Genomic DNA, 97,306 nt, shown 5'->3' with positions numbered 1-97,306 from the left:
CACACCCAACACAAACAACGGCCACACCCGCCGCACCACCAACACCACCACCACAACCACCTGCAACCCCAACCCCGCCCACGGCCCAAACCTCGGATGCTCTTCCCGGGGAAAGCCGCTCCAGAAGGCGACGAAGACGTTGAGTGCGATGAGAGTGGCGACGAGGATGGTGTCCTGAACGGCGCTGCGGCCCAACCATCGAATCGGCCCTGTCACGCGGTCACCCTACTGTCGCCCACACGCCCACGAAGCGGACCTGGTCCATACGAAACAGCGGAGCGTACGAAAGTGGGTAGCGCTCCCCTGAAGTTGCAACCTTGGTCGCTTCCACTCCACACGAAGCGCTCTGCCTCGCTCCCCGTCCCGGTTGTTTGGCTGGTGGGACAACGACAGCCACAGGGGCGGAGGGGCAGTGCCACAGCAGACGCGGCAGGCAGCGCGGGGCGGTGCGGAGGCGACACCTCCGGACTCCGGTGTTCCGCTCGTGCTCGGCATGCCGCGGCCCGCCCGCCGCCCGGACCGGCGCGCCGTCCACTGGTGGCTGACGCAGAACCTCCTGGTCGTGGTGCCGGTGCTCGCCGCTCTCGCGGCCGCGGCGCTGACCCCGGACGCCCCGTCCTGGCTGTGGACCGTCCTCGCGGTGCTGTGCCCCGTCGGCGTGGGCTACGCGCTGCTCACCCCCTGGTACCGCTACCGCGTGCACCGCTGGGAGGCGGGCGACGACGCCGTGTGCGCCACCTCCGGCTGGCTCACCCGCGAATGGCGCGTCGTGCCGTTCACCCGGATCCAGACCCTGGACTCCAGGCGCGGCCCGCTGATGCAGCTCTTCGGGCTCTCCGCGGTGACCGTGACCACCGCGTCGGCCGCGGGTCCGGTCACCATCGTCGGCCTGGACAAGGACCTGGCCGACGAACTGGTCCGGGACCTCACCGAGCGCGTCCGCGCCCTGCGTGAGGACGGCACGTGAGCGTGCGTACACCGGTGCTCGACGCACCGGACAAGGAGCCGCCGACCGCGGAGCAGCCGTGGCAGCGTCTGCACCCGCGCATGATCGTGGTCAGCGTCAGCTGGCTCGTGGGCCCGGCCGTGCCCCTGCTCGGCGCCATCCTGGTGGCCCGGGACCTGCTCAACTCCCACGGCCTGATCGTCCTCGGCTCCTACATCGTGGTGGCGGGCGTCCAGGCGGGACACGAGTGGGTGCGCTACCGCACCACCCGCTTCCGCATCACCGACAGCCAGGTCGAACTGCACTCCGGACTCCTCTTCCGCACGGACAAGTCGATCCCCCGCGACCGCGTCCGCAGCGCCGACCTGACGGCCAACCCCGTGCACCGGCTGTTCGGGCTCGCGGCCGTGAAGGTCGGCACCGGCGAGCACACCGCCCGCAGCGAGGACGAGGAACTGGTGCTCGACGGGATCTCGCGCGAGCAGGCCGTCCAGTTCCGGGCGCTGCTGCTCGGCCGGGGCGCGGGCGGCACCGGCGGCGAGGCCCCCGCGCTGCCGGTGCCGCTCGCCCGGATGCGCTGGTCGTGGGCCCGCTACGCGCCCCTGACCGTCACCACCTTCGCCGGGGTCCTCGCCGTGGTCACCGGTGTCTCCAAGCTCCTGGACACCCTCGGGCTCGACGTCACCGACAGCGGCACCGCGCGGGGCGTCTGGGACTGGCTGTCCGCCGTGCCGCTCGCCGTGGCCGTCGCCGTCGTGACGCTCGTGCTGCTCACCGTCGGCGTCGCGGGCTCCCTCGTGGCGTTCACCGAGGCCTGGTACGGGCACCGCATCGAGCGCGAGCCGGAAGGCGCCCTGCACATCAGCCGCGGCCTGCTCACCTCCCGGTCGGTGTCCGTGGCCGAGCGGCGGATCTGCGGGGTGGAGCTGAGCCGCCCCCTGCCCCTGCGGCTGCTCGCCGCAGGACGCCTGAGCCTCCTGGCGACCGGGCTCGGCGGCCGCGGCACCCAGTTTCCCGGCACGCTCGGCCCGGCCCAGCTCATCCCGGCCGCGCCCCTGAACTCCGCGCACCAGATCACGGCCGACGTCCTCGACGAGGCGGCGTCGCCGATCACTCAGGCGGTGTTGCGCGGCCACCCCCGGCCCGCGCTGCGCCGCCGTCTGGTGCGCGGTTGCCTGCTGGCCCCGGCCGGGGCCGCTGCCCTGGCCGGGGCCTGCGCGGCCGCCGGAGCGCTGCCGTGGTGGGCCGCCCCCGTGGCCGCGGTGCTCGCCGCGGCCTGCGGCGCGCCGCTCGCGGTGGACGCCTACCGCGGCCTCGGCCACGCGCTGTGCGGCGACTACCTCGTCGTACGCCAGGGCACGTTCGTCCGGCGGACGGTGGCGCTGCGGCGCGACCGCGTCGTCGGCTGGACCGGCAGACAGACCTACACGCAGCGCCGCGCCGGGCTGTGCACGCTGACCGCCACCACCGCGGCCGGCAAGGGCGCCGTGCGCATACGTGACGTCGGCGTCGCCGACGGGCTCCGGTTCGCGGAGGCGGCGCTGCCCGGCCTCGTCGCCCCCTTCTGCGGCGCGCCGACCGGCCCGAGCGAGCACCGCGACAAGCCCTGAACCGCACCACTGGTGCTGAGCCGCACCACAAGCCCCCGCAAGACCAAGTACTTCGGTGTGATCCGGAGTGGAGGAAGGAACCGTGTTCAAAGCACTAGGACGTTTCGTCGTCGGCCACCGCTGGCTGGTGATCATCGGCTGGCTCATCGCCGGGGCGGCCGTGATCGGCTACGCCCCGTCGCTGACCACCACAACCGATCAGGCCGAGTTCCTTCCCAAGCACTACGAGTCGATCCAGGCGCAGAAGATCCAGGAGAAGGCGTTCCCGAAGGGCTTCAGCCCGTCGGCGATCGTGGTCTTCACGCGGGAGGACGGCAAGCCCCTGGACAAGGCCGACTCGGCCGAGGTCACCAAGGTCGGCAAGGCCCTCAAGGCCAAGAAGTACGACAAGGTCGAGCAGGTCATCACCGCGCCGCCGTCACCGCACAAGAAGGTGCAGACGGTGATGGTGTCGATGGCCGATGTGAAGGCGGGCGACAAGGGCCAGCAGCACGCGGTCGAGGACATGCGGGACGACCTCAAGCCGCTGGTCGCCGACTCGGGGCTGAAGGCGGGGGTCACGGGTGACGCCGCCACTCAGCTCGACAACGAGGAGGCCTCCAAGAAGGCCGACGGGCTGATCTTCATCGGCACCATCGTCCTGATCGTCGTCCTGATGACGATCATCTTCCGCAGCCCCACGATCACCGTCCTCACCATCGTCGGCATCACGCTCGTCTCCCAGATCGCCAACGGCCTGATCGCGATCGCCGCCAAGGAGTTCCACCTCAAGGCCGACAGTTCGGTGTCGTCCCTGTTGATCGTGGTGCTCTTCGGCGTCGGCACCGACTACATCCTGTTCCTGATGTTCCGCTACCGGGAGCGGCTGCGGCTCGGTGAGGACCCGAAGACCGCGATGATCTCCGCGGTCGGCCGGGTCGGCGAGGCCATCGCCTCGGCCGCCGGCGCCGTCATCGTCTGCTTCCTCGCGCTGCTGCTCTCGTCGCTCAGCTTCCTCGTCTCCATGGGCCCGGCCCTGGCCATCGCCATCGGCGTGACCCTGCTCGCCAGCCTCACCCTGATCCCGGCGATCATCTCGCTGATGGGCACCAAGGTCTTCTGGCCGTCCAAGTCCTGGCAGCGGGAGCCGCGCGCGGCCCGCTTCGAGGCCGTGGGCAAGTCCGTGGCGCGCCGCCCCGGCCTGTTCGTCATCGGCTCCGGCCTCCTCATGATCGTGCTCGCGCTCGGCTCGTTCGGCTACAAGCCGACCTTCGCGAGCCAGGAAGACGAGAACTCCAAGAAGGAGTCCCAGGTCGCGCTGCACGCCATGAGCAAGGACCTGCCGGCGGGCAGCACCAACCCGAGCACCGTCCTGATGCGCTCCACCGACGGCGAGAAGCTCCGCGCCGCCGACATGAAGTCCTTCGTCACCGAGCTCAAGAAGGTCAAGGGCGTCGGCAGCGCCTCGCGCACCCAGCTCAGCAAGGACGGCACGACCGCCGAGTTCAACGCCGTCCTGACGATGGACCCCAACGGCCGCGAGGCGATGGACGTCGTACGGGGACCGCTCCGCACCGCGGCCCACGAGGCGGCACCCCAGGGCACCGAGACGAAGGTCGGCGGCGTCACGTCCGTGTTCGTCGACATCAACAAGGCCGTCAACCGGGACTTCTCGGTGGTCTTCCCGACGGCGGCCGCGCTCATCATGCTCATCCTCGGCCTGCTGCTGCGCAGCATCGTCGCGCCGATCTATCTGATGGTGTCGGTCGCACTCGGCTTCGGCGCCACGCTCGGCGCGAGCGTGCTCCTCTTCCAGCAGGTCCAGGGCCAGTCGGGCCTGACGTTCTTCCTGCCCGTCATCATGTACTTGTTCGTGGTCGCCATCGGTACCGACTACAACATCCTGATGGTGGCGCGCCTGCGGGAAGAGGCCAAGGAAGGGCTCGGCCCGCGTGCGGCCACCGCCAAGAGCATCCAGCACGCGGGCCCGACGGTGGCCGCTGCCGGTGTGATCCTCGCGGGTTCGTTCGCGTCGATGATGCTCGCCAGCGATGTCTCGCTCGCCCAGATCGGGTTCGCGGTGGCCTTCGGCATCGTCATCGGTGCCTTCGTGATGGCGATGTTCTTCACACCCGCCCTCACCGCCCTGCTCGGCCGGGCCGCGTGGTGGCCGCGCCGCATCCGCCCGGAGTCGCCGCGCCAGGGCACGCCCCCGCACGCCGGACACCAGCATCCCGTGCCCGCGCAGACCGGCAGCCCGTACGCGTCCTACCCGCCCCGGGAACGCGGCGACTGACGGGACCGGATTCCCCCCGGGTCCGGTCCGCACGAGAAAGGGCCCCCACCGCGCGAGCGGTGGGGGCCCTTTCTCGTGGGGGTTCTCGAAGCGCGTGACCCTGCCGGCGAGTTGTGCCCTGCTGTCTGCTGCTACTCGGCGATTTTCGTGCGGCCGACCCAGCGCAGTTTCAGCGGCCCCGACGCGTCGTTGTGCGAAGCCGCGTCGGGCGTGACCGGCGCGTCGATGAACTCATAGTGCTCGTAACCGTTTCCGTGCCGAATCTTGATCTTCTCGGCGGAGCAGATCACTTCGTTCAACTCGGCGAGGACGACATTCCCCGAAAGCGGACTCGGACCGCCTTCGAGGTGGACGGAGTTCAACGTGATGGCGGAGATGGTGCTGTCGATTCCTCGCATGGGTCACCTCTCGTCTTGACACCTCTGACTTGTGCGATTGTTCTGTGGCCGCGCGGGGTTCGGATAGCCCCGGAGTACCCCTCAATGACCCCTATCGCCGGGGTGTCTCACTCCGTGGAATTCATGGAAGTTCACGACCGCACAGCAGACGGCACCGGCTCAGGGTGCCCCTGCGGCTGTCGGTCGTTCGGCGCGTACGCAAGGGGTACGGACGCGAGCGCGCTGAACTTCTCGCCGAGCGGCTGGATGACGTTCCGCTCGACCTCGTAATAGCTCGTGAGCGCCGAGAGCGGCACCCGGCGCAGATGCCAACGGCCCGTGAGATTGCAGCCGATCTCCGCGTCCGGCGTGAAGTGCCCGGTCAACCAGCCCTGGTCCTCGCCGTCGAGGGTGTGCTCAAGACGGAAGTGGTTGAACAGGCTCTGCGCCGTCGTGCGCACCGTCTCCCGCGGATCCTGCGGCCGGGGCTCCGCCACACCGAACCAACACTCGGGCTCCCCGGCGTCCTTGACGTAGGCGTCGTTGAAGCCGAGCCACGGCCACACGAACGCGATGTGGCGGGCGTCGGCGGTGCGCACGTCATCGGCGCGGCCGCCGTCCGCGATCCGGTCGGCGTCGATGTAGAAACGGCCGAGCCAACTCGGCAGCCACAGGTAGTAGGGGTACGAACTGTCGTCGGACAGCAGGTAGCTGTTGGCATTCGAGAACAGTTCGTTCCCGGCTATGGGGCGCAGCCGCACCCCGTACTCGGGCAGACTGAAACGCACGCTGAGTACCTCGAAGAACGACCGGACGTCCTGGAAGTAGGCGGCCAACGCGTCATAGGCGCCCGCGGTTTCGGCGACGACATCTTTGCGGAAGATCATGCGGTTTCTCCAGCGTGCTCAGGCGTGCGGTCCGGCACCGAAAGAAGCGTGGGCGCCGGAATGTGCTAAGACGGGTACGTGAGCGCGACTGTAGATCAACACCAGAGTGCGGTAAACCATGCAGTGGCAAACACGACCACGCCGTCGACGGCGCGAACTCGCCAGCCATTACCGGCCGTTCCCGAACTCGACACGGCGATAGTCGGAGCCGGAATAGGCGGCTGTCTCCTCGCCGCTCGCCTTGCCGGGCACCGGGAACGCGCCGGTGAATTCCACCCCGGCCGCGTGGCGCTCTTCGAACGCGCGCACCGGGTGGGCGGACGGCTGTGGTCGGTCCCCATGGGCGAAGGACCGCACGGGGGCGAAGGACCGCACGCCGACCTCGGGGCGATGCGCCTGCACAGCGGACTGCGGCAGGTCCTGGACGTCGTCGACGAGGCGGGACTCACCGGCGACCTCGTGCCCTTCGACTTCGGACGCCCCGAGAACCCCACCCACCTACGCGGCGTGACCCTGCGCCAGCGCGACCTGACCGACGCCACGCGCATCCCCTACCACCTCGCGGGCGGCGAACGCGGCCTCGGCCCCGGCGACCTGGTGCTCCGCGCGGCCGACGCGCTCGTCCCCGGCTTCACCGCACTGCGCCGCCGCCACCACGAGGCCCTCGAGCGGGGCGACACGGAACGCGCCGCCCGGTGCGCCACCGCCTTCCGCACCCGCCGCGGCCGGGCGACCGTCGCGGGCCGGCCCCTGCGGTGGACCACGTACGCCGACGCCCTGCGGGCCGTGCTCGGGGCGGAGGCGGTCGCGCTCCTGCACGACACCGGCGGCTACGACGTGGCGTACAGCCGGGAGAACGCCGCCGAACAACTCGGCATTCTCTTCCGCACCCCGCCGGACGCCGCGTATCTGACGCTGCGCCGCGGCATGCAGAGCCTGCCCCTCGCCCTGCGCGACCGCTTCACAGCGGCGGGCGGCACCCTGCGCCTCGGCCACCGGCTCCTGCGCGTCGACCGCGCCGGGCCGCACCACGACCGTGCCCCGTCCGCCACCGCACCCGGGGCCGCCCGCCGCCCCCGCTACCGCCTGACGTTCGCCCTGGAGGACCCCGAAGGCCGCGCCACCGGCGCCCACGCCCACGTCCACGCGCACACCGTCGTCCTCGCCCTGCCCCAGGGCCCGCTGCTGCGGCTCGACGGGGACGGCCTTCCGTTCACGCCCCGGCTGCGCGCGGACCTGGCGGCGGTCGAGGCCGTGCCCGCGCAGAAGCTCTTCCTGCTGTACCGGACGGCCTGGTGGCGCGGCCTCGGCATGACCCGCGGCCGCGCCACGACGGACCTGCCGCTGCGGCAGCTCTGGTACGGCGGCACCTGCCCGCCGCCCGGCCCCGCCCGCGACGACGGCCCCGCGCTGCTGCTCGCCGCCTACCCCAGCGGGCCCGCGACGAAGACCTGGGAAGCGGCGCGCGAGCCCGGCACCGACCCCACCGACCCCGGCCGTGACCTGGTCGGGCGGACCCAGCGCCTGCTGGCCCGGATGCACGGCCTGCCCCGCCTGGAGGACCCGCTGGCCGTGCGCCTGCAGGACTGGGGCCTGCCGCCGCACGACGGGGCCTGGCACGTGTGGCGGCCCGGACGCGACCCCGACGAGATCGCGCCCCGCGTCCGCAGGCCGCTGCCCGGTGAGGCGGTGTACATCGTCAGCGACTGCTGGACGCCCGACCCCGGCTCGATCGAGGGAGCCGTGGCCTGCGCCGAGACCGTGCTGCGCGAGCACCTCGGGTGCGGGCGGCCCTCGTCCTCCTGAGACCGACAAGGTAGGTTCTGGCTACAGATTCATTCGGTTGTGGGGGCTCACACAGGGTGATGCCCACCGTGTGGCGTGTGGTGAGGTGTGCTGGCATGGCTGTGCTGACGGCGGGGAAGGTCCTTCGGTTCGACGAGGTCCGCGGATACGGGTTCATCGCCCCCGAGGTGGGCGACGAGGACGTGTTCATGCACGCGAACGACCTCGTGGACGAGAAGTACCTCTATCAGGAGGGGAGCCAGGTCGAGTTCTTCCTGGAGATGGGGGAGAAGGGGCCCAAGGCGTCGAACATCCGCCTGGTCCACCAGTCCACCTCGCACCAGCTGCGCAGCGGCGGCCTCGCGGCCCGGCCCGCCGCTTCCGCCGCTGCCGCCGCCGGTGCTGGTGCCGACGGCGAGCCGACCGCGTCGACGGCCGACGCCTTCGGCCGGGAGCTCACCGAGGCCCTGCTCGACTCGGCGGGCACGCTGACGGGCGACCAGATCAAGCAGGTCAGGGCCTGCGTCCTCGACCTGGCGCGGGCGCGGGGCTGGGTCGCCTCGTAGGTTGGACACAGGCCGGGACACGTCCCGGACGGACGGGCGCGAACCGGCGTGGAGCGGCGTGGAGCGGCATGGAGCGGGCACGGCCCCGCAGGCCGCACCGGACCTCGGCGGGCGCGGACAAGGTGAGGAGCGGCCATGAGTGACACCGGCGGAGCCATCGGCATCCACGACGAACGGACCGACGGGGCCCTGCGGGCCCGCGAGGACGGCCGAGTCGTCGGCGAGATCGTCTACTTCACCCTGTCCGAGCCCGCGCCGGCCCTCGTGCCCGTGCACACGGAGGTGCCGTCCGCGCACGCGGGCCGGGGCATCGCGGGCGCCCTCGCCCGGGAGCTGTACACGATCGCCGCCCGCGAGGGCCGCGCCGTCGTACCGCTGTGCCCGTACGTCGCCAAGTGGGCCGAGCGCCATCCGGACGAGGCGCCGGTCCCGTCCGCCGCGCTCGTCGAGGCCGCCCTCGCCAAGGCGAAGGCGGACCCGTCGGCGTGGTGACCCTGGCCCTCCTGCACACCTCGCCCGCGCACATCCCCGTCTTCGACGCCCTGCGCGACGCCGACCACCCGGGCCTCGCGCTGCGCCACCGCGTCCACGAGGACCTGCTCGCGCGGGCCCGCGCCGAGGGCCCGGACGCCGTCTCCGACGCCGTCCGGGCGGTGCTCGCCGAGGCCGCCGACGGCGCCGACGCGGTGCTGTGCACCTGCTCGACCATCGGCGGCGTCGCCGAGTCGCACGCCGTCGCCACGGGGGTGCCCGTGCTGCGCGTCGACCGGCCCATGGCGGCCGCGGCGGTGCGTGCGGGCCCGGCTGTCGCCGTCGTCGCCACGGTCGCCTCGACCCTGGAGCCGACCGTCGCCCTCGTGCGTGAGGAGGCCGTCCGCGCGGGCCGGGCCGTCGACATCCGGACCGTGCTGGTGGACGGCGCCTGGGAGCGGTTCGAGGCGGGGGACCGGGCGGGGTACCTGGGGCGCGTCGCCGACGCCGTCGAGCGGGTCGCGGGCTCGGTCGGCGCGGTCCTCCTCGCGCAGGCGTCCATGGCCGAGGCTGCCGACCGCGCGCCCGCCGCGACACCCGTGCTCAGCAGCCCCCGCACCGGCCTGCGCGAAGCGGCACGCCTGTGCGGGCACACCGCGCAGCGACCCGCCCCGGAACCGGCCGACGTACCGCGGAGGGATCACTCCTCGGAATGAGGCGTCGGCCCGCGAGCCCCGCCTAGGGTTCGACCATGACCTCACCCGAAGAAGCCGTGATCAGCCCGACGGGCTGGGTGGCCCAACAGGCCCGTCTGTACGAGGAGTCCGGCGGGACGAAGGGCGCCGTCGTCCAGGGCGCGCCCTGCCTGCTGCTCGACTACCGGGGCCGCCGCTCCGGGCAGTGGCGGCGCACCGTCCTCATCTACGGCCGCGACGGCGACGACTACCTGATCGTGGCGTCCAACGGCGGCGCCGACAAGCACCCGCTGTGGTACCTGAACCTGCGCGACGAGCCCGACGTCCGCCTGCGCGTGGGCACCGAGCGGTTCGACGCCCGCGCGGAGACCCTTTCGGCCGAGGACAAGGAACGCGTCTGGCCGCACCTCGTCGACGTCTTCGGCCTGTACGCCGAGTACCGCGAGAAGACCACCCGGGACATCCCCGTCGTACGCCTCAGCCGCGTACGGGACTGACCACCTGTTGTCGTACGGCGATCGGGCGATCCGGGTCCGTGGCGGCCCGGGTGGCCCGGGTGGCCCGGATCACCGGGACGGGACGCGTGGACTCGCCGGGCGTGGGCACGCGAGCCGGGAGAGAGTGGAGACGCCCGCGGCCCGGACCTCCGGGCCCCCTTCGGGCCGGGGAGTCCGGCCCGGGGCGACCCGCCTCCGATCCGCTGGAGGAACCATGACCCACCCGTTCCCCGACCCCGTACCGCCGGGACCCACCCCGGGCCCGCACCCGGACCCCACGCCGGGCCCCGGCCCCGCGCCCGACCCGGGCGGGCCGCCGCGCCCGGTCCCCGACCCCGTGCCGCTGCCGGAGCCGTCACCGTCCCCGGTGCCGCGGCCGCCGGGTCCCGGCCCGGACCCCGTGCCGCCGGAGCCCGAGCCGCAACCCATGTGACCGAGCGCTACGCGCCGACCTCGGAGCGGTCCCCGCCCCACAGCGTGTGGAACGACCCCTCCCGGTCGGTGCGCCGGTAGGTGTGCGCGCCGAAGTAGTCCCGCTGGCCCTGCGTGAGCGCGGCCGGGAGCCGGTCGGCGCGCAGCGCGTCGTAGTAGGCGAGGGCCGCGGCGAAGCCCGGTGCGGGCACGCCCTGGAGCGTCGCGGCCACCAGGACGGCACGCCAGTCGTCCTGGGCCTCGCCGATCTCCCGCGCGAAGCCCTCGTCGGCCAGCAGGCTCGGCAGGTCGGCGCGGGCGTCGTAGGCGGCGCGGATGCGGTCGAGGAACGCGGCCCGGATGATGCAGCCGCCGCGCCAGATCGAGGCGACCTGCCCCAGGTCGACGTTCCAGTCGTACGCGTCGCTGCCCGCCGCGATCTCGTGGAAGCCCTGCGTGTACGACACGATCTTGGACGCGTACAGCGCCTGCTCGACCTGGTCGGCGAACGCTGCCGCCTCCTCCTTGCCGAGCGGCTGCGCCTTCGGGCCCGCGAGGCCGCGCGACGCGTCGCGCAGGTCCTTGTGACCGGACACCGCACGGGCGAACACCGCCTCCGCGATGCCCGACACCGGCACCCCGAGGTCGAGGGCGATCTGCACGGTCCAGCGGCCGGTGCCCTTCTGCTCCGCCTGGTCCTGGACGACGTCCACGAACGGCTCGCCGGTGGCGGCGTCGACGTGCGCGAGGACCTCGGCGGTGATCTCGATCAGATAGGAGTCGAGGCGGCCGGTGTTCCAGGTGCGGAAGATGTCCGCGATCTCGGCGGGGGAGTAGCCGGCGACGTCGCGAAGGAGCTGGTACGCCTCGGCGATCAGCTGCATGTCCGCGTACTCGATGCCGTTGTGCACCATCTTCACGAAGTGACCGGCGCCGTCCGGGCCGATGTGTGCCGTGCAGGGGCTGCCGTCGGCGGCCTTCGCGGAGATCTTCTCCAGCATCGGGCCGAGCGCCTCGTAGGACTCCTTGGAGCCGCCCGGCATGATGCTCGGGCCGTTCAGGGCGCCCTCCTCGCCGCCGGACACGCCCGTGCCGACGAAGTGGATGCCCTGCTCGCGCAGCTCGCGCTCGCGTCGGCGGGTGTCCGCGAAGTGCGCGTTGCCGCCGTCCACGATCATGTCGCCCGGCTCCAGGAGCGGTGCGAACTCCTTGATGACCGCGTCCGTCGGCTCCCCGGCCTTCACCATGACGACGAGGCGGCGCGGGCGCTCCAGGGCCGCGACGAGATCCTCGGCGGACTCGGCGCCGACGAACTCGCCCTCGTGGCCGAACTCCTCGACGAGGGCACGGGTCTTGGCGGCCGTGCGGTTGTGCACCGCGACCGTGTAGCCGTTGCGGACGAAATTGCGGGCGAGGTTGCGCCCCATCACCGCGAGTCCCGTGACACCGATCTGCGCTGAAGCACTCATGCTCTGGCTCCTGAGTTCCTGGCCAATCCGAGGTATCCCATCTGTGCGCAAGTATCACCCGGCGGCGTACCGTGACTTCCCGACACGGTGTCCGAAGGAGAAGCCGCCCGTGCCCCATTTCGACCTGCCCTTGGAAGAACTGCGCCGATACCGCCCGGAATTGTCCGAGCCGGACGACTTCGACGTGTTCTGGGAGAAGACCCTTTCGGCCGCGCGTGCACACGATCTGAACGCGCGGTTCGAGCCGGTCGCGACGCCCCTGTCGACGGTCGAGGTGTTCGACGTGACGTACGCGGGCTTCGGCGGGCATCCGGTCAAGGGCTGGCTCCTGGTCCCGGCGGGTGCGACGGGGCCGCTGCCCACGGTCGTGGAGTTCATCGGGTACGGGGGCGGGCGAGGGCTGCCGCACCAGCGGCTGCTGTGGTCGGCCGCCGGGTACGCGCACTTCGTGATGGACACGCGGGGGCAGGCAAGCAGCGGCTCCGCGGGCGACACACCGGACCCGGTGGGCAGCGGTCCCGCGCATCCCGGCTGTCTGACCCGCGGTATCGACGACCCGCACGACTACTACTACCGGCGTGTGTTCACCGACGGCGTGCGCGCCGTGGAGGCCGCCCGCAGCCACCCGCTGGTGGACTCCGCACGGGTCGCCGCGGTCGGCGGCAGCCAGGGCGGCGGCATCTCGATCGCCGTCGGCGCGCTCGTCGGCGACCTCGCGGCGATCGCCCCCGACGTGCCGTTCCTGTGCGACTTCCCGCGCGCCGTGACGCTCTCGGACCGGCTGCCGTACCAGGAGATCGCCCAGTATCTGCGGACCAGGATCGGCCGCGACGAGCGGGTGTTCCGGACCCTTTCGTACTTCGACGGCGTGCACTTCGCGGCCCGCGGGCGCGCGCCCGCGCTTTTCTCCGCCGCCCTGGAGGACGAGACCTGCCCGCCGTCCACCGTTTTCGCCGCATTCAACTCCTATGCGGGGTCGGAGCGTTCGATGGAGGTGTACTCCTTCAATGACCATGAGGGCGGCGGACCATATCAGGAGGATGTGCAACTTCGGTGGCTGGCGGGGCATTTGGGGAAGTGACTCGGAACCACCCGTGCAAAGCCCCCTCGGCGCCGTACTCTTGTCACGCCCACGGCCGACCGGCTAGCTTGCGGCCTTGTCCTGTGGCTGAACGTATGACCAGTCCGACGTGTGTCTGAGGGGGCTTTCATGGCCTTACGAGGCCGGCATCGCCGGTACCAGCCGAGCCGGATCAACCGTGCCTCGCTCACGGTCACGGCGGGCGGGGCCGGTATCGCCCTGCCGCTGATGTCCGCGGGCACGGGCCACGCCGCGGACGTGGACACCTGGAACAAGGTCGCGGCCTGCGAGTCCACCAACAACTGGAGCATCAACACCGGCAACGGCTACTACGGCGGCCTCCAGTTCACCCAGTCCACCTGGGAGGCCTACGGCGGCACGGCCTACGCCTCGCGCGCCGACCTCGCCACCAAGAGCCAGCAGATCGCCGTCGCCGAGAAGGTCCTCGACGGCCAGGGCCCCGGCGCCTGGCCGGTGTGCTCCCAGCGCGCGGGCCTCACCCGCGGCGGCGACAGCCCCGACCTCAGGCCCGCCACCGCCCCGCAAGCGAAGAAGGCGACGGGCGAGGCGAAGACCGACGGCACCCCCAGGACCCCCAAGCGCACCGTCCGTGACGTCAAGCCCGAAGTGACCCCGCAGTCCACCGCGGGCACCGCCCGGATGTACACGGTCGTGCGCGGCGACACCCTCTCCGGCATCGCCGAGGAGCGCCGCGTCCGGGGCGGCTGGCCGCAGCTGTACGAGAACAACCGCCGCGCCATCGGCGCCGACCCGGACCTCATCACGCCCGGCCAGCGGCTCTCGCTGCGCGGAGCGGAGCGGGGCAAGGCTCCCGTGCGCCCGCCGGAGCGCCGCACGCCGCCCGAGCGCGAGAAGCGCCCCGAGAAGCGGCCCGTGCAGCACGACGAGAAGAAGCCCGAGAAGAAGCCCGAAAAGAGGCAGGAGAGCAGGCCCGAGCGCGCGAAGCCGCCGGTCAAGGAACACAAGCCGGCGCCGAAGCCGAAGCGGGACACCGCGCCCGCCGGTCGGCAGAAGGCCGAGGCCGCCACGTCCTCGTCCGGCGCGACCGCACCCGTCTCCGGCTCCATCGGCACGCCGTACCGCGCCACGGGCAGCTCCTGGTCGAAGGGCTACCACACGGGCGTCGACTTCCCCGTGCCCACCGGCACGTCGGTGAAGGCCGTCGCCTCGGGCACGGTCGTCTCGTCCGGCTGGGGCGGCAGTTACGGCTACCAGGTCGTCATCCGGCACACCGACGGCAAGTACTCGCAGTACGCCCATCTGTCGGCGCTCACGGTGAAGGCGGGCCAGCAGGTCGGACCCGGCCAGCGCATCGGCCGCTCCGGCTCGACCGGCAACAGCTCGGGGCCGCACCTGCACTTCGAGATCAGGACCGGACCCGGCTTCGGCGCGGACGTGGATCCGCTGGCGTACCTGCGGGCGCGTGGGGTGCGTATCTGAGACGCTCCTCCGCCTCGGCTCTCCGCCACCCCGCGCGGGCGCATGTCCCGCGCGGCGTCAGGACACGCTGTGCTGCTCCCGCCCGGGCCGGGTCAGCGACGCTCTGGGGAACGTCGTCTTCATCGACGACGGCTGGAGCGGCATCGCGGTCAGCGGTTCCGGCACCAGCCGCCCTTCAGGGGCGGGCTGTTCGCCGGCCAGCGGGCGGCGGCCCGGCTCCGTCAGCGGGCGCTCGTCATGGACGGGCTTGCGCTGCTCGGTGACCGTGGCGTCGTCGGCCGCGCGGGCGGCTGCGGGCGACGGGGACGTGGTGGCGTCGGAGTTCTCGGCGTTCTCGGCGCCGTCCCGGGTGTCCAGGGGGCGGTCGAGGAGCTGCGTGCCGGTGCCTGCGGGGCGGTCGTTCGCCGTGGCGGGCGCGTCGCTCTGGTGCGGGGCGCCGATACGTTCCGTCGTCAGCAGGATCAGACCGCCCGCCGCGACGACGCCGCAGGCGAGGGCGACGGCCGTGCCCGCCGTGCCGTAGCGGAAGGATTCTCCGAACAGGGTGAGCCCGACCGCGGCCGCGATCACGGGATTCACGACGGTCACCGCCGACAGCGGCGCCGCGAGGCCGGCGCCCCGGTAGGAGGCCTGCGAGAGGAGCAGTCCGCTGACCGCGAGGACCGCGATGACCGCGAGGCTCGGCACCTGCCGCGTCAGCGGCTCGTGCGCGTCCCAGTCCACCGCGACGGTCTTGGTGAACACCGAGGAGATCCCGAAGGCGATGCCCGCCGCCGTGGCGAGCAGCATGCCGCGCACCGCGGGGTGCCGGTGGGCGGCGTGCGCGAGCAGCATCAGCGTGACGACCGCCCCGGCGGTCCCGAGCGCGAGCCCGATCCGCTCGGTGTCGGCGAGCGACTGCGAGGCCGTCGCCTGCGTCAGTGAGAGCATCCCGACCAGGCCCACCGTCGCCATGATGGCGCCGCGCCACGCCGTGGACCCCGCCTTGCGGCGCACGAACAGCGCCGCCATCGGCAGCGCGAACACGATCGTCAGGGCGCCGAGCGGCTGCACCAGGCTCAGCGGGCCGTAGGCGAGCGCCACCACGTGCAGCAGACCGCCGAGGCCGTTGAGGACCACCGCGACCCACCAGGCGCCGTTGCGCAAGGGGGCGTACTGCTGCGCCGCGGACTTGGCCGCCACCTGCTCCTGGATGATCGCCCCGCCCGCGTAGGCCACGGCGGAGATCAGGGAGAGCACGACGGACAGTGCGAGGGCGCTCATGAGCTGTTCCCGGGCGCGCGGCACGACCGTGCGGAACGGTCGGCGGGGTCCCTGTGCATCCGGTGTGCCCGGTGCGGCGAGCGGTCGGCTTCCATGTTCACCACAATGTCGCGCGGAGCGCGCCAAGTCGTCGTCCCTGAGCAGTCAATCCGTCCTACTACCGATGGAGTACGACCCCCTCCATGTCCTCCCCAGGTCTGGTTGCCGGGGGGAATCGGTGGCCTGCTGTACTGCTCGGGTGACTACTCAGGAGTATCGGGAACGCGGGATCGACTGGGCCGTCGTCGGTTCCGTCGGGGGCTTCTTCTCTCTCAGGATGGGGGAGCGCGCGGGCGGGCGCCATGTGACACTGGCCAGTTGCTACGAGAGTGACCAAAGAGATGCGGAGAGTGACCCGCTGACGTTCCGGGTCGCGAAGGTCGCCGCCCGGCTCGCCGCTCCCGAGGACCGCGTCGCCGCCTCGGTGGCGCAGCTCGGCCTCGCCGCCCGCCTGTGGTCCCTCGCGCTCGGCCCGGCCGCGCTGTACGGCCGCGTGCCCGACCTGGACCCGGAGCGGCTGCTGTGGGACGCGGACGGCACCTCGCCGGACGACCTGCGGCTCACCGGCGACCGTACGTTTCCGGCCGACGCGGCCCGCGTCCACGAGGTCGTCCACGACGGCCATCTCGCGCCGCTCGCCCGCGCCCTGCGTGCCCGCTTCCGCGTCTCGCCTGCCCTGCTGCGGGGCAACGCGGGCTCGGCCCTCGCCGGAGCGGCCCGCGAACTGCACGCCTGGGCCGCCCGCGAGGGCCGCCCCGACGTGGGGGAGCGGGCCCTTGACCTCGCCGCGGAACTCTTCGCCCACCCCTCCCTCGCCGCGACCGGAACCCTCGACGGGACCGCGTTCAGGCGCCGCAGCTGCTGCCTCTACTACCGCTGTCCGAACGGCGGCCTGTGCGGCGACTGCTGTTTCGACCGGCCCCCGTCGCGGTCTTCCCACGGCGCGGCGTCTGGGTGACCATGAGGGAGCCGGCCGACGACGGGGGGCTCCGCTCGTGAAAGTGGGACTGCTCACCCGCGAGTACCCGCCGGATGTCTACGGCGGCGCGGGCGTCCATGTCGAGTTCCTGGCGCGGGAGTTACGGACGCTCACCGACCTCGACGTGCACTGCTGGGGCGAGGGCTCGGCCGACGGTGTCGTGCGCCACCGCGCCTGGGCCGACCTCGACACCGCCAACGACGCGCTGCGCACCCTCTCCGTGGACCTGTCCATGGCGGCCGCGCTCGCCGGCCGCGACCTCGTCCACTCGCACACCTGGTACGCCAACCTCGCCGGGCACGTCGGCAAGCTCCTGCACGGCATCCCGCACGTCATGACCTCGCACTCGCTTGAGCCGCTGCGCCCCTGGAAGGCCGAGCAGCTCGGCGGCGGCTACGCCCTCTCCGGCTGGGCCGAGCGCACCGCCATCGAGGCCGCCGACGCCGTCATCGCCGTCTCCCGCGGCATGCGCGAGGACATCCTCGGCTGCTACCCGGCCGTCGACCCGGCGAAGGTGCACGTCGTCCACAACGGCATCGACACCGACCTGTACCGCCCCGACCCGGGCACCAGCGCCCTGCACCGGCACGGCATCGACACGGCCCGCCCCTATGTGCTGTTCGTCGGCCGCATCACCCGCCAGAAGGGCGTGCCCCATCTGCTGCGTGCCGCCCGGCACCTGGACCCCGGCGTCCAGCTCGTGCTGTGCGCGGGCGCCCCCGACACCCCGGAGATCGACCGGGAGTTCCGGAGCCTCTTCGAGGAGCTCGGCCGCACCCGCGACGGCGTCACCTGGATCCCGCGCATGCTGCCCCGCCCCGAGGTCGTCCAACTCCTCAGCCACGCGGCGGTGTTCGTGTGCCCTTCGGTGTACGAGCCGCTCGGCATCGTGAACCTGGAGGCGATGGCGTGCGGGACGGCCGTCGTGGCCTCGCGGGTCGGCGGCATCCCGGAGGTCGTCTCCGACGGCACGACGGGGCTCCTCGTGCCCTACGACGCGCGCGATCCGGAACGTTTCGAGCACGACCTGGCCGTGCTCCTGAACCACCTCGCCGCCGACCCGCGCCGGGCCGGGGCGATGGGCGCGGCCGGACGCCACCGCGCGGAGCGCGAGTTCGGCTGGCGCGCGGTGGCGCGGCGCACGCTCGATGTGTACGAGGGCGTGACGGGGTTACTCAAGTCCTAGGAGCGGCAGGGGGCGGCCATGCGCGGTGGACCTTCGGTGCTGGGGATCGTGCTCGCGGGCGGTGAGGGCAAACGGCTGATGCCGCTCACGGCCGACCGGGCGAAACCCGCGGTGACGTTCGGCGGGACGTACCGCCTCGTCGACTTCGTGCTCTCCAACCTCGTCAACGGCGACATCCTGCGCATCTGCGTGCTCACGCAGTACAAGTCGCACTCCCTGGACCGGCACGTCTCCACCACCTGGCGGATGTCGAGCCTGCTCGGCAACTACGTCACCCCCGTCCCGGCCCAGCAGCGCCTCGGCCCCCGCTGGTACCTGGGCAGCGCCGACGCCATCCTGCAGTCCCTGAACCTCGTGCACGACGAACAGCCCGACTACATCGCGGTGTTCGGCGCGGACCACGTCTACCGCATGGACCCGCGCCACATGCTGGCCCGGCACATCGAGTCCGGCGCGGGCGTCACGGTCGCCGGGATCAGGGTGCCGCGCGCGGACGCCTCCCAGTTCGGGATCATCACCCCGGCCGGGGACGGCACCCGCGTCGAGAGCTTCCTGGAGAAGCCTGCCAGCCCGCCGGGCCTGCCCGGCTCCCCGCACCAGGTGCTCGCCTCCATGGGCAACTACATCTTCACGACCAAGGCCCTGGTGGACGCGTTGCAGCGGGACGCGGAGGACCCGGACTCGGTGCACGACATGGGCGGTTCGATCCTGCCGTCCCTGACCGAGCGCGGCGTGGCGCAGGTCTATGACTTCGGCGACAACCACGTCCCCGGCGAGACCCCCCGCGACCACGGCTACTGGCGCGACGTCGGCACCCTGGACGCGTACTACGAAGCCCACATGGACCTGATCTCCGACCAGCCCGCCTTCAACCTGGACAACCGCCGCTGGCCCATCTACACCCACTCCGGCCAGCTGCCGCCCGCCAAGTTCTGCGCGGGAGGCATCGCGAGCGAGTCCGTGGTCAGCCCCGGCTGCGTCATCCGCGGCCAGGTCACCCGCTCCGTCCTGTCGCCCGGGGTGAGCATCGGCGAGGGAGCCGTCGTGCAGGGCTCGGTGCTGCACGACAACGTCCGGGTCGGGCGGGGCGCGGTGGTGCGCGGGGCCGTCCTGGACAAGAACGTCGACGTCCCGCCCGGGGCCACCATCGGCGTGAACCCGGAGCGGGACGAGGAGCTGTACACGGTGTCGAAGGGCGGGGTGATCGCCCTGGGCAAGGGGCAGGACGTACCGCTGTAGCTACAGCACGCGTCTCCTGCGTCCGAGCCAGGTCTGCGCGATGACGACCACGGCCAGGAAGCCGCCGCTGACGACCTGTTGATAGGCGGAGTCCAGGGAGCCGATCTGGTTGATGACGTTCTGGATGACCTTCAGCAGGAGCACGCCGACGAGGGAACCGCTGAGGAAGCCGAAGCCGCCGGACAGGAGCGTGCCGCCGATGACGACCGCGGAGATCGCCTCCAGCTCCATGCCGGAGCCGAGGATGGTCACGCCGGACGCCAGCCACGCCGCGTTGAGCGCGCCCGCGAGGCCCGCGCACAGGCCCGACAGGGTGTAGACGGCCGTCTTCGTGCGGGCCACGGGCGCGCCCATCAGGGCCGCCGCGTCCTCGTTGCCGCCGACCGCGTACACGTACTGCCCGAAGCGGGTGCGCCGCAGCACCACGGCACCGGCCACGAACAGGCCCACCGTGATCCACACCGGCGCGCCGATGCCGAGCAGCTTGCCCTGGCCGAGCGTCGCGAAGAAGGAGTCCTTGTCGACGAGGTACGTCTTGGAGCCCTCGTCGGTGACGGCGAGGAGGATGCCGCGCGCGCCGAGCAGCGCGGCCAGCGTCACAATGAACGGGGCGAGGCGGGAACGGGCGATCAGCAGGCCGTTGACGAGGCCGATGAGTCCGCACACGGCGAGCGGAAGCAGCAGCGCCACCGCCGTGCCGTACTGCGAGCCCCAGGCCGCGAGCACGCCGCCGAGCGCGAACAGCGAGCCCACCGACAGGTCGATGCCGCCCGTGACGATCACGAACGTCATGCCGAGCGCGACGACGGCGAGGAACGCCGAGGACACCGCCATGTTCTGCATGTTGTCGGTCGTCATGAACGTGTCGAAGGACAGCCAGGCGGCGAGGACGGCGATCACCAGGGTGACCAGGGCGCCGTGCTGCTGGGCCAGCGCGCTGAGGCGCTCCGAGCGCGTCGCGCCGGGCGGTTCGTCCTGGATGACCGTGTCCCTGGGCGCCACCGGGCTCTGAGTGCCGACCGTCATCGCTTCCCCCTCTCGCGCGCCGCGTACACGGCCAGGATGATCACCACGGCCTGCGCGATCTGCGTCCACGACGGCGACACGTCGTGCTTGATGAGCGTGGCCGTGAGCAGCTGGATGAGGACGGCGCCCGCCACCGTGCCGCCGACGCGCACGCGGCCGCCGCTGAGCGGGGTACCGCCGACGACGACGGCGGTGATGGCGGACAGCTCCATCAGATTGCCGAGCGACGTCGGGTCGCTGGCGGTCAGGCGCGCCGTCGCGAGGACGCCTGCGACGGCGGCGAGTGCGCCCGAGCACACGTACACGAGGATCAGCACGCGGCGCACCGGAAGTCCGGCGAGCCGGGCCGCGGGGCGGCTGTCGCCGATCGCGAGGAGCTGGCGGCCGAAGGTCGTGCGGCGGACGACGAACGCGACGAGCAGCGCGAGCGCCACCGCGATCAGCACCAGATAGGGGACACCCAGCAGGTCGCCGGAGCCGAGCGAGGCCATCGTCGGGTCGTGCACGTCCTTGAGCTGGGGCAGCAGGACCTGGGCGAGGCCACGGCCCGCCACCATCAACGCGAGGGTGGCGACGATCGGCTGGACGCCGATGAAGGCGATGAGCGCCCCGTTCGCGACGCCGACGGCGGCCCCGCCGAGCACGGCGACGAGCAGCGCGATCCACATGCCGTAGCCCAGATAGAGGGAGAGCAGGGACGTGGAGAGCGCCATCACCGAGCCGACCGACAGGTCCACGCCCTCGCTGCCGATGGCGAGGGCCATGCCGAGCGCGACGATGAGGACGGGCGCCACCTGGACGGCCTGGGTGCGGAAGTTCTCGGCGGACAGGAAGTGCGGGGTGATGGCGATGTTCACCAGGAGCAGGACGGCGACGCCCAGATGGACGCCGTAGTCCTGGAGCAGGCGCAGGAGGCGGTCGCGGTCGACACGGGTGCGGCCGCCGAGGCTGAGGTCAGTCATCGTCACCTCCGGGGGCGGCGGTCGTGGCCTGTGCGGCGGGCGCGGCCGCGATGGCGCGCATCAGGCGGTCCTCCGTGACGGCGTCGCCGGTGAGTTCCTCGACGACCGCGCCGTCCTTGAGGACCACCACCCGGTCGCTGCCCTCGATCAGCTCCTCCACGTCCGAGGAGATGAGCAGCACGCCGAGCCCGTCGTCGGCCAGCTCGTCGATGAGCTTCTGCACCTCCGCCTTCGCGCCCACGTCGATGCCGCGCGTCGGCTCGTCCAGGAGAAGGACCTTGGGGTTCATGGCGAGCCAGCGGGCGAGGAGGACCTTCTGCTGGTTGCCGCCGGAGAGTTCGCCGACCTTCTGGTGCGGTCCGGAGGCCTTGATGCGCAGGCGCTTCATGAAGGTGTCGACCACGCGGTCGATGCGGGCCTCGTCGACCAGGCCGAACCGGGACAGGCCCGGAAGGGCGGCGAGAGCGATGTTCTCGCGCACCGACAGGCCCGGCACGATGCCCTCGGCCTTGCGGTCCTCGGGCAGCAGGCTCACCCCGGCGCGGATCGCGGCGGGCGTGGACCCGGTGCGCACCGGCACCCCGGCCACCACCACCCGGCCGGAGTCCGGCGGCAGCGCCCCCGCGATGGCCTTCGCGGTCTCGCTGCGCCCGGAGCCGAGCAGCCCGCCGAGCCCCACGACCTCCCCGGGCCGGATCGCCAGGGACACGCCCCGCAACTGGTGGCGGACCGTCAGATCCTGTGCCTCCAGAATGGGTTGGGCCTCGGTGTCGTGGCTGCCGCTGAACTTCGTCAGGCCTTCCTCGCGTACGTCGCCGACGTCACGGCCGAGCATCAGGGAGACCAGCCGCAGCCGGTCCAGGGCGGCGATCGGGCCGCTGTGCACCGACCTGCCGTCCCGCAGCACGGTCACGGTGTCGCACACCTCGTACAGCTCGTCCAGGCGGTGGCTGACGTAGAGCACGGCGATGCCGCGTGCGCGCAGCATCCGGATCACGCCGAACAGCGTGGCCACCTCGCGCGGCTCCAGGGACGACGTCGGCTCGTCCATGATGACCACGCGCGCGTCGACCGCGACCGCGCGGGCCAGCGCCACCATCTGCTGTGCGCCGACGCCCAGTTCACGCAGCGGGCGGCGCACGTCGACGCGGACGCCGAGGCCGCCGAGGGCCTGCTCGGCCTCGCGGTGCATGCGGCGGAAGTCGATCAGGCCGAGGCGACCGCGCGGCTCCCGGCCGAGGAAGAGGTTGCGGGCCACGCTCATCAGCGGGACCAGATTGACCTCCTGGTAGATGGTGGAGATCCCCGCGTGCTGGGCCGCGAGCGGGGTGGCGAACTCCACCTGACTGCCGTCGTACGTGATGACGCCCGTGCCGGGCTCCGCGGCCGGGTCGGGCCGGTACACGCCGGTGAGGACCTTGATGAGCGTGGACTTCCCGGCGCCGTTCTCCCCGATCAGCGCGTGCACCTCGCCCGCGCGGGCCGTGAAGTCGACGCCGTCCAGGGCCCGTACGCCCGGGAAGGTCTTGCTGAGGCCGCTCACCGAGAGCACGGCGGCCCCCATGACCGGCCGTGCCTCGGACCGCGTCACCGACGGCACGTCAGTACGCCTTGCCGAGGTCCGACTTCGCGTTGTCCTTGGTATAGGCGCTGTCCTTGATAACGATGTCCTGCGCCACCTCGCCGCCCTTGGTGAAGGTGTCCAGGGTCTTGAAGGCGAGCGGCCCGAAGCGCGGGTTGGACTCGATGACGCCGTCGATCCAGCCGTCGACGATGCCGCGCACGGCGTTCTTGGTGCCGTCGATCGTCACGATCTTCACCTCGCCGGCCTTCTTGCCCGCGCCCTTCAGGGCGCCGACCGCGCCGAGGCCCATCTCGTCGTTCTCGGCGTAGATCCCGTCGATCCCGGGCTTGGACTGGATGAGCTGCTCGGTGACCTGCTGGCCCTTCTCGCGGGCGAACTCGCCGGTCTGCTTGAAGACGACCTTCAGGTCCGGGGCCTTGTCCTCGATCCGTTCCTGGAAGCCCTTGGTGCGGTCGGTGGTGACGTTGTTGCCCGCGGCGCCGAGCAGGATCGCGATCTCGCCCTTGCCGCCGGTCGCCTCGATCATGCGGTCGGCGGCGCGCCTGCCCTGCTCGACGAAGTCCGAGCCGATGAAGCTCACATAGTCCTTGCAGGCGGCCGCATTGATCTTGCGGTCGATGGTGACGATCGGGATGTGCTTGGCCTTGGCCTGGCGGAGCACCGGCTCCCAGCCGTCGGAATTCAGCGGGGCGATGACGAGGAGGTCGGCGCCCTTGGCGATGAGGTCCTGGACGTCGCTGATCTGCTTGGAGAACTGCGACTGGGCGTTGGCCGTCAGGAGCTTCACGCCGCGCTTCTCGGCCTCGGCCTTGATGGAGGCGGTCTCGGCGATCCGGAAGGGGTTGGCCTCCTTCTCGGACTGCGAGAAGCCGACGGTCGCGGACTTCAGGTCCAGCTTCTTGGCGCCGTAGTCCCCGTGTCCGCAGGTCTTGCCGCCCGCGCCGGGGGAGGAGACGACCTGGCCCGCGTCGTCCTCGGCGGCGGACTTCGAGTCACCGGAGTCGGCGCCGTCGTCCTCCGACTTGGCGCATCCCGTGGTGAGCGCGAGGCTCGCGACGAGGCCGACGGCGAGCAGGGTGGTGGCCGGGACGCGGCCCGAAGAGCGGCCCGAGGTACGGCGAAGGAAGATGTTCGGCTTCATGGGAGTCCCCAAACGGCACGGCCCCGGCGCACACTGAGAGCGCTCACGGGAGATACGGGTTTGCGGTCAACTCAGTGGTACGGGGAGCTTTTTACATCGTTGAAAGAGGGCTGTAAACCCTTCGCGCACACCCGCCCCGCACATCGGCGCCGGGCCGAGGCGGCCGGAACCACCCGGAATCCGCCGGGACTTCGGGCCCACCCCGGCCGGACGCACCGGGCGGTCCCGGCCCCCGGACTCACCGCCGCCCGAGTGTGCTCTCCCGCTCCACCAGCTCGAACTCCGCCGACAGCGTCCGCCCGCCCGGCTCCCCTTCGCCCGCGAGGCTGCGCAGCAGCGAGGCCACCGCGAGCCGGGCGATGGCCTGTTTGTCGGGCGAGATCGTGGTCAGCGTGACGGCGCCGAACTGCCCCTCCGCGATGTCGTCGAAGCCGACCACCGCCACGTCCCACGGCACCCTCAGGCCCCGCTCGTGCAGGACCCGCATCGCCCCGATCGCGACCAGGTCGTTGTACGCGAACACCGCGTCAGGACGCACCCCGGAGTCCAGCATCCGCGCCATCGCCTTCGCCCCGTCGTCCCGGTTCCAGCCGCCGACCGGCCCCACCAGGGAGTCGGGCGCGGGGAGCCCGGCCGCTGTCAGCTCGGCCCGCCAGCCCTGAAGGCGCAGGTGGGCGGGGCGGTTCGCGGAGTCGGTGCGGGCGCCGAGGTAGGCGATGGAGCTCCGGCCGCGGCCGATGAGGTGGCCCACCGCGGTGCGCGCGGCGGCGACGTTGTCGATGGCGATGTGGTCGTAGGGCAGGTCGTACTCGCGCTCGCCGAGCAGCACGAGCGGCACGTCGGCCTCGCGGCCCCGCAGGTCCTCCGCCTCAAGCTCCAGCGGGCTGAGGATCAGGCCGTCGATCACCCGGGCCCGGAAGCCCTGGCTGACCAGGACCTCCTGCTCGCGGTCGCCGCGGGTGTGGTCGAGCAGGACGGTGAAGTCGTGCGCGGCGGCGGCGTCGATGACGGCTCCGGCGAGCTCCGCGAAGTAGGGGTTGCCGAGCTCGGGGACGGCGAGCGCGATGATGCCGGTGCGGCCCTTGCGGAGGTGACGTGCCGTCAAGTTCGGGCGGTAGCCCAGCTCATCGATGGCCTGCTGTACCCGGGCCCGCATCGCCGGTGTGACGTGCTGATACTTGTTCACCACGTTCGAGACGGTCTTGATCGAGACGCCCGCGCGTTCCGCGACATCCTTGAGGCTCACCCGCACGTGCCACTCCTCGCGTCGATGTGCGCCCCGGCCCCCCGGGGCGTCCGGCGGCATGCGCCGCGGCCCTGGACAGCGCGCCCGGAGCCGTGCTGTCATGCCAACTGCCGTTCCTTCCAACGTTGTACAGACTCGTTGTACCGACTGGAGCGACGAGCCGCCACCCTTCCTCGACAAGGAGGATCCGTGCGCCCTAGACGATCAGGAAAGCTCCGGCACCAACTCGCCCTGCTGCTCACCGCGGCCCTGGTGTTCTCGGGGCTCGTCGCCCAGTCCACCGCGACCGCGGCGGGCGACGAGGCACCCGAGGTCCACGGCCTGAAGGGCGAGTACTACACCCAGTCCGCCCCCGGGGCCTTCGACTTCCACGAGCTGAAGGCCACCGGCTTCGACCGGAACATCGACTTCGACACCCTCGAACCCCGACTGAACCTCGCCACCGGACAGTCCGACGACGCCACCGTCCGCTGGACGGGGAAGCTCGTCCCGGAGAAGTCCGGCGCCCACACCTTCGCCATGACCGGCGACAACGGCTTCCGGCTCTGGGTCGACGGCAAGCTCGCCATCGACCACTGGGTCGACGACTGGGACCGCGAACAGACCTCCCAGCCGATCGAGTTGGCCGCGGGCAAGGCCCACGACTTCAAGGTCGAGTACTTCGAGCACTACGGCGGCTCCAACCTCCACCTGCGCTGGACCGAGCCCGGCGGCACCAAGAAGGCCGTGCCACAGTCCGCGTTCCGCCTCCCCGACGGCTGGGACTACGACGGGGCGACCGACGCCACCGTGCAGAAGGACGGCCGGGCCCTGCGCCTTGAGTTCGCCCAGGAGCTCGCCGCGCCCCCGGCCGGTCTCGTCGGCCACCTCGAAGCCGTCATCGGCGGCGCCAAGTGGCCACTGGAATCAGTCAGGCAGGACCCGGCCGACCCGCGTGCCCTGCTCGTCACCCTCAAGCAGCCCGTCGTCGGCAACAAGACCGGCACCGCCCGCGGCACCGCCGACCTGCGCTACGACGGCAAGGGCGGCCTCACCGGCGCCGACGGCAAGCAGGTCGGAGTCTTCTGGAGCAGCGGCGGCAACAAGTCCACGTACGAGCTGCGCTCCAAGTGGGCCGAGGACGTCGGTCCGGACAACGCGCTGCCCGAGTACCCCCGCCCGCAGCTGAAGCGCGCCGACTGGCGCAATCTCAACGGCAGTTGGCAGTTCGCCGCGGCCGAGGCGGGCGAGCGGCCGCCGGTCGGCAAGAAGCTCAAGGAGAAGATCCTCGTCCCCTACCCGGTGGAGTCCCAGCTGTCGGGCCTGCAGCGGCACGAGGACCGCATGTGGTACCGCCGCACCTTCACTGTCCCGGCCGGCTGGAAGGTCGGCGACCACCGGAACGACCAGCGGCTGAAGCTGAACTTCGGCGCCGTCGACTGGCACGCCAAGGTGTATGTGAACGGCACCGAGGTCGCCGACCACAAGGGCGGCTACGACAAGTTCAGCGCCGACGTCACCGACGCGCTGAAGCCCGGCCGCACCCAGGAGCTGATCGTCGGCGTGCACGACCCGACCGACGCGCCGGGCGGCCCGAACCCGCCGGTCGGCAAGCAGCGCCTGGACCCGTCGGGCATCTGGTACACGCCGTCGTCCGGCATCTGGCAGACGGTGTGGATGGAGCCGGTGGCCCGCGACCACGCCGAATCCCTGAAGATCACCCCCGACGTCAAGAGCAAGCAGGTCGCCGTCGAGGCCAAGGGCGTCCGCGCGGGCCTGCCCGTCAAGGCGGTGGCGTACGAGGGGAAGAAGAAGGTCGCCGAGGCCCGCGGCCGCACCGGCGAGCCCCTGAAGCTCACCCTGCGGAAGCCGCGCCTGTGGTCGCCCGACGACCCGTTCCTCTACGACCTGAAGGTTACCGTCGGGGGCAAGCACGGGGGCAAGTACGGCGCCCGCGCGGACGAGCTGCGGAGCTACTTCGGGATGCGCTCGATCTCCGTGGAGAAGATCGACGGCACCCCGCGCACCGTGCTCAACGGCAAGCCCACCTTCCTCATGGCCACCCTCGACCAGGGCTTCTGGCCCGACGGCCTGCACACCGCACCCACCGACGAGGCCCTCGCGTACGACCTGAAGATGCACAAGGAGATGGGGTTCAACTCCGTCCGCAAGCACATCAAGGTCGAGCCCGACCGGTGGTTCTACTGGGCGGACAAGCTGGGCCTGATGGTGTGGCAGGACATGCCGTCCATGCGGGCCGAGCGGAAACCGGACGCCGCCGCCCGGGCCCAGTTCGAGCACGAGATGAAGCAGATGATCGACGAGCACGGCAACAGCCCGTCCATCGTCATGTGGGTCACCTTCAACGAGGGCTGGGGCCAGTACGACCAGGGCCGCATCGCCGAACAGGCCAAGGCCTGGGACCCCACGCGCCTCGTCAACGGCATGTCGGGGCTCAACCTCGGCGCCGACGGCGGCAAGGGCGACCTGATGGACGAGCACGGCTACCCGAGCCCGGCCCTGCCGCCCCGGCCCGACGGCCAACGGGCCCTGATCAACGGGGAGTACGGCGGCCTCGGACTCGCGGTGCCGGGACATGCCTGGTCCGTGCAGCAGAGCTACGTCGACGTGGACCCCGCCAAGTACACGGAGGAGTACCTGACCAAGCTCCGCGAGGTGCGCGCGCTCGCCTGCAAGGGCGGCAACGGCGCTGTCTACACCCAGATCTCTGACGTGGAAGGGGAGTTGAACGGCCTGCTCACCTATGACCGCAAGGTCGTCAAGCCCGATGTGCCACGGCTGCGCGCCGCGCACGAGTCCCTGATCAAGGACGCCTCACAGGCGCCCGTGCGGGGCTGCGCCTGACGGACCGATGTGCTCCGGCCCGTCCGTGGGGGGCGGGCCGGAGCACATCTCCCTGCGCGGAACCGTGTCCGGCGTCGTGCCCGGGGCGTTTCCGGATCCCGGGCGCGGGCCGACCCGACGCCACACCCGCAGCACCCTTGACGAGTACACGTACGCGCCCGAAGAATGAGCGCGCCCGAGGTAGTGACAACGTTGTCCAAGGAGGCGTTCCCACGCATGAGATGGACCCACCGGCTGCGCGGCGCGGGGACGGCGGTGGTGGCGACCGCGCTCCTCGGCGGCGCCCTCACCCTCCCGTCGGCCGACGCCGCCCCGCGCGGCGAGCGCCTGACCGACCTGGTCAACCCGTTCATCGGCACCGAGAACGAGGGCAACACCTACCCGGGCGCCGCCGTGCCCTTCGGCATGGTGCAGCTCTCGCCGGACACCGGCCACAACACCGGCTACGACCACTCCGACACGCACATCCGGGGCTTCTCCGCCGTGCATCTGTCCGGTGTGGGCTGCGGGCTCGGCGGCGACCTGCCGGTCCTGCCGACGACCGGGGACGTGACGGAGACCGACTACGCCAAGTACGCCGCCGAGTTCAGCCACGACACGGAGACGGCCCGCCCCGGCTACTACAAGGTCGGCCTGAAGTCCGGCATCGGCGCCGAGCTGACCGCGACCGAGCGCACCGGCGTGCAGCGCTACACCTTCCCCGCCACCGACAAGGCCAACGTCCTCATCAACGCGGGCCAGTCCCTGCACAAGACCGTGGGCACCGACGTCGAGATCCTCGACCGCCGCACCGTCCGCACGAAGATCACCGGAAGCGGCTTCTGCCAGGACACCAAGCCGTACACGCTCTACACCGTCACCCGCTTCGACCGGCCCTTCACGTCGGCCGGCACCTGGAAGGGCGGCACGGTCACCGCGGGCTCCCGGAAGTCCTCGGCCGACGCCGAGCGCAACGGCGCGTACGTCCGCTTCGACACCTCCAAGGACCGCACCGTCGAGGCGACGACCGCGCTGTCCTACGTCGACGCGCGGGGTGCGGCTCTCAACCTCCGGGCGGAGGGCGGGCGTTCGTTCGGCCGCGTCGAGCGCGCGGCGCGCGCGAAGTGGGAGGACCGGCTCGACGACGTGCGCGCGCAGGGCGGCGACAAGACGCTGCGGCGCACCTTCTACTCGTCCCTGTACCGCTCGTTCCTCGCGCCGAACATCGGCAGCGACGTCGACGGCCGCTACACCGGCTGGGACCAGAAGACCCACCGTGCCAAGGGATTCACGTACTACCAGAACTGGTCCCTGTGGGACACCTACCGCACCCAGGCCCAGCTCCTCGCGCTGCTCGCCCCGCGCGAGTCCCGCGACATGGCCCTGTCGGTCCTCAGGATCGACAAGGAGAGCGGCTGGCTGCCCAAGTGGGGCTACGGCACCGTCGAGACGAACATCATGACCGGCGACCCGGTCACGCCGTTCCTCACCAACGCCTACCAGCAGGGCCTGCTCAAGGGGCATGAGGAGGAGGCGTACCGGGCGCTGAAGAAGAACGCCGACGGGGTGCCGCCCGCCGACGCGGCGCCGGTGGGCCGCGAGGCCAACAAGGAGTACATCGCCGAGGGCTTCGCGCCCTACGTCAAGGGCCGCCCGCACGCCAAGCCCGGTGACTCCGACTACGACCACGGCGCTTCGGCCACCCTGGAGTACGCCCTGTCGGACGCGATGCTCGGGCAGATGGCGCGCGAGCTCGGGCACGAGAAGGACGCCGAGCGGTACGCGGCGCGGGCGCAGAACTACCGGAAGATCTTCGACGGTTCGACCGGGTTCTTCCGGGCGCGGGACAGGGCGGGGGCGTTCACCGGACCCGCCGACCCGGCCAAGAGCGAGGGCTTCCACGAGGGCACGTCCTGGCAGTACCAGTGGCTGGTGCCGCAGGACCTGCCCGGCATGGTGGACCTGATCGGCGGCAAGCAGGCCACGAACGGGCGTCTCGATTCCTTCTTCGCCTACGACCAGCTCCTGAAGGACCCCGCGAAGACGGCCCGCGAGGTGTGGGTCAACGGCCCGTACGACTACTACAACGCGGACAAGTACAACCCGCAGAACGAGCCCGACCTGATCGCCCCGTACACGTATCTGTCGACCGGGCAGCCGTGGAAGACGACGGACGTGGTGCACGCCGCGCTGACGCTCTTCACGGACACCCCGACCGGCATGACCGGCAACGACGACCTCGGCACCATGTCCGCCTGGAACGTGCTCTCGTCCATCGGGATCTTCCCGGTGCAGCCGGGCACGGACACCTGGGGCCTGTCCACGCCGGTCTTCGAGCGGGTCGACCTCGGCCTGGACCGCCGCTACTACCCGCGCGGACGGTTCACGGTGAAGGCACCGGGCACGTCGCCGGAGCGGCGGTACGTGCAGTCGGTGAGCGCCGACGGCGCGGACTACGGGCGGACGTATCTGCGCACGGGCGACATCCGCGGGCTGCGGGAGCTGTCGTTCGCCGTCGGGGACAAGCCGTCGACGTGGGGAACGTCACCCGAGGCGGCGCCGCCCGTGGTGAGGTGACCGTCCGCTCGCGGTGAAGGTGCCGTCACTGACGTCCCACGAGGCCCGTCCTTCCCGGTGGTTTCCGGGAAGGACGGGCCTTAATCTGTTGTTAACTGTGCGTAGCTAGATCGCACTTGACCGTAGTTGTCGGTGGGTGATTGGCTGCTGGCTCCCGTTGCCGACCGCCGACACGAGAGCGAGTCATGACCTCTGAGAGCTCGGACCTGCTCGCCCCGCTCGACCTCGCCTTCTGGAGCATCGAGTCCGCCGAGCACCCCATGCACCTGGGGGCACTCGGCGTCTTCGCCGCGGACTCGCCGTCCGCCGCCGCGCACGCCGCCGACCTGCTCGCCGCCCGCGCCCCGGGCGTCCCGGGCCTGGGCATGCGGATACGGCACGTGCTGCTGCCCCCCGGCGGCGCCGAGCGCACGCCCGCACCCGGCTTCGACCCGCTGGACCACGTCCACCTCGCCCCGCCCGCGGCCGACTTCCACGCGGCGGCGGGCGCGCTCATGCAGCGGCCCCTCGACCGGGACCGGCCGCCGTGGGAGGCGCACGTCCTGCCCGCCGCCGACGGGACCTCGTTCGCGGTCCTGTTCAAGTTCCACCACGCCCTCGCCGACGGCCTGCGCGCCCTCACCCTGGCCGCCGGGGTCATGGACCCGATGGAACTCCCGCCCACCCGCGCGCCACGGCCCGTCCCCGAGACGCCGTGGTGGCACGCCCTCGACCCGCGGCGGCTGCCCGGCACCGTCGGTTCCGCCCTGTCCGGGGCCCGCTCCGCCGCCGCCGACGTCGGCCGCGCGCTCGACATCGGCGCGTCCGTGGCCCGCGCGACCTGGGACGTCCGCTCCTGCGACGCCCTCACCTCCCGGCCCACCGGCACCCGCCGCACCGCGGGTGTCGCCCTGGACCTGGACGACGTGCACCGCGTCCGCAAGACCGTCGGGGGCACCGTCAACGACGTCCTGATCGCCGTGGTCGCCGGGGCGCTGCGGCGCTGGCTGGACGAGCGGGGCGACAGCAGTGCGGGCGTGGCCCCGCGCGCGCTCGTCCCCGTCTCGCGGCGCCGCCCGCGCACCGCCCACCCGCAGGGCAACCGCCTCTCCGGCTATCTGGTCCGGCTGCCCGTCGACGACCCGGACCCGCTGGCCCGGCTGCGCGCCGTGCGCACCGCCATGGACCGCAACAAGGACGCGGGCCCCACCCGCGGCGCGGGCGCCGTCGCGCTGCTCGCCGACCATGTGCTCCCGATCGGCCACCGCGTCGGCGGCCCCGCCGTCGCGCACGCCGCCCGGCTGCTCTTCGACGTCCTCGTCACCAGCGTGCCGCTGCCCAGCCTCGGCCTGCGCCTCGGCGGCTGCCCGCTCACCGAGGTCTACCCCTTCGCCCCGCTGGCCCGCGGCCACGCGCTCGCCGTCGCCGTCTCCACCTACCGCGGCCGTGTCCACTACGGCCTGGTCGCCGACGCCGCCGCGGTGCCGGACCTGGACCTTCTCGCGCGCTGCCTGGACGCCGAACTGGCCGTGCTCGTGGCCGTGTGCGAGCGCGCACGGGGAGTGGCGGGCGACCGTTCGGGTTTGGTACCGGGCGCCCGGGCTACGTAAAGTTCCGCTTTTGGAGCTTCCGCGGTCACCTCAGACGAGCCGCGGCACGAGTGCGGTGAGGAACGACAGCGGCCATGACGGTGACAGAGGACAGCCAGCAGCAGGGTGCCGGCGCCGTTGCGTACGACCGCGGGGGCGACCAGGGGCACGCGGGGCACGAGGCCACCGCGGGGGACCTCGGCCCGTACGGCCCGGGCATCGACCCCGAGCGGCTCGCCGTCTGCCTCAGTGTCCTCGACGAGCTGGACCAGCTGGACGTCGACCACCCCGACGCGATCACCGTGCGCCGTGCCACCGCCGGGATCTACCGCACCGTGAAGCAGCGCCGCCGCCAGGAGCGCAGGGCCGCCAAGACCGCCCACGACAAGGCCGTCACCGAGGCCACCGCCACCGGCTCCGCGCAGCGCATCGACGACGAGACCGAAGGCATCCTGCCGTCCTCCGTCACCGAGGCCGGCCAGATCGCGGGCATACTCCAGCGCCCCCGCTCCTGCTACACCTGCAAGAAGCGGTACGTGGAGGTCGACTACTTCTACCACCAGCTCTGCCAGGACTGCGCCGCCGAGAACCGCGCCAAGCGCGACGCCCGCGCCGACCTCACCGGCAAGCGCGCCCTGCTCACCGGGGGCCGCGCCAAGATCGGCATGTACATCGCGCTGCGGCTCCTGCGCGACGGCGCGCACACCACCGTCACGACCCGGTTCCCCAAGGACGCCATCCGCCGCTTCAAGGCGATGGAGGACTCGGCGGACTGGCTGCACCGCCTGGAGGTCGTCGGCATCGACCTGCGCGACCCCGCGCAGGTGGTCGGCCTCGCCGAGCAGGTCGCCGGGCAGGGCCCGCTGGACATCCTCATCAACAACGCGACGCAGACCGTGCGCCGCCTGCCCTCCGCCTACGCCGCCCTCGTCGAGGGCGAGAGCGCCCCGCTGCCCGCCGGGGAACTGCCCGCCCACCAGGTGATCGGAGCCTTCAACTCCGGCGCGGTCGGCGAGCTCGGCGGCCCGGCCGCGCTGCCCGTCGGCGTCAGCGGCCTGGACGCGCAGCAGGTCGCCGACCTCGCCCTGGTCGCGGGCAACGCCAGCGTCGAGCGGCACCTCGCGGGCACGGCCATCGACGCGGGCGGCCTGGTGCCGGACGTCGTCGACACCAACACCTGGGTGCAGACCATCGAACAGATCTCCCCGGTGGAGCTGCTCGAGACCCAGCTGTGCAACTACACCGCGCCATTCATCCTGATCAGCCACCTGCGGCCGATGATGGCCGAGGCCGCGAAGAAGGCGGCGAGCGGACGCGCCTACGTCGTCAACGTCTCGGCGATGGAAGGCGTCTTCGGCCGCGGCTACAAGGGCGCCGGGCACCCGAACACCAACGCCGCCAAGGCCGCGATGAACATGGTGACGCGCACCAGCGGCCAGGAGATGTTCGAGGCCGACGGCATCCTCATGACCTCGGTCGACACTGGCTGGATCACCGACGAGCGCCCCCACCACGACAAGCTGCGCCTGGCCGAGGAGGGCTTCCACGCCCCGCTCGACCTGGTCGACGGCGCGGCCCGCGTGTACGACCCGGTGGTGCGGGGCGAGGCGGGCGAGGACCTGTACGGGGTCTTCCTGAAGGACTACAAGCCCGGCAAGTGGTAGTCACGGCAGGGCCGGGCGGGACTCGCGAATAAGGCATGTCCGGAATCCTCCCCTTGTTTTGGCGCCATCGAGCAGACCCGCGCTCATTTGGTTAACCTAGGGCGAACGGACGGCCACGCGGCGCACACCAGCGTCTCTACGCCGCCCCGGGACAGGCTGCGACCCGCTGCCGCGATCCCGCCCGTACACGGCGCCACCGCGACCGCGAAGACAGCGCAGTAGGCGCAGGCAGCGCAGCCGGCGTTCTTCCGTTTCGCGACACAAAGGAGTGCGCGGTGACACCAGATCTGACCAAGCAGGAGAAGCGGCCGGCCGATCGTGGCGGCGAGCGGGGCGGACGTCCCCAGAAGCTCCGCAACCTGGACTCGTGGGCCAAGGCGGCTCCCATCCGGCTCGCCGGATACGAGGACGACCTCGCGGAGCCGCACATCCTCCCCGGTATCGACTGACCCTGTATGAGCGCACCCCACGCCCCCCGTCGCGAGTCGCGACGGGGGGCGTGGCATGTCCGGGGGCGCGTCGGGGGTGCTTCGTCGTCGGCGCCGTCCCCGCCGCGACCTTTCCCAAAGAAATTCTGCAAAAAGACTTTGGGAAAGTGCTCGCAGCGTTCTACGCTCGCCGTATGGCAGACGAAGAGCGTGACGCGGAGCGCCCCGTGGGCCGGGCACGGCCCCCGGCCGGGCGGGACCACCTGCGGGTTCTCGACCCGGAGCGGGAGCCCGCCGCCATCAAGGCGCTGACCCATCCGCTGCGGGTCAGGCTCCTCGGCCTGCTGCGCATGGACGGGCCCGCCACCGCCAGCGAGCTCGCGGCCAGGACGGGGGAGTCGTCCGCCTCGACCAGCTATCACCTGCGCGTCCTCGCGAAGTACGCGTTCGTCGCCGAGGCCGAGCACCGGGACGGCCGGGAGCGCCGCTGGCGCGCGGTGCACGCGGTGACCACCTGGGACCACGCGGCGATGGAGGCCTCGCCGGTCGGCCGCGAGTTCACGGGCAAGATGGCGCGCCGCCAGATCGACCACCTGGGGGAGTCCCTCGGGTGGTACGAGGCCGCCAGGGCCGCCGGACGCGTGGGGCGGGAGTGGCTGGAGCCGTCCGGCATCACCGACCTGCTGCCGACGCTGACGCCCGAGTCGCTGTCCGAGCTGAAGCAGGCCTTCGAGGACAAGCTGGAGGAGCTGACGGCACGGGACGCGGGGGAGGCGCGGGCCGAGAAGGTCGTGGTGTTCTTCGCGGGGCTGCCGGTCGTGGGGCGTGTGGAGGGGGACGCGGGGGACCGCCGGGCGGAAGGTGCCGACGGGGCGGACCGGGCGGCCGAGGTGGACGGGGCCGGCGGGGCGGACAGGGCGGCCGAGGTGAACGGGGCCGACGGGGCGGACCGGGCGGTCGAGGTGGACGGTGCCGCCGAGGCGGACGAGGCCGGGGCCGCCCCGAGACGCGTGCGGGGTTACACCCATGACTGACACCCGCGCCGCCCTGCCCGGCCCCGGCCCCCTCGACCCCCGCACCGCCCGCCGTCGCTACGTCACGGTCTGCGCGCTGTTCTGGCTGCCGCTCGGCCTCGCCATCGCACCCATGGTGGCGCTCATGACCGAGCGCGGGCTCGCCCTCGCGGCCGTCGCCGGCTGCATCGCGGCGCACTCCCTCACCGCCGCCGCGCTCGAACTCCCCACCGGGGGACTCTCCGACGTCCTCGGACGCCGTGCCGTGCTCGCCGCCGCGGGCCTCTTCGACCTCGTCGCCCTGGTCCTGCACGCGCTCGGCACCACCGCCTGGGTGCTCGCCCTCGGCATGGCACTCAAGGGCGCGGGCCGCGCCCTGTCGAGCGGCCCCGCCGAGGCCTGGTACGTCGACACGGTGCACGCGAGCGCGGGCCCCGACGCCGAGCTGCGCACCGGCCTGGCCCGCGGCGGCGCCGCCACCTCCGCGGCCCTCGCGGCCGGGGTCCTGATCGGCGGCGCCCTGCCCTGGCTCCTCGGCCTCGGCCCCGACCTCGGCGCCCGCATCAGCGACGCCACGTCCGGGCTCGTCATCCCGCTGTCCGTACCGGCCCTGCTCGGCGTCGTCGTCGAGATCGGCTTCCTCGCGTACGTCCTGACCGCGCTGCCCGAGCCGCCCCGGGAGCGCACCACCCTGCGCGGAGTCCTTCGCGGCGTCCCCGCCACCGTCGTCGCCGGAGTGCGCCTCGGCGGCCGGGACGCGCTGGTGCGGCGGATCGTCCTCAGCGCCGGCGCGGCGGGCAGCGCCCTGATCACCGTGGAGGTCCTCACCCCCGGCAGGGCCGTGGACCTGACCGGCGCACCGGAGTCGGGGGCGGTGCTGTTCGCGGGCCTCGCCTGCGCCGGATACCTGTGCTCGATGGCGGGCAGCCACCTCGCGCCGCCGCTCGCCCGGTACGCGGGCGGGAGCGAGCGCGCCGTCCTCGTGGGACTCGGCGCCGCGGCGGGCGGCCTGCTCCTGCTCGGCCTCACCGCCGTCTCCTCGGGCCCGGCCCCGCTCACCCTGGCGGTGCTCGGCTACGCCCTCGTGTACGTGGGGCTCGGCGCCGCGGGCCCGAGCGAGAACGACATTCTGCACCGGCGCGTCGACAGCAAGGGCCGCGCCACCGCCCTGTCCGTCCAGTCGCTCTCCCTCCAACTGGTCGGCGCCGGAACGGGATTGGTCCTCGGACACCTCCCGGAGGGCTCCCCGCGCTGGCTGCTCGGCGGCGCCGTCATGCTCGCGGGCGCCCTCCTGTGGGTGCGCCGTCGCACGGTGGCGGAGGATACGAGGAGTGTGAACAGCGCGGAGGGGGCCGGGGACGGCAAGACCGGTGAGGCGGCGCGGTCTGCGGCTGGCGCGACGGACTCCCAGCCGCTCCCGCACCCTGGCGCACAGTGAGCACAGTGAGCACAGCGAAGACCCACGCCCGTACGCACGCGAAAGGCACGCCCTGATGCGCACCATCCACGTCATCGCCCACCCGGAGGCCACGCACCACATCGAGAAGGTGGTCGGCGGCTGGCACGACTCCGACCTCACGCCCGCCGGACGCGGCGCCGCGGACGCCATCGCCCGGGCGCTGCGTGCCGACATCCCCGAGGGCACGGACGTCGAGGTGATCTCCTCGGACCTGCGCCGCGCCGCGCACACCGCCGACGCGGTGGGCGAACTCTTCGGTGTGAAGCCGCTCCTGGACCGCAGGCTGCGGGAGAAGTCGTACGGCGAGGCGGAGGGCGGACCGCAGGAGTGGCTGGACCGGCGGTTCGTGCCGCCGCCGGCCGAGGGCGACCGGATGGGGCACCACGAGGGCCTGCCGGGCGCCGAGACGAGGGGCGACTGCGCGCGCCGCGTCTACGACGCCATGGCCGAACTCCTCGAGCGCCCGCGCGAGCACCAGATCGTCGTCACGCACGGGTTCGCCGCGACCTTCGTCGTCGCGGCCTGGATCAAGATGCCGTACGACTCCGTCGGTTCCGTCCACTTCCGGGCGCCGTCCGGGAGCATCACGGTGCTGCACGAGGACGACTTCTTCCACAACCGCCAGGTCGTCAGGGTGGGGGACACCCGCCACCTCGACGCACCCTGACGCGGCCTCACCTCGGCGCGGGGCGGCCGGGCGCCGTCAGGACCCAGAGCCGGTGGTCCCAGCCGATGTCGTGGCAGGCCCCCACCGCGAGCCCGGCCCGCTCCGCCAGGTCGGTGAGACCGGACACGTCCCGTACGCCGGAGCCGAACGCGCACTTCAGGCGCAGGTGGTCCAGAGGGGCGTCGGCGTCGTCCGGATCGGCCGCGGTGACCTGCTCGACCAGGAGCAGCGTCCCGTCGGCGGCCAGGGCGGCGGCGGTCTCGGCGAGCAGGTGCGCGGCGTCCTCGTCGCCCAGCCAGGCGAGTTGACGGCACATCAGCAGCGTCCGGGTCCCGGGCGCGGGCGCCGCACCCGTCTGCGGCACCAGCTCGACGTGCGGCAGCACGTCGGTGTCCAGGATCTCCTCGCGCAGCGCCCGCAGGACGGAGGGGAGCGCGGTGACGCGCGCCCGCAGCCCGGGGAAGGCGCGCACCAGGGCGCCCACGACCGTGCCCGCGCCAGGACCGGTCGCGGTCATCTCGGGCACCGCCGACCAGTCGTGGGCGCGCACGACACCGGGGGCGATCCAGCGGGCCTCCTCCTCGACCGCGGCCCGCGCCGTCCCGGCGAGGCGGGCGTCGTGCGCCATGGCCTCGACGAAGGTCTCCCCGGCCGCGGTGCGGTAACCGGCCCTGCCCGTCAGCAAGGTGGGCACCAGACCGCTCAGCGAGGCGTCGAGCGCGGCCTGGGCGCCGCCGAGGTGGTACTCGTCGGCGGAGTGGTCGTCCTCGACCAGCTCCTCGCTGACGGCGGTGAGCCGATAGCCGTCGCCGTCGAGGGCGAGGAGGTCGAGGGAGACGAGGTAGGTGAGCAGCGCCGTGAGAGTGACGGGGTCGGCCCCGGTGCGCTCGGCGAGGCGGGCGGCGTCCCGCGTGCCGCCGTCCACCAGCTCGAACAGGCCGAGGGTGACGGCGGCGCGGATGGCGTGGCCGGGCGCGGGGTCGGTCAGTCGGTGCAGGCGCTCGTGCGCGTCGTCGGCCTCCGCCTCCGAGTGGTCGGCGGCGACCTGGCCGTGCGCGTCGGCGTCGCCCTGAGCCGCCGGGGCGGGCGTGGCGCGGCGCCAGTATCCGGTGATGTGGGTGTGCTCGCGGGCCACTCGGCGCTCGGTGACCAGATGGCGGCGGATGCCCTTGAGCGTCACGGTCTCGCCCGCGACCCAGGCGTACGCGGTGCCCGGCAGCCACTCCATGTCCCGTACCGCCCGCTCCAGGAGGTCGGTCGTGCCCGCGGGGGCGCCGTCGCGGGACAGCCAGACGACCTGGGCCTCCGCGCGCGTCGGCAGCTCCTGGCGGTGGCTGTCGTCGGCGATCTCGACGAACACGCGGGCGACCGTGCCCGCGGGCATCTCGGCGAGCCACCGGCCGATCGCGGGCAGCGCCGTCTCGTCGCCGACGACGAGCAGCCAGTCCACGCCCTCGGGGTGGCTGTGGGACATCTTGGGCCCCGCGATCCACGCGCTCTCGCCGGGCGCTGCCCGCTCCGCCCAGGTCGAGGCGACACCGCCCGCGTGCCGGACGAAGTCGAAGTCGATCTCACCGGCGTCGGGGTCGAAGCGGACGGGCGTGTAGTCCTTGGCGACGGGCCGTCCGTCGGCGGGCCAGTCCAGGCTGCTGACGTTCTGGCCGGGAAGGACGAGCGTGCCCTCGTCGTCGGCGAAGAAGAACTTCACATGGTCGTCGAAGCCCTCCGTGCGCAGCTCGGGCAGGTCGAGGCCGTCGCGCGTGAAGGCGCGCAGCTGGGCGCCGCCGAGGGTGAGGCGCCGCATCCCCGGGGTGATGTTCTCGGCGCGCAGGACCGTCAGCTCCCTGAGCACGATGGGGAACGTGACGACCGAACGGGGGTTGCGGGTGGGCATGGTGGTGCTCCTTCGTGCGGGCGCGGCGGTGGTCACTTGCCCGCGACGGCGTCGGCGAGGATCGGTGTGAGCTTCTCGACGACCCAGGGGGCGTTGAGCGCGTCGGGGTAGGCGATGGCGGAGGACAGGGTGTTCTTCGCGGGGATGACCGCGGTGTGCTTCTTCTTCACCACGTCCAGGGACCGGAACAGCTTGTTGCTCTCCAGCTCGGACGCGGACAGCAGCCCCTCGTCGCCGAACGGGTAGGTGAGCAGCAGGACGTCCGCCTCCAGCTCGTCCAGGTTCTCCAGGCCGACCGCGTTCTTCTTGGCGGTGTACTCCTTCGCCTTGGCGGTCTTGCGCAGGCCCAACTGCTCGAAGACGCCCGGGTCCTGGTCGGCGTGGGACATGAAGGTGATCTGCTCGGGGTGGACGACCGCGTACGTGTACGTCTTGCCCTTGAACTCGGGGTGCGCGGCCGCCGCGTCGGTGACGGCCTTCTCGTTGGCCGCGATGATCTTCTCCGCGCGGTCGCTCAGGCCCAGCGCCTTGGCGGCGGTGGTGAGCCGCTCCTGCCAGGTCAGGGCGTCGGCGTCCTTCTTGTCGGCGTAGGTCACGACCGGGGCGATCGGCTTGAGCTTGGCGTAGTCGGCCTCCATCGACCAGGTGCTCATGCCGAGGACGACGTCCGGGGCCTCGGCCGCGATGGCCTCGTAGTCCGTGCCGTCCGTGTCGTCGTACGTCTTCAGCTTGTCGACGCCGAGCTTGTCCAGGGCGCGCTTCTTGTACTCCGGCACGGGGCCGCCGTCCTCCGCGTCCGGCGTGATCACCGGTACGACGCCGAGGGCCAGCGCGATGTCGGTGTCGCCGTCGGACACCGTGGCCACCTTGACCGGCTTGTCGCCGACCTCGGTCGTGCCCCAGGCGTTGGCGAGGGACACCGGGAAGGCCCCGGAACCCGCGCCTGCCGTGCCGGACTTGTCCCCCTTTCCGTCCTTGTCGTCGGCGGAGCCGCCGCACCCGGTGACGAGGGCGAGGCAGGCGGTGGCGGCGAGCAGGATCCGGGTGGCGCCGCGTCCGGTGACGGGTCTTGCGGGGCGGTGCATGGTCATCTCTCCTGCGTGAGGTGGCGGCGGCCGAGGGGGAAGATCTGCGGCCGGTCGGAACGGGGGTGCGGGACGACGACGCAGTCCAGGCCGAACACCTCGGCCACGAGGTCGGCGTCGAGCACCTGTGCGGGCGGGCCCTGGCGGACGACGCGGCCGTCGCGCAGGGCGACGATCGTCGAGGCGTACAGGGCCGCCTGGTTGAGGTCGTGCGAGACGAGCACGATGGTCTTGCCGGTCTGTTCGTTGAGGTCGGCGAGCAGGTCGAGGACCTCGATCTGGTGCGCGATGTCCAGGTACGTGGTGGGCTCGTCGAGGAGCAGCGTCGGGGTGTCCTGGGCGAGGGCCAGGGCGATCCAGACGCGTTGGCGCTGGCCGCCGGAGAGCGCGTCGACGGGCCGGTCGATGAGCTCCGCGGTGCCCGTGGCGAGTAGCGCGTCGGCGATGGCCTCGTCGTCGGCCGCGGTGCGGCGCTGCCCGAACTGCCGGTGCGGGTGGCGGCCCCGCCAGACGAGGTCGCCCACGGTGATGCTCTCCGGGGCGAGCGGCGACTGCGGCAGGATGCCGAGGCGGCGGGCCACCTCCCGGGTGGGCAGGCGGTGGATGTCGGCGCCTTCGAGCAGCACCGATCCCGCGGCCGGCGGAAGGAGCCGGGCCAGGGACTTGAGGAGCGTCGACTTGCCGCAGGCGTTGGGGCCGACGAGCGCGGTGATCCGGCCCGCCTCGATCCACAGGTCCAGGCCCTCGATGACGGGCGCGTCGCCGTAGCCGACGGTGATGCCGCGGGCCTCCAGACGGGGTGCGGCGGTGGGCGCGTGGGGCGAGCTGGTGAGGGTCTTCGGTGTCACGAGGATGCCTTCTTCCGGCGCCGGAGGATCAGCCAGACGAAATAGGGGGCGCCGAGAAGCGCGGTGAGGACCCCGGTGGGCACCGGGCTGATGAGCGGGGCGTTCTGCGCGAGGACGTCGGCCCCGATGACGAGGGCGGCACCGACCGGCGGCGCCAGGACGAGGGCGCGGTCCGCGCCCGCGAGGCGCGCGGCGACGGGCCCGCTGATGAGCGAGACGAAGCCGATCGGCCCGACCACGCTGGTGGCGAGGGCGGCCGCGGCCGCGCCGACGAGCAGCGCCGCGACGCGCACGAGGCCCACCCGGGTGCCGAGTCCGGTGGCGAGCTGGTCGCCGAGGGACATGCTGCCGAGCGGCCGGTGCAGCAGGGCCGTGGCGAGCAGGCAGCCGCCGAGGCCGAGGGCCAGGGTGGTGACGCCGTCCCAGTCCGCGCCGCTGGTGCTGCCGACGAGCCAGCGCATCGCGACGGCGATGCTGTGCTGATCGGCCACGGTGAACAGATAGTTGGTGTACGTGGTGCAGACCGCGCTCAGCCCGATCCCGACAAGCACCAGGCGGTAGGTGTCGACGCCGCGGCGCCAGCTCAGCGCGTACACCGCGGCGGCGAGCACGAACGCCCCGGCGACCGCCGCCAGCGGGGTGCCGAGCGCCACCGACGCGGGCGCGTACAGGAGCACGGTGGTGGCACCGGCGCCCGCTCCCGCCGAGATGCCGACGATGTCGGGGGTCGCCAGCGGATTGCGGATCAGCCGTTGGTAGAGGGCGCCCGCGAGGCCGAACAGCGCGCCCGCGAGCAGCGCCGCGAGGGCGCGCGGCATCCGCAACTGGAAGATCATGTAGTCGGCGAGCCCGGTGCGGAGCCCGAACGCGGCAGGCAGCACGTCGGCCGGTTCGACCTTGCCGACCCCGCCGAGGAGGACGGAGGCCGACGTCAGGCCGAGCAGGAGCACGGCGAGCACGACGGTGACGAGGGCGGTCCTGCGGCGCCGGGCGCGGCGGGTGGCGCGCAGCCGGGCGAGGGTGTGCTCCTTGGTCGCGGCGGGGGCGGGCCGGGACCCGACGGCGAGGGCGCTCACATCCGCACCAGGTTCCTGCGGCGGGCGAGCCAGACGAAGAAGGGGGTGCCGACGGCCGCGGTCATCACGCCGGCCTGGACCTCGCCGTGGTCGACGACGAGCCGTCCCGCGGTGTCGGCCGCCGTGAGCAGGACCGCGCCGAACACCACGGCCAAGGGCAGGGACCAGCGGTGGTCGGATCCGGCGAGCAGCCGCGCGCAGTGGGCGGCCACGAGTCCGACGAAGGCGACGGGGCCGACGGCGGCGGTGGCGGCGGCGCAGAGGAGTACGGCGACGGCGGCGCTCGCGAGCCGGGCGCGCTCCACCCGCATGCCGAGGCCGCGGGCCGTCTCGTCGCCGAGGCTCAGGATGTTGAGGGTGCGTCCGAGCGGCAGGGCGAGCAACAGCCCCGTGGCGACGAAGGGGATGGCCTGGCCGAGGACGCCCGCGCGGCCGGTGAGCTGGCCGACGGACCAGAAGCGCAGATGGGCGTAGACCGCCTCGTCGCGGACCACCATCAGCGTGATCAGCGAGGACATCACGGCGGCCAGCGCCACGCCGGCGAGGACCAGGCCGAGGGCACTGCTGCCCGCGTCGGTGCGGGTGCCGATCAGGTACACGAGCACGGCGGTCACCCCGGAGCCGAGCAGCGCCATCCAGAAGTAGCCCCGCACGCCGGTCAGATCGAGGAAGAGGATGCCGAGCACCACGAACATCGCGGCGCCCTGCTCGATGCCGAGGATGCCGGGGTCGGCGAGGGGGTTCAGGGTGAGCGCCTGCATGATCAGGCCGGAGGCGCCGAGGGCCGCGCCGACGGCGAGCCCCAGGAAGGTCCGGGGGATGCGTTCGGTCCACAGGACCTGGGCGTTGTAGTCCTCGGCGCCGGGGTGCAGCAGGATGCGGACGATCTCCAGCGGCGAGATGTCCCGGGCGCCGAGGCCGACGCTCGCGACCAGGGTGGCCACGAGGGCGGCCACGGCGAGCGTCGTGACGAGGGCGGCGCGTGCGTGCCGCGGCCTCGGGCGACGCCCTCCGGCCAGTGGCGACGGTGGCGTCACCGGCGGGGACGTAGGGGTCATGGGTGGTTGTGCTCCTCACAAGTCGTACAAAAAGTTAGGTTACCCTTACCTAGCTTTCGACGATCCAAGTCGGAGGCGCACAGCTCACACTCAGGGGTCAATCCATGCACTCCGAGGTCAGGGGGAATCGGTGAGGGCGGACGCGCGGTACGAAACGGTGTGGCCGGACGACGACTTCGTGACGCCGGAGGGGCATCCGACGCACGTCCACGACACCCACCAGTTCCTCTATGTGCCGCTCGGACGCATCGTCGTCACGGCCCGCGGCGTGGACTACGAACTGTCGCCCTCGGTCGCCGTGTGGCTGCCCGCGGGCCTGCCGCACAGCGCCCGCTTCGACCCCGACGCGCTGGTGCTCAGCGAGACGTTCGATCCCGCGCGACACCACCTGCCGTACGGCGGCGCGACGCTCGTGAACGTGAGCGCGGCCCAGCGCCGCGTGCTCCTCGGCCGCATGCGCGACGCTGACGTGCCGGGGGCGGCGGCCGACGACGCCTCCCTGTTCACCGCCCTGACGGACGGCCAGGCGGACTGCCTGCCGCTGCCGCAGCCCACGAGCCGCGCGGCCCGGGCGGTGGCGGGGGCGCTGCTGCGGCGGCCCGACGACCAGCGGACCGCGTCGGAGTGGGCGGAGCGCCTCTTCACCAGCTCGACGAGCCTGCGCCGCGCCTTCCGCGCCGAGACGGGGCTCCCCTTCTCCGAGTGGCGCACCCGGCTGCGCCTCAACCAGTCGCTCACGCTCCTCGCCCAGGGGCACCAAGTGGGCGCGGTCGCGGCCCGGGTGGGGTTCGTGAGCACGAACGGCTACATCCTCGCGTTCCGCAAGCACTTCGGGCGGACGCCGGGCGCCTACGCGCGGGCGCGGGCGGAGGGGAGCAGTCCCGGAACCGGCGCTTCCGTTGCGGTGCGGGGGCGCGCCGCGGGGTGAGCGCGAGGCCCTGGTTCGTCCCGATTCGGGCGCCCGCGGCCCGACTTGACTCCGGACGCGAATCGATCATTAGGTAAGGCTCGCCTTATCGCGTGGGCGGTTCGGGACATCCGGAAATGAGGACACGACCATGGCCGCTGCAGCCGCCCTTCCCGCCCCCACAGGGATCCTCCGTGCGGGCGCGTGACCTCCTCATCGACGTCGAACCGCTGCGCACCAGCGCCGACTTCCGCGCCATCTTCGTCGCCCGCGTCGTGTCGCTCTTCGGCCTCGGCATGGCGGCGGTCGCTCTGTCCGCGCAGGTCTACGCGCTCACGGGGGCCACGTTCCAGGTCGCCGTCACCAGCATGATCATGAGCGTCACGGTGCTCCTGGGATCGCTGTGGGGCGGCCTCGCGGCCGACCGCACCGACCGGCGCCTCCTCATCGTCCGCGCCCGGTCCTGCGCCGCCGTCGCCTTCGCGGGCCTCGCCGTCAACGCCTTCCTGTCCGAGCCCCGGCTGTGGGCGATCTTCGTGTGCGTGGCCCTCGACGGTCTGGCCACCGGCGTGAGCGTCACCGCGCTCATGGCGGTCGCGCCGACCCTCGTACGCCCCGACCAACTCCCCGCCGCCGGGGCCCTGATCTCCCTCACCGGCGAGATCGGCTCGATCGCGGCGCCGTTCCTCGGCGGGGTGCTGCTCGCCCTGGGCGGCCCGGGTCCTGTGTTCACGTTCACCGCTGTGACCACGGGGGTGACGACGCTGCTGCTCCGCAGGGTGGGACCGCTGCCGCCGACCCTCGACGCGACTCCGGACGAGACGCCCGGGGCGGTCCCGCGTGAGAGCGCCGACGGCACCTCCGGCAACGGCGTGGCGGGCGACAGCGGTTCGCTGCTCGTCGCGTTCCGGTACGCCGCGCGCAACCGCGTCGTCGGCGGCCTCCTGGTCCTGGGCGGCGCCACCGCCCTGTTCAACCTGCCGGTGGTCCTGTTCCCGGAGATCGTGGACACCCGCTTCGGCGGCGGCGAGGTCATGCTCGGCCTGCTGTACACCGCCCCCGCCGTGGGCGCGGTCCTCGTCTCGGCGACCAGCGGCTGGGTCACGCGGACCGCGCGCCCGGGGCGGATGCTGCTCGCCGCCGCGTGCGTCGGCGGCCTCGCGACCATCGGGTTCGGCCTCAGCGGCCAGGTGGCGGTCGCCGTCGTGATGCTGGCGGTCGCGGGCGCGGCGGGCACGGTCCACGAGATCCTGGAGTACGCCCTCGTCCAGCACCACACCCCCGACCGGCTGCGCGGGCGCGTCGTCGGCGTCCTCACCACCCAGGGCACCACGGGCGACGTGGTCGGCGACGTGGAAGTCGCGGTGGTGGCGCGGTGGTTCAGCCCGGCGGGCGCGGCGGTGGTCAACGGCGCGGTGTGCGCCGTGGCGGCGGTGCTCGTGGCGGTGTGCGTGCCGGGGCTGCGGCGGGCGACGCTGCCGGGGGCCGAGGTGGCGGCGGCTGAGGTGCCGGGGGCGGAGGTGCCGGTGGCGGAGGTGGCGGATCCGGCGGTGCCTGACGGTGGGCGGGAGGCCGTGGAGCCTCGTCCCTGACGCGGGGCGTCGGTGGGGGTCCGCCCTGGCCGGGGCCGGGGGCCGTCCTGGCCGGGGTGGAGCCGGTCCGTTGCCCGGGGTTGGTCCGGCGGCAGGGCTGGTCCGTCGCCGGGCCGGGGCCGCCGGAAGGAAAATTCCCTGCCCGGGCCGCCGCCTCCGGATACCTTCGCCGCCATGGCATCCGAACATTTCCAGGACCCGCGCCTGGCCGCGCTCTACGACCCGCTCGACCCCGACCGCCGCGACCTCGACCCGTATCTGCGCCTGGCCGAGGAGTTCGGGGCCCGGCAGGTCCTGGACATCGGCTGCGGCACCGGCGTGTTCGCGCTGCTCCTCGCCGCGCGGGGCGTCGACGTCGTCGGTGTCGATCCGGCTGCGGCCTCCCTGGACGTGGCCAGGGCCAAGGCGGGCGCCGAGCGGGTGCGGTGGATCCACGGCGACGCGACGGCGCTGCCGCCGCTCAGGGCCGACCTCGCGACGATGACGGCGAACGTCGCCCAGGCGATCACCGATCCGGGGGAGTGGCGGGGGACCCTGAGGGGAGCCCGCGCGGCGCTGCGTCCGGGCGGGCACCTCGTGTTCGAGACGCGTGTGCCGTCGCGGCGCGCCTGGCAGGAGTGGAACCGCGAGGCCTCGTACGGGGTGACGGACGTGCCCGGAGTCGGCGCCGTCGAGAGCTGGGTGGACCTGGTCGGGGTCGACGGGCCGTTGGTGACGTTCCGGTGGAGCTACGTGTTCGCGTCGGACGGGCAGGTCCTCACGTCGGACTCGACGCTGCGGTTCCGCGAGCGCGAGGAGGTCGAGGCGGACCTGGTCGCCGAGGGGTACACGGTGGTGGACGTACGCGACGCGCCCGACCGGCCGGGCCGGGAGTTCGTGTTCCTCGCCCTCACGTGAACGGCCGCACCACCCACCGCCGCACCACCTCGGCCGCCGCGTCCGCGACCTCGTGTCCCTGCGGGCGTGTCACCAGGTCGCTGAGGGCGAACAGGTCGAGGACCCGGCCCAGGTACTCCCAGTCCGCGTCGAGGGGACGGGCGTGTTCCCCCGTGCGGAATCCCGTACGGAATCCAGCGCGGAAGCCGTCGAGGAACCCGTCGGGGTAGGCGTCCCCGAACCGCAGCATGTTCGCCGCGTCCCCGTACGGGCAGCCGGAGTAGGCGAACTCCCAGTCCAGGACGGCGTCCACGCGCCAGCCCGGCCCCGTCCGCGACACCAGGATGTTCTTGGGGTTGATGTCGGCGTGCACCAGGCACGCCTCGTGGTCCACGCGTTCGAGGGCGGGTGCGTGGGCCTCGCACAGCTTCACCCAGGCCCGCCGCGTGGCCGCGTCGAGCCGGTCCTCGGGCACCGCGGCCACGCACGCCTCGGCGACCTCCGGCAACTGCCGCGACCAGGGCTGCTCGTCCCGGCCGACCGTGAGCCGGTCGTCCGTGAAGAAGCCGGGCCGGTCGAACGTCACGGTCCCGACGCGGGCGACCACACGGCCGACCTCGGTGCCGAGCGCGGTCAGGGAGTCCCGGTCGACCCCGCCGCCGCCGAGCACATGGCTGAGCGGCGTCCCCGGCACGTACTCCAGGACCATCGCGGCGCGGGCCTCCTCCGGCTCCACCACGGCGGGCAGCACGTGCAGCACCTCGGGCACCGGCACCCGGGCCCGGCCCGCCGCCATCACCGCGGCCTCCACGGCGGGCGCGGCCCCGCCGAGCCGCGCGACCACACGCCCGCCACCGGCGAGTTCGAGCAGCGCCGTCTCGTGGGAGAACCCGCCCGCCAGCGGGCGCGCCCCGACCACCGCACGGCCGAGCGCCTCGCTGATCCGCAGTGTCTCCGTCAGCTCCATGGCCCCAGTCTCCCTGACGCCACGGGGCTGCCGGGGTCTGTTGGATGCCCGTCGGGCCGCAGGGGGCGTGGGCCGCCACCGGGCCGTTGGTGTCTGCCGGACGGCCCCCGGACCGCCGGGGTGTGCCGGAACCCCACCGGGCCGCCGGGGTCTGCCGGATGCCTCCGGGCCACCGGTCTCTCCGGCACGCCACCGGACCGCCGGGTCTCCCGGAAGCCACCGGGCCACCGGGCGCCACCAGGCCTCAGCCGGACGCCGTCCGGCCACCGGGCCCCTGACCTTAGCCGGACGCAGTCCCCCGCACCGCCCCCGTGCTCTCCCGCTCGATCAGCCGCGGCAGCGGCACCTGCACCGTCTCCGACGGGCCGTCGTCGAGGAGCCGGAGGAGTTCGCGCGCCGCCGTCCGGCCGAAGGACACCGTGTCGCGGGACAGCGCGGTGAGCCACGGGTGCACCATCCGGCACAGCGCCGAGTCCTCCCAGGCCACCACCGACACGTCGTCCGGCACGCCGAAGCCGAGGGAGGCCGCGGCGGCCACCCCGGCCACCGCCATCACGTCGTTGTCGTACACCAGGGCCGTCGGCGGTGTCCCCGAACCGAGGACGCGGCGCGTGACCGCGGCGCCCTCGGAGTCCGAGTAGTCCGTGGTCACCGAGCGCACCTCGGTCAGGCCGCGCCGGTCGGCCTCCGCCCGGAGGGTGCGGATGCGGCGCTCGGTGTGCGCGAGGCCGGGCAGCCCGGCGATGTGCACGACGCGGCGGTGGCCGAGGGCGTGCAGGTGGCCGACGACGGACGCCATCGCGCCCGCGTCGTCGGCCCAGACGGTGGAGAGGCCCGGGCGCGGGGCGCTCTCGGGGTCGGGCACACCGCCGGTGACGACCGCCGGAATGCCCAGCTCCGACAGCAGCGCGGGCCGTGGGTCGTCCGTGCGCGGGTCCACGACGAGGACCCCGTCCACGCGGTGCTCGGCCCACCACCGCCGGTACACCGCGCACTCCGCCTCGACGTCCTCCACGACCTGGAAGAGCAGCCCGAGTTGGCGCTCGGCCAGGACCTCCTGGACCCCGGAGATCAGCTGGAGGAAGAACGAGTCGACGCCGAGCGTGGCCGCGGGCCGCGCCACCACCAGGCCGACCGTCGCCGCGCCCTCGCCGGACAGGGCGCGGGCCGCGGTGCTCGGGCGCCAGCCCAGCTGCTCGGCGACCCTGCGCACCCGGTCGCGGGTGATGTCGGAGACGCCGGGACGGTCGTTGAGCGCGAAGGAGACGGCGCTCTCGGAGACTCCGGCGCGCCGTGCGATGTCCTTCATGGTCGGCCGGCGTGCCGGTGACCGCTTGCCTTGCACGCGTTGCCCCTTTCCGCCTGCGGCGTTACGCAGGGTCCCTGCCGCGGTACACGCATGCCTTGCCGGGTACGTACGGCGGCTCGACCTCGTACGTACTAATGCGCTTGAGCCCGGTCAGCCTAAAGCGCATTAGCTGTTCCTCGCAAGGGATTCAACCATCCCTTCTGAGCTGCGAGTTCGTACCCGCGAACGGGATCCGGAACAGCAAATCGTCACCAATCCATTGACTTTTTACTTCCGCGCCATGCAGGGTCTGCCTCGGCACGATTCGCCGCGGCCTGCGCCGCGGACCGAGGTCGTGACCGCCCACGCCGGGCCGAGCAAAGGAGCCGTTCACCGTGCGTCATTCCCGGATATCCAGAAGCCCCCGCAGGGCGGTCGTCGCCGCCGCGCTCGCCGCCGTGATGCTGCCGCTGAGCGCGTGCGGCGGCGACGAGGGCGGCTCGTCCGACGCCTCCGGCAAGGTCGAGGGCGAGATCACCTTCCAGACCTGGAACCTGAAGGCCAATTTCAAGTCCTACTTCGAGGGTCTGATCGACGACTTCGAGCAGAAGTACCCGGACGCGAAGGTGAAGTGGGTCGACCAGCCCGGCGAGGGCTACGCCGACAAGATCAGCGCCGACGCCGCCGGGGGCACCCTGCCCGACGTCGTGAACGTCTCGCCCGACCTGGTGGCCCCGCTCGCCAAGGCCGGGATCGCCCTCGACCTCGACAAGTCGGCGGGCAAGTACGAGAAGGAGTACCTGCCGGGTGCCTGGAAGAGCCACCAGGTGCCGGGCCTTGAGGGCACGTACGCCTTCCCCTGGTACCTGAACACCGGGCCGCTGTTCTACAACAAGCGCCTGTTCAAGGACGCTGGCCTGGACGCGAACAAGCCGCCGAAGACCTACGACGAGCTGTTCGACGACGCCGAGGAGCTGGCGAAGAAGAGCAAGGGCAAGGTCGCCACCCTCGCCAACGTCCCGACGATCGAGGACTTCGGCCGCTACGGCGTGCCCCTGATGAACAAGGAGGGCACCGGCTTCACCTTCAACGACACCAAGGGCGTCGAACTCCTCACCAAGTACAAGGAGTTGTACGACGCGAAGGCCCTGGACGGGCAGGCCCTCACCGCCACGCCGGAGTCGACGGGCAAGAAGTTCCTCACCGAGGCCGTCGCCATGAACCCCGGCAGCGCCCTGGACCTGGAGAAGTTCAAGAAGGACGCGCCCCGGCTCTACAAGAACATCGGCATCACGCCGCAGATCAGCAGCACCGGCAAGGACAACATGTACGTGATGGGCGTGATGGTGAACACCCGCACCAAGCGGACGCCCGCCGCCGTCGCCTTCGCGCACTTCGTCACCGACGCGCAGCGCCAGATGTCCTTCGCCAAGAAGGTCGCCATCTTCCCCAGCACCAAGGGCTCCCTGGACGACCCGTACTTCACCAAGCAGGACGGCTCGGACGAGACCCGGGTGCGCATCGCCGCCGCCAAGTCCCTGAAGACGGCCGTGAACTACACGCCGGTCCTGTTCAGCGAGCAGATGAAGATCGAGCTGCGCAACGCCGTCGCCCGCGCCCTGCAGGGCAAGCAGAGCCCGAAGGAAGCGCTTGACAACGCTGTCAAGGCCTGCGACCGGCTGCTGAAGCAGAGCTGAGCCCTGAGCACATGAAGAGCACAGCAGCCGCCCCCGCACCGGCCACCACCCGCCCCGCCAGGGCCTCGAAAGCGGCGGCCCCGCGCCGCATCCGCCGTCAACTCGTCACCAGCCCCTGGCTGTTCGCCGCACCCGGCCTCGCCGTCGTCGGCGTGTTCATCCTCTATCCGTTCGTCAGCACCATCATCAACTCCTTCACGGACAAACGGCAGTTGGTCGAGGGCAAGTACGTCGGTCTCGCGAACTTCCGTGAGCTGCTGCACGACGACATGTTCTGGATCGGCCTGCGCAACAGCACGCTGTACGTCCTGGTGGTGGTGCCCGCCCTGGTCGTGCTCCCGCTGCTGCTCGCCCTGCTCGTGCAGAAGCAGATCCCCGGCATCACGTTCTTCCGGTCGGCCTTCTACACCCCGGTGGTCGCCTCCATCGTCGTGGTCGGCCTGATCTGGGTGTGGATGCTCGACGAACGCGGCCTGGTGAACGCCGTCCTGGAGGCGGTGGGCGCGGGGAAGGTCGGCTTCCTCAGCGACCAGTGGCTGCTGCTGTTCTCCGCCATGGCCGTCACGGTCTGGAAGGGCCTCGGCTACTACATGATCATTTATCTCGCGGCGCTCGCCAACGTGCCCCGCGAACTGCACGAGGCCGCCGCCGTGGACGGTGCCGGGCCGGTGCGCCGGTTCCTCTCCGTCACCGTCCCGGCCGTCCGCTCCACCATGGTCCTGGTCGCCGCGCTGTCCTCCGTCGCCGCCTTCAAGGTCTTCTCCGAGGTCTATCTGATGGCGGGCCCGACCGGCGGACCCGCGGGCGAGGACACCACCCTCGTCATGCTGGTCCAGCGCACCGGCACCGGCCTCACCGGCCGCGTCGGCTACGCCTCCGCGATCTCCGTGGTCATCTTCGTCGTCACCGTCGCGCTGATGCTGCTCGTGCTGCGCGCGGACCGGAAGGAGGACAAGTGATGCCCGCGCCGACGACCACCACCAAGGACACCCCTGAGCGCACGGCGGACCCGGCCGAGAAGGCGCCGCGTGCGCGCGGGCGGCGCCGCCGGGTCACCGACGAGAACGGGCGCCGCATGCCCCTGTGGGAGCTGGCCCTGCGCTACACCCTGCTCCTCGTCATGCTCGCCCTGATGATCGGGCCGTTCCTGTGGCAGCTCTCCACCTCGCTGAAGGGCCCGCACGAGAACATCTTCAGCTCCCCGCCGAGCTTCCTGCCCTCCGACCCGACCCTGCACAACTACGAACGCGTCGCCGACACCATCCCCGTCTGGGACTACGCCCTCAACTCCCTGAAGGTCGCCGCCGCGAACGTCTTCACCAACTGCGTGGGCGCCGCCCTCGCCGGCTACGCCCTCGCCCGGCTGCGCTACCGCGGCCGCAAGGCCGCCACACTCGTGTTCATCCTCGCCATGCTGGTGCCCGTCGAGGGCATCATCATCGCCCAGTTCACGACGATGCGGGACCTCGAACTCAACAACACCCTCATCGGCGTGCTGCTGCCCGGCTGCATCTCCGCACTCAACGTGCTCCTGATGCGCAACGCCTTCCTCAACCTGCCCTACGAGGTGGAGGAAGCCGCCTTCGTCGACGGGGCGAACGTGTGGCAGCGGTTCTTCCGCATCGCCCTGCCCGCCGTGAAGGGCACCCTCGCCGTCGTCGCCATCTTCGCCTTCATGGGCGCCTGGGACGACTTCCTGTGGCCCCTCATCGTGCTCAGCGACCCCGACAAGTTCACCCTCACCATCGGCCTCAACTACCTGCACGGCACCTTCGCCAACGACGAACGCCTCGTCGCCGCGGGCACCGTGATCGCCGTCCTGCCGCTGATCGTGCTCTTCGCCTGCCTCCAGCGGTACTTCTTCCGCGGCGTCGGCGAGGGAGCGGTCAAGGGCTGAGGCCCGGCACCCCGCACCCGTTCCCGCACCAGCGCCCCAAGAACCAGGATCCGCATGACGTCTGACGACCAGCGCGGCGCGGCCCCCGCCGCACCGCCCCGCTTCGGCGCCAACTACACCCCGAGCCAGGGGTGGTTCCACCACTGGCTGGACTTCGACATCGACGCCGTACGCCGTGACCTCGACGCCGTCGCCGCCCTCGGGCTCGACCACGTCCGGGTCTTCCCGATCTGGCCGTACTTCCAGCCCAACCGCACCCTGATCCGGCCGCGCGCCGTCGAGCAGCTCGTCGCCCTCGCCGACGCCGCCGCCGAGCGGGGGCTCGACGTGAACGTCGACGGGCTCCAGGGCCATCTGTCGAGCTTCGACTTCCTGCCCGCGTGGACGCAGACCTGGCACCGGCGCAACCTCTTCACCGACCCGGACGTGGTGTCCGGCCAGTGCGCCTATCTGCGCACCCTCGCCGCCGCGCTCGCCGACCGGCCCAACTTCATCGGCATGACCATCGGCAACGAGATCAACCAGTTCGCCGCCGGGCCGCACCCCGACCCCGACCGCATCACCCCGGAGCAGGCCGACGCCTGGCTCACCGAGGTCCTCGCCGCCTGCGAGGAGGGCGCCCCCGGGCGGCTGCACCTGCACGCCGAGTACGACGCCGCCTGGTACCAGGACGACCAGCCCTTCACGCCCGCCCAGGCCGCCCGGCTCGGGGGCGTCACCGCCGTCCACTCCTGGGTCTTCAACGGCACCGCCCAGCGGCACGGGCGCGCCGCCGCCGTCACCGGGCAGCACGCCGCCTACATGATCGAGCTGTCCAAGGCCTGGGCCCTCGAACCAGGCCGGCCCGTCTGGCTCCAGGAGGTCGGCGCGCCCGCCCCCCTCATCCCCGCCGCGGACGCTGCCGCCTTCACCGAGGCCACCGTCGCCGCCGCGCTCGACTGCGGGGACGTGTGGGGGGTCACGTGGTGGTGCTCCCACGACGTCTCCCGCTCCCTCGCCGACTTCCCCGAGCTCGAGTACAGCCTCGGCCTGCTCACCAACGACGGGCGCGTCAAGCCCGCCGGGGAGTCCCTCGCGCGGCTCGCCAAGGAGTGGCGCGACGGGCGTCCGGCGCCGGCGCCCCGTCCCACCGCGCTCGTCGTCGACGCCGGTCCCGACTTCTCGCGGCGGTCCGTGTGCGCGCCCGGCGGGGCCGTGTTCGAGGCCTTCGCGCGGCTCGTCGCGGACGGGGTGCGGCCCGCGTTCGTCCTCGCGGAGCGGGTGGGTGACGCGGCGTACCTCGCCGCGCGGGGCATCGGGGAGGTGGTGCGGCCGTCCGAGGTCCTGGGCTGAGGCGGGCCCTGCGGGGCTTTCCCCGATCCCACCCCGTCCCGAAACCGGGGGCTCCGCCCCCTGGACCCCCGTATCGGCGCTCCGCGCCTCGTCCTCAAACGCCGGACGGGCTGATACTTACCGGCACATTCCCAGCCCGCCCCGGCAACCTCTCAGCCCGTCCGGCGATTGAGGACGAGCCGCGAAGCGGCGATTCGGCGGAGGCTGTCCCACCCGCCCGGGACCCCCACCCCGGGGGCCCGGGGGCAGCGCCCCCGGTTTCGGGAAGGGGCGGGATCGGGGAGCCCCCGGCAGGGCCCACCACACCGCACCGCACCACCACACACACCACCCCCCCGACCCACGGAGTACCCCACATGCACGACGACCGCCGCCTCGTCGAGGGCCGCCTCAAGCGTGTCCTCGACGAGCGCATCCGCCCCGCCGTCTACCCCCACTCCGTCCCCCTGGACGTAGCAGTCTGGAACGCCCCGGGCGAACCGGTCCCCGTGGCCGAGGGCCTGGCCGCGGAACCGGAGCCGACCACGGTGGGCGCCCGCTGGGGCGCCCCGTGGGGCACCAGCTGGTTCCGGGTGACGGGCACGGTCCCGCAGGAGTGGGCGGGGAAGACCGTCGAGGCGATCCTGGACCTCGGCTTCGACGAGAACATGCCGGGCTTCCAGTGCGAGGGCCTGGTGTACCGCCCGGACGGCACCCCGGTGAAGGGCCTGAACCCCCGCAACCAGTGGGTGCGGATAGCGACCCCGGCGGCGGGCGGCGAGGAGGTGCGCCTGCACATCGAGGCGGCGTCGAACCCGGTGATCCTCGACTACCACCCCTTCCTGCCGACGCAGCTGGGTGACAAGGAGACGGCGGGCAGCGAGCCGCAGTACCGCCTGGAACGCATGGACCTGGCGGTGTTCGACGAGACGGTGTGGCAGCTCGTCGTCGACCTGGAGGTCCTGGGCGAGCTGATGCAGGAGCTCCCGGAGGACTCCGGCCGCCGCCACGAGATCCTGCGGGCCGTCGACCGCGCCCTGGACGCGGTGGACCTCCAGGACGTGAACGGCTCGGCGGCAGCCGCCCGCGCCGAGCTGGAGGGCGTGCTCGCCGCCCCCGCGCACGACTCGGCGCACCGCATCAGCGCGGTCGGACACGCGCACATCGACTCCGCCTGGCTGTGGCCGCTGCGGGAGACGGTGCGCAAGGTGGCGCGGACGACGTCGAACATGACGGCGCTCCTCGAGGACGAGCCGGACTTCGTCTTCGCCATGTCGCAGGCGCAGCAGTGGGCGTGGATCAAGGAGCACCGGCCCGAGGTGTGGGCGAAGGTCAAGAAGGCCGTGGCCGACGGGCGGTTCGTGCCGACCGGCGGCATGTGGGTCGAGTCGGACACCAACATGCCGGGCTCGGAGGCGATGGCCCGTCAGTTCGTGCACGGCAAGCGGTTCTTCCTGGACGAGTTCGGCGTCGAGAACGACGAGGCGTGGCTGCCGGACACCTTCGGCTTCGCCGCGGGCCTGCCGCAGATCATCAAGGCGGCGGGCGCCAAGTGGCTGCTCACGCAGAAGATCTCCTGGTCGCAGACCAACAAGTTCCCGCACCACACCTTCCAGTGGGAGGGCATCGACGGCACCCGGATCTTCACGCACTTCCCGCCCGTGGACACGTACAACTGCTCCATGAAGGGCAGCGAGATCGCCCACGCGGCCAAGAACTTCAAGGACAAGGGTGTCGCCCGGCACTCGCTCGCGCCCACCGGCTGGGGCGACGGCGGTGGCGGCACCACCCGCGAGATGATCGCCAAGGCGGGCCGCCTGCGGAACCTGGAGGGCTCGGCGACCGTCCAGTGGGAGACCCCGGCGGCGTTCTTCGAGAAGGCCGAGGCCGAGTACCCGAACGCGCCGGTCTGGGTCGGCGAGCTGTACCTGGAGCTGCACCGCGCCACCCTCACCAGCCAGGCCGGCACCAAGCAGGGCAACCGCCGCAGCGAGCACCTGCTCCGGGAGGCGGAGCTGTGGGCGGCCACGGCCGCGGTGCGCGCCGGATTCCCGTACCCCTACGAGGAGTTGGACCGGATCTGGAAGACGGTGCTGCTGCACCAGTTCCACGACATCCTGCCCGGCTCGTCGATCGCCTGGGTGCACCGCGAGGCCCGCGCCACCTACGCGGCGGTCGCCGCCGACCTGAACGGCATCATCGCCGCGGCCCAGCGCGCCCTCGCGGGGGAGGGCACCAGCGCCCTGGTGTTCAACTCCGCGCCGCACGCCCGCGACGGTGTGCCCGCGGGCGGCGCCGCCCTGCCCGTGGCCTCGGGCCAGTCCGCCATCGCCGCCCGCGCGGACGGCGGTTACGTCCTCGACAACGGACTGCTGCGGGTCGAGATCGACGGGCGTGGCCTGGTCGTCTCAGCGTACGACATCGAGGCCGGGCGCGAGACCGTCGCCCCCGGGCAGGCCGTGAACCTGCCGCAGCTGCACGCCGACTTCCCGAACATGTGGGACGCCTGGGACGTCGACGAGTTCTACCGGAACTCCGTCACCGACCTGACGGACGCCGAGGAGGTCGTGCCCGGCGACGGCGCGTCGGTCCGGGTCGTGCGCGCCTTCGGCTCCTCGCGGATGACGCAGGTCCTCACCCTCGCGCCCGGCGAGCGGCGCCTCGACATCGACACCGAGGTCGACTGGCACGAGACGGAGAAGTTCCTGAAGCTGGCCTTCCCGCTCGACGTGCACGCCGAGCGGTACGCCTCGGAGACCCAGTTCGGGCACTTCCACCGGCCCACCCACACCAACACCAGCTGGGAGGCCGCCAAGTTCGAGGCCTGCAACCACCGCTTCGTGCACGTCGACGAGCCCGGCTGGGGCGTCGCCCTGGTCAACGACTCGACGTACGGCCACGACGTCACCCGCGACGTCCGCGCAAGCGACGCGGGGACGACCACGACGGTGCGGGTGTCGTTGCTGCGCGCCCCGCGCTTCCCCGACCCCGAGACCGACCAGGGCACGCACCGCTTCCGGCACGCGCTCGCGCCCGGCGCCACCATCGGCGACGCGGTCCGCGAGGGCTACCGGATCAACCTGCCCGAGCGGACCCTCACCGGCGGCGCGCCCGTCGCCCCGCTGGTCGGCGTCGACAACGACGCCGTCGTGGTCACGGCGGTCAAGCTCGCCGACGACGGCAGCGGCGACGTGGTCGTCCGCTTCCACGAGTCCCGGGGCGGGCGGGCCAAGGCCACCCTGTCCGTGGGCTTCCCGGCCGGTTCGGTCGCGGCGGTCGATCTCCTGGAGCGGCCGCTGGCCGAGGCGGCCGCCCCGGAGCTCGCCGACGGCGAAGTGACCGTGTCACTGCGGGCGTTCGAGCTGGTCACGCTGCGGTTCACGCGCGGCTGAGCGGGGCGGAGCCTGTCTGTGGACCGCGCGGACGACGGCGGTTCACAGACAGGCCCTCAGGCACCGACAGGCCCCAGGCACAGACGGGCCCTCAGGCACCGACAGCCCTCAGGCGCCCACATAGGCCGCGAGGTGCTCGCCGGTCAGCGTGGCACGGGCGGCGACGAGATCGGCGGGCGTGCCCTCGAAGACGATCTCGCCGCCGTCGTGGCCCGCGCCCGGGCCCAGGTCGATGATCCAGTCGGCGTGCGCCATGACCGCCTGGTGGTGCTCGACCACGATGACCGACTTGCCGGCGTCGACGAGCCGGTCGAGCAGGCCCAGCAGCTGCTCGACATCGGCGAGGTGGAGGCCCGCGGTCGGCTCGTCGAGGACGTAGACGGGCTGGTCGCCGCCCTTCTCCGCCATGTGGGCGGCCAGCTTCAGGCGCTGCCGCTCGCCGCCCGACAGGGTGGTGAGCGGCTGGCCGAGGGTCAGGTAGCCGAGCCCGACGTCGGTGAGGCGGCCGAGGATCTTGTGCGCGGCCGGGGTGTGCGCGTCGCCGGAGCCGAAGAACTCCTCGGCCTCGGTCACGGACATCGCGAGCACCTCGCTGATGTCGCGGCCCCCGAGGTGGTAGTCCAGCACCGAGGCCTGGAACCGCTTGCCCTCGCAGTCCTCGCAAGGAGTGGCGACCCCGGCCATCATGCCGAGGTCGGTGTAGACGACGCCCGCGCCGTTGCAGGTCGGGCAGGCGCCCTCGGAGTTGGCGCTGAACAGCGCGGGCTTCACGCCGTTGGCCTTCGCGTACGCCTTGCGGATCGGGTCGAGCAGCCCGGTGTACGTCGCCGGGTTGCTCCGCCGTGAGCCGCGGATCGGGGTCTGGTCGATCGACACCACGCCGGCGTCGGCCGGGATCGAGCCGTGCACGAGGGAGCTCTTGCCGGAGCCCGCGACGCCGGTGACGGCGACGAGCACCCCGAGGGGCACGTCGACGTCGACGTCCCGCAGGTTGTGCGCGCTCGCGCCGCGGATCTCCAGGGTGCCGGTGGGCTCGCGCACCGCGTCCTTGACGGCGGCCCGGTCGTCGAGATGGCGGCCGGTGACGGTGTCGCTCTTCCGCAGCCCCGCGACGGTGCCCTCGAAGCAGACCGCGCCGCCGCCCGTGCCCGCGCCGGGGCCGAGGTCCACGACGTGGTCGGCGATGGCGATGACCTCCGGCTTGTGCTCCACGACGAGCACCGTGTTGCCCTTGTTCCGCAGCCGCAGGAGCAGCTCGTTCATCCGCTGGATGTCGTGCGGGTGCAGGCCGATGGTGGGCTCGTCGAAGACGTACGTGACGTCGGTGAGCGAGGAGCCGAGGTGGCGGATCATCTTGACGCGCTGCGCCTCACCGCCGGAGAGCGTGCCCGCGGCCCGGTCGAGCGAGAGATAGCCGAGCCCCAGCTCCACGAAGGAGTCGAGCGTCCCCTGGAGCGCGGTGAGCAGCGGCGCCACCGACGGCTCCTTGAGACCGCGGACCCAGGTCGCCAGGTCCCTGATCTCCATCGCGCAGGCGTCGGCGATGCTGACGCGCTTGATCTTCGAGGACCGCGCGCCCTCGCTGAGCCGCGTCCCGTCGCACTCGGGGCAGGTCGTGAAGGTGACCGCCCGCTCCACGAACGCCCGGATGTGCGGCTGCATCGCCTCCTTGTCCTTGGACAGGAACGACTTCTGGATCTTGGGGATCAGGCCTTCGTAGGTGAGGTTGACGCCGTTGACCTTCACCTTGACCGGCTCGCGGTAGAGGAAGTCCTGCATCTCCTTCTTGGTGAACCGGCGGATCGGCTTGTTCGGGTCGAGGAAGCCCGACTGGGCGTAGAGCCCCACCGTCCACACGTTGTCCGACTTCCAGCCGGGGATGGTGAACGCGCCCTCGGCGATCGACTTGGAGTCGTCGTAGAGCTGGGTGAGGTCGATGTCGGAGACCGCGCCCCGGCCCTCGCAGCGCGTGCACATCCCGCCGACGCGGTTGAAGGTCGCCTTCACGGTCTTGGTCTTGGCCGCGCCGCGGTCGACGGTGATCCCGCCGCTCGCCCGGACCGACGCGGTGTTGAAGGAGTAGGCGCTCGGCGGGCCGATGTGCGGCTTGCCGAGGCGGCTGAAGAGAATGCGCAGCATCGCGTTGGCGTCGGTGGCGGTGCCGACCGTGGAGCGCGGGTCGGACCCCATGCGCTGCTGGTCGACGGTGATCACGGTGGTGAGCCCGTCGAGCACGTCGACCTCGGGCCGCGCGAGGGTCGGCATGAAGCCCTGCAGGAAGGCGCTGTACGTCTCGTTGATGAGCCGCTGCGACTCCGCCGCGATCGTGCCGAACACCAGCGAGCTCTTGCCCGAGCCGGAGACGCCGGTGAACACCGTCAGCCTGCGCTTGGGGATCTCGATGGTGACGTCTTTGAGGTTGTTCACGCGGGCGCCGTGCACGCGGATCATGTCGTGGCTGTCGGCTTCGTGCGGCGCGCTCGACCGGCGGTCCGTCCTGGTGGCCATGGTGGTCCTGTCTCCTTGCTGCCGGGCTGCCTACTGCTTGGCGGGCTGGTTGAAGCGCAGCATGTTCCCCGCGGGGTCGCGGAAGGCACAGTCGCGGACGCCGTACGGCTGGTCCATGGGCTCCTGGAGGACTTCGCCGCCCGCGGCGCGGATCCGCTCGAAGACGGCGTCGACGTCGTCGGTCCGGAAGATCACGCCGCGCAGCAGGCCCTTCGCGAGGAGTTCCGCCATGGCCTGCCGGTCGGCGGGGGAGGCGTTCGGGTCCGCGAGCGGCGGCTCCAGGACGACCTCCACGTCCGGCTGCGCCGGCGAGCCGACGGTCACCCAGCGCATGCCCTCGAAGGCGACGTCGTTGCGCACCTCCAGGCCGAGCGCGTCCCGGTAGAAGGCGAGCGCCTTGTCGTGGTCGTCGACGGCGATGAAGGCTTGGGAGAGCGTGATGTCCATGCCGTTCACGCTACGGGCGGTGGCTGTGGTGCGCTTCTCGATTCCTGATCGGTCGTGGGCCGGTCGGTCGTGGGCCCGTCGGACGTGGGCCGGTCGGACGTGGGCCCGTCGGGCCGGGGCCGGTCGGCCGCGGGCGGATCCGTCCTTGGCCTGCCGTTCCTGATCGGCCTGGTGTGGATCTTGGCGATGCAGGCGGGCACGGCGGCGCCCTCGTCGTGGGGGCGGGCCCGGTACGCGGACGGGCTCTCGCCGACCAGCTCCGTGAACCGGGAGCTGAACGAGCCGAGCGACGTACAGCCCACCTCGAAGCAGACCTCCGTCACCGACAGGTCGCCCCGCCGGAGGAGGGCCTTGGCCCGCTCGATCCGGCGCGTCATCAGATAGCTGTACGGCGTCTCGCCGAAGGCGGCGCGGAAGCTGCGCGAGAAGTGGCCCGGCGACATCAGCGCGAAGCGCGCCAGCTCCGGCACGTCGAGCGGCTGTGCGTACTCACGGTCCATCCGGTCACGGGCGCGGCGCAGCCGGACGAGGTCCTCCAGGTTCACGGGACCACCATCCCACAGTGGCGTGCTCAGGCCCCTGGCTCTTCCGCCCCCGCTTCTCCCCCCGCTTCCCCTTCCTGCCCTGCCTCGAGCCGTCCCCGCAGCCACTCCTCGACCTCTCCCACATGCGCCGCCGCCGCGGCCCGCGCGGCCTCCGGGTCCCTGGCGACCAGCGCCCGGTGGATGCGGGCGTGCTCACGGCGGGTCCGCTCGAAGGCGCCCTCCTCCTGGTAGCCGCGCCACACGCGGGCCCGGAACGTGCGCGAGGAGAGGCCTTCGAGGATCGCGGCCATCGTGTCGTTCCCCGCGGCGAGCGCGACGGCCCGGTGGAAGGCGAGGTCGTGGGAGAGGATCTCCTCGGGGTCGTCGGTGGCGTTCATGGCCGCGAGGTGTTTCTCCACGTCGGCCAGCTGGTCGGGGGTGATGCGGGCGGCGGCGAGACCGGTCGCCGTGGACTCCAGGACCCGGCGCACCTCGAGCAGCTCCACCAGGCGCGGGCCGCGGGACAGATCGGCGACGACGCCGAAGGTCTCCAGGAGGTCACCGGCCTCCAGCTGGGTCACATAGATGCCCGAGCCGTGCCGTGCCTCCAGGACGCCGAGCACCGTCAGGGCCCGGATCGCCTCCCGCATGGAGCTGCGCGAGATGCCGAGCCGGGTGGCCAGGTCCCGTTCCGTCGGCAGCCGCTGGCCCGGTTCGAGGCGGCCCTCGCCGATCATCGTCTTGATCTGGTCGATGGCCCGCTGGGTCACGGTGCCCTTCTGCGCGGGGGCCGCGTCGCCCTGCGGGGCGGGCGCGGTGCCCTGGTGCACGGGCTGGGCGCTCTCGGCGCTCTGGTCCACGGACCGCTCCTTCACTTGCCGGGTGCCGCGCAGTTTAGCCACAGATGTGGTCGGACCACTATGGCTGAAAACCCGGGAAACTTGCCGTGTAGGGGTGTTGTGGGCGCCAAGTGGTCTGATAAATATTCGCCCACGGTCACTCGACCCACTTTTCAGTCCCGTGATGAGTCCCGCTTGATTCGCTCGATGAGGAGCCGTCAGATGGTCGGCAGTACAGTGCGGAACAGCCCCCGGAGGAAGCGGCGCGCCCAGGGTGTCCGCGTGGGAGCCGCGGCGGCCTGCGCCGCGCTCGCGCTCACCGCCTGCGGCAGTACGAAGGACACCGGGAAATCCGGTGGCGGCGACGGCGGCGAGGGCAAGGTCGGCGTGATCCTGCCGCTCCTTACCTCGCCGTTCTGGCAGTCGTACAACGACTACGTGCCGAAGATGGCGAAGTCCGAGGACGTCGACGCGCTGAAGACCGTCAACTCCAACAGCGACCCCTCGCAGCAGATCACCGACATCAACAACCAGCTCAACCAGGGCGTCAAGGGCCTGGTCGTGGCCCCGCTCGACAGCGCCGCCATATCCGCGGGGCTCGACCAGGCGGAGCGCAAGGGCGTGCCCGTGGTCGCCGTCGACGTGGCGCCCGAGAAGGGCAAGGTCGCGATGGTCGTCCGCGCCAACAACAAGGCGTACGGACAGAAGGCCTGCGACTACCTCGGGGGGCAGGTCAAGAGCGGGAAGGTCGTCCAGATCATGGGCGACCTGGCCTCCGTCAACGGACGTGAGCGCTCCAAGGCCTTCCGGGACTGCGTCAAGGACAAGTACCCGAAGCTGAAGGTCCTGGAGATCCCCGCCAAGTGGGAGTCGGACACCGCCGCGTCCAAGCTGGACACGCTCCTGAACTCCAACTCCGACATCAAGGGCATCTACATGCAGGCGGGCGGCGTCTACCTCGCGCCCACCCTCCAGACCCTGAAGTCCAAGGGGATGCTCAAGAAGGCGGGCACCAAGGGGCACATCACGATCGTGTCGAACGACGGCATCCCGCAGGAGTTCGACGCCATCCGCAAGGGCCAGATCGACGCGACCGTCTCCCAGCCCGCCGACGCCTACGCGAAGTACGGCATGTACTACATCAAGGCCGCGATGAACGGGAAGAAGTTCAAGCCGGGCCCCACCGACCACGACTCCACCATCGTGAAGCTGCCCAGCGGCATCCTGGAGGACCAGCTGCCCGCGCCGCTCGTCACCAAGAAGAACGTGGACGACGCCAAGCTCTGGGGCAACTCGGTCAAATGACGACGTCAGCGATCGGGCCGGTCGCCGGGCACGAGGGCGTTCCCCTCGTCGAGGCGACCGGCATAGCCAAGCGGTACGGACCCACCGTGGCCCTCCAGGACGGCCGCCTGACCGTCCGGGCCGGTGAGTCCCACGCCCTCGTCGGCCGCAACGGCGCGGGCAAGTCCACCCTCGTCACCATCCTCACCGGCCTCCAGGCGCCGGACGCAGGGACCGTCCTGTTCGACGGCGAGCCCGCGCCGCCGCTCGCCGACCGCGACGCCTGGCGCCGCAAGGTCGCCTGCGTGTACCAGCGGCCCACCGTCGTCCCGGAACTCTCGGTCGCCGAGAACCTGTTCATCAACCGCCAGCCGCAGGGCCGCGGCGGATTCATCAGCTGGCGCCGCCTCAAGGCCGAGGCGGCGCAGGTCCTCGACACCTGGGACGTCCACGTCGACCCCGACGCCCGCACCGCCGACCTCAAGGTCGAGGACCGGCAGATGGTGGAGATCGCCCGGGCGCTCAGCTTCGGCGCGCGCTTCATCGTCCTCGACGAGCCCACCGCGCAGCTCGACAACCGCGAGATCGAGCGCCTGTTCACCCGCATGCGGGCGCTCCAGGACTCCGGCGTGACCTTCCTGTTCATCTCGCACCACCTGCAAGAGGTGTACGAGGTGTGCCAGACCGTCACCGTCCTGCGCGACGCCCGCTGGATCACCACCGCCCCCGTCGCCGAACTCCCGCGCGCCGCCCTCGTGGAGGCCATGGCGGGCGAGGCCATCACGGAGAGCAAGGCCCGCACCAAGCCCGACGTCCCGGCCGACGCGCCGGTCCTGCTCGACGTGCGCGGGCTCACCAGCACCTCGTACGAGAACGTCGATCTCACCGTCCGCAGGGGCGAGGTCGTCGGCCTCGCCGGATCCAGCGGCAGCGGCAAGATCAACCTCGCCGAGTCGTTCGCCGGCCTGCACACTCCGACCGCGGGCACCGCCCTCCTCGACGGTGAGCCCCTGCCGTTCGGCGACGTGCCCGCCGCGCTGCGGGCCGGAGTCGGCTGCGTACCGCGCGACCGGCACGGCGAGGGCCTCGTGTACGGCATGTCCATCGGCGACAACGCCACCATGAGCGTCCTCTCCAGCCTCGGCCGGTACGGCTTCGTCGGCCCCGACCGCAAGCGCGCCTTCGCGGACGGGCTCATCACACGGCTCGACATCCACGCCGAGGGCCCCGACCAGCCCGTGTCCGACCTGTCCGGCGGCAACGCGCAGAAGGTCGTGATGGCGCGGGCCCTGGCGTCCGACCCCCGGCTGCTCGTCCTCATCAACCCCACCGCGGGCGTCGACGTGAAGTCCAAGGAGTCCCTGCTCGCCCGCGTCGACCACGCCCGCGACGACGGCACCGCCGTCCTGGTTGTCTCCGACGAACTGGACGACCTGCGCCGCTGCGACCGCGTCCTTGTCCTCTTCCACGGCCGCGTCGTCGCGGAGCATCAGGCGGGCTGGCACGACCACGAACTCATCGCGTCAGTCGAGGGAGTGGGCCACACGGGGAGCCCCGTAAGGGGCGCGAGGAACGGCGCGCCCAGCCCCCACCGACCCGCGGCAGAACCACAAGGAGAAAACAATGGCTGACATCAAGGCCCCCTCGGCTGCGAGGACAGCCACGCCAGAAGCCCGTGCCCGCCCCAGGGAATCCCGCTCAGCGAAGAGCATCGTCCTCCACCGGGCCAGGGAACTCGCCCTCGTCCCCGCGCTGCTGCTGCTCATGGTGTTCGGCGCCTTCGTCAACGACAGCTTCCTCACCGAGCGCAACCTCATCTCCATCCTGGGCGCGTCCGCGGCCCTCGCGATGGTCGTCCTCGCCGAGTCCCTGGTCCTGATCACCGGCAAGTTCGACCTGTCCCTGGAGTCGGTCGTCGGCATCGCGCCCGCCATCGGCGCGCTGCTCGTCCTGCCCGCCGCCCAGGCCGGGTTCGGCACCGACCTGCCCACGGCCGTGGGCCTGATCGCGATCGTCCTGGTGGGCGCGGTGATCGGCGCCTTCAACGGCGTGCTCGTCGTGAAGCTGAAGCTCAACGCGTTCATCGTCACGCTCGCCATGCTGATCGTGCTGCGCGGCGTGCTCGTCGGCGCCACCGAGGGCAAGACGCTGTTCGGCATGCCGGAGCCGTTCTTCACGCTGGCCACCTCCACGTTCCTGACCGTGCCGCTCTCGGTGTGGATCGCGGCGGCCGCCTTCGGCATCGCGGGCCTCGTGCTCAAGTACCACCGGGTGGGCCGTGCCCTGTACGCCATCGGCGGCAACCCGGAGGCCGCGCGGGCCGCGGGCATCCGGGTCGACCGCGTGATGCTCGGCGTTTTCGTGGTCGCGGGCGCCCTCGCCGCCGTCGGCGGCCTGATGCAGACCGGCTACGTCGGCGCGATCAACGCCAACCAGGGCACGAACATGATCTTCACGGTGTTCGCGGCCGCGGTCATCGGCGGCATCAGCCTCGACGGCGGCAAGGGCACCATGTTCGGCGCGCTGACCGGCGTCCTGCTGCTCGGCGTCGTACAGAACCTGCTCACGCTCGCCCAGGTGCCGTCCTTCTGGATCCAGGCCATCTACGGCGGCATCATCCTGGTCGCCCTCATGATCGCCCGCGTCACCACGGGCCGCGCCCAGGACTGAGGTCCCCGCCCGCCTGGCTCCCCGTTCCTTTCCGGAAAGGCCTCCTGTGTCCCCAACTCCCGGCCGCATAACGGCGGTCGACACCTACGACATCCGCTTCCCGACCTCGCGGGAACTGGACGGGTCCGACGCGATGAACCCGGACCCGGACTACTCGGCCGCCTATGTGGTGCTGCGCACCGACGCCGAGGACGGACTCGAAGGACACGGCTTCACCTTCACCATCGGGCGCGGCAACGACGTGCAGGTCGCCGCGATCGACGCCCTGCGCCACCACGTCGTGGGCCGGTCCGTCGACGAGCTCTGCGGGGACCCTGGCACCCTCAACCGCGACCTGATCGGCGACAGCCAACTGCGCTGGCTCGGACCCGAGAAGGGCGTGATGCACATGGCGGTCGGCGCCGTCGTCAACGCCGTCTGGGACCTGGCCGCCAAGCGCGCCCGCACCCCGCTGTGGAAGCTCCTCGCGCACGCGGACCCCGAGTGGCTGGTCTCCCAGGTCGACTTCCGCTACATCGCCGACGCGCTCACCCCCGAGCAGGCCCTCGCGCTGCTCAGGGCGGGCCGCACCGGCGCCGACGCCCGCGAGGCCACGCTGCGCGTCCGCGGCTTCCCCGGCTACACCACCTCGCCGGGCTGGCTCGGCTACAGCGACGAGAAGCTCACCCGGCTCGCCCGCGAGGCCGTCGCCGACGGCTTCACCCAGATCAAGCTGAAGGTCGGCGCGGACCTCGACGACGACATCCGCCGCTGCCGCACCGCCCGCGCCGCCATCGGCCCCGACATCCGCATGGCCATCGACGCCAACCAGCGCTGGGACCTCGACGAGGCCGTGCGCTGGACCCGCGCCCTCGCCGAGTTCGACCCGTACTGGGTGGAGGAGCCCACCAGCCCCGACGACGTCCTCGCGCACGCCGCGATCCGCAAGGCCGTCGCCCCGGTGAAGGTGGCCACCGGCGAACACGTGCAGAACCGCATCGTGTTCAAACAGCTCCTCCAGGCAGGCGCCATCGACGTCCTCCAGCTCGACGCGGCCCGCGTCGGCGGCGTCAACGAGAACCTCGCGATCCTGCTGCTCGCCGCCCGCTTCGGGGTGCCGGTGTGCCCGCACGCGGGCGGCGTGGGCCTGTGCGAGCTGGTCCAGCACCTGTCGATGTTCGACTTCGTCGCCCTGTCCGGCACCACGGAGAACCGCGTCATCGAGTACGTCGACCACCTTCACGAACACTTCGTGGACCCCGTCGTGATCCGCGACGGCCACTACACCGCGCCCACCGCGCCCGGCTTCTCGGCGACCATGCGCCCCGAGTCCCTGGCGGAGTTCACCTATCCGGGCGGGGCGTTCTGGGCCGCCGACCTCGCACAGGAGGCCGCGAGCGCGGACAGGACGGCAGGCGCGCCATCGACAGCACCGGCAGCGCCGACGGCACCGGCGACGAATTCGGCGACGACCGCGACGACCGCGAAGAAGAAGGCGGCACAGAAGGGGGCAGCGGCATGACGGACTTCACCGGCCTCAGGGCACTGGTCACCGGCGGCGCGTCCGGCATCGGGCGGGCCACGGCAGAACTCCTGGCCGCCCGGGGCGCCCAGGTGGCGGTGCTCGACCTCGACCCGAGCGGCGTGGCGAAACCGCTCACCGGATACGCCGCCGACGTCACCGACGACACGGCGGTGCGCGCCGCCGTCGAGGCGGCCGTGGCCGACCTCGGGGGACTGGACGTCCTGGTCAACAACGCGGGCATCGGCGCCCAGGGCACCGTCGAGGACAACGACGACGCGCAGTGGCACACCGTCCTCGACGTCAACGTGCTCGGCATCGTCCGCACCACCCGCGCCGCCCTGCCGCACCTGAGGGCGTCCGCGCACGCCGCGATCGTCAACACCTGCTCCATCGCCGCGACCGCGGGCCTGCCGCAGCGCGCCCTGTACTCGGCCTCCAAGGGCGCCGTACTCTCGCTCACGCTCGCCATGGCCGCCGACCACGTACGCGAAGGAGTGCGCGTGAACTGCGTCAATCCCGGCACCGTGGACACCCCGTGGGTCGGCCGGCTCCTGGACGCCGCCCCCGACCCCGCGGCCGAGCGCGCCGCCCTCGCGGCCCGCCAGCCCACCGGGCGCCTGGTCGGCGCCGACGAGGTCGCCGGAGCCATCGCCTACCTGGCGAGCCCGCTGTCGGGCGCGACCACCGGCACCGCGCTCGCCGTCGACGGCGGCATGCAGGGCCTGCGGCTGCGGCCGGTGGCACCGTGAGCGGCATACCCGCGACCGGCGGGGCCCGGGGGAGCGGCGGACTGCGGGAGCGGCGCCTCGGCCGCAGTGACGTCGAGGTCAGCGAGCTGTCGTTCGGCGGCGCCGGCATCGGCAACCTCTACTCGCCCGTCAGCGACGACGACGCCGCCTTCGCGATCGGCTCCGCCTGGGACGCCGGCATGCGCTACTTCGACACCGCCCCGCACTACGGCCTCGGCCTGTCCGAACGCAGGCTGGGTGCGGCCCTGCGCGGGCGCCCCCGGGACGCGTACACGATCTCCACGAAGGTGGGGCGGATCCTGGAGCCGGTCACCGGCGCGGTGACCGGCGACGACCTGGCCGACGGCGGCTTCGCCGTGCCCGCCGCGCACCGGCGGCGGTGGGACTTCAGCGCGGACGGCGTGCGCCGCTCCATCGAGTCCAGCCTGGAGCGGCTCGGCCTCGACCGGGTCGACGTCGTCTTCCTGCACGACCCGGACGAGCACGGCGAGCAGGCCTTCCGCGAGGGCTACCCGGCCCTGGAACGGCTGCGCTCCGACGGTGTCGTGGGCGCCATCGGCGCGGGCATGAACCAGGCCGAGATGCTGACCCGCTTCGTCCGCGACACCGACGTCGACGCCGTCCTGTGCGCGGGCCGCTACACCCTCCTCGACCACCAGGCACTCGCCGAGCTGCTGCCCGCCGCGAGCGCGCGCGGCGCGTCGGTCGTCATCGGCGGCGTCTTCAACTCCGGGCTCCTCGCCGACCCGAAGGAGGGGGCACGCTTCAACTACACCGAGGCGCCCGGTGAACTCCTCGACCGCGCCCGCTCGTTGCAGTCGCTCGCCGCCCGGCACGGCACCACCCTGCGGGCCGCCGCGCTCGCCTTCCCCTTCGGTCACCCGGCGGTGGCGAGCGTCCTCGTCGGCATCCACGCGCCGGGCCAAGTGGCCGACGCCGCCGAGCAGTTCGCGGCCGCCGTGCCCGCGGACTTCTGGAAGGAGGCCCGCGCGAAGGGCCTCCTCCCGCCCGAGGTGCCCGTGCCCGGAGAGGGCCTTCCCGGAGAGGTCCCCGCCCCATGAGAGTCGCCCTGCACACCAAGGTCCGCGCCGACCGGATCGAGGCCTACGAAGCCGCGCACCGCGAGGTCCCCGCCGAGCTGACCGCCGCCATCCGCGCCGCGGGCGCCACGTCCTGGACGATCTGGCGCAGCGGCACCGACCTCTTCCACGTCCTGGAGTGCGACGACTACGCCCGCCTCCTCGCCGAGCTGGAGCGACTGCCCGTGAACGTGGCCTGGCAGGCGCGCATGGCGGAGCTGCTCGACGTGGTCCACGACTACTCGGGCGACGGTGCGGACGCGGGCCTGCCCGCCGTATGGGAACTGCCGTGACGCAGCCGGTCGTCGACGCCCACCACCACGTGTGGGACCTCGCCGTGCGCGACCAGGACTGGATCACCGGGCCCGCCCTCGCCCCGATCCGGCGGACCTTCACCGTCGACGACCTCGCGCCGCACGCGCGCGCCGCCGGAGTTGTCGCCACCGTCCTCGTGCAGACCGTCACCGTGGCCGAGGAGACCCCGGAGTTCCTGGCCCTCGCGGCGGACAGCGACCTGATCGCCGGGGTCGTCGGCTGGACCGACCTGACCCGCCCCGACGTCGCCGACACCCTGGCCGCCCTCGCCGAACTGCCCGGCGGGGCACACCTGGTGGGCATCCGTCACCAGGTGCAGTCCGACCCCGACCCCCAGTGGCTGCTGCGCGCGGACGTGCGGCGCGGCCTCGCTGCCGTCGCGGACGCGGGACTCGTGTACGACCTCGTGGTGCGCCCCGAGCAGCTCCCGATGTGCGCCGAGGCGGCCGCGCGCCTGCCGCACGTCACGTTCGTGCTCGACCACCTGGGCAAGCCGCCCGTGGCCTCCGGCGGCCTCGAACCCTGGGCGTCGTCCCTGCGCACCCTCGCGTCCCTGCCGAACATCGTGGCCAAGCTGTCCGGTCTGGTGACCGAGGCGGACTGGGCGTCCTGGACCGTGGCCGGGCTGCGGCCCTACACGGACACCGCCCTGGCGGCGTTCGGCCCCGGACGGCTGATGTTCGGCTCGGACTGGCCGGTGTCGGGCCTCGCGGCCTCGTACAGTGAAGTCATCGACGCGGCTCGGGAGTTGACGGCCGAGCTGAGCGCCGCCGAGCGGGCGGAGGTGTTCGCGGGGACGGCGCGGCGGGTGTACGGGCTGCGGGGGCAGGGACTGGACTAAGGGAACTGACGTAGGGGGTGGTGCGTTCGCCCGCGAGTGCGCTCCGCATCGGCAGGTGCGGCCTGACCTGATGCGGGCGTAGGCGAAGAACGGTTTACTCCTGTCATCCGGAGCAGTGCGCACAGGGCACGACCGGACCCGTTGACCGCCCCCGTCCCCAGCCGTACGTTCGCGTCCTTGGCGCGGTCCACGGGGGACGCGCCCCATCGCGGGTACACAGGGGGACGCGATGCACTGGTACGTGGACGTACTCAAGAAGTACGCCGTCTTCAACGGGCGCGCACGCCGCGCCGAGTACTGGATGTTCACGCTCATCAGCCTGATCGTCAGCCTGGTGATCTTCGGCATCGACATGGCGCTGGGCATCTGGGTGCTCGAAGCCGTCTACAGCCTGGCGGTGCTGATTCCCGGCATCGCCGTCAGCGTCCGCCGTCTGCACGACACGGACCGTTCCGGCTGGTGGCTGCTGCTGTTCCTGATCCCGCTGATCGGCATGATCATCCTGATCGTCTGGCTGGCCCAGGACAGCAAGCCGGCCAACCGGTACGGGCCGAGCCCCAAGGCGGCCACGGCGGCTCCGGCCTGGTGAATCACGGATCCGCCGACGCGGCCGGGTCGAGCCGCGTCGGCGGCAGGAACTCCCGTACGTAACGCCGCTCCCAGCACGCGCCCGTCGCGCGCAGCTCACGCCACGTCGTGAAGCGGTAGCGGTACAGCCGGGCCCGCACATGGAGCGGCGGCCGGTCGGGGAAGGGGCAGCGGCCGAGCAGCCGCAGCGTGTCCCGGTCCCCGGCGAGCAGCCGCTCCACCAGCGGCCCGAACCACGGCTGCGCGTAGCCGGGCGAGAGCGCCGCGAACCACATCATCCAGTCGAGCCGCAGATGGTACGGGGCGAACGGGCGCGGCCACCGCCGTACGTCGCCGGGCTTGCCCTTGAACGCGTACTCCCGCCACGCCGAATCCAGCCGGGGCACCGGGTCCGACGTCCCCTCGATCACGACTTCGTGCCGCACCCGGCTGACGCTGCCGAACGCGCCGTAGGCGTTGACCAGATGCAGCGGGTCGAAGGAGCAGTTCATGATCTGCCGCCGGGACAGGAGATTGCGGGCCGGGCGGTAGCTCAGGGCGAGGAGCCCCGCCGTCACGGCGATGACCAGGACCTCGTACCAGAGCGGGGCCGGGCCGAGGTCGGCGGGCGGGGCCGCCGCGTCGCCGAACAGGCGCCGGAAGTCGACGGCGCTGAGGGCGAGCGCGATCGTCAGCCAGTTCAGCCAGGAGAAGTTGCCGGACAGGACCAGCCACAGCTGGGTGGCCGCCATCAGGAGGGCGGCGCCCGTCGCGATCGGCTGCGGGGTGAACAGCAGGAAGGGCACCGCGAGTTGGGTGACGTGGTTGGCGGCCGCCTCCACGCGGTGCAGCGGCCGGGGCAGCCGGTGGAAGAACCAGCTCAGCGGGCCCGGCATCGGCTGCGTCTCATGGTGGAAGTACAGACAGGTCAGCTTCCGCCAGCACGGGTCGCCGCGCATCTTGATCAGGCCCGCGCCGAACTCGACCCGGAACAGCACCCAGCGCAGCAGGAACAGCACGAGCACCGGCGGCCCCACGTCGTCCCCCGCGAGGAACACGGCGAGGAAGCCCACCTCCAGGAGCATCGACTCCCAGCCGAAGCCGTACCAGGTCTGCCCCACGTTCACGATGGACAGATACAGCGCCCACGGCACCAGCCACAGCAGCATCGCGCCCCACAGCGGAAGCAACCCGTCGACCCCCGCGAGCAGCGCCACCGCCACCGCGCAGCCCGCCCACGCCCACAGCGTGAAGAACCGGTCCGAGTAGTGGAAGTGGAAGACGCTCGGGGCCCGACGGAACGGCACCCTCGCGACGAACCGGGGCACGGGCAGCATCCCGCGCTCGCCGATGAGCGCGCGGAACTGCAGCGCGGCGCCCAGGAAAGCGACGAGATAGACCGCGGCAAGGACCCGCTGGAACACCAGACGGCCCAGCCAGTAGGAGTCCGCCGTGAACCACTCCACCCCTCCATTGTGACGGGGAGTGAGGCCGGGCGCCGCTCAGCGGATCCCGCGGGCCGATGCCGCCCCCTCTCGCCCTGTGGCCCGGTTCAGCGGGGCGGCGCGACCAGACCCGTCTCGTACGCGATGATCACGAGCTGCACCCGGTCCCTGGCGTCCAGCTTGGACAGCAGGCGCGTCACATACGTCTTGGCGGTGGCGACGCTGATGTGCAGGCGCTCGGCGATCTCCGGGTTGGACAGGCCGCCGCCGACGAGGGTCAGGACCTCGCGCTCACGGTCCGTGATGCCCGCGACGTCCCGGGGCGGCGGCGCGGCCGTGGGACGGTCCGCGAACTCCTTGATCAGGCGCCCGGTGACGCTCGGCGCGATCAGGCCGTCCCCGGCCGCGACGACCCGGACGGCGGCGAGGATCTCGTCGAGCGCCATGTCCTTGACGAGGAACCCGGAGGCTCCGGCGCGCAGCGCCCCGTACACGTAGTCGTCGTCGTCGAACGTGGTCAGGACGACGATCCGGGTGGCCTCCGTGGCCTGTGTGATCAGCCGGGTGGCTTCGATGCCGTCCATGCCGGGCATGCGGATGTCCATCACCACGACGTCGGGGCCGAGCTCCTCGGTGAGCCGGACCGCCTCGGCGCCGTTCCCGGCCTCGCCGACCACTTCGAGGTCGTCGGCCTCCGTGATGACCATCTGGAGCGCGGTGCGCACCAGCGGCTGGTCGTCGGCCAGGACGACACGCACGGGCCGAGGGGCGTCGGCCCGCGCTGCGGGCGCCGTCATCGCACGCCCGCGGGCACGGGCAGCCGTGCGGCCACGCGGAAGCCGCCCTCGGGGCGCGGCTGCGCGCTGAACTCGCCGTGCAGCAGGCCGACCCGCTCGCGCATGCCGAGCAGGCCGTAGCCGGTGGAGTCCACGGCCGTGTCCCCGGCCGTTCCCGCCCCGCCGTCGGCTGTCCCCGCCCCGCCGTCGGCCGCCGCCTCCCCGCCGGGGCCGCTGTCGAGGACCTCGATCGCCAGCTCGTCGTCGCGGCTGTCGACCGTCACCCGGCAGGAGCCGGTGCCCGCGTGCCGGACCACGTTGGTGACCGCCTCCTGGATGATGCGGTACGCCGACACGTCGATCTCCGGCGGCACCGGCCGCAGCTCGCCGAGCCAGCGCACGTCGACGCGGACGCCCGCGGCCGTGGTGGTCCGCGCGAGCCGGTCCACGTCGGCGAGGCCGAGGCCCGGGTCGAGCGGGGCGCTCTCCTTGGCCCGGCCCGGTTCCGGGGTGCGCAGCGCGCCGAGCATGCGGCGCAGGCCGGAGAGCGTCTCGCGGCTCGCCGTCTCGATCTCGCCGAGGGCGCCCCTGGCCCGCTCGGGCTGGGTGGCGATGACGCGGCGTGCCGCGCCGGACTGGAGGGCGATGATGCCGATGCTGTGCGCGACCATGTCGTGCAACTCGCGGGCGATGCGGAGCCGTTCGGCCGTGACGGCCTGGGCGGCGGCCTGCTCGCGGAGCTGCTCGGCGTGGCGCCGCGACTGGTGCGCCGCGTCGCCGAGGAGCCAGGCGACCACGGCCGTCAGGGCGACCGTCAGCTCCGCCGAGGTCCCGACGACCCAGCCGAACGCCAGCCGCGTCAGCAGATATCCGGCGAGCGTGCCGAGCGCCAGCCACAGGGCGGCGAGGCCGGTCCTGCGCGGCCGGGACGCGGCGATGAGGTACACCGCCACGTCGGCGGCCACGAACTGGAGGAGCGGGATCTCGGCCACGCTCAGCGTCGTGGACGCGCCCACCGCGGCGAGCAGGATCAGGCTGAGTCCGGCCAGGGGGCTGCGGTGCAGGCGGTGGCCGCCCGCGAAGGCCAGCACGGTGGCCAGGGCGAGCATCGCGAGGCCGTCCCAGCGGAAGAACAGGACGCCCTGCTGCGCGGGTTGGGCCTCGCCCGGCAGCCGGAACCGGAAGAGGAACGTCAGCGCCGACCCCACCAACCAGGCCAGCGCCGTCCACGTATGCGGCGGCACGCGCTTGAACGGTGGCTGCGGTGGTGTCACGGACATGTCGGCATCGTAATCCCGTGGTCAGCGGCGGGAATCGGCCCACGGGTGTACAACCAGGGTCGACACCGGGCGGCCCGGATTGTCGGCGGCGGTCCGATGCCGGACGGGCCCCGTCCCCGGCACCGTTGACGCATGATCGAAGTCAAGGACCTGACCAAGCGCTACGGCGCGACGACGGCCGTCAAGGACCTCACCTTCACGGTGCGGCCGGGATCCGTCACGGGCTTCCTCGGGCCGAACGGCGCCGGCAAGTCCACCACCCTGCGCATGATCCTCGGCCTGAACGAGCCGACGGCCGGCTCCGTCACCGTCGGCGGCCGCTCCTTCCGCGACCGGCCGCGCGGCCTGCGCCACGTGGGCGCGCTGCTCGACGCGGGCGACGTGCACGGCGGCCGCAGCGCCGCCGCCCACCTCGCCGTGCTCGCCCGCAGCAACCGCATCCCGCGCCGCCGCGTTGACGAGGTCCTCGCGGAGGTCGGGCTCGCCGGGGCGGCGGGACGGCGTCGCATCGGGGGGTTCTCGCTCGGCATGCGGCAGCGCCTCGGCATCGCCGCCGCCCTGCTCGGCGACCCGCCGGTGCTGCTCTTCGACGAGCCGCTCAACGGGCTCGACCCGGAAGGCGTGCTGTGGGTGCGCGGCCTGTTCCGGCGCCTGGCCGCCGAGGGCCGCACCGTCTTCGTGTCCAGCCATCTGATGTCGGAGATGGAGAACACGGCCGACGAGCTGATCGTCATCGGGCGCGGCGAGCTGATCGCGGCCGAGAGCCTCACGCGCTTCGCGGCCCGGGGCACCGGGGCGAACGTCACCGTGCGCACACCGCGCGCCGCCGACCTCGCGGACGTCCTGACCACCGAGGGAGCCGTGGTCCACCGGGACGGGCCGCTGCTCACCGTCACCGGCCTGGACGCGGCGCGCGTCGGCGACCTGGCCTGCCGCCACGCCCTGCCGCTGCACGAACTGGCCCCACGCTCGGCGTCCCTGGAGGAGGCCTTCATGGAACTCACCGCCGACAGCGTCGACTACCTCGCGGGAGAAGCACGATGAACTCAGGAACCGCATCCGGAGCCACATCCGCATCCGGAACCGCATCCGCATCCGGAACCGCCGTCGGCAGTGCCCCCGGCGCGGCCGTGACGACCGGTGAGCCCGCCGCCCGCTTCCGCGACCTCCTCGCCGCGGAGTGGCTGAAGCTCTGGTCGCTGCGGTCCACACCATGGGCGTACCTGGTCACCGCGCTCGCCGTGATCGGCTTCAACGTGGGCCAGGCATACGACACCTACCGGTACTGGACGGACGAGAACGCGGGCGACGCGGACGCGTTCATCCGCGACGGCATCCCCCTCGCCGAGGCCTTCACGTCCAACGCCGTCGTGATCCACCTCCTCGCGGCCGGAGCCATCGGCGCCGCGACGGTCGCGGGGGAGTACGGCACCGGGCTCATCCGGACGACGTTCGCGGCCGTCCCCGACCGCCGCGCGGTGATGGCGGCCAAGGCCGCCGTGCTCGCGGGAGTGACCACGGTCTTCGGCACCCTGGTCGCCTTCGTGTCCTTCTTCTCCACGCAGGCGATCCTGTCCGGACGGGACATCGGGGTCTCCCTCGGCCACCCCGGCGCCCTGCGCGTCGTCCTGGCGTCGGCGCTGCTCACGCCCGTCGCCGCGCTGACGGGCATGGCGCTCGGCACGCTCCTGCGCCACATGGGCAGCACCCTGGTCGCCACCGTGGCGGCGCTCCTGGTGCTGCCCATGGTCGTCAGCCCCGACCGCTACTGGTCGGTCCTCATCGCCCACTCCCTGCCCTACCCGGCGTGGCGACGGCTGACCGAGCCCGGCGCGAACTTCGGTCCTTACCCGTGGTCGGAGGGCGGGGCCTGGACCGTGTACGCGGTGTGGGCGCTGGCCGCCGCAGCGGTCACCGTGGTCAGCGTGAACCGCAGGGACCAGTGAGGGGGAGCCGGGCGCGGCCTCAGTTGGTGTTGAGCGTCAGGCCGTAATAGCGCAGCGTGTCGTCCAGCGGCTGGAAGTAGGACGAGCCCTGGTCGTTCACCCCGCCGCAGGACTGGTTCGTCGGGCCGCCCGACGTCATGCCCTGGGCCTGGTTGCCCGCGATGTAGGCGCCGCCGCTGTCGCCGCCCTCGACGCACACGGTGGACCGGCCGAGGCCCCTGACCACGGTGTCCGGGCCGCCGTTGCGGTCGGTGTAGGTGACGGTGACGTTGTAGGCGTTGACCTTGCCGCAGGTCCAGCCGGTCGTCGAGCCGGACTTGCAGAGGCTCGCGCCGACCGCCGCACGCTGGCTGCCGCGGACCGCGACCGAGGCGCCGTTGCCCCAGGTGCCGACCGACGTCGTGATGGAGGAGCCCGCGTCGACCGTCGCCAGGCCCATGTCCACGCTGTCACGGCCGAGCGCGAAGCGGGTCGTCGAGCCGGAGGCAAACTTGGAGCCGTCGAAGTACAGGCCCGGGTTGCCGGTCACGCAGTGGCCCGCCGTGACGAGGTACTGCCGACCCGAGGAGTTCTTCGCCCCGAATCCGACCGAACACCACGAACCGGGATTGTTGTTGATGTTCATCCGGCTGCCCGGGGCGACGGCCGCCTTCGCCTGGAGCTCGCGGTCGCTCTTGACCACGCGGACGGCGTCACCGTACCCGCGGGCCTTCTTCAGGAAGGCGCGCGCGGCGGGGGTGGAGGAGTCGGTCACGGTCACCTTGACCGTGTCGGAGGCCAGGTCGGCCTCCCAGGAGGCGACGCCGCTCGGGACGCGCTTGGCGGCCGCGGTGTCGAGGGCGGCGGTGATGCGGGCCAGTTCGGCCTCGCCGCGGCCGGGTATGCGGGCGGTCAGGCCGGTGGCCTTCACCTTCTTCGCCTCGCGGGCGGCCGTGACGTTCACCGTCAGGGTGCCCTTGGCGTCGAAGAACGCGCCGTCCGTCCGGACGCCGTCCTTGCGCAGCCCGTCCAGTCTCCGCTGCTGGTCGGCCTGTTCGTCGAGGTGTCTCACGGCGGCGGACTCGCTCACGCCGAGGGTGTCCGCGAGGGCCTCGATCATCCGCGGCTCGTAGCGCGGTGCGGGGGGAGCGTCGGCTTGCGCGCCGGTGGCGCCGGTCGTGGCCACCAGGGCTCCCGCCGCCGCGACGGCGAGGAGGTAATGCCGAGCATGCGCCATCTGAATGCCTTTCAACTGAGTGGGGGATCATGGGAGTTCGGTGCACCGGGGTGGGGTCATTCGGCGCACCGAACCGCCATCGGCGCGGTACGCGGGATTTCCCGGACCGGGCCGTGGGCGAAACCATCGCGTCGGTCCGGGCGGTCACACAAGGCATGGCGGGGTACGGGGTCTTAAGGCGAAAGACGTAAACACTTAATGCGCGAACTCGGGGAAAGCGATGGTGTCGGAGAGCGACGCCGCCGCAACGATCAGTGCTCGTCCCGAGGTTGGCGGGGGCGAAAGGTGATGCGGAATCGACGCTTCGGATATTGACGTACCTGGTCCCGGCGGGGTTTGGTAGCGGGGCCGTGGGTCGTCATCTGTCATGCCGGGAGGCGGAATTCGTGACGGATACATCCGGGCTGACGCCGAGCAAGTCGAACAACTCGAACAAGTCGAACGGCCTGGAAACCAAAACTGAATCGGCTCTTTCGGTGGAAAGCCCCGCTCCGTTCGCCGCAGCCCTGCGCGAGGCGGTACGCCGGCGCGGGCTCCCCCTGGACCGCATCTGCGAGCGGCTGACCGCCCGCGGCATCCGCCTGACCCCCGCGACCCTCAGCTACTGGCAGCGCGACCGTACCCGGCCCGAACGCTCCGACTCACTGCGCGCGGTGGTCGCCCTGGAGGACATCCTCGACCTGCCGCCCGGCGGGCTCTCCGCACTCCTTCCGCCCCAACGCCCGCGCGGGCGGCGGGTCGCCCGCACCGACGAGCACGCGACCCGCCGCCTCTACGGCCAGGAGTCCTGGCAGGAGCAGGCGCTCGGGGAGTCCTTCGCGGACTTCAACCGGGACATCGTGGTGCTCCACACCCGCGAGGTCCTGCACCTGGACCGGCGCGGCTGCGTACGCCGTCTGATCGTGAATCACCTGGTCCGCGCCGTCTCCGACGGACCGGAACAGATGATGAATCTGCACTTTCTGGACGATCCCGACGGCGGTCTGCCCGAGGCGACCGTGCACTGCGGGCTGCTCAAGTCGCTGCGGCAGGACGCGGCCTCGGGCGGGGTCATGCTCCAGATCGGCTTCGGCCGTCCGCTGACGCTCGGCGAGACCATGGCCGTCGACTACGAGATCCGGACCACCCCCTACGACCGCCCGACCGGGTTCCACGAACGCGGCATACGCGGCAACCAGGACTCCTACCTCCTGCACGTGTACTTCCCCCACGACCGCCACCCGGCGCTCTGCCACTCGTACTACCGGGAGAACTCCTCCGCACCGCAGCGCAAGGTGCGCCCCCTGGCCGTGGACACCACCGGCACCGCCCACATGTACGCCGCGCAGTGCCGACAGGGCATCTACGGCATGAGCTGGCGGTGGCCGGACAACAGCTCGCCCTAGCCTGTCCCGCCCTGTCTCCGTTTGCGGGGCCCCGCCGCGCCCGCCAGACAATGAGGGACGAAATGCCCCGGCAACAGGCGGGAGACCCCCCGTGCGCGCAGCCACCAGAACGTGGGCCACGGCCCTCGGGATATCCGCGGCGCTGGCCGTCGCGGGATGCTCCGGTTCGGACAGCGGCGGCCAGGAGAAGAAGAAGCAGGCCGACAGCGGTCGTGAGCTGTTCCTCGAACCCGTGGCCGCCCAGGGCCCCGACCCCTTCACGGACTCCACCGCGCGGGCCGCCGAGACCCCGCCTCCCGTCACCCGTTCGCCGCAACCGTCCCCCAGCGGCTCCTCCTCGCCCGCCGACCAGGGCGTGCGCTCCCTCGCGGGCGGCACCCCCGGCCTGTACGGCGGCACCCAGCGCACCGGCAGCTGCGACGTCGGCCGCCAGGTCCAGTACCTGACCGCCGAGCCCGCGCGGGCCCGGGCCTTCGCCGGGGTCGTCGGCATCACGCAGGACCGCGTCCCCGCCTATCTGAGGGGCCTGACCCCGGTCGTCCTGCGCGCGGACACCCGCGTCACCAACCACGGCTACCGCGACGGGCGCGCCACCGCCTTCCAGTCCGTCCTCCAGGCCGGTACCGCCGTCCTCGTCGACGACCGCGGCCTGCCCCGGGTGCGCTGCGCCTGCGGCAACCCGCTGCGGCCCCCGGTCGCCTTCCGGCAGACGCCGACCCACAGCGGGCAGCAGTGGCAGGGCTACCGGCCCACCAAGGTGGTCGTGGTCACGCCCGCGCCCCGGCCGGTCACTGTCATCGTCATCGTGAACATCGTCAACAACACCTGGATCGAGCGGCGGACCGGCGACGAGCACTGCAGGGACGACAAGCCCGTGCCGCCCCCGAAGCCGTGGCCCACGGACCCCACCGATCCCACGGATCCGAGCGATTCCACCGATCCCGGCGATTCCAGCGATCCGACGGACGCCACCGACTCCACGGATCCCTCCGACTCCGGCGACCCGGACGACACCCGCGACCCCGACGAGTTCCAGGACCCTTCCGACAGCACGGACAGCACGGACAGCACGGACAGCACGGACAGCACGGACAGCACAGACAGCACGGACGGCACGGATCCGGCGGACCCCTCCGACCGCTCCGACACCACCGACCCGTCGGACGGCACGGACCCGGGCGACCCCGCAGACCCCTCGGATCCCACGGATCCCTCAGGCCCGTCCGACCGCGTTCCCGGCCCCGCCACCCCCGACCAGGACGGCACGTCCGTGGACTGCCCCACGCCGGGCACGGGCGACCCCTTCGGCGGCCCCCAGACCCCGCTCCCGCCCGGCTGCCCCACGCCCCCGGCCGCTGCCCGCGGCCGCTGACGGACGGCCGACCCTCGGACGCGCCGCAGGTCGGCGGCCGTCCACATGCGGCCGTCCGAGGGTCGGCCTAGCGTTGGCGCATGGACGCGGGCACGGGAGGTGTCGAGGCAGCGATGCGGCGCTGCGGCGGCGGCTCCGCATCCCCTGCCGACGGTGCCGCCTGCTGTTTTCTCGACACCTACGGCGCCGGGCTCGGGATGGGCGGCTTCGAGTGGGACCTCAGGAGCGGTGAGCTGCTGCTCGACGACGAGGGGCTCGCCCTCTTCGACCTGCGGCGCGAGGAGTTCGACAACCGGCCGCAGAGCCTCGCCGTCCGGGTGCCGCCGGGGGAGGGCCACCGCCTGGACATCCAGGTGTCGCAGGCCCTCAAGAACGGCGACAGCGGCTACGGCGCGTACTTCCGGGTGCGGCTGCGCGACGGCAGCCTGCACTGGCGGCACACCCAGGGCCACGTCCTGCGCGACGGCACGGGGCGCCCGCGGCACGTCGTGGGCATCGTGCGCGACGCCACCCGGGAGCTGAGCGACAGCACCGCGCACCGCGAGCGCGTGGAGGCGGAGGCGGACCGGCGCCGCCGCACCAGCGTCGTCCAGGGCACCACGGCGGCGCTCGCCCACGCCAGGACCGTCGCCGACGTCATCGACGTCCTCAGCGACGCCCAGGGCCTCGCGCACCTCGGCGCCTCGCACCTGGTGATGGGCCTGGTCGAGGCCGGCCGGATCCGGCTCGTCGCGGAGGGCCCGCCGGAGGGCTATGTGCCCGGCACCCGCCTCACCCGCGTCGACGAGGCGTACCCCATGAGCGAGGCCGTGCGCACGCTCTCGCCGCGCTACATCGAGACGCCGGAGGAGTTCGCCGCCTCCTACCCGCTGCTGTGGCCGCACATCGAGCACCTCGGGATCGCCTCGGCCGCCTATCTGCCGCTGATCGCCCAGGCCAAGCCGCTCGGCGTGCTCGGCCTGCTCTACCAGGACCGCACCGGCTTCACGCAGGAGGAGCGCACCGTCCTGGTGGCCCTCGGCAGCAGCATCGCGCAGAGCCTGCAACGAGCGATGTTCTACGAGCAGGAGAAGGACCTCGCCCAGGGCCTCCAGCAGGCGATGCTGCCCCGCTCCATCCCCGGCGTGCCCGGCGCCGACATCGCGGTGCGCTACCGCAGCGCGGCGGTCGGCCGGGACATCGGCGGCGACTGGTACGACGTGATCCCGCTGCCCGGCGGCCGCGTCGGCGCCGTCATCGGCGACGTCCAGGGCCACGACACGCACGCCGCCGCCGTCATGGGCCAACTGCGCATCGTGCTGCGCGCGTACGCCGCCGAGGGCCACACGCCCGCCACCGTGATGGCCCGCGCCTCCGGCTTCCTGCACGAACTCGACACCGAGCGCTTCGCCACCTGCCTGTACGCGGAGACCGACCTCAGCACCGGCGTGGTGCAGCTCGTGCGCGCCGGGCACATCGACCCGCTCCTTCGCCTCACCGACGGCACCTGCCGCCGGGTGCCCGTCGAGGGCGGCCTGCCGCTCGGCCTCTCCGCCGAGTTCGGGCGCCTCGACTACCCCGTCACCACCCTCGAACTCGACCCCGACCAGATGCTGCTGCTCTACACCGACGGCCTCGTCGAGGAGCCCGGCGCCGACCTCGACGACGGCACCCAGGCCCTCGCCGAGATGGTCTCCGTCGGCCCCAGCGACCTGGAGGACCTGGCCGACCTGCTGTGCGGCCGGGTGGACGACGGGCGGGGCGACGACGACGCCGCGCTGCTCCTGCTGCGGCGCCGCGTGATGGACGCGCCGCGCTCCGGCGGCCGCCTCCAGCAGCACGTCGCGCCGAACGACCCGGAAGCCCTCGCGGAGGCGCGGCACATGATCCGGGCCGCCGTGCGCGCGTGGGGCGCGCGGGACCGGGCCGACGAGATCGAGCTGGCCGCCGACGAACTGATCACCAACGCCCTCATGCACACCGAGGGCACCGCGATCGTCACCCTGCGGGTGGTGTCCGGCGCCGACCGGCGGCTCCGCGTCGACGTCGAGGACTCCTCCAGCGCGCTGCCGCGGCTGCGGGCGGCCTCCGACGACGGGGTGTCCGGGCGTGGCCTGCTGCTCGTGGACCGGCTCGCGGACGTGTGGGGTGTCGACTCGCGCGGCGGCGGGAAATGCGTGTGGTGCGAGTTCATCGTGCCCACGCGCGACGGTACGGGTGAGGGGTGAGGCGGTCGTGCCGGAACTGCCGGAGGTCGAGGCCCTGCGGGACTTCCTCGCCGAGGAGCTGACCGGGCGTGAGATCGTGCGGGTGCTGCCGGTGGCCATCAGCGTCCTGAAGACGTACGACCCGCCGGTGACCGCGCTCGAAGGGCGCGAGGTGACGGGCGTCGCCCGCCACGGCAAGTTCCTCGCCGTCGACGCGGGCGGGCTGTGGCTCGTCACGCATCTCGCCCGGGCGGGCTGGCTCCAGTGGAAGGACCCGCTGCCGAGCGGCGCGCCGAAGCCCGGCAAGGGCCCCCTGGCGCTGCGCGTGGCGCTCGCGACCGGCGCGGGCTTCGACCTCACCGAGGCCGGTACGCAAAAGCGCCTCGCCGTGTACGTCACGGACGACCCCGCGACCCTGCCCGGCATCGCCCGCCTCGGCCCCGACCCCCTGGCCGCGGACTTCACCCTGGAGCGGTTCGCGGGGCTCCTCGACGGCGAACGGCGCCGCGTCAAGGGCGCGTTGCGCGACCAGAGCCTGATCGCGGGCATCGGCAACGCCTACAGCGACGAGATCCTGCACGCCGCCCGCATGTCGCCGTACAAGCTCGCGGGCAGCCTCTCCGAGGAGGAGACACGGCGTCTGTACGAGGCGCTGCGGGCGACGCTGGACGAGGCGGTGGCGCGCTCGCGCGGGCTCGCCGCGGCGCGGCTGAAGTCCGAGAAGAAGTCCGGCCTGCGCGTGCACGGACGGGCCGGGCAGCCGTGCCCGGTCTGCGGCGACACGATCCGCGAGGTCTCCTTCGCGGACTCCGCCCTCCAGTACTGCCCCACCTGCCAGACCGGCGGCAAGCCGCTGGCGGACCGCCGCATGTCGCGACTCCTCAAGTAGCCCGCCCGGCAGGCAGACTGTCGGCAGGCGGACCACGGACGCGGGTCGGCCGCGTCGCGGGCCGGCGCACAGGTGTCGATCACGAACCTCGCGAGGGTCCGGCAGGCCGTGTCGCTCTGCGGCAGGCCGCGACCGGCGACTCCGCGTGGCGCAGCCGCATCGACTCCTCGTACTCCCGCGGAGCACGTGACTCCCTGCCCACCGGTCAGGGCCCGTCGCACCGGCCGCGCCGTCCGCCGCCGGTGCGCGAGCAGGCAACCCCGCTCCCCTGTGCCGGGGTTGCCCGGACCTACCGCGGCCGCAGCGTGAGCAGCCGCTCCCCGCTCTCGTCGCGGACCTCGAACCGGTCGATCCGCTCCCGCGGCAACGCGGTGCCGCCGCGCGTCTCCCACTCCCGCTCCGCCGTCCGCCCGGGCTCCGCGGGACCGGGCGCCCGCCATGTCGTCACGACCTCCCGGGACCCGTCGTCCCCGACGGCGACCAGCTCGCACACCCGGCGGCCCGCACCCCCGTCCCGCACCTGGATCCCGACCTCCGTGCCCCACGCGCGCTCCCGCGCGGTGAGCACGGCGGCCATCCCGCTGCGCCCGTCGTGCGCCGCGACCCGTACCGTCCCGTCGTCGCCGCCCGCGCTCAGGACCGCGGCCGCGGGTCCGACGACGGCGAGCACCACGCCCGCGGCGACGGCGCCGAGCCACCGCCGGCGGCGGGCCCTGCGGAGGCGCCCGGTCTCGTCGACGAGGCGGTCGAGGAGCCGGGGGCCGGGGGCCGCGGCCGGATCGAAGACGTGCGCGAGGGACCCGCCGTGGGCCTTGAGCAGCCGTGCGGGCACGGCGAGTTCGGACACCCGCTCCCGGCAGCGGACGCACTCCGTGAGGTGGTCCTCGAAGCGGAAGGCGTCCGCCTTGTCCAGGACGCCGAGCGCGTAGGCGCCGGCGTCACGATGCCGCTCCAGGGACCTCATGGCGTTCCTTGTCGGTGAGGGTGCTTCTCGCCCTCCCGTACGCAATCGGCCGGCGAATCACTCAAGGGCACACGAGGAATCACTCAAGGGCCGACGAGATCGAGTCCTCGGTCAGAAGAGCTGGATGGCCAGATGCCCGAGCGGCAGGCCGAGCCGCCACGCGGGGGTCCACACCTTGGGCCCGTCGTCCTCTCCGAAGACCGATCCGCCGCCGGGCACCGCGTCCAGGTCCGGCGCGAGGAGTTCCGTCTCCTCCAGCCAGCGCCACGCCGCCTCGGCGAGGACGAGGTCGGGTGCGGGGCCGCGCGCCGCCATCGCGTCGGCGGTGACGCCGTCCATGCGCTCGCGGACCCACTCCTGCCAGGGCTCGTCGTGCGCCGTCAGGGAGAGCCAGGTGTCGAGCTGCGAGACCACGCGGATGCAGGACAGCTCGCCGCGGGTGTCCGACAGGAAGATGGTCAGCGCGAGCGCGTCACGACCGGCCCGGTACTCGAAGGACGTGGGCGGCATCAGGTCGCCGGTGCGCAGCAACTCGTCCGCGATGTACTCGGCGTACAGCCAGGCCATCGGGACCGTCAGCTCGTCGCCGCCGGGGCCCTGGGTGCCGTCCGTGCTCTCGTGCAGCATCACGCTCCGCCTTCCTGTGCTCCGTGTACGCGTCACCGGCTTCTGGCCCCCCGACCCGGAACACGGATGAGGACAGCCGATTACCCAACGGGGGTGCTGAGCAAGGCGCTTTACGGATCCTTGACCTAGGGTGCGGTTTCGCCGCAGGTGAGGGCGGCTGTGTTCTTCGGGTCACATCACTCTGGGTTTAAGTCCGTTTCGGTGAATTGCACGGCATTGCTCCTTGACTCACCCTTGTATTCGTATGTGGATCGTTTTTACAGAAAAACTCCCCATACGGAAGTCCGGTCGATGACACAGCCCACACGCCCCGCCCGGCCCGGCCACCTCACGCAGCGCGACCGACACGGCCGCAGCACCCGGCACACCCGCCGCACCCGCCAGGCGCTGGCCGTCCTCACGGCGGCCCTCCTCGGCGCCACGGCTGCCTGCGCCGCCGAGCAGCCGTCCGCCGGGGGCGACAAGGAGCAGCGGCGGGCCCCCGTGGCTCGGCACCCGGCGCCCGCGCCGTCCGCCGCGGGCGGTGGCGCGGGGGACGCGCGGACCTTCACCCTGGTCGCCTCCGGAGACGTCCTGCCGCACGCCTCGATCATCCGCAAGGCGAACGCCGACGCGGGCGGCGACGGCTACGACTTCACGCCGATGCTCGCGGGCGCGCGGTCCGTGGTCGCCAAGGCGGATCTGGCGATCTGTCACATGGAGACGGTGTACGGCGCGAACGGCGACTACACGGGCTACCCCTCCTTCAAGTCGCCCCCGCAGGTGGCGACCGCGCTCCGGGCCACCGGCTACGACGCCTGTTCCACCGCGTCCAACCACACCCTCGACGACGGCGCGGCCGGCATCCACCGCACCCTGGCCGCCCTCGACCGCGCGGGCGTCAAGCACGCGGGCTCCGGCCGCACCGCCACCGAGGGCCGCTCCCCGGCCTGGCTGCGCGCGGGCGCCGCGAAGGTCGCCCAACTCGCGTACACGTACGGCACGAACGGCATCCCGATGCCCAAGGGCAAGCCCTGGTCGGTCAACCTCATCGATCGGGGCCGCATCCTGGCCGACGCCCGCGCCGCCCGGAAGGCGGGCGCGGACGTGGTGGTCGTCTCGCTGCACTGGGGCAGCGAGTGGCAGGACGCCCCCGACCGCCAACAGCTGCGCCTCGGAAAGCAGTTGACGTCCGCGCGCACCGCGGGGCGGCCGGACGTCGACCTGATCATCGGCACCCACGCACACGTCCCGCAGGCCTACGAGAAGGTCAACGGGACCTGGATCGTCTACGGCATGGGCGACCAGATCGCCGGCGACATGATCAACCACGCGGGCGCCCAGGACCCGCGCGGCAACCAGGGCACCGCGGGCCGCTTCACCTTTGCCGCCCCCGAACGCCCCGGCGACCGCTGGCAGGTGCGGAAGGCCGAGTTCGTGCCGTTCTGGTTCGACACGGACGCGGGCCGCGTCGTCAACCTCAACGCGGCCCTCGCCCGCGGCGCGGACGTCGGCGACGTCCGCGACCGCATCCGCCGGATCACGCTCAGCCGCGGGGCCGCCGAGGACGGCCTGGTGATGGGCCGTTAGACGGCGCCGAGGAGCTGGGTCCCGGCCTCAGCGCGCCACGCGGTAACGGAGCAGGACCGTACGTGAGTTGAACGTGCGCGTCTCGACGAGTTCAAGGTTCGCCCGGCGCTCGTGCCGGGGAAAGAACGGGGTGCCGCCGCCGACGAGCACCGGGTGGACCATGATCCGGTACTCGTCGATCAGATCCGCGGCGGCCGCCTCGGCGGCGAGGGTCGCGCCGCCGATCGCGATCTCGCCCTCCCCGGGCTCGGCCCGCAGGCGTTCGATCTCCTCGGCCACGCTGCCGGAGGCAAGCCGGGCGTTGCCCTCGACCTGGGACAGGGTGGTGGAGAACACCACCTTGGGGAGCGGGTTCCACAGTCCGATCCATTCGAGCCCGGCCGCGTCGATCGAGGGGTCCTGGTCGGCGGTCTCCCAGTACAGCATCGTCTCGTAGAGGCGTCGCCCCATCAGGTGGACGCCGACCTGCCGGATGTCCTCGATCCAGAAGCGGAAGACGTCCGGGTCGGGCTCCGTCCAGTCGAAGCCGCCGTCCGGCCCGACGATGTAGCCGTCGAGCGAGGCGCCCATCGAATAGGTCACGCTGCGCATCAGTGGTCCTCTCTCGGCAACGGGCCGGGCCGCGCGGCTACGGCGTGTCCTTCTGCGCCGTCCCCGACTCCGTCCGGGCCAGCTCCGACTTGCGGTAGGAGTACGCGAAGTACACCACCAGGCCGAGCGCGAACCACACGGCGAAGCGGACCCAGGTCTGCCACTCCAGGAACGTGATGAGCCAGATCGAGAAGACGACGCCGATCGCGGGCACCACCGGCATGCCGGGGCAGCGGAACGTGCGCGGCAGGTCGGGCTGCTTGTAGCGCAGCACGATCACCGCGATGCAGACCACGACGAACGCCAGCAGGATGCCGATGTTGGTCAGCTCGGCGGCCTCGCCGATCGGCAGGAACCCGGCGATGGCGGCGGACGCGACGCCCACGATCCAGGTGACGCGGGTCGGCACGTGCCGGGTCTCGCTGGTCTTCGCGAACCACTTGGGCAGCAGCCCGTCGCGGCTCATCGAGAACCACACGCGCGTGCAGCCCAGCATGAACGTGAACATCACGGTGAGGATGCCGATGATCGCGCCGACGGCGATGACGTCCGCGAGCCCGCCGAGGCCCGCCGCCTTGAACGCGGAGGAGAAGCCGCTCTCCGGGTCGATGTCCTTGTAGTCCTGCATGCCGGTGAGGACCAGGCAGGCGAGGACGTACAGGACCATCGAGACGGCGAGCGAGTACAGGATCGCCTTCGGCATGTGGCGCTGCGCGTCCTTGGACTCCTCGGCGGCCGTGCTCATCGCGTCGTACCCGAACACCGCGAAGAACACGGTGGCCGCGCCCGTGAAGGCGCCGCTGACGCCGAACGGGAAGAACGGCGAGTAGTTGCCCGTCTCGACGTGGAAGAAGCCGACGCCGATGACGAGCAGGACGACGAGGACCTTCAGGACGACGACGACCATCTCGAAGCGCGCCGCGTTCTTGATGCCGAGGGTGAGCATGTACGCGATGAACAGGCACAGGACGGCGGCGAACAGGTCGACCTTGTGGCCGTCGCCGGTGCCGGGCGCGCCCAGCATCCAGGTGGGCAGCTCCGCGCCCATCTCGCCGAGGAGGAAGTTGAAGTAGCCGGAGATGCCGATCGCGACCACCGCGACGATCGCCGTGTACTCCAGGATCAGGTCCCAGCCGATGAACCACCCGACCAGCTCGCCGAGGACGGCGTACCCGTAGGTGTACGCCGAGCCCGCCTTCGGGATGAGCCCCGCGAACTCCGCGTAGGAGAAGGCGGCCGCGGCGCTCGCCACGCCCGCGATCAGGAACGAGATGAGGACCGCGGGGCCCGCCTTCTCGTTGGCGACGGTGCCCGCGAGCGTGAAGATGCCCGCCCCGATGATGCCGCCCACGCCGATCGCGGTGAGCTGCCACAGGCCGAGCGTGCGGGTGAGCTGCGTGCCCGCACCGCCCACCTCGGTCTCCTCGATGCGGTCGATGGGCTTGCGGCGCAGGACGCCCTGCCCCGGTCGTAGTCCGGCCATGAGCCTCACCTCTTCGCTGGCGGCGGTCGGCTGATGGCCGATCATGATGGCCCGGCGGCCGGAGGCGGGGAAGACGCCACGCACCCGGCGCGCGCCCGGGCGCACGCCGGGGACGAGGTTCGCCCGGTCGGCCTACGACGGCCTCGCGAGGTGTCCCGGGGGCGCTACGGCACCACGGTGACCGGCCAGCGCCCCGCCTTCACCAGGCGCACCGCGACCGAGCCGACGATGCGGTGTCCCGCCTGCTCGGACGCGCCGACCACGACGGCGTCCGCCTTGAGCTCGTCGGATGCGGAGACCAGGCCGTTGTAGGGGTCGCCGCGGAAGGTGTGGAACTCCCAGCGCACGTCGAATATCCCCTTCACGCGCTCCGTCGCCTCGCGGATCTCGGCGATCAGGTTCTCCGCGATCGCCTCGGTGGTGTCCGCGACGGGCGCGCCCAGGGCCGCGCCCGCTGCGAGGACCGGCTGGACGTACACCACGGCAAGCAGCGCCCGCTGCCGCCGCGCCAGGCCTCCGGCATATGCCGCTGCGCGCAGCGAGGAGTCCGAGCCGTCGACCCCGACGACGATCACCTTCGGCCCGTCGGTGCCGCGTTCGAACTGGTGGGCCTGTTCAGGGGCGTCTTCCGTCACCCTCCGAGGCTAGCCCAGGCCCCGGGGCCTGGGGTGCGGAGGGCCCCGTCAGGGGCGCGGGGCCTGGGGCGCGGAGGGGGCCCCGTAAGGGGCGCGGGGAACTGCGCGACCAGCCCCCACAAAGCCGCAGACGCGTCTGCCGGGATCCCAGCAGACGCGTCTGCGGATCCTCGCGCGCTGAGCGCGCAGTTCCCCGCGCCCCTTACGGGGCCGACCTCGGCCGACGGGCGGGCCGGGCCCGGGGTTCCTAGAGTCGGGTGCATGAGTGAGTCCGTGGCCGAGCCGGGCGCAGCCCCCGCGGCGGAGCGACGCCGCACCCTGGCCAAGGTCCCGGAGGGCTTCGCCCTCTTCTTCGGCGCCCTGGGCCTCTTCTGCGCCGTCCTGGCCGTCATCGCGCCGCTCAGGCACCTGCTGCGGCCGGTGATCCGCTTCCTCGACCTGATCACCGTCCCTGTCAGTGCGAACCTCGCGTACGCCGTCTTCCTCTTCCTGCTCGCCGCCGCCATCGCGGCCCGCAAGAAGGTCGCGTGGTGGCTCGTCGTCATCTACCTGGGCCTGCTGCTCGCCTTCGACGTGCTCGGCATCGCCCTCGGCTACTGGGCCGAGTCGGTGCCGTCCCTGGTGGTGTGCGGCGTCGCGCTGGTGTTCCTGATCCGGGCGCGCGGCGAGTTCTACGCCGACTCCCGGCGCGGGGCCGTGCGCCGAGCCGTGGGCGTGCTGGCCGCCGGGCTCGGCGTGGCGGTGCTGCTCGGCTGGGGCCTGGTCGAGCTGTTCCCGGGGACGCTGCCGCGCGGCGAGCGGCTGCTGTGGGCCGCGAACCGGGTCTTCGGCGGCCTCATCCACGGCCACGACTACTTCGACGGTGCGCCGCCGCGCCCGCTGTTCTTCTTCCTCGGCCTGTTCGGCGCGCTCGCGCTCCTGAACGCCGCGATGACGCTGTTCCGCTCCCAGCGCATGGAGGCGGCGCTGCACGGCGACGAGGAGCCCCGCATCCGCGCCCTGCTCGGCGCCTACGGCGACCAGGACTCTCTCGGCTACTTCGCGACGCGCCGCGACAAGGCCGTCGTCTTCTCGCCCAGCGGCAAGGCCGCCGTGACCTACCGCGTCGAGGCCGGTGTCTGCCTGGCCAGCGGCGACCCCGTCGGCGACCGCGAGGCCTGGCCGCGCGCGATCGGCGCCTGGCTGGACGTGGCCCGGCGCTACGCCTGGGCGCCGGCCGTGATGGGCGCCTCCGAGGAGGGCGCGAAGGCCTTCGCCCGCGCCGGGCTCGGCGCTCTGCAACTCGGCGACGAGGCGATCCTGCACGTGTCCGGCTTCGACCTGGACGGCCGCGACATGCGTGTCACGCGCCAGGCCGTGAACCGGGTCCGCCGCAGCGGCGCCACCGCCCGCGTCCGCCGCCACTCCACCCTCACCGACGAGGAGATGGAGGAGATCATCGACAGGGCGGACGCCTGGCGGGACACCGAGACAGAGCGCGGCTTCTCCATGGCCCTGGACCGGCTCGGCGACCCCGAGGACGGCGACTGCCTGCTCGTCGAGGCCCTGGACGCCGACGGGCGCCTGCTCGCGCTGCTCTCCCTCGTGCCGTGGGGCCGCGACGGCATCTCCCTGGACCTGATGCGCCGCGACCGCAGCGCGCCCAACGGCGTCATGGAGTTCATGGTCGCCGAACTCTGCGCGGTGGCACCGAAGTTCGGCGTCAAGCGGATCTCGCTGAACTTCGCCGTGTTCCGGTCGGTCTTCGAGGAGGGTGCCCGCATCGGCGCGGGCCCGGTCCTTCGGCTGTGGCGCCGACTGCTGCTGTTCTTCTCCAAGTGGTGGCAGCTGGAGGCCCTGTACCGCTCCAACGCCAAGTACCACCCCGAGTGGTACCCGCGCTTCATCTGTTACGGCGACACCGGCTCGCTCGCCCGCATCAGCCTCGCCTCCGGCATCGCCGAGGGCTTCGTCTCCGTGCCGTCGCTGCGCAAGCTCTGGGGCAAGGGCCACACCAAGCCGCGCGGCGTCACCAAGCCCGCCACCACCGAGGGCCTGCCGTCCATCACCGCGCTCGGCCTCGGCGCGGCCGCCGACACCGCCCGCGACCCCGTGGAGTCCCTGCCCGAGCAGATCCGCATCCGGCACCGCAAACTCGACCGGTTGCGAGCCGACGGCATCGACCCCTACCCGGTCGGCATCACCCCCCGCACCCACGAACTGGCAGCGATCAAGCCCGAGATGACGGGTGCTCAGGTGATGGTCGCGGGCCGCGTCATGCTCGTACGCGACTTCGGCGGCGTCGTCTTCGCCGTGCTCCGCGACTGGTCCGGCGACCTCCAGCTCGCCTTCACCCGCGATCGTTCGGGCTCCGACGTCCTCGACTCCTTCACCGCGGGCACCGACATCGGCGACCACATCACCGCGAGCGGCGAGGTCGGCCGCAGCGAGCGGGGCGAGCTGACCGTCTTCGTCACCTCCTGGCAGCTCACCGGCAAGTGCCTGCGCCCGCTGCCCGACAAGCGCCGCGGCCTCGCCGACCCCGAGGCCAAGGTCCGCCGCCGCTATCTCGACCTGGTCGCGAGCCCCGCCGCCCGCGACGCCGTGCGCGCCCGCTCCACCGCCGTCCAGGCCCTGCGCCAGGGCCTGCTCGACCGCGGCTACCTGGAGGTCGAGACACCGATGCTCCAGCAGATCCACGGCGGCGCCAACGCCCGCCCCTTCACCACCCACATCAACGCCTACGACCTCGACCTGTATCTGCGCATCGCCCCCGAGCTGTACCTGAAGCGGCTCTGCGTCGGCGGCATGGAGAAGGTCTTCGAGATGGGCCGCACCTTCCGCAACGAAGGCATCTCCTACAAGCACAACCCCGAGTTCACGATGCTGGAGGCCTACCAGGCCTTCGCCGACTACGACGTGATGCTCGACCTGACCCGCGAACTCATCCAGGGCGCAGCGACCGCCGCCTTCGGCACCCCGATCGCCCGCAAGGCCGACGCCGACGGCACCGTCACCGAGTACGACATCTCCGGGGCCTGGCCGGTCAAGACCGTGTACGGCGCGATCTCCGAGGCGCTGGGCGACGAGGTCGACGCGGACACGGAGCTGCCCGCCCTGCACCGGCTCTGCGACCGCGCCCACGTCCCGTACACGATCGACGACGGCCGCGGCGACATCGTCCTGGAGATGTACGAACGCCTCGTCGAGGAGCGGACGACGCTGCCCACCTTCTACAAGGACTTCCCCACCGACGTCTCCCCGCTCACCCGCCAGCACCGCGCCGACCCGCGCCTCGCCGAGCGCTGGGACCTCGTCGCCTTCGGCACCGAACTGGGCACCGCCTACTCGGAGTTGACCGACCCCGTCGAACAGCGACGCCGCCTCACCGCGCAGTCGCTGCTCGCCGCCGGGGGAGACCCCGAGGCCATGGAGCTGGACGAGGACTTCCTCGACGCCCTGGAGTACGCCATGCCGCCCACCGGCGGCCTCGGCATCGGCGTCGACCGGCTCGTCATGTTCCTCACCGGCCTGACCATCCGCGAGACGCTGCCGTTCCCGCTGGTCCGCCGCCGCTGACCGGCCCCCGCCGCCGCGCGCGGCCAGGCTGGTCCCATCGGGTGCATTCCCGCGTCCCGCCGGTGTCGCGGAGGCGTCGCGGCCTTCGGCCATGCGACGGATTAATGATGAAAACCGATCAGATGCCTTCGGGGCGCCGTGCGCTGCTCCGCTGTGCCGCCGTGCTCGGCGCGGCCACCACGGCCCGGCTCCTGACCGCGGACACGGCCGCGACCCCCGGCCGCGCCCCGTCCGGGGCCGCCGCGGCCGGACCCGCCGCGGGGCCGGGGGCCGCCCGCCCGGCGAAGTCCCCGGCGCGGGCCGCCGCGTACCGGCTGCGTCCCATGACCGGGTACGGGCCCCAGCGCGGCGCCCCCGCCCGCCCGCCGGTGCGCCGCGCGCCGATCCTGCGGCTGCCGGGACGCGTCCGCTCCATGGTCCTGAGCTTCGACGACGGGCCCGACCCGCGCTACACCACGGACATCCTGCGCACCCTGCGGCGGCACGACGCCCGCGCGATGTTCTTCGTGTGCGGCGAGATGGCGGCGGCCCACCCGGACCTGCTGCGCGCGATGGTCGACGACGGGCACGTGATCGGCAACCACACCTGGAGCCACCCGCTGCTTCCGCGCCTCTCGCGCGCGTCGATCCGCCGGCAGATGGAGCGCACCTGCGACATCGTGGACGCCACCGTGGGACGGCCACCGGAGTGGTTCCGGGCCCCGTACGGTGCGTGGAACCGGGCGGCCTTCGAACTCGGCGCGGAACTCGGCATGGAGCCCCTCGCCTGGACCGTGGACACCCTCGACTGGCGCACCCCCGGCACCGGCACCATCGTGCGCCGCGTCCTCGGCGGCGCGGGCCCCGGCGTCGTGGTGCTCTCGCACGACGCGGGCGGCGACCGCTCGCAGAGCGTGCAGGCGCTGCGGGCCTATCTGCCGGAGCTGCTGGACGCCGGGTACCGGCTCACGGTGCCGAGCCGCTATCGGGTCTAGGCGCCGGGCCGGTGCCGCGCACGGGTGCCCGGACGGGCCGAGGCGTGCGGGCATGCGGAAGGGGCGCGGGCGCTGCGCCCGCGCCCCGGGTCGTTCCGGCCACCCGGCTCAGCGCCTCAGCGCACCTCGACGAGGCGGGCGAACACCACGACGTTCCCGTCGTAGCCGTCTCGCTTGGAGAAGCCGCCGCCGCAGGTGATGACCCGCAGCTCGGGGGTGGCGCCGCTCGCGTACACGCGGCCGCCGGGGAAGTTGTTCTTCTCGAAGACCTCGATGCCGTAGATCTCGAAGACGGCCGTGCGCCGGTCCTTGCGCAGGACCTCGACGCGGTTGCCCTTCTTGAGCGAGCCGAGGCCGTAGAAGACGGCGGGCCCCCGCTGGTTGTCGACGTGCCCGACGACCACCGCCGTGCCCTTCTCGCCCGGCGACACCGCGCCGGTGAACCACCCGGCCAGATTGGGGTCGTCCGGCGGCGGCGCGTCCACCCAGCCCTCCGCGTCCAGGCCGACCGCCACCACGGGCGCGTCGACCCGGATCGCCTTGATCCGGACGCGGTCGGCGGGGGAGAACGCCAGCGGCGCGGGGGCGTTCGACCTGGCGGGCGCGCGGTCCGCCGCCGCGGCCGACGCGGGCTGCGGCGGGCCGACGTCGAACTCGCCGGAGCCGTTGCGGATCAGGGCGAGACCGGTCAGCAGGACCAGCGCCATGACGCCCCACGGCGCGCGTTTCCGCTGCCTTTCCTCCTCGTCGAATTCTTCCGAAGGCTGGGACGAAGACATTCTCTATCCCCTCTCAACGCGGCATTTCGGCCGCGTCCATTGCGCGTGGGAAAAACGCTATGCGCAGCGCGCGCGGCGTGCGAAAGGGCGGGCGCGAACGGGTGGCGACGACCGGGGGTCTGCGCCATCCGAGTCGTCGCCCGCAGGAAATTTCTGACGGTCCGTGACCTGCGGCAATATCCGCTCGCGCGGACGCGCTCCGGCGTGTCACCTCACCAGGACGGCCGATTCCCGAAATGCGGCTCCACGCAGGCCGTCTGAGGGTCTATCTGGGAGGCGCTCTCGCCGATCGACCGGGGAAATGGTGTCCCCGGGGCGCCTGCCGCGGAGGAAGATAACCATGCGCAATTCTCGTGCTCTGGCGGCCGTGGTCGCCGCAGGCGCCCTGGTCGGGTTCGCGGCGCCGTCCGCCGCGGCCTGGGCGGAACCGAGCAACATCGTCGCCATGCCCAGCGTCATCGCCAGGGGCGGCCAGCTGACCGTCACCGTCGACGGCAGCTCCTGCAGCTCGCCCGGCAGCTACGTCGAGTCACCGGCGTTCCCGCGGACCAACCTGCACCACATCCAGGGCGGCACCACCGCGAGCGCGACCGTCAAGGTCAACCACAACGCCCACCCCGGGGCGTACGACATCACGGCGAACTGCGGCGGCAAGCCGCTGACCCGGCCCGCCGCCTTCACGGTCATCCACGGCGGTGTCCGCGGCGGCATCGGCGGCAGCACCACGTCCGGGGCGACGCGGACCGACATGGCGATCGGCGGGGCCCTGGTGGCGGCCGCGGCTGTCGGCGGCGGGGTGTTCTGGATGCGCCGCCGGTCCGAGAGCAAGGCCTGACGGCTCCCGCGGCCGGACGGGACGTGACGGCCCGTCCGGCACCCACACGGCCGACCGGCCCGGCGCGTCCCCTTCCGCGCCGGGCCGGCCGCCTGTGCCGGGGTGGGTCAGGACTCGTCCTGGCCGGTGCGCCGCCGGGTCCAGTAGTACGCCGTGCCGAGGACGCCCGCGATGAGGGCGCCGCCCAGGGCGAGCTGCTGGGCGTCGAAGCCGCCCGAGCTGCCGCCGACGCCCGCCTTGACGCCCCGGGTGTGGTGCGGGGTGGGGTGGTGGCTGGGGTTGCTGCCGCCGACGATGGTGAGGTCGGTGGTGCCCGACTCCTGGCCGCAGGTGAACGTCACCTCGTACATGGCACCGGGTTTGGCGTCCCAGAAGACCATCGCGGTGGCCGACGACTGGCCCTTGGGGATGGTCACGTCGTCGAAGACGCCCGACGTCACCTTGGTGTTGTGCTCGCAGCCGTCGACGCTGAGCGTGACCTGGCCGCCCGCGGCGATCGTCGACGGCGTGACCCGGAAGCCGAACGACGTGATGTTCTCCTCGCCCGCGACGGCCGCGGACGCCGGGGGCGCGGTGAGGGCGAGGGCGGTGGCGGTGAGCAGAGCGGCCGAAGCGACGCGTATCGCGCGCATGAGCAATTCCTCCGGGTCCCCGAGGAGCAGCCGCGGACCTTCTTCCGCTTGCGCCTGATATGCACCTCGATGTCCCGAACGCTAGGCAGGGCCTGGGGCGTACGCGATCGGTGTCGTGCGAACGGGGCATTCCTGTGGGCCGGACAGGGGAACGCGGCGGCGTGGCGCGGCGGTGCGGGTGCGGGGATGTGGCACGGCGTCAGGCGGGACCGAGGGGCCGGTCGGACCTGGTCGTGGCCGGGCCGGGCGGGGCGCGGGCGGAAGGTGTACGTCCGGTGCTCGCGGGTCCGTGCGGGTCACACGCCGTGTGCGCGCCGCGCACACATCGGCCCGGCGCACACACTCCCCGCGGGGTGGGTGTGGGGGGTTTGATGACGCATATGCCGCACGGATGGAACGCCACGGGGGAACACGGGGGCGTCCGGCGGCTGGGCCACCGGTACTTCCCCAGGGCCGGTGGCCCCCGCGGTCGCCGGGCGGGATCGGATCCGTGCCTCCCGAAGGGTTGATCCCCGCCCGGCTCAGGCCTGCCTCGCGCCGTCGTCCCCTCCTGACAGGCCCTAGTCGCGCGCGTCCGGGAACAGCGACTCGAACGGCTCCGCCGTCGCCGTGATGCCGCGGCTGTAGGGCGCGTCGAAGTCCCAGATGAGGAAGAGCAGAAAGGCGATCAGGGCGGAGAAGAGTCCGGCGAGGATCAGTTCGCGGGCGGTGCGGCGGATCTGGAGGGCGAAGATGAGGCCCACCGTGACGAGGCCGCCGGTGATGAGGCCGAACCAGACGACGCCCGGCATGGTGGCCTCCGCGCTGTCGGCACGGGCGCCGCGGGCGTCGTCGGCGAGCGCGACCTGGTCGATCAGGGGCTGGTAGGCCTGGGCCTGGAAGTCGGACTTCGGTTCGTAGTCGGTGACGTCGTTGCGCAGCCGGTCGAGGAGTTCGTCCCCGCGCTCGGTCATCTCGCCACGCTTGGTCATGGCGTCCCACTCCGTGTTCACGACATGGCCGACATACGCCCGTACATCGTCACGGATCCTGTCCCGGGCCTCCTGCGGGTACACCCGGACCCGCTCGTGGACCTCGTGCAGGGCCTGGGCCTCGGCACGCACATGATCCTGGGCGGCGCTGCGGGCCTCCCACACCCCGGCGATGGCGAGGCCGAGGACGATGGCGTACACCACGCCGATCATCATCGTCATGTACTCCATGACGTCCGGCGTTTCCGAAGTGTCGTAGTCCGTGGAGGTTCGTCGGTGCCGGAGCACCACGATGACGAGGACGACGGCGCACGCGGCGGCCATCGCGAGGGTGAGAACAAGCCATTCCGACAAGGGTTCCTCCGGCGGTCAGCGCGGTCGCAGCGCGGCGACGGCGAACACCGCGGGCGCGGTGACGAGCAGGGTGAGCGAGACCAGGGACGGCCCGTCGCGGGGCGGCTGCTTGCGCGGCGGCGCGTGGTACACGGGGTAGGCGACGGGCGGGGGTGACGGGGCGGGGCGACGGGTCTTGGGTGGGGTCGGGGGCTGTCTCTTATACACATCTGACGCTGCCGACGATAC

General features: G+C 72.5%; 81 protein-coding genes and 2 pseudogenes. 49 read left to right on the top strand and 34 right to left on the bottom strand.

All coding sequences use genetic code 11. The features are described from left to right. Positions 1-216, bottom strand: a 216-nt coding sequence (locus tag OO63_RS21970) for a hypothetical protein (RefSeq protein WP_157854029.1), incomplete at its 3' end; no start/stop codon positions are given. 196 nt (positions 217-412) lie between these two features. On the opposite strand from OO63_RS21970, the gene OO63_RS21965 reads away from it, so the two are divergent. The 3 genes from OO63_RS21965 to OO63_RS21955 all read left to right on the top strand — a co-directional run bounded on the left by OO63_RS21965 (position 413) and on the right by OO63_RS21955 (position 4,831). Then, complete coding sequence (locus tag OO63_RS21965) at positions 413-967, top strand: PH domain-containing protein (protein WP_199819528.1); 555 nt, start codon at positions 413-415, stop codon at positions 965-967. After that, entirely contained in the window at positions 964-2,556 is a 1,593-nt protein-coding gene (locus OO63_RS21960; RefSeq protein ID WP_051811074.1) for a PH domain-containing protein, read from the top strand. The genes OO63_RS21965 and OO63_RS21960 overlap by 4 nt, the downstream gene beginning before the upstream one ends. An 82-nt stretch (positions 2,557-2,638) precedes the next feature. Beyond that, complete coding sequence (locus OO63_RS21955) at positions 2,639-4,831, top strand: MMPL family transporter (protein ID WP_234311319.1); 2,193 nt, start codon at positions 2,639-2,641, stop codon at positions 4,829-4,831. Between the two features lie 131 nt (positions 4,832-4,962). On the opposite strand, the gene OO63_RS21950 is transcribed toward OO63_RS21955, so the two are convergent. Continuing rightward, positions 4,963-5,229 carry a DUF5988 family protein gene (locus tag OO63_RS21950; protein WP_030360877.1) on the bottom strand — a complete coding sequence of 89 codons (267 nt, stop codon included), beginning with the start codon at positions 5,227-5,229 and terminating at the stop codon, positions 4,963-4,965. Positions 5,230-5,360: 131 nt separating this feature from the next. Beyond that, complete coding sequence (locus OO63_RS21945; protein WP_030360876.1) at positions 5,361-6,095, bottom strand: hypothetical protein; 735 nt, start codon at positions 6,093-6,095, stop codon at positions 5,361-5,363. Positions 6,096-6,173: 78 nt separating this feature from the next. Between OO63_RS21945 and OO63_RS21935 the strand changes: the two genes are divergently transcribed. From OO63_RS21935 to OO63_RS43675, 6 genes are all read left to right on the top strand, one after another. Next, a complete protein-coding gene (locus tag OO63_RS21935) occupies positions 6,174-7,901 on the top strand; it encodes an FAD-dependent oxidoreductase (RefSeq protein ID WP_078619285.1) in 1,728 nt (575 codons plus the stop codon). A gap of 101 nt (positions 7,902-8,002) precedes the next feature. Continuing rightward, the gene (locus OO63_RS21930) at positions 8,003-8,446 is read left to right on the top strand and encodes a cold-shock protein (RefSeq protein ID WP_030360873.1); all 444 of its coding nucleotides are present in this window, start codon (positions 8,003-8,005) and stop codon (positions 8,444-8,446) included. Between the two features lie 135 nt (positions 8,447-8,581). Next, on the top strand, positions 8,582-8,938 hold the full coding sequence (locus tag OO63_RS21925; protein ID WP_030360872.1) for a GNAT family N-acetyltransferase: 357 nt from the start codon (positions 8,582-8,584) through the stop codon (positions 8,936-8,938). Beyond that, entirely contained in the window at positions 8,935-9,633 is a 699-nt protein-coding gene (locus OO63_RS21920) for an aspartate/glutamate racemase family protein (RefSeq protein WP_234311320.1), read from the top strand. Before OO63_RS21925 ends, OO63_RS21920 begins: the two co-directional genes overlap by 4 nt. Before the next feature lie 35 nt (positions 9,634-9,668). After that, entirely contained in the window at positions 9,669-10,109 is a 441-nt protein-coding gene (locus OO63_RS21915) for a nitroreductase family deazaflavin-dependent oxidoreductase (RefSeq protein ID WP_030360870.1), read from the top strand. A 214-nt stretch (positions 10,110-10,323) separates the two neighbouring features. Continuing rightward, positions 10,324-10,542, top strand: coding sequence for a hypothetical protein (locus OO63_RS43675; RefSeq protein WP_078619284.1), 219 nt, complete (start codon positions 10,324-10,326; stop codon positions 10,540-10,542). Positions 10,543-10,549: 7 nt separating this feature from the next. Here the strand turns inward: OO63_RS43675 and gndA are convergent, their stop codons facing one another. Beyond that, complete coding sequence (gndA, locus tag OO63_RS21910) at positions 10,550-11,989, bottom strand: NADP-dependent phosphogluconate dehydrogenase (RefSeq protein ID WP_030360869.1); 1,440 nt, start codon at positions 11,987-11,989, stop codon at positions 10,550-10,552. A 109-nt stretch (positions 11,990-12,098) separates the two neighbouring features. On the opposite strand from gndA, the gene OO63_RS21905 reads away from it, so the two are divergent. Both OO63_RS21905 and OO63_RS21900 read left to right on the top strand, forming a co-directional pair. Beyond that, positions 12,099-13,070 (top strand): acetylxylan esterase, encoded by a 972-nt coding sequence (locus tag OO63_RS21905; protein WP_030360868.1) that lies wholly within the window; start codon positions 12,099-12,101, stop codon positions 13,068-13,070. A gap of 129 nt (positions 13,071-13,199) precedes the next feature. Continuing rightward, positions 13,200-14,531 (top strand): transglycosylase family protein, encoded by a 1,332-nt coding sequence (locus OO63_RS21900; protein WP_030360867.1) that lies wholly within the window; start codon positions 13,200-13,202, stop codon positions 14,529-14,531. A 57-nt stretch (positions 14,532-14,588) separates the two neighbouring features. Here OO63_RS21900 and OO63_RS21895 read toward each other — a convergent pair whose 3' ends face one another. Further along, positions 14,589-15,794 carry a DMT family transporter gene (locus OO63_RS21895; RefSeq protein WP_031192671.1) on the bottom strand — a complete coding sequence of 402 codons (1,206 nt, stop codon included), beginning with the start codon at positions 15,792-15,794 and terminating at the stop codon, positions 14,589-14,591. A gap of 316 nt (positions 15,795-16,110) precedes the next feature. Between OO63_RS21895 and OO63_RS21890 the strand changes: the two genes are divergently transcribed. The 3 genes from OO63_RS21890 to glgC are packed head-to-tail and all read left to right on the top strand — an operon-like array spanning position 16,111 to position 19,237. Continuing rightward, positions 16,111-16,791 carry a (2Fe-2S)-binding protein gene (locus OO63_RS21890; RefSeq protein WP_051811080.1) on the top strand — a complete coding sequence of 227 codons (681 nt, stop codon included), beginning with the start codon at positions 16,111-16,113 and terminating at the stop codon, positions 16,789-16,791. Between the two features lie 37 nt (positions 16,792-16,828). Further along, on the top strand, positions 16,829-17,998 hold the full coding sequence (gene glgA, locus OO63_RS21885; protein WP_030360864.1) for a glycogen synthase: 1,170 nt from the start codon (positions 16,829-16,831) through the stop codon (positions 17,996-17,998). A gap of 18 nt (positions 17,999-18,016) precedes the next feature. Further along, positions 18,017-19,237 (top strand): glucose-1-phosphate adenylyltransferase, encoded by a 1,221-nt coding sequence (gene glgC / locus OO63_RS21880; protein WP_078619282.1) that lies wholly within the window; start codon positions 18,017-18,019, stop codon positions 19,235-19,237. Here the strand turns inward: glgC and OO63_RS21875 are convergent, their stop codons facing one another. From OO63_RS21875 to OO63_RS21855, 5 genes are all read right to left on the bottom strand, one after another. Beyond that, entirely contained in the window at positions 19,238-20,263 is a 1,026-nt protein-coding gene (locus OO63_RS21875) for an ABC transporter permease (RefSeq protein WP_030360862.1), read from the bottom strand. Beyond that, positions 20,260-21,225 carry an ABC transporter permease gene (locus OO63_RS21870; RefSeq protein WP_030360861.1) on the bottom strand — a complete coding sequence of 322 codons (966 nt, stop codon included), beginning with the start codon at positions 21,223-21,225 and terminating at the stop codon, positions 20,260-20,262. Before OO63_RS21870 ends, OO63_RS21875 begins: the two co-directional genes overlap by 4 nt. Beyond that, complete coding sequence (locus OO63_RS21865) at positions 21,218-22,789, bottom strand: sugar ABC transporter ATP-binding protein (RefSeq protein WP_030360860.1); 1,572 nt, start codon at positions 22,787-22,789, stop codon at positions 21,218-21,220. Before OO63_RS21865 ends, OO63_RS21870 begins: the two co-directional genes overlap by 8 nt. Before the next feature lie 37 nt (positions 22,790-22,826). Then, the gene (locus OO63_RS21860; RefSeq protein WP_030360859.1) at positions 22,827-23,951 is read right to left on the bottom strand and encodes an ABC transporter substrate-binding protein; all 1,125 of its coding nucleotides are present in this window, start codon (positions 23,949-23,951) and stop codon (positions 22,827-22,829) included. A 238-nt stretch (positions 23,952-24,189) separates the two neighbouring features. Continuing rightward, on the bottom strand, positions 24,190-25,203 hold the full coding sequence (locus OO63_RS21855) for a LacI family DNA-binding transcriptional regulator (RefSeq protein WP_030360858.1): 1,014 nt from the start codon (positions 25,201-25,203) through the stop codon (positions 24,190-24,192). Between the two features lie 183 nt (positions 25,204-25,386). Here OO63_RS21855 and OO63_RS21850 point away from each other — a divergent pair, with 183 nt between their 5' ends. From OO63_RS21850 to OO63_RS21820, 8 genes are all read left to right on the top strand, one after another. Further along, entirely contained in the window at positions 25,387-28,041 is a 2,655-nt protein-coding gene (locus OO63_RS21850; protein ID WP_030360857.1) for a glycoside hydrolase family 2, read from the top strand. Positions 28,042-28,257: 216 nt separating this feature from the next. Then, on the top strand, positions 28,258-30,597 hold the full coding sequence (locus tag OO63_RS21845; RefSeq protein ID WP_030360856.1) for a GH92 family glycosyl hydrolase: 2,340 nt from the start codon (positions 28,258-28,260) through the stop codon (positions 30,595-30,597). 185 nt (positions 30,598-30,782) lie between these two features. After that, complete coding sequence (locus tag OO63_RS21840; protein ID WP_051811073.1) at positions 30,783-32,186, top strand: wax ester/triacylglycerol synthase family O-acyltransferase; 1,404 nt, start codon at positions 30,783-30,785, stop codon at positions 32,184-32,186. Positions 32,187-32,260: 74 nt separating this feature from the next. Further along, complete coding sequence (locus OO63_RS21835) at positions 32,261-33,829, top strand: SDR family NAD(P)-dependent oxidoreductase (RefSeq protein ID WP_234311316.1); 1,569 nt, start codon at positions 32,261-32,263, stop codon at positions 33,827-33,829. A gap of 275 nt (positions 33,830-34,104) precedes the next feature. Beyond that, a complete protein-coding gene (locus OO63_RS46010) occupies positions 34,105-34,278 on the top strand; it encodes a hypothetical protein (RefSeq protein ID WP_169786629.1) in 174 nt (57 codons plus the stop codon). Between the two features lie 173 nt (positions 34,279-34,451). Continuing rightward, positions 34,452-35,291, top strand: a complete 840-nt coding sequence (locus OO63_RS21830; RefSeq protein ID WP_078619281.1) for an ArsR/SmtB family transcription factor — start codon at positions 34,452-34,454, stop codon at positions 35,289-35,291. Beyond that, positions 35,284-36,708, top strand: coding sequence for an MFS transporter (locus OO63_RS21825; protein ID WP_078619280.1), 1,425 nt, complete (start codon positions 35,284-35,286; stop codon positions 36,706-36,708). Before OO63_RS21830 ends, OO63_RS21825 begins: the two co-directional genes overlap by 8 nt. Positions 36,709-36,763: 55 nt before the next feature. After that, a complete protein-coding gene (locus tag OO63_RS21820) occupies positions 36,764-37,396 on the top strand; it encodes a histidine phosphatase family protein (protein ID WP_030360851.1) in 633 nt (210 codons plus the stop codon). A 7-nt stretch (positions 37,397-37,403) separates the two neighbouring features. Here OO63_RS21820 and OO63_RS21815 read toward each other — a convergent pair whose 3' ends face one another. The 5 genes from OO63_RS21815 to OO63_RS21795 are packed head-to-tail and all read right to left on the bottom strand — an operon-like array spanning position 37,404 to position 43,357. Beyond that, complete coding sequence (locus OO63_RS21815; RefSeq protein WP_030360850.1) at positions 37,404-39,290, bottom strand: siderophore-interacting protein; 1,887 nt, start codon at positions 39,288-39,290, stop codon at positions 37,404-37,406. A gap of 32 nt (positions 39,291-39,322) precedes the next feature. Then, positions 39,323-40,381 (bottom strand): ABC transporter substrate-binding protein, encoded by a 1,059-nt coding sequence (locus tag OO63_RS21810; protein WP_030360849.1) that lies wholly within the window; start codon positions 40,379-40,381, stop codon positions 39,323-39,325. Continuing rightward, complete coding sequence (locus OO63_RS21805; protein WP_051811071.1) at positions 40,378-41,223, bottom strand: ABC transporter ATP-binding protein; 846 nt, start codon at positions 41,221-41,223, stop codon at positions 40,378-40,380. Before OO63_RS21805 ends, OO63_RS21810 begins: the two co-directional genes overlap by 4 nt. Next, the gene (locus OO63_RS21800) at positions 41,220-42,299 is read right to left on the bottom strand and encodes a FecCD family ABC transporter permease (RefSeq protein ID WP_030360847.1); all 1,080 of its coding nucleotides are present in this window, start codon (positions 42,297-42,299) and stop codon (positions 41,220-41,222) included. The genes OO63_RS21805 and OO63_RS21800 overlap by 4 nt, the downstream gene beginning before the upstream one ends. Next, the gene (locus OO63_RS21795) at positions 42,296-43,357 is read right to left on the bottom strand and encodes a FecCD family ABC transporter permease (protein WP_030360846.1); all 1,062 of its coding nucleotides are present in this window, start codon (positions 43,355-43,357) and stop codon (positions 42,296-42,298) included. The genes OO63_RS21800 and OO63_RS21795 overlap by 4 nt, the downstream gene beginning before the upstream one ends. A gap of 130 nt (positions 43,358-43,487) precedes the next feature. Between OO63_RS21795 and OO63_RS21790 the strand changes: the two genes are divergently transcribed. From OO63_RS21790 to OO63_RS21780, 3 genes are all read left to right on the top strand, one after another. Then, entirely contained in the window at positions 43,488-44,285 is a 798-nt protein-coding gene (locus OO63_RS21790) for a helix-turn-helix domain-containing protein (RefSeq protein WP_051811070.1), read from the top strand. Positions 44,286-44,458: 173 nt separating this feature from the next. Continuing rightward, entirely contained in the window at positions 44,459-45,856 is a 1,398-nt protein-coding gene (locus tag OO63_RS21785) for an MFS transporter (RefSeq protein WP_078619278.1), read from the top strand. Between the two features lie 174 nt (positions 45,857-46,030). Next, positions 46,031-46,753, top strand: coding sequence for a class I SAM-dependent methyltransferase (locus OO63_RS21780; RefSeq protein ID WP_030360843.1), 723 nt, complete (start codon positions 46,031-46,033; stop codon positions 46,751-46,753). Here the strand turns inward: OO63_RS21780 and OO63_RS21775 are convergent. Together OO63_RS21775 and OO63_RS21770 are read right to left on the bottom strand one after the other, a co-directional pair. Further along, a complete protein-coding gene (locus OO63_RS21775) occupies positions 46,746-47,699 on the bottom strand; it encodes a phosphotransferase (protein ID WP_030360842.1) in 954 nt (317 codons plus the stop codon). The two genes, OO63_RS21780 and OO63_RS21775, sit on opposite strands and share 8 nt — an antisense overlap. A 280-nt stretch (positions 47,700-47,979) precedes the next feature. Beyond that, entirely contained in the window at positions 47,980-49,008 is a 1,029-nt protein-coding gene (locus tag OO63_RS21770; protein WP_051811077.1) for a LacI family DNA-binding transcriptional regulator, read from the bottom strand. 440 nt (positions 49,009-49,448) lie between these two features. On the opposite strand from OO63_RS21770, the gene OO63_RS21765 reads away from it, so the two are divergent. The 5 genes from OO63_RS21765 to OO63_RS21745 all read left to right on the top strand — a co-directional run bounded on the left by OO63_RS21765 (position 49,449) and on the right by OO63_RS21745 (position 57,284). Next, positions 49,449-50,684 (top strand): ABC transporter substrate-binding protein, encoded by a 1,236-nt coding sequence (locus tag OO63_RS21765; protein ID WP_051811076.1) that lies wholly within the window; start codon positions 49,449-49,451, stop codon positions 50,682-50,684. An 11-nt stretch (positions 50,685-50,695) separates the two neighbouring features. Continuing rightward, complete coding sequence (locus OO63_RS21760; RefSeq protein ID WP_030360839.1) at positions 50,696-51,643, top strand: carbohydrate ABC transporter permease; 948 nt, start codon at positions 50,696-50,698, stop codon at positions 51,641-51,643. Beyond that, entirely contained in the window at positions 51,643-52,581 is a 939-nt protein-coding gene (locus OO63_RS21755) for a carbohydrate ABC transporter permease (RefSeq protein WP_030360838.1), read from the top strand. The genes OO63_RS21760 and OO63_RS21755 overlap by 1 nt, the downstream gene beginning before the upstream one ends. Positions 52,582-52,635: 54 nt before the next feature. Continuing rightward, positions 52,636-53,913, top strand: coding sequence for a glycoside hydrolase 5 family protein (locus OO63_RS21750; RefSeq protein WP_030360837.1), 1,278 nt, complete (start codon positions 52,636-52,638; stop codon positions 53,911-53,913). Between the two features lie 356 nt (positions 53,914-54,269). Then, the gene (locus tag OO63_RS21745; RefSeq protein ID WP_030360836.1) at positions 54,270-57,284 is read left to right on the top strand and encodes an alpha-mannosidase; all 3,015 of its coding nucleotides are present in this window, start codon (positions 54,270-54,272) and stop codon (positions 57,282-57,284) included. 108 nt (positions 57,285-57,392) lie between these two features. Here OO63_RS21745 and OO63_RS21740 read toward each other — a convergent pair whose 3' ends face one another. The 4 genes and pseudogenes from OO63_RS21740 to OO63_RS21725 all read right to left on the bottom strand — a co-directional run bounded on the left by OO63_RS21740 (position 57,393) and on the right by OO63_RS21725 (position 61,593). Further along, positions 57,393-59,792, bottom strand: coding sequence for an ATP-binding cassette domain-containing protein (locus OO63_RS21740; protein WP_030360835.1), 2,400 nt, complete (start codon positions 59,790-59,792; stop codon positions 57,393-57,395). Between the two features lie 30 nt (positions 59,793-59,822). After that, positions 59,823-60,239 carry a VOC family protein gene (locus OO63_RS21735; protein ID WP_030360834.1) on the bottom strand — a complete coding sequence of 139 codons (417 nt, stop codon included), beginning with the start codon at positions 60,237-60,239 and terminating at the stop codon, positions 59,823-59,825. 110 nt (positions 60,240-60,349) lie between these two features. Continuing rightward, positions 60,350-60,784 (bottom strand): annotated as a pseudogene (locus OO63_RS21730) (helix-turn-helix transcriptional regulator); the annotation flags it as partial. A gap of 26 nt (positions 60,785-60,810) precedes the next feature. Further along, positions 60,811-61,593: a FadR/GntR family transcriptional regulator gene (locus tag OO63_RS21725; RefSeq protein WP_051811075.1), complete on the bottom strand. Its 783-nt coding sequence runs from the start codon at positions 61,591-61,593 to the stop codon at positions 60,811-60,813. Positions 61,594-61,824: 231 nt separating this feature from the next. Here OO63_RS21725 and OO63_RS21720 point away from each other — a divergent pair, with 231 nt between their 5' ends. The 9 genes from OO63_RS21720 to OO63_RS21680 all read left to right on the top strand — a co-directional run bounded on the left by OO63_RS21720 (position 61,825) and on the right by OO63_RS21680 (position 70,633). Beyond that, a complete protein-coding gene (locus OO63_RS21720; protein ID WP_030360831.1) occupies positions 61,825-62,907 on the top strand; it encodes a sugar ABC transporter substrate-binding protein in 1,083 nt (360 codons plus the stop codon). After that, positions 62,904-64,517: a sugar ABC transporter ATP-binding protein gene (locus OO63_RS21715; protein ID WP_051811069.1), complete on the top strand. Its 1,614-nt coding sequence runs from the start codon at positions 62,904-62,906 to the stop codon at positions 64,515-64,517. The genes OO63_RS21720 and OO63_RS21715 overlap by 4 nt, the downstream gene beginning before the upstream one ends. After that, a complete protein-coding gene (locus OO63_RS21710) occupies positions 64,510-65,556 on the top strand; it encodes an ABC transporter permease (RefSeq protein WP_030360829.1) in 1,047 nt (348 codons plus the stop codon). Before OO63_RS21715 ends, OO63_RS21710 begins: the two co-directional genes overlap by 8 nt. 46 nt (positions 65,557-65,602) lie before the next feature. Next, positions 65,603-67,057 carry an L-fuconate dehydratase gene (locus OO63_RS21705; RefSeq protein ID WP_234311315.1) on the top strand — a complete coding sequence of 485 codons (1,455 nt, stop codon included), beginning with the start codon at positions 65,603-65,605 and terminating at the stop codon, positions 67,055-67,057. Beyond that, positions 67,054-67,809, top strand: coding sequence for an SDR family NAD(P)-dependent oxidoreductase (locus OO63_RS21700; RefSeq protein WP_030360827.1), 756 nt, complete (start codon positions 67,054-67,056; stop codon positions 67,807-67,809). The genes OO63_RS21705 and OO63_RS21700 overlap by 4 nt, the downstream gene beginning before the upstream one ends. Further along, entirely contained in the window at positions 67,806-68,870 is a 1,065-nt protein-coding gene (locus tag OO63_RS21695; RefSeq protein WP_234311314.1) for an aldo/keto reductase, read from the top strand. The genes OO63_RS21700 and OO63_RS21695 overlap by 4 nt, the downstream gene beginning before the upstream one ends. Beyond that, on the top strand, positions 68,867-69,181 hold the full coding sequence (locus OO63_RS21690) for an L-rhamnose mutarotase (RefSeq protein WP_030360825.1): 315 nt from the start codon (positions 68,867-68,869) through the stop codon (positions 69,179-69,181). Before OO63_RS21695 ends, OO63_RS21690 begins: the two co-directional genes overlap by 4 nt. Next, positions 69,166-70,044 (top strand): amidohydrolase family protein, encoded by an 879-nt coding sequence (locus tag OO63_RS21685; RefSeq protein ID WP_030360824.1) that lies wholly within the window; start codon positions 69,166-69,168, stop codon positions 70,042-70,044. Before OO63_RS21690 ends, OO63_RS21685 begins: the two co-directional genes overlap by 16 nt. 229 nt (positions 70,045-70,273) lie before the next feature. Further along, a complete protein-coding gene (locus OO63_RS21680) occupies positions 70,274-70,633 on the top strand; it encodes a DUF805 domain-containing protein (RefSeq protein ID WP_030360823.1) in 360 nt (119 codons plus the stop codon). 1 nt (position 70,634) lies between these two features. Here OO63_RS21680 and OO63_RS21675 read toward each other — a convergent pair whose 3' ends face one another. From OO63_RS21675 to OO63_RS21665, 3 genes are all read right to left on the bottom strand, one after another. Beyond that, positions 70,635-72,077 carry a lipase maturation factor family protein gene (locus OO63_RS21675; RefSeq protein ID WP_030360822.1) on the bottom strand — a complete coding sequence of 481 codons (1,443 nt, stop codon included), beginning with the start codon at positions 72,075-72,077 and terminating at the stop codon, positions 70,635-70,637. Positions 72,078-72,163: 86 nt separating this feature from the next. Beyond that, complete coding sequence (locus OO63_RS21670) at positions 72,164-72,853, bottom strand: response regulator (protein ID WP_051811068.1); 690 nt, start codon at positions 72,851-72,853, stop codon at positions 72,164-72,166. After that, positions 72,850-74,112: a sensor histidine kinase gene (locus tag OO63_RS21665; protein ID WP_030360820.1), complete on the bottom strand. Its 1,263-nt coding sequence runs from the start codon at positions 74,110-74,112 to the stop codon at positions 72,850-72,852. The genes OO63_RS21670 and OO63_RS21665 overlap by 4 nt, the downstream gene beginning before the upstream one ends. Positions 74,113-74,244: 132 nt before the next feature. Here OO63_RS21665 and OO63_RS21660 point away from each other — a divergent pair, with 132 nt between their 5' ends. Then, entirely contained in the window at positions 74,245-75,156 is a 912-nt protein-coding gene (locus OO63_RS21660; RefSeq protein ID WP_030360819.1) for an ABC transporter ATP-binding protein, read from the top strand. Between the two features lie 86 nt (positions 75,157-75,242). Then, positions 75,243-76,058, top strand: coding sequence for an ABC transporter permease (locus OO63_RS21655; protein ID WP_030360818.1), 816 nt, complete (start codon positions 75,243-75,245; stop codon positions 76,056-76,058). A 19-nt stretch (positions 76,059-76,077) separates the two neighbouring features. Here OO63_RS21655 and OO63_RS21650 read toward each other — a convergent pair whose 3' ends face one another. Next, complete coding sequence (locus OO63_RS21650) at positions 76,078-77,274, bottom strand: S1 family peptidase (protein ID WP_030360817.1); 1,197 nt, start codon at positions 77,272-77,274, stop codon at positions 76,078-76,080. Between the two features lie 386 nt (positions 77,275-77,660). On the opposite strand from OO63_RS21650, the gene OO63_RS21645 reads away from it, so the two are divergent. From OO63_RS21645 to OO63_RS21630, 4 genes are all read left to right on the top strand, one after another. Next, positions 77,661-78,659, top strand: a complete 999-nt coding sequence (locus tag OO63_RS21645; protein WP_157854028.1) for a hypothetical protein — start codon at positions 77,661-77,663, stop codon at positions 78,657-78,659. A gap of 91 nt (positions 78,660-78,750) precedes the next feature. Continuing rightward, entirely contained in the window at positions 78,751-80,031 is a 1,281-nt protein-coding gene (locus tag OO63_RS42355) for a DUF6777 domain-containing protein (RefSeq protein ID WP_051811067.1), read from the top strand. 80 nt (positions 80,032-80,111) lie between these two features. Continuing rightward, the gene (locus OO63_RS21635; protein WP_030360814.1) at positions 80,112-82,238 is read left to right on the top strand and encodes a SpoIIE family protein phosphatase; all 2,127 of its coding nucleotides are present in this window, start codon (positions 80,112-80,114) and stop codon (positions 82,236-82,238) included. 7 nt (positions 82,239-82,245) lie between these two features. Then, complete coding sequence (locus OO63_RS21630) at positions 82,246-83,106, top strand: Fpg/Nei family DNA glycosylase (protein ID WP_030360813.1); 861 nt, start codon at positions 82,246-82,248, stop codon at positions 83,104-83,106. 38 nt (positions 83,107-83,144) lie between these two features. Here the strand turns inward: OO63_RS21630 and OO63_RS47790 are convergent. The 3 genes and pseudogenes from OO63_RS47790 to OO63_RS21620 form a co-directional block, all read right to left on the bottom strand. Then, positions 83,145-83,296, bottom strand: a pseudogene (locus OO63_RS47790) (TetR/AcrR family transcriptional regulator); the annotation flags it as partial. A gap of 99 nt (positions 83,297-83,395) precedes the next feature. Then, positions 83,396-84,070, bottom strand: coding sequence for a zf-HC2 domain-containing protein (locus OO63_RS21625; protein ID WP_030360812.1), 675 nt, complete (start codon positions 84,068-84,070; stop codon positions 83,396-83,398). Positions 84,071-84,181: 111 nt separating this feature from the next. Next, positions 84,182-84,697 (bottom strand): hypothetical protein, encoded by a 516-nt coding sequence (locus OO63_RS21620; protein WP_030360811.1) that lies wholly within the window; start codon positions 84,695-84,697, stop codon positions 84,182-84,184. A gap of 291 nt (positions 84,698-84,988) precedes the next feature. On the opposite strand from OO63_RS21620, the gene OO63_RS21615 reads away from it, so the two are divergent. Then, on the top strand, positions 84,989-86,266 hold the full coding sequence (locus tag OO63_RS21615) for a CapA family protein (RefSeq protein WP_078619277.1): 1,278 nt from the start codon (positions 84,989-84,991) through the stop codon (positions 86,264-86,266). A 27-nt stretch (positions 86,267-86,293) separates the two neighbouring features. Here OO63_RS21615 and OO63_RS21610 read toward each other — a convergent pair whose 3' ends face one another. The 3 genes from OO63_RS21610 to OO63_RS21600 form a co-directional block, all read right to left on the bottom strand. Further along, the gene (locus tag OO63_RS21610; protein WP_030360809.1) at positions 86,294-86,857 is read right to left on the bottom strand and encodes a dihydrofolate reductase family protein; all 564 of its coding nucleotides are present in this window, start codon (positions 86,855-86,857) and stop codon (positions 86,294-86,296) included. Between the two features lie 37 nt (positions 86,858-86,894). Continuing rightward, positions 86,895-88,340, bottom strand: coding sequence for an amino acid permease (locus OO63_RS21605; protein WP_031192675.1), 1,446 nt, complete (start codon positions 88,338-88,340; stop codon positions 86,895-86,897). A gap of 164 nt (positions 88,341-88,504) precedes the next feature. Next, positions 88,505-88,975, bottom strand: a complete 471-nt coding sequence (locus tag OO63_RS21600) for a universal stress protein (protein ID WP_030360807.1) — start codon at positions 88,973-88,975, stop codon at positions 88,505-88,507. A gap of 261 nt (positions 88,976-89,236) precedes the next feature. Here OO63_RS21600 and lysX point away from each other — a divergent pair, with 261 nt between their 5' ends. Together lysX and OO63_RS21590 are read left to right on the top strand one after the other, a co-directional pair. Continuing rightward, a complete protein-coding gene (lysX, locus tag OO63_RS21595; RefSeq protein ID WP_030360806.1) occupies positions 89,237-92,533 on the top strand; it encodes a bifunctional lysylphosphatidylglycerol synthetase/lysine--tRNA ligase LysX in 3,297 nt (1,098 codons plus the stop codon). Positions 92,534-92,640: 107 nt separating this feature from the next. Next, on the top strand, positions 92,641-93,507 hold the full coding sequence (locus OO63_RS21590) for a polysaccharide deacetylase family protein (protein ID WP_030360805.1): 867 nt from the start codon (positions 92,641-92,643) through the stop codon (positions 93,505-93,507). A 116-nt stretch (positions 93,508-93,623) separates the two neighbouring features. On the opposite strand, the gene OO63_RS21585 is transcribed toward OO63_RS21590, so the two are convergent. Next, positions 93,624-94,286 (bottom strand): class F sortase, encoded by a 663-nt coding sequence (locus OO63_RS21585; protein WP_030360804.1) that lies wholly within the window; start codon positions 94,284-94,286, stop codon positions 93,624-93,626. Positions 94,287-94,626: 340 nt separating this feature from the next. On the opposite strand from OO63_RS21585, the gene OO63_RS21580 reads away from it, so the two are divergent. Next, complete coding sequence (locus OO63_RS21580) at positions 94,627-95,121, top strand: hypothetical protein (protein WP_030360803.1); 495 nt, start codon at positions 94,627-94,629, stop codon at positions 95,119-95,121. 107 nt (positions 95,122-95,228) lie between these two features. On the opposite strand, the gene OO63_RS21575 is transcribed toward OO63_RS21580, so the two are convergent. Then, positions 95,229-95,753: a hypothetical protein gene (locus tag OO63_RS21575; protein WP_030360802.1), complete on the bottom strand. Its 525-nt coding sequence runs from the start codon at positions 95,751-95,753 to the stop codon at positions 95,229-95,231. A 560-nt stretch (positions 95,754-96,313) separates the two neighbouring features. Continuing rightward, the gene (locus tag OO63_RS21570; RefSeq protein WP_078619276.1) at positions 96,314-97,078 is read right to left on the bottom strand and encodes a bestrophin-like domain; all 765 of its coding nucleotides are present in this window, start codon (positions 97,076-97,078) and stop codon (positions 96,314-96,316) included. Between the last annotated feature and the right edge of the window lie 228 nt (positions 97,079-97,306).

It is taken from the genome of Streptomyces alboflavus (assembly GCF_000716675.1).
Lineage (GTDB): Bacteria > Actinomycetota > Actinomycetes > Streptomycetales > Streptomycetaceae > Streptomyces > Streptomyces alboflavus.
Note: the sequence above shows the minus strand (reverse complement) of the source record. Positions and strands in the feature narration are given on the sequence as shown.

What these genes read in the sequence shown, in the direction of transcription:
- OO63_RS21830 (WP_078619281.1), top strand. Translation starts at nt 34,452, where the DNA reads ATGGCAGACGAAGAGCGTGACGCGGAGCGCCCCGTGGGCCGGGCACGG.
- OO63_RS21635 (WP_030360814.1), top strand. Translation starts at nt 80,112, where the DNA reads ATGGACGCGGGCACGGGAGGTGTCGAGGCAGCGATGCGGCGCTGCGGC.
- OO63_RS21925 (WP_030360872.1), top strand. Translation starts at nt 8,582, where the DNA reads ATGAGTGACACCGGCGGAGCCATCGGCATCCACGACGAACGGACCGAC.
- gndA (WP_030360869.1), bottom strand. Translation starts at nt 11,989, where the DNA reads ATGAGTGCTTCAGCGCAGATCGGTGTCACGGGACTCGCGGTGATGGGG.
- OO63_RS21765 (WP_051811076.1), top strand. Translation starts at nt 49,449, where the DNA reads ATGCTGCCGCTGAGCGCGTGCGGCGGCGACGAGGGCGGCTCGTCCGAC.
- OO63_RS21680 (WP_030360823.1), top strand. Translation starts at nt 70,274, where the DNA reads ATGCACTGGTACGTGGACGTACTCAAGAAGTACGCCGTCTTCAACGGG.
- OO63_RS21670 (WP_051811068.1), bottom strand. Translation starts at nt 72,853, where the DNA reads ATGACGGCGCCCGCAGCGCGGGCCGACGCCCCTCGGCCCGTGCGTGTC.
- OO63_RS43675 (WP_078619284.1), top strand. Translation starts at nt 10,324, where the DNA reads ATGACCCACCCGTTCCCCGACCCCGTACCGCCGGGACCCACCCCGGGC.
- OO63_RS21610 (WP_030360809.1), bottom strand. Translation starts at nt 86,857, where the DNA reads ATGCGCAGCGTGACCTATTCGATGGGCGCCTCGCTCGACGGCTACATC.
- OO63_RS21795 (WP_030360846.1), bottom strand. Translation starts at nt 43,357, where the DNA reads ATGACCCCTACGTCCCCGCCGGTGACGCCACCGTCGCCACTGGCCGGA.
- OO63_RS21625 (WP_030360812.1), bottom strand. Translation starts at nt 84,070, where the DNA reads ATGAGGTCCCTGGAGCGGCATCGTGACGCCGGCGCCTACGCGCTCGGC.
- OO63_RS21915 (WP_030360870.1), top strand. Translation starts at nt 9,669, where the DNA reads ATGACCTCACCCGAAGAAGCCGTGATCAGCCCGACGGGCTGGGTGGCC.
- OO63_RS21760 (WP_030360839.1), top strand. Translation starts at nt 50,696, where the DNA reads ATGAAGAGCACAGCAGCCGCCCCCGCACCGGCCACCACCCGCCCCGCC.
- OO63_RS21620 (WP_030360811.1), bottom strand. Translation starts at nt 84,697, where the DNA reads ATGCTGCACGAGAGCACGGACGGCACCCAGGGCCCCGGCGGCGACGAG.
- OO63_RS21815 (WP_030360850.1), bottom strand. Translation starts at nt 39,290, where the DNA reads ATGCCCACCCGCAACCCCCGTTCGGTCGTCACGTTCCCCATCGTGCTC.
- OO63_RS21840 (WP_051811073.1), top strand. Translation starts at nt 30,783, where the DNA reads ATGACCTCTGAGAGCTCGGACCTGCTCGCCCCGCTCGACCTCGCCTTC.
- OO63_RS21750 (WP_030360837.1), top strand. Translation starts at nt 52,636, where the DNA reads ATGACGTCTGACGACCAGCGCGGCGCGGCCCCCGCCGCACCGCCCCGC.
- OO63_RS21685 (WP_030360824.1), top strand. Translation starts at nt 69,166, where the DNA reads ATGGGAACTGCCGTGACGCAGCCGGTCGTCGACGCCCACCACCACGTG.
- OO63_RS21690 (WP_030360825.1), top strand. Translation starts at nt 68,867, where the DNA reads ATGAGAGTCGCCCTGCACACCAAGGTCCGCGCCGACCGGATCGAGGCC.
- OO63_RS21740 (WP_030360835.1), bottom strand. Translation starts at nt 59,792, where the DNA reads ATGGCCACCAGGACGGACCGCCGGTCGAGCGCGCCGCACGAAGCCGAC.
- OO63_RS21735 (WP_030360834.1), bottom strand. Translation starts at nt 60,239, where the DNA reads ATGGACATCACGCTCTCCCAAGCCTTCATCGCCGTCGACGACCACGAC.
- OO63_RS21835 (WP_234311316.1), top strand. Translation starts at nt 32,261, where the DNA reads ATGACGGTGACAGAGGACAGCCAGCAGCAGGGTGCCGGCGCCGTTGCG.
- OO63_RS21710 (WP_030360829.1), top strand. Translation starts at nt 64,510, where the DNA reads ATGGCTGACATCAAGGCCCCCTCGGCTGCGAGGACAGCCACGCCAGAA.
- OO63_RS21780 (WP_030360843.1), top strand. Translation starts at nt 46,031, where the DNA reads ATGGCATCCGAACATTTCCAGGACCCGCGCCTGGCCGCGCTCTACGAC.
- OO63_RS21945 (WP_030360876.1), bottom strand. Translation starts at nt 6,095, where the DNA reads ATGATCTTCCGCAAAGATGTCGTCGCCGAAACCGCGGGCGCCTATGAC.
- OO63_RS21615 (WP_078619277.1), top strand. Translation starts at nt 84,989, where the DNA reads ATGACACAGCCCACACGCCCCGCCCGGCCCGGCCACCTCACGCAGCGC.
- OO63_RS21605 (WP_031192675.1), bottom strand. Translation starts at nt 88,340, where the DNA reads ATGGCCGGACTACGACCGGGGCAGGGCGTCCTGCGCCGCAAGCCCATC.
- OO63_RS21715 (WP_051811069.1), top strand. Translation starts at nt 62,904, where the DNA reads ATGACGACGTCAGCGATCGGGCCGGTCGCCGGGCACGAGGGCGTTCCC.
- OO63_RS21900 (WP_030360867.1), top strand. Translation starts at nt 13,200, where the DNA reads ATGGCCTTACGAGGCCGGCATCGCCGGTACCAGCCGAGCCGGATCAAC.
- OO63_RS21665 (WP_030360820.1), bottom strand. Translation starts at nt 74,112, where the DNA reads ATGTCCGTGACACCACCGCAGCCACCGTTCAAGCGCGTGCCGCCGCAT.
- OO63_RS21845 (WP_030360856.1), top strand. Translation starts at nt 28,258, where the DNA reads ATGAGATGGACCCACCGGCTGCGCGGCGCGGGGACGGCGGTGGTGGCG.
- glgC (WP_078619282.1), top strand. Translation starts at nt 18,017, where the DNA reads ATGCGCGGTGGACCTTCGGTGCTGGGGATCGTGCTCGCGGGCGGTGAG.
- OO63_RS21890 (WP_051811080.1), top strand. Translation starts at nt 16,111, where the DNA reads ATGGGGGAGCGCGCGGGCGGGCGCCATGTGACACTGGCCAGTTGCTAC.
- OO63_RS21755 (WP_030360838.1), top strand. Translation starts at nt 51,643, where the DNA reads ATGCCCGCGCCGACGACCACCACCAAGGACACCCCTGAGCGCACGGCG.
- OO63_RS21720 (WP_030360831.1), top strand. Translation starts at nt 61,825, where the DNA reads ATGGTCGGCAGTACAGTGCGGAACAGCCCCCGGAGGAAGCGGCGCGCC.
- OO63_RS21650 (WP_030360817.1), bottom strand. Translation starts at nt 77,274, where the DNA reads ATGGCGCATGCTCGGCATTACCTCCTCGCCGTCGCGGCGGCGGGAGCC.
- OO63_RS21870 (WP_030360861.1), bottom strand. Translation starts at nt 21,225, where the DNA reads ATGACTGACCTCAGCCTCGGCGGCCGCACCCGTGTCGACCGCGACCGC.
- OO63_RS21820 (WP_030360851.1), top strand. Translation starts at nt 36,764, where the DNA reads ATGCGCACCATCCACGTCATCGCCCACCCGGAGGCCACGCACCACATC.
- OO63_RS21875 (WP_030360862.1), bottom strand. Translation starts at nt 20,263, where the DNA reads ATGACGGTCGGCACTCAGAGCCCGGTGGCGCCCAGGGACACGGTCATC.
- OO63_RS21660 (WP_030360819.1), top strand. Translation starts at nt 74,245, where the DNA reads ATGATCGAAGTCAAGGACCTGACCAAGCGCTACGGCGCGACGACGGCC.
- OO63_RS21950 (WP_030360877.1), bottom strand. Translation starts at nt 5,229, where the DNA reads ATGCGAGGAATCGACAGCACCATCTCCGCCATCACGTTGAACTCCGTC.
- OO63_RS21860 (WP_030360859.1), bottom strand. Translation starts at nt 23,951, where the DNA reads ATGAAGCCGAACATCTTCCTTCGCCGTACCTCGGGCCGCTCTTCGGGC.
- OO63_RS21775 (WP_030360842.1), bottom strand. Translation starts at nt 47,699, where the DNA reads ATGGAGCTGACGGAGACACTGCGGATCAGCGAGGCGCTCGGCCGTGCG.
- OO63_RS21580 (WP_030360803.1), top strand. Translation starts at nt 94,627, where the DNA reads ATGCGCAATTCTCGTGCTCTGGCGGCCGTGGTCGCCGCAGGCGCCCTG.
- OO63_RS21745 (WP_030360836.1), top strand. Translation starts at nt 54,270, where the DNA reads ATGCACGACGACCGCCGCCTCGTCGAGGGCCGCCTCAAGCGTGTCCTC.
- OO63_RS21810 (WP_030360849.1), bottom strand. Translation starts at nt 40,381, where the DNA reads ATGACCATGCACCGCCCCGCAAGACCCGTCACCGGACGCGGCGCCACC.
- lysX (WP_030360806.1), top strand. Translation starts at nt 89,237, where the DNA reads ATGAGTGAGTCCGTGGCCGAGCCGGGCGCAGCCCCCGCGGCGGAGCGA.
- OO63_RS21590 (WP_030360805.1), top strand. Translation starts at nt 92,641, where the DNA reads ATGAAAACCGATCAGATGCCTTCGGGGCGCCGTGCGCTGCTCCGCTGT.
- OO63_RS21895 (WP_031192671.1), bottom strand. Translation starts at nt 15,794, where the DNA reads ATGAGCGCCCTCGCACTGTCCGTCGTGCTCTCCCTGATCTCCGCCGTG.
- OO63_RS21770 (WP_051811077.1), bottom strand. Translation starts at nt 49,008, where the DNA reads ATGAAGGACATCGCACGGCGCGCCGGAGTCTCCGAGAGCGCCGTCTCC.
- OO63_RS21585 (WP_030360804.1), bottom strand. Translation starts at nt 94,286, where the DNA reads ATGTCTTCGTCCCAGCCTTCGGAAGAATTCGACGAGGAGGAAAGGCAG.
- OO63_RS21575 (WP_030360802.1), bottom strand. Translation starts at nt 95,753, where the DNA reads ATGCGCGCGATACGCGTCGCTTCGGCCGCTCTGCTCACCGCCACCGCC.
- OO63_RS21700 (WP_030360827.1), top strand. Translation starts at nt 67,054, where the DNA reads ATGACGGACTTCACCGGCCTCAGGGCACTGGTCACCGGCGGCGCGTCC.
- OO63_RS21825 (WP_078619280.1), top strand. Translation starts at nt 35,284, where the DNA reads ATGACTGACACCCGCGCCGCCCTGCCCGGCCCCGGCCCCCTCGACCCC.
- OO63_RS21865 (WP_030360860.1), bottom strand. Translation starts at nt 22,789, where the DNA reads ATGGGGGCCGCCGTGCTCTCGGTGAGCGGCCTCAGCAAGACCTTCCCG.